Genomic DNA, 115343 nt, shown 5'->3' with positions numbered 1-115343 from the left:
TATAAACATTATTGAGGCTAGAACCCCCGAAGCAGATGCCGTGTCGCTGATTGATCAGGGCGTGTTTGTATTCTTGCCTTCTGTTCCCGGCGTAAAAATTTATCCAGGCCTGCTTCCGAAGCAAGCCGAGGACATTGATGGCTATTCAAACAGCGAAGCGATTAACACCAATGAATTACCCACCTATCTATCAGCTTTAATGTCGCAAGACCCTGCACACAAAGAGTTAGGGCGCCATTACTTCGGAGAGCCATACAGACAGTTTATTTCAACTGGCTGGGCCTACAAAAAAGTATTCAACTCGTTTATGTATTCAGCGTTAAATACCAAACAATCATCTAGCAAACCAATCCAGCCGACCGCTCAAGCGTCGACTGACTGAGGCTTTGTATACCTATGCTCATTACCATTTCCCGCTACAGCCTCCCCTATGAGGCCCACATAGCCAAGTCGCGGCTGGATGCGGAAAGCATACCGGCGTTTATTGCGGATGAGCACACGATCAATATGCAGTGGCTTTACTCAAACGCCATGGGTGGCGTGAGGCTGCAGGTGCCTGAGTCTTATGCTGAGGCTGCGCTACAGGTTCTGAACGAGGACCGGGAAAAGGATCTGATCGAGCTGGTGGGGGCTGATGTGCAAGTCTGCCCGCGCTGTGGCAGTGAAGATACGCAATACCATCAGATTGGCCGCCGCTGGGCGTTTCTGATGTTTTTGGGGCTGAACTTCCCGCTTTTCCCGATCAGGAACGGCATCAAATGCAATGCCTGCGGGAAGGTCTCAAAATCGTAGCAGCCAATACCCGCCAGGGGTACGGCGCACCTAGCAATGCAACCAGATGCGCTCCGCTGACAGCAAGATCGACCTAATCCAAATTAACCACGATGCGCCCGGTCATGTTCCCGCCAAGGATCTTCTCGATCTGTTCCGGCAGTTCATCCAGCCCGACTTCCTTTTCCAGGTTGTGCAGATCAGTCTTCCATTGCAACGACAACCGATCCCACATGGACGCCTTGACCACTAAGGGCTGCTCTACCGAGTCGACACCCAGCAGATTGACGTTACGCAAAATGAACGGCAGTACGCTGCCCTGGAACTGAGTACCAGCAGTCAGACCACAGGTGACGGCACTGGCACCGTAAAACAGCGATTTGACCACATTGAACAGAATATCTCCGCCCACCGTGTCCACCGCACCGGCCCATTGCTCCTTGAGCATGGGTTTATCCTTACCTGCTTCCAGCTGGCTGCGCTCGATAATCTGCGTGGCGCCCAGGCCCTTGAGAAAATCCGCCTGCGTGGCTTTGCCGGTAGCGGCTGCCACTTCATAGCCGAGACTGGCGAGCATGGCGACGGCAATACTGCCGACGCCGCCGGTAGCGCCGGTGACTAAAACGGGGCCCTGGCCGGGAATCATGCCGGCCTGTTCGAGCTTGTCGATACACAGCGCGGCTGTCAGGCCGGCGGTACCCAGCACCATGCTGTCGCGTAGGCTCAGGCCTTCCGGACGCTTGAGAACCCAGGCGGCAGGTACACGGATGTATTGCCCGTAGCCGCCTGGGGTGCTCATGCCCAGATCGTAACCGGTGACGATGACCTCATCCCCGACCGACAGCTCAGGCACCGAGGAAGACTCCACAACGCCAGCCGCATCAATGCCGGGGGTATGTGGAAAATTGCGCGTGACGCCCTTGTTGCCGGATGCGGACAGGGCATCCTTGAAGTTCAGCGATGAGTACTTAACGCGAATCAGCACCTCACCTTCAGGCAGGTCATCGATCTGCCGAGTGGTTACCTTGGACACATAGCGGCCGTCTTGTTCGCTGACGACCAGAGCCTTGAATTCCGTCATGGTGTTCTCCTACCAGAAACGCTGATTGTGAAAGCGCGAAAGCCAGGTCAGCAATAGATTGTCGAGCGCCGTCGAGACACTGCCCGAGAGTTTCTCCTGCAGCTTTTTACGCGTGACATAATGCACTTCAAATACGTCTGCTTCGTGGATCATGCGACTAATGTACTGGTCGCTGGTACTGATCTCGTCGGCCAGGGCGTTGTCCAGCGCCTCGGTGCCAAACCAGACTTCACCGGTGGCCACTGCGGCCACATCCAACTTGGGACGATACTGGGCAACAAAGGCCTTGAACAGCCGGTGAATGTTTTCCAGGTCTTCCTGAAACTTCTCGCGACCCTTCTCGGTATTCTCACCAAACAGCGTCAGCGTGCGTTTGTACTCGCCAGCGGTGAGCATCTCGTAGTCCACATCGTGCTTCTTCAAGACTTTATTGAAGTTGGGGATCTGCGCGACCACACCAATAGAACCGAGCATGGCAAATGGCGCAGCCAGCACCTTGTCGGCGATGCAGGCCATCATGTAACCGCCGCTGGCGGCGACTTTATCAACACAGATAGTCAGCGGTATGCCGGCATCGCGGATCCGCGTCAGCTGCGAGGCTGCCAGCCCATAGGCATGCACCATGCCGCCGCCGCTTTCCAGCTTGACGACAATCTCGTCCTTGGCGGTGGCGACTTCCAGAATGGCAGTAACTTCATGACGCAAATTTTCCAGCGCGCTGGCTTTGATATCGCCATGAAAATTTAATACGTAAACCCGCTTGGGCGTGTCGGTGGATTTGCTCCGCGCTTTCAACTCGGCTTTGCGTTCTTTGTGCCGCAGCTTGAGCGCAGCTTTACCTAGAATCGTCTCGCTTAACTTATCGGTCATGCGATCCAGTTGATCATTTAACCGCACCACGCTCAGCGAGCCCACCGCACGGCCCTTGCGCTCTTTGAGCGCCGCTACCATAGCTACCACCAAGAGGATCGCCACCACAAAGGTAACGGCCTTGGCCAAAAACATACCGTACTCAGCAAGCCATTCCACAAGCGCACTCCAAACAAACAGAAAGGGATTTAGGTCTCTACCATCAAGCATACAGGAACGGCTTCAGACTGGGACAAACTCGCCCGCGCCGAGATTCAAACAAGCGTATGGTTTTTTATTGACAGGGGCATGCGACGCCAATACCCTCAGCACTTAGTCGTAAACAATAGGATGACCTCGTGGGCAGCATCTATCTGATCAGGCATGGCCAGGCTTCGCTCGGTGCAGAGAACTACGACGTGCTCTCGCCCATGGGTATTCAGCAGTCGGAGATCCTGGGTGAACACTTCCACCGTGCCGGTCTGACCTTTGAGCGCAGCTACGCGGGCGAGATGCAGCGCCAGATCGATACCGGCAAGCATGCCCTGGCGAAAATGCCCGGCTCTGATCAACAGATTCTATGTGAACCGGCGTTCAACGAATACGCCGCAGATACCGTGATGCAAACTTATCTGCCGAAGGTAGCGGAAACCGAACCGGATGCGATGCACTATGTGAAAAATGCCGGTCAGTACCGCAAGGAGTTCCAGCGCATTTTCAGCCAGGTGATTACGCTATGGATCACCGAACAGAATGAAGTCAGCGGCTGCGAGCCCTGGGCCGCTTTTGTCGAACGGGTTAAAGGCGGTTTGGCCCGTGTATTGGAAGATGCCGCGCGCGGCCAGAACATCGCAATCTTTACTTCGGGCGGCGCTATTACCGCCGCCCTGCAACTCATCACGCAAATGCCGGCTACCAGTGCTTTCGAGCTGAACTGGCAAATCGTGAACACCTCTGTAAGCCGTCTCCAGTATGGTAAAAACAAGCTTAGCCTGGCTTCATTCAACAATCAGGCTCATCTTGATCTAAACCTGCAGCCGGATTGCATTACTTACAGATAAAAACGGCAACGCCATTTGACGTTGCTTCAGCAAAACCAGAAATCAAGGACACACCTATGACCAGCGTTGCAGACATCACCAGCACAATGGAATCCAAGTTCAACCCAGCCGCAGCCGCCGGCCTGGATCTGGTTTTCCAATTCAACATCGAAGACGACAGCAACTTCAACGTCACCATCAAAGATGGCACTTGCGCCATCGCCCAGGGCGACGCCGGCACTCCGAACGTTACGCTGATCATGGACAAGGCCACTCTGGAAGGCGTTATGACCGGTGAGACCGACGGCATGCAAGCCTTTATGGCTGGCAAGCTGCGCGCCGAAGGCGACATGATGTTGGCTCTGAAACTCGGCGAACTCTTCCCCGCCTGAGTAATAGCTGCATAAAAAAACCGGAGCCCAGTGCTCCGGTTTTTTATGCCAGTGATCTTGGTCTTGAATTTGAACTGGGACAGCAAACCCAACCTCACACAAAAGCCGGAGGAGCATCCCAGCTTGGCAGGGTGGAGAAAGTGTATAAAACAGGGATGTTTTATCCAAGCCTACAGGGACGTATTCACGGCGTCTTTCGGAACCCTGCCAAGCTGGGATGCGCCCTACACTCCTAGCTGCGAGAATAGCGCCAAGCCCAGCGAGCGCGACATGTCACGCCGACACGCGCAAGTACGTCCATGTAGCTCGGCGATGGCATCCTTGCCATCGACGGTCGGCTTAGCCCTGCCCCGCTCACTTGGCTACAGCCTCTGAGTGTCCTGAACCAAACCCAGCAACCAATTCAGGCCCGGCAAAATAGCCCCAACCAATCCCCTACCAACACGAACCCTGATAAGCCCTTTCAAACAAGCGTTTGAGCTTGTTCACGCAGCGTCGCTGGATTAGATTAGCTGATTGTCCATGCCACCCATTATAAGGAAAGCCATGAGCGCTACAGACCAGGCTACCCAGATCCGCGAAGGCGAAGAACTGGATGTACAAGCCGTTGACCAGTACCTCAAGAGCCAGATCCCCGGGCTTGAAGGCCAGCCCACCATCACCCAGTTCCCCGGTGGCGCATCCAACCTCACCTATCTTGTTGCATATCCAAATCAGGAATTCGTGCTGCGCCGTCCACCGTTTGGCAAAAAAGCCAAATCCGCCCACGACATGGGTCGTGAATACCGCATTCAGAAGCAGTTGGCTGAAGGCTTCCCCTACTGCCCCAAGGTTTACGCACACTGTACTGACGAGTCGGTACTGGGCTGCGAGTTCTATGTGATGGAGCGGGTCAAAGGCATCATTCTGCGCTCGGAAATCCCTGAAGAACTCGGCCTGGATGAAGGCAAGACCCGCGAGCTGTGCAAAAGCTTTGTCGATAAGTTCGTTGATCTGCACAACTTGGACTACACCGCCTGCGGCCTGGCGGACCTGGGCAAGCCGGAGGGTTATGTAAAGCGTCAGATCGAAGGTTGGATTGATCGTTACCAGAAGGCGGCAACACCCGATGCGCCCAATTGGGAACCGGTGATGGCCTGGCTGCGCGAGAAGATGCCTGCCGACCACCACAAGCCCGGCCTGGTGCATAACGACTATCGCTTCGACAACGTGATTCTGGATCCCGAAAACCCAATGCAGATTATCGGTGTACTAGACTGGGAAATGACCACGATCGGCGACCCGCTAATGGATTTGGGTAACACCCTGGCCTACTGGATTCAGGCAGATGATCCGCAGCCCATGCAGGCCATTCGTCGCCAGCCCAGCCACGCGCCGGGCATGCTCACGCGGCAGGAATTTGCAGATTACTACGCAGAAAAAGCCGGCATCGAGATTCCCAACCTGGATTACTACTACACCTACGGCCTATTCCGCCTGGCTGGCATCGTGCAGCAGATCTACTACCGTTTTTATCATGGCCAGACCCAGGACAAGCGCTTCGGCAACTTTATTCATATGAACAAGTTGCTGGAACAGTTGAGCCTCTCGGTTATCAACAAATCTACCCTATAAGCTTAAAAAGAGGACACCCCCATGCAAAAGACTCAATTATTCGATCTGGACGGCAAAGTAGCCCTGGTCACCGGCGCCAGCCGTGGTATTGGTGAATCTATTGCCAAACTGCTGGCCCAGCAAGGTGCCCACGTGATTGTGACCAGCCGCAAGATCGAAGGCTGCCAGGAAGTGGCTGACGCGATTGTCGCGGCCGGTGGCAAAGCCACGGCAATGGCCTGCCATATTGGTGAGATGACGCAAATTACCGAGACTGTAGCGAACATCCGCAGCCAGTTTGGCAAGCTGGATATCCTGGTCAATAACGCTGCCACCAACCCCTACTTCGGCAACGTCCTGGACACCGACCTCACGGCATTCCAGAAGACCGTTGACGTGAACATCCGTGGCTACTTTTTCATGTCAGTAGAAGCCGGCAAATTGATGCGCGAGAACGGTAGCGGCGCGATTCTGAACGTGGCGTCTGTGAACGGCATGGTGCCTGGCGATATGCAAGGTATCTACTCGATTACCAAAGCAGCCGTGATCAATATGACCAAGGTGTTCGCCAAGGAATGTGCGCAGTTCGGCATCCGCTGCAACGCCCTGCTGCCAGGCCTGACCGACACCAAGTTTGCCTCGGCACTGACTACCAATGATTCCATTCTGAAGATGGCGCTACAGCGCATTCCCCTACGCCGCGCCGCCGACCCGAGCGAAATGGCCGGTACCGTGCTGTATCTGGTTAGCGACGCGTCCAGCTACACCACGGGTGCTGCGATCAACGTTGATGGCGGCATGTTGGCCTGATGAGGGCAATGCCGCGACGCACTAGAAAGGCTTGAGTGCCTCGGTCGCGGCCTGATTGAGGGGCACCGGTGTTAATCCGGTGGCGCCGATTTCAAGCGCGTATCGCGCGCCATCGGTCATGGGCATAAAGCGCAAGGTAAAGGCATCCGCCTCGAGCAGTGCCTGACTCCCGGACCGATCCAGCCAGTACCAGAGATCACGCCAGCTTGGCGTAGCATGCAGCAAGCCTCTGGGTGGTGCATCGGCACTCTGCTGCTGCTCCAGCGCCAGGTAACGACCTGCAAGGCGATGCAGCCGGTAGCCGTCCTGCAGACCTATCGCATGGCCCAAACCCCGCCAGCGCAAGACCTGAGCATCCAGTTCCCACTGGTCACCGTTCAGACGTACCCGCCCCGACTCAATACCGTTCAATTCAACCTCGAATAATTGTGGACCCACTGCACGGAAGGTTAAGGTCGCCACCGTGCTGCCCGACTCCAGGGTTCTGAACTGCTGCATTTCCCACGCAGCCACAGCCAGCACCGCGCTGATAGCCACCGCCAGCAAGAAAAGATTGCCCTTGAGCCAGGGCAGCAACCAGCCCAGGCGCCAGCCACGGGCGATGGCCACAGCCAGCACCAGCAATGCCAATACCACCAGCAACGCAGTTAATCCGTAGTACTGCATTATATCTCCAGGCCAGATCAGGCCGGCACGGCGGGAAGGGGTTGGCCACGCAAGCGGGCCAGATGGCAATCTATCAGCCAGCGGGAAATGGTACCCGCCGGCGGTATTCCGGGCAGATCGTCCACATGCCACCAGCCGGCTTCTTCAATTTCACCGGGTTGCGGCACAATCTCACCGCTGACATAACGGGCATGAAAGCCCATCATCAGCGAATTAGGGAAGGGCCAGTTCTGGCTACCCAGATATTCCAATTGATCAACTTCTACTCCGACCTCCTCCATCACCTCACGGTGTAGGCACTCCTCCACTGATTCGCCTGGCTCGATAAAACCGGCCAGGGTGCTGAAAAATCCAGGGCGGAAATGCGGCGCACGCGCCAGCAGGATTTCTTCGCCGCGGGTAATCAGAACAATGATGCAGGGCGCGAGCTTGGGGTACTGACGCAGATCGCAAGCAGGACACTCCATCGCCCGCTCTGCGCCACGAGGCTGCATGACCTGACCACAGCGACCACAGAAACGGTGGCTGTCGTACCAGGCCTCCAGCTGCTGGGCCAGACCCAGCACACGGAAGGTGTCGTCATCAATCTGGCCGATCAGCGTGCGTAGGCCGTGCCAGCTAAGCCCAGGCAAATCCACCGGATCGCTGATTCGCATAAGGTGGCAGGCTTTGTTATCCAGATGGCCGATAAGCAGATGGAAATCGGTGATGCCGAGAAAGCGCATACTGTCTGGATCGTGAAGAAAGCCACCCTGGAACATCGCAAATTGCTGTTTGTGGAAGACCACAACCAGATCGCCCTCCTCGATGCGAGCAGTATGGGTAGCGGCGATGAAACGCTTTTGGCTTTGGCTCATGGGACTTAGGATCCTGCCAGGGTATAACCCAATTCAGCCAGGCTGTCTTCGGCCAGGGTTAATACATCGGTAATGGCGACGGCAGAGCGCTCTGCCGACTCCAGATAGAATTCGATACTGGTCAAGGCATCTGCCAAGACTTCCAGTCGCTGCGCATCAGGCACCTCGCGGCGCTCGAGCATGACTTCCTGAATAAAGCGGCCAGACAAATTGATGATACTCGCAGCACGGCTCATACCCAGGAAGATCAGCCCACCGCGTACCGTCTCCAGGGTCGAAGGCACGTTCATCAGGTGCATGATGTCGTTGCCCGATTCCATATAGGCGGTGATCGCCCGTTTGGCCAGCGACAGACCGGCCTGGGATTCCTCGATCAGCACAATACGCGCTTCTTTCAGCTCCACCGGCTCGTGGCTGTCACCTGGGCCCGAACCCGGTACCGGGCCAACATCGCTGCCACGCTCGTCGAGGCGGTTGACGGCCGTTTCGGCCAGCAATACCGCATCGGCGATCTGCTCAAGCATCAGCATGTCCGTACTGTTCCAGGCGCGCAATTGCCCAGCAGCGGCTTCGATAGCGGCAGCGGCTTCGGGCAGGTCGAGCATCGACAGGGTCTTCCAGAGCCGCTGCAGCGCGCTGCCGAGCGTGTCCATTGATTGTTCAGGATCGCCAGCGTTACGGGCCAGCAGATCGAGCAGGTCCTTGATGGCGGTCAACTCTTCGCGCAGGGCTTCTGCGACCGAGCGCATGACATCCACCCCCGGGCCACGCAGACGGTGGAATGAGGACTGCAGCTCCAGCTCGGTGTAGCCGGCCTCCGGCAAGGTGAGCGCCGCCTTTACCTCGTTACACTGCGCGCAACTGGCATTACCCAGCGCCACCAGAAAAGCCAACTCGCGTACCAGTTCGGGATTAGTGCTCGGCGTCGGCAACGGACTGCAAACCCCGCGTTTCTTGATCTCACGGTCCAATTGCGCGAACAGCCGTTTCCGTGGGGCGCTTAGTTGCAGTGGCGTGCGCTCGATGGCTTCCAGCGCGGCAGAGGCGACCCAACACAAGGTCACCGCACTAGGATCCAGGGTAGCCTGCCAACGTGCCAATGCGCGCTGCATCAGCGGCGCGGCGGTTGCCAGGCTGTCATCGCGGATCATACCGAGCAACCCCAACTGATACATCTGCCGCAGGCGATTGAAAGTACGGGCATCCAATGGCTGCGGCTCTTGTTGACCGCGCAACGTCAGCGGCAGGGAGTCGGCCGCCAACGCATAGAAATGACTATCGGCCAAGGCCGGAACACCGGGCCGATTGGCGCGTAGCTGATTGATAGTCGGCAGCAGCAACTCTGGACGTTCAAAGCCCTGGTGCCGACACTGCTGCAGATAACGTTCGAGCAGAAACAGCCCATCGCACAGCGCCGAGAGCGGCTCATTGCGGTCGGTGCCATCATGTTCAGGAATATCAGTCGCGAGCGCAATCATCTCGGCAAGTAGCAGAGCTGCCCCGCGCAATTCGATCAGCGTCAGGGTGCCACGCAATTGCTGCAGACCCTCGATAGCCTGCTGCAGCAAGCTGCCGTTATGCCGGTCTTCCAGAAACTGCTGGAGCAGATCTTCCACCTCACCCATGCTGGTGAAGAGTTCTTCCCTGACAAGATCTAATGATGTGGCGCCTGTTAACATCGTATTGTGTCTCCCCACCGTCCCTGCCTGCGTTGCCCGCCTAGTCCGCGAAATCAGCGGTCTTTTTGGCCATATGCGCCGCCATGGCGAGCTTCAGATCGTCTGACTGAAGCATGGCAGCATTCCACGTGGCTATATAATTGAGCCCGTCATCAACGCTGTGGTCGCGGCTGTAGCGAATCATTTCCTTGGTACCACGAATCGCCAGCGGTGATTTGCTGGCAATCTCACCTGCCATAGCCATGACGCCCGAAAGCAGCTCGGCATGACTGGCAAAGGTTCTGTTGACCAGCCCCATGCGCGCCGCTTCGTCACCGTCAAAGGCCCGGCCTGTGTAGGCCAGCTCCCGCATCATGCCATCACCTATGAGGTGGGGCAATCTTTGTAAAGTGCCGACATCGGCGGCCATTCCCATGTCAATTTCCTTGATGGAAAAATGCGCGTCGGGCGTTGAATAACGCATATCGCAGGCGCTGATCAGATCAATAGCGCCACCGATGCAGTATCCATGAATGGCGGCGATGACCGGCTTGCGGCACTCGTCTACCAGATTGAACGAGGTCTGCAGGCGTAACACGTTGCGGCGGACAATGTCGGCGTTGCGGCCGATATCCTTGCCCATCTTGTTAGCCGCTTGGGCCAACAGTGCCAAATCGATCCCGGCAGAGAAATGCTTGCCGGCCCCGGAGATGACCACCACTCTGACGCTATCGGTGTTATCCACCCAGTCAAACGCCTGAATAAGCTCTTCCCAGAACGCCGCATTCATCGCATTGACCTTGTCAGGCCGGTTTATCTGGATATGGGCGATCTTATCGATTTGCTCGACCAACAGGGTCTGGTACTCAGGCATGACAGGCTCCAGGATTTTATTAGCTAAACAAGGCAGTCATTCGTTCAGCCACGAAGCTGCACTAGTTGCCAGACTATAACAAGCATTACGGATCAATGGCATAGCTCTGGCTATTCGGGTAATTAGTAACAGCGCTCAGAGCCTTATTTACCGGGCCGCACCTGGCCGGCCGCACCTAGCCGGCCGCACCTACCCGGCCGGACCTTCCCACACGACAAATCCAGCCGCCTTTGCGATGGCAGCCAGACGCTCGGCATGCGCCTCCAACTCCTCCTGGCTGGGGCTGACGACTTTCAGTCCTGTCCGCTTGGCCGGATCCAGACGGCGGATGCTGGTCACGCCATGGCTGTTGGTATCCGCATCGGTGCCCTGCCCGGCCAATAGCAACGCCGTCTGGCCGCCGGTCATAGTCAGATAAACGTCAGCGAGAATTTCCGCGTCGAGCAAGGCCCCGTGCAAATCGCGCTGGGAGTTGTCGACCATATAGCGTTTGCACAGTGCATCCAGGCTGTTGCGCTGGCCGGGGTGCTTTTCCCGCGCCATCATCAACGTATCGACTACGCCGCAATGTTCGCCCATCTTGCCGAGCAGACCGCCGAGGCGTTCCAGCTCCATGTCCAGAAAACCGATATCGAACGCCGCGTTGTGGATGACCAAACGGGCGCCTTTGACGAACTGCATAAAGTCGTTGGCTACATCAGCGAACAGCGGCTTGTCAGAGAGAAATTCATCGCTGATGCCGTGTACGGCAAAGGCCCCCTCTTCCACCTCCCGCTCGGGGTTGATGTAGACATGAAAATGCCGGCCAGTCAGTCGCCTATCAAGCAACTCGACACAACCGATCTCGATAATGCGGTGGCCGTCCTTAGGGTCGATGCCGGTTGTTTCGGTATCCAGTACCACTTCACGCATGTGTCTGACTCCGTTTCGCCAGGACGTCCTGTACACCCAGATTGGCCAGATCGTCGGCTATTTCATTTTCCCTATGACCACTGTGACCCTTGACCCAGCGCCACTCAACCTGGTGCTGGTTGACCAGCTCGTCGAGCTGCATCCACAAATCGGCATTTTTGACCGGCTGCCGGCTGGCGGTTTTCCAACCGCGTTTTTTCCAGTTCGGCATCCATTCGCGGATACCTTTCATCACATATTCGGAATCCGTGGTCAGCGTGACATTCGCGGTTTTTTTCAGCGCTTCGAGCCCACGAATAGCCGCAGTCAACTCCATGCGGTTGTTGGTGGTCTGCAGCTCGCCGCCATACAGCGATTTTTCATGTTCGCCAAGGCGCATTAATACACCCCAGCCACCGGGCCCAGGATTGCCTTTGCAGGCCCCGTCAGTAAAGATTTCAATCGTATGCGTCATTCATTATTCCGTTTTTGCGTGCGCCTGGTTCCCGCAGCAATGGGGGGCAGGGTCAAGGCTGGAAAGGCTCGGGCGGTCTGCTTGCGCGGGGTCACGCCGTACATCTGCCGGCGTGCGACAAGGCAGTAAAAACCGCCCATCGGCAGATTGCGCCGCTCCCCTAATCGCTCGAGAAAGCCCATGCGATCCAGCCACTTTTGTGTAGCAAGCGGCGGACGATAGCACCCATTAGTGCGTTTCTCCACCGCAAAACCAAGCAGTTCCAGCCAGTCTGTAAGCCGGGCCGGACTGACAAATCCAGCTTCACTGAGCCAACTGCGTCCGGCAAAATGGTTCAAGCCCCAACTACTCCAGGGATTGAAACCAAGGATGATGATATGCCCGCCAGCGCGCACCGCCTGACTGGCTTCACGTAACAGCGTGCGGGGCGACAAGCAGAAGTCCAGGCCATGATGCAACAGCACCACATCCAGCGATTGCGGAGCGAAGGGCCACTGACCTTCCTGTAACGGCATCGTCGGCGGTTCTGCGATCAGATCAAAATGCCAGCGGTTGCGCAATACCGACTGGTTGCCATCCAGCAGCGTGGGTGCCAGCCCGTACTGCACCAGATGCTGGCCAAAACAGCGCTGCAGGCTCTGCTCAATCACCGTCTGCTGAGTCTGCAGCAGCATCTGTCCGGCAGGCGTATCCAGCCATGCCCGCGCCACCCGCAGCAGATCCATCAAGTCAGTCTGGCTGATAGAGCCAGAGCGATCATCAATCAACATCGGGCCTCCGTTGGCCATTTTGCCTGATTTCCCCAAGCCAGCATGCGCCTGTACTATAAAAGCATATTCCTTTCAGGGCGTTTTAAACATGCTTGAATTCATAGCACTCCCGGCCTTTCAGGACAATTACATCTGGCTTATCGTCGACAATGACCATCATCGGGTTGCCGTCGTCGATCCCGGCGACGCCGTCCCGGTCATTACCTGGCTGGGCAGGCGTCCGGAATACGATTTGACCCATATGCTCATCACCCATCACCACCGTGACCACACTGGCGGGCTGGCGACCATCAAGGCGGCAACCGGCTGCAAAGTGTGGGGGCCGGCTGCCGAAGAGATTCCTGGCCTGGATCGCAAACTCGATGATGGCGAGACCCTGAGCCTATTCGGCCAGACGCTGGAAGTCATCTCGGTGCCCGGGCACACCCGCGGGCATATCGCGTTCTTCTGCAACGAGCCGGGTGCACCCTGGCTGCTGAGCGGCGATACCCTGTTCGCTGGCGGCTGCGGCAGGTTGTTTGAGGGCACCGCCGAGCAGATGCACCGATCGCTACAACGCCTTGCGGCCTTGCCCGATCACACACGGATTTACTGTGCGCATGAATATACCCAAGCCAACTTGCGCTTCGCGCGCGCCGTTGAGCCGGATAATGCCGATATAAAGGTGCGCGCTGAAGTCGTCGACGATCTGCGCGCGGCCGGCCGCATGACCCTGCCATCGAGCATTGGCCTGGAAAAGAAGACCAACCCCTTCCTGCGCGCTGGTGTGGCAGCGGTTATTAACGCGGCAGCAACCCATGCTGGCGAAGCAGCAAGCACAGAGGTAAATACCTTTGCCAGGATCAGGGCGTGGAAAGACAGCTTCTGAGCGTTCTGTGGAATGGTTCCTTGACCCCCGCAGGGTGACTTCCTAGAATCGAGCCAATTTTCAACGGACCAGCCCATGCGTTTTTCTGATCCAGGCTCATATACATCAATAAAAATCCTCCTTGCTGGCCTGCTGATCGCTGGCATAGCAGGTTGTCAGTCGTCGCCCAGTTCTTCGCGCTCCGGGCTGGGTGATCGCCCTACGGATGCAGAGCGCAAAGAGGCGCGGCAAATCACGCTGCTGCGCAGCGCGCGCACGCCGCGCAGTGCCGAAGAGATCGAATCGGTCTACACCCTGTGGAGCCGCATTCGTCAGGGCTTTATGCTTGATCCCGGTGCTATCGACAATCCCCGGGTCAACCAGCAGCGGCTACTCTATGTTGCCCAGCCACGCTACTTCGAGCTGACCAGTCCGCGTGCCGAACGTTATATGCATTACGTTGTAGAGCAGCTCGACGCCCGGCAGATGCCGCTGGAACTGGCGTTGTTACCCTTTGTGGAAAGCGGCTACAACCCCATGGCGCTATCGAGCAGCAGCGCTGCGGGAATCTGGCAATTTATCCCCTCCACCGGCGAAGTGTTTTCTCTGCGCCAGGACTCCTGGTACGACGGACGTCGCGACATCACTGCTTCTACCCAGGCAGCGCTCGATTATCTGAGCAAGCTGGCCAACATGTTTGACGGCGACTGGTTGCTGGCGATTGCCGCCTATAACTGCGGTGAAGGTTGCGTCGGTCGCGCGATCAAGCGTAACCAGCAGCTTGGGTTACCTACCGATTACTGGAACCTGCAACTACCGCGGGAAACCATGAACTACGTTCCGAAGTTGCTGGCGATGTCACAGATCATCGACCGCCCGAGCTTGCATGGCACGGTTTTACCGGAGCTGGCCAACACCCCCTACTTTACCGAAGTCGAAATCAAACGTCAGCTTGACCTGCATAAGGCCGCCGAGCTGGCTGACATGCCGACTGAAGATTTCATGCTGCTCAATCCAGCATTCAAGCAACGTATGACGTCCCCGCAGGGCATCTACCGTCTGCTGGTACCGGTTAACCGGGCCGAACAGTTCAGTGCCGCGCTGGCAAATCTCCCGGAAAGCGAGCGTGTCAGTTATCTGCATTATCAAGTGCGCTCGGGCGATACCCTGTCGCAGATTGCCCGTCGTCATCAGTTGAGCGTGTCGGCCATCCGCGATACCAATCAACTGAATGGCAATATCATCAATATCGGTCAGACGCTGATTCTGCCGCAAATGGGTGCCGGCCCCGCCGTGTCCAGCCCAGCACCGGCACAGCTAGCCACCACCCAATCGGTATACCGCGTCAAGTCGGGCGACAGCCTGTGGAACATAGCCCGCGCACACGGCGTCAGCATCAGCGTGCTACGCGAGCACAACAATATCGACAGCAATCATTCGCTGAGCGCCGGCCAGAGCCTGCGCATTCCTGGCGGCAACAGCAGCGCCAGCCCAGCCAGCCCGCAATCAATGGTGTATACCGTCAAAACCGGTGACTCGCTGTACAGTATTGCCCGGCAATTCAATATAAGCATCGAGCGTATTCGTAAAGAGAACACGTTGGATCGCCATTTGCGGCCGGGGCAACAGCTCACTTTACTGTTACGCTGAGACTGTTGCCTTTAACCCAGCGAGGCTTTCACCAGCCTGGCGGTAATGTTAGCGTGGCAGCCTGTCACGCCCCACCCAGAGCCGCTATGAACTTCAGGTTACTAATCCCATCACTGCTGATCCTGTTTATCTGGTCCGACGCCAGCGCCACCGTCTACCACCAACACGGTTATGCGCTATACGGCCAACCGCGCTATCCAGCGGATTTCGAGCATCTTGACTACGTCAACCCCGACGCCCCCAAGGGCGGCACCCTCAGGGTGATGGGCTCGGGCACTTTTGACACCCTTAACCCTTACACGCTAAAAGGCACCAGCCCGGTTAATACCGGCAACTTTGCCCAGTACGGCATCACCGAGCTGAACGAAACCTTGATGGTCGGTAGCGGGATCTATGACCCCTCCGGTGACGAACCCTATTCTGCCTACGGTCTGATTGCCGAGACGCTGGAGTTTTCCGACGATCGCAGCTGGGTCGTCTTCAACTTGCGCGAAGAGGCGCGTTTCCATGATGGCCGGGCTATTACCGCCGCCGATGTGGCCTTCAGTTATAAGCTGCTACGCGAACAGGGCCATCCGAATTATCGCTCGATGCTGCAAGAAGTGGATCGAATCGATGTGCTTGGCAAACACCGAATACGCTTCGTTTTCAGCCGCGCCGACAACCCACTACTGATTCTGCGCCTGGGTGAACTACCGATACTGCCCGCGCACCACTGGGAGGGCCGCAGCTTTGGCGACACCACCTTTCAACCTGGGTTGAACAGTGGCCCCTACCGCATAACCAATGTATCACCCGGACGCCGGGTGACCTTCGAGCGGGTCAAGGACTACTGGGGTAAGGATTTGCCGATCAATCGCGGAAAATATAACTTCGATCGGCTCGAGGCCGAGTTTTACCGCGACAATAACGTCGCCTTCGAAGCGTTCAAGGCCGGCGAGTTCGACTTTTACTTCGACCATAAGGCCAGCAACTGGTCGAATGCCTATGACTTCCCTGCGGTGCGCAATCGCGAGGTGGACAAGCGTGAGATAAAGCACCAGATCCCCAGCGCGACCCAGGCGCTGTTCTTCAATACCCGGCGCACCCCGTTTGACCAACGCAGCATGCGCGAGGCGCTGGGCATGCTGTTTGACTTTGAATGGTCAAATCGCGTGCTGTTCTACGATGCCTATCGCCGCTCGGAGAGCTACTACCCCAATAGCCCGTTCAGCGCTACCGAGCTACCGGCCGGCCAGGAGTTTCTGTACCTGAGCGAACACCGCGAGCAGTTGCCCCGGGAACTCTTCACCCAGCCGTTCAGTCTACCCACCAGCGATGGACGGGGCATCTCCCGCGCCAGTCTGCGCCGGGCGGTGGAGTTGTTCAAGGAAGCAGGCTGGACGCTGCGCAATGGTCGGCTCCAGAACGCCAGTGGCAACCAATTGGTCTTCGAGGTACTCCTGGTCAACCCCAGTCTGGAGCGCATTATCCAGCCTTACCGGACCAATCTCGCGCGACTGGGCATCGATATGCGCGTGCGCACTGTGGATCGCGCACAATATAAAGCGCGGCTCGACCAGTTCGATTACGACATGATTCTCGCGACCCTGCCGCAAGGTCTGTCACCTGGGATGGAACAGCACATTTATTTCCATTCCAGCCAGCGCAGCGTACAGGGTAGTCGCAATTACGCCGGCATCGACAACCCGGTGGTCGATGCTCTGCTGGAGAAGCTCCTCGCGGCCAGCAACCGTGATCAGCAGATTGCCGCCGCGAAGGCATTGGACCGGGTGTTATTATGGGAACACTATACAATTCCTAACTGGTATATTGACTACCATCGCATAGCCCATCGTGAGTGGCTCAAATCCCCAGCGACGCCGCCCTATTCGCTGGCCATACGCACCTGGTGGATGATGCCGGGCACTGAATAAAAACACTGAACAATAAACAAGGTCACTGGATGCACGATTTACTCAAAACGCTCTGCGCATGCGCCTTGATCACCTTTGCCGGTATGGCGGCCGCAGAGCCTGGTACTGAACCCGGATTTAAATCTGGCACTGAACCCAGCCCAAACGCTTCCGCCGGCAGCCACGCACTGACCCTGTACGGCGAACCACCAGCTTACCCTGCGGATTTCACCCATTTCGACTATGTGAATGCCGACGCGCCCAAGGGTGGCACCTTGCGCCTATCTGGCTTTGGCAGCTTCGATTCGTTGAACGGCTTTATTACCCGCGGCAACAGTGTCGAGCGCCTGGGGCTGATTTACGACACCCTGACGTTTCATGCGCTGGATGAACCTTTCACCGAGTACGGGTTGCTGGCAGAGCGTATCGAGCGGGCTGAAGATCATACCTGGGTACGCTTTTATCTGCGGCCCGAAGCGCGCTTTCATGATGGCGAACCAGTAACCGCAAGCGACGTGGTCTTTACCTTCAACACGCTGATTGAGCAAGGCGCGCCTTTTTACAAAGCCTATTACGGCGATGTAAAAGAGGTAATAGCAGAAAACGACCATAGCGTTATCTTTCATTTTCATCACGCGCAGAACCGGGAGTTACCGCTGGTTATTGGCCAGTTGCCGGTACTGCCAGAACATTACTGGGCTGATCGCGAATTCGGCCGCACCACCCTGGAGCCGCCGCTGGGCAGTGGCCCCTATCGCATCAGCCGGGTTAGCGGCGGGCGTAATATTACCTACGAACGTGTTAAAGACTATTGGGCGGCCGATTTGCCGGTACAACGTGGTTTCAACAACTTTGACCGCGTGGTCATAGACTACTATCGCGATACCGGCGTAGCACTGGAAGCGTTCAAGGCAGGCCAGTTTGATTTCAACCAGGAATACGCCGCGAAAAACTGGGCGACTGGCTACGACAGCCCGCCACTGCGTGACGGGCGCATCATCAAGGAAGAGATCCCCAATCTGAACACCCAGGGTATGCAGGGCTTTGTGTTCAACACGCGCCGCCCGTACTTTGCTGACGTGCGCGTGCGTAAAGCGATCAGCCTGTTGTTTGATTTCGAGTGGTCCAATGGGCGCCTGTTTCATAACGCCTATACGCGCACCGACAGCTTCTTCGACAATTCCGAACTGGGCGCCACGGGCGAACCGGACGCAGCAGAGTTGGCGCTACTGGAACCCTGGCGCGATCAGCTATCGGCAACCGTCTTTGGCCCAGCCTACTCACCACCCGTAACCGATGCCAGCGGCATTATTCGCGAGCAAATGCGTGAAGCCTATGCTTTGTTGCAAGACGCTGGCTGGACGATAAAAGACGACCGTCTGATCAACGCTGAAGGTCAGCAACTGAGCTTCGAGTTTCTGATCATACAGGCTGACTTCGAGCGGGTGGCGCTGCCCTTCAAGCGCAACCTGGCGTCGCTGGGTATCGAACTGACCCTGCGCCGTATAGATACCTCGCAGTACATCAACCGCTTGCGCTCGCGGGATTTTGACATGGTCGTCACCAGCTTTAGCCAATCCAACTCGCCGGGCAATGAGCAGCGCGAATATTGGCACTCTTCCAGTGCCGACAATCCCGGGAGCCGTAACCTCATGGGCCTGCGCGACCCGGTTGTCGATGCGTTGGTCGAGGGCCTGATCCAAGCCGACTCGCGCGAATCACTGATCACCCACACCCGCGCGCTGGATCGTGTATTGCGTGCCGGACACTACCTGGTACCGAACTTTCACACGACGGTCTACCGGGTAGCCTACTGGAATAAATTCGCCCACCCGCCAACCTCCCCGCGCTATGACCTGGGGTTGTTTACTTGGTGGATCGATCCGGCTAAAGAGGCCGCGTTGACAGGGACTCCAACGCTGATAGACACACAGGAAAACTGAGCATGCTGGCCTATATCGTTCGCCGTTTGCTACTGATTATCCCTACCCTGTTCGGTATCCTGCTGATCAACTTCCTGATTATCCAGGCGGCCCCCGGCGGTCCGGTCGAGCAGATGATTGCCAACCTGGAAGGCTTCGAAGGCGCTACCAGCCGCATTTCCGGCAGCATGCAGGGTGAGGTTGCCAGCGGCGGCAGTTACCGTGGCGCCCAGGGTCTGGACCCCGACATCATCGCCGAAATCGAGCGCATGTACGGTTTCGACAAACCCGCCCCTGAGCGTTTCTGGCTAATGATCAAGGGCTATACGACCTTTGATTTTGGCGACAGCTTCTTCCGCGACGCCAGCGTGATCGATCTGATTCTGGAAAAGATGCCCGTATCCATCTCGTTGGGCTTATGGACCACCCTGCTGACTTACCTGATATCCATTCCGCTGGGCATTCGCAAGGCGGTACGCCATGGCAGCACCTTCGATATCTGGACCAGTTCGCTGATCATTGTCGGTTACGCGATCCCGGGCTTCCTGCTCGCCATTCTGTTGATCGTGGTGTTCGCCGGCGGCAGTTATTTTGACTGGTTCCCGCTGCGCGGCCTGACATCCAACAATTGGGAAGAACTCAGCAGCTGGGAAAAGACCAAAGATTATGCCTGGCACCTGGTGCTGCCGATTACCGCCATGGTCATCGGCAGCTTTGCGACCCTGACCATGCTAACCAAAAACTGCTTTCTGGATGAAATCGGCAAGCAGTATGTGGTCACCGCCAAGGCCAAGGGTTTGTCTGCTGGCCGGGTGCTCTATGGTCACGTGTTCCGTAATGCAATGCTGCTGATTATCGCCGGTTTCCCCTCCGCGTTAATCAGCGTGTTCTTTACCGGTGCGCTGCTGATCGAGGTGATTTTCTCACTCGATGGGCTGGGCCTGCTGGGGTTCGAGGCCGCTATCAACCGCGATTATCCGGTCATGTTCGGCACCCTGTATATTTTCACCTTGCTGGGCCTGGTGGTGAAGTTGATCGGTGACATTACTTACACCCTGGTCGATCCGCGCATCGACTTTGAAAACAGGGAGGGCTGAGTATGGCGCTGAACTTCACCCTCTCACCCCTGAACCGCCGGCGCTTTGCCCTGTTTAAAGCCAATCGGCGCGGCTGGTGGTCGTTGCATATATTCATGGTGCTGTTTGTGCTCAGCCTGGGCGCGGAAATGATCGCCAATGACAAGCCGCTAATGGTCCAGTACGAAAACAGCTACTATTTTCCGGTATTCAAACGTTACGCCGAGACCGAGTTTGGTGGTGAATTCCCGATCTCCGCAGATTACCGCAGCCCGTATATCCGTCAGTTGATCGAAGAGGAAGGCAATGGCTGGATGCTCTGGCCTCCCATTCCATTTTATTACGACACGATCAACTACGAGCTCGAGGCCCCCGCCCCGGCCCCGCCCTCAGCAGACAACTGGCTCGGCACTGACGATCAGGCCCGCGACGTCAGCTCACGGGTGATCTATGGCTTTCGTATCTCGGTACTCTTCGCCCTGACACTGACCATCATCAGCTCCATCATTGGCGTAGTAGTGGGTGCCATTCAGGGCTTCTACGGCGGCCGCATCGATCTGTTTGGGCAGCGCTTTATCGAAGTCTGGTCAGGGCTCCCGGTGCTCTATTTGCTGATCATTCTGGCCAGCTTTGTGCAGCCCAACTTCTGGTGGCTGCTGGGCATCATGCTGCTGTTCTCCTGGATGGCGCTGGTCGATGTGGTGCGCGCCGAGTTCCTGCGCGGCCGCAACCTGGAGTACGTGCGCGCCGCACGCGCACTGGGCGCGAATAACCGCATCATCATGTTCCGGCACATTCTGCCCAACGCGATGGTCGCCACGCTGACCTTCTTCCCGTTTATTCTGACCGGCGGCGTTATCACGCTTACCTCGCTGGACTTTCTTGGCTTTGGCTTGCCTGCTGGCTCGCCCTCCCTGGGCGAGTTGATCGCCCAGGGCAAGGCCAACTTGCAAGCACCCTGGCTGGGCATCACTGCCTTCGTCGTGTTGTCGCTGATGCTCAGCCTGCTGGTTTTTATCGGCGAGGCACTGCGTGACGCCTTCGACCCAAGGAAATGACATGTCTGAACAGCCATTGATACGGATCGATAACCTCAGCGTCGCCTTTCGCAGCGAACATGAAGAAGTCATGGCCGTGCGCCAGGTCAGCCTGGATATTCGCGCCGGCGAAACACTGGCATTGGTTGGGGAAAGCGGCTCAGGCAAATCGGTCACTGCGCACTCGATCCTGCGTCTGTTACCTAGCCTGGCCCATCACCCTACTGGGCGCATTCTCTACAAGGGCGAAGATCTGCTGCTAGCCAACGAGAGGCGCTTGCGGCAAGTGCGCGGCAATCGCATCTCAATGATCTTCCAGGAGCCTATGAGCTCATTGAATCCGTTGCACAGCGTCGAGCGCCAGATCAACGAAGTATTGGTGCTGCACAAGGGCCTGGACAAGAAAGCCGCGCGAGCGCGCACCCTGGAGCTGCTCGACCTGGTGGGCATACCCGAGCCGGCCAAACGGCTCAGCGCCTACCCCCACGAGCTGTCCGGCGGCCAGCGGCAGCGGGTAATGATCGCCATGGCGCTGGCCAACGAGCCAGAGCTGCTGATAGCCGACGAACCCACCACCGCACTAGACGTGACCGTGCAACTGAAGATTCTTGAGCTGCTCAAATCGCTGCAAGAAAAACTCGGCATGGCGCTGCTGTTGATCAGCCACGATCTGAACCTGGTGCGCAGAATTGCCCACCGCGTATGTGTCATGTATCAGGGTTGCGTCGTCGAAGAAAATGATTGTGCAACGCTGTTCGCCGATCCGCAGCATGAATACACCCAACGGCTGATTGCCGCTGATCCAACCGGCAATCCGGTCAAGGTGGATGCCGAGGCGCCGGTGATTATGCGGACCGAGCAATTGAAGGTCTGGTTTCCGATCCGTCAGGGCATTTTGCGGCGCACGGTAGATCATGTAAAAGCCGTGACCGATGCGAGCTTTACCCTTAAACAGGGGCATACGCTGGGTATCGTCGGCGAAAGCGGATCAGGCAAGACGACACTGGGCCTGGCCCTGCTGCGGCTGGTAGAAAGTCAGGGCCTGATTGAATGCAATGGTCAACGCCTTGATGGGCTCAGTCAGGATGACGTCAGGCCCATGCGTCGGCAGTTCCAGGTGGTCTTTCAGGACCCGTTCGGTAGCCTGAGCCCGCGCATGTCGGTGGCGCAGATCATTAGCGAGGGGTTGGAGATTCACAAGATCGGCAATGAGCAGGAACGCGAAGAAATGGTCATCCAGGCGCTGCAGGAAGTTGGCCTGGACCCCGCAACCCGGCACCGCTACCCGCACGAGTTCTCCGGCGGCCAGCGGCAACGTATCGCTATCGCTCGGGCCCTGGTGCTCAAGCCTTCGCTGATACTGCTGGATGAACCCACCTCGGCATTGGACCGTACGGTGCAGAGCCAGGTGGTGGAATTGTTGCGCGACCTGCAGGCCAGGCACAATCTGAGTTATTTGTTTATCAGTCACGACCTGGCTGTGGTCAGAGCGCTCAGTCACGAGCTGATGGTCATACGCCAGGGACATATTGTAGAACAGGGATCGGCAAGCACCATCTTTGCCTCGCCGCAACACGACTATACTCGTCAGTTGCTGGAGGCGGCGTTTGCCCACCCGGTATCCGTCAACAAGGCCCCGACACCGGTGGCCCAGTAAAACAGGAAACAAGCATGGGATTTCTCAGCGGAAAGCGCGTACTCATCGTTGGCGTAGCCAGCAAACTGTCCATCGCATCCGGCATCGCCGCCGCGATGCATCGGGAGGGTGCCGAGCTGGCCTTTACCTATCAGAATGAAAAACTCAAAGCCCGCGTAGAAGGCTTTGCAGCTGACTGGGGCTCAGGGCCAGAACTGTGCTTCCCCTGTGACGTCGCCGATGACGCCCAGATTGAACACGCCTTCGGCGAGCTGGCCAAGCAGTGGGACGGTCTGGATTGCATCGTTCATTCCGTCGGCTTTGCCCCCGGTGACCAGCTCGATGGTGACTTCACCGAAGTGACAACGCGCGAGGGTTTCCGTATCGCCCACGACATCAGCGCCTACAGCTTCGTCGCCCTGGCCAAGGCTGGCCGCGAGTTGATGAAAGGACGTAACGGCAGCTTGCTGACATTGTCTTATCTGGGCGCAGAGCGCACCATGCCCAATTACAACGTCATGGGCATGGCCAAGGCCAGCCTGGAGGCCGGTGTACGTTATCTGGCCACCAGCCTGGGACCAGAAGGCACGCGCGTGAACGCTATCTCGGCAGGGCCTATTCGCACCCTGGCAGCATCTGGCATCAAGAGCTTCCGCAAGATGCTCTCACATAACGAAAAGCAAACCCCGATGCGCCGCAATGTCACCATTGACGAAGTCGGCAATGCGGGTGCCTTCCTGTGTTCTGATCTGGCCTCAGGTGTTTCAGGTGAGATCATGTATGTGGATGGCGGTTTCAATATCACCGCGATGGGTAACCTCGAAGACTGAGCCAAATCGCAGGCACAAAAAAACCGCAGTGATGCGGTTTTTTTGTGCCTGGCTGCTGAGCTATCAATAACGCTCGATATCAGCCTGCTCTTTCAGGCGTTGTTGCAGCGCACTGAAATCCTGCTGGCCCGCCTGCCCTGCGATGAAGCGCTGGTACATGTCACCATCGACCGCTTCCTCCAGGCTCTCAGGCGTCGCTACGCCGTTAAGTTGAACAATCCACTGACTGCCATCAGGGCGACGGAAATGGCCGTAGACAGGCCGCTCAGCGCTTGGACGCGGCATTGCAAAGACATTGCGCAGCAGCGCGGCGGGCACATCACTGCTGGAGCGCCGGATAGCCTCATGCGTTGCCCAACTTTGACCCAACTGTTCGGCGAGAGTAGCCGTGTCTAGCTTACCCTCGCGCAGTGCAGCGACGTGCTCTGCCGCTTGGCTATCAGCCAGCTCAACTGCACGCTCAAAGCGCAGCGTGTCTTCGATGTCGTCTCTGACCTCTTCCAGAGGACGCTGAGTGGCCCGCAGGTGCTCTTTAACCCGCAGAACCACGGCAGTATCTGCGTCCAGTTCAATCAGTTGACTATTCAAGCCGTCAGACAGGACTTCTTCATCGAAGGCTGCGGCCATAAACCGGGGATTCGCCGTCAAGCCCTCATCACCCTGACGGCCCACCGGGCCAATCGTCTGAATCTCAAGCTCAAGCGCTCTGGCAGGTGCCGATAGATCTTCCGACTCATAAGCCAGGTTGGCCAACTCGCGTGACACCTCAACAAAGCGACGCTCGACTTGCGCGGCTTTCAACTCGCGTTCAATTTCAGGCCGCATCGATTCAAGCGATGGCACCTCAGGTGCCAGCAGACCCGTCATCTTGACCAGATGGTAACCAAAATTGGTCCGTACCGGCTCGGATACCTGACCTTGCTCAAGACCGAACAACGCTTGTTCAAATGCGGCATCATAGCTACCACGTACCGCATAGCCCAGATCACCACCGCCACTGGCACTGCCGCTGTCATCTGAAAGCTCGCGAGCTAACTCGGCAAAATCCTCACCCTGAAGCAAACGCTCGCTAGCCGCCTGGGCCTGCTCAAGCGCTTGCGCTTGCGCCTCGGCATCGCCCTCAGGGGCTTCGAACAGAATATGCGAAACGCGGCGCTGTTCTTCCAGGTTACCGATTTCCTGTTCGTACATGGCCTGCAGTTCACTTTCGTCGATTTCGACCTGATCAAAGAAATCGCTACGCGACAGGGTCAGCACTTCCAGTACAACCTGCTCTTCGGTCATAAACTGCTTGGCCTTGGCCGTGTAATAGTCGCTGATGTCGTCCTCTTCGATTGTCACCGCCGCGCTGTCCACAGCCAGTTCGATGGCGGCGAAATCGCGGCTCTGTTCTTCCAATCGGGCCAGCTGCAGACGCTCGGATGGCGTGGCGAACGCGCTCGCCTCATAGGCGCTACGCAATTGGTTGATCATCAGTTCCTGGCGTACCAGATCACGGAAAGCCATGCGCGAGGCCAGGCCCATGTTACGGATGACAATATCAAATCGACCGGCATCAAACTGCCCGTCAACTTGAAAATCCGGGGTAGACAGGATTAGCTGGTCAATCATCTGTTCGGAGATGCGCAATTTCGCGGCCTGGGCACCATCGAGCAGGACAGCGCGGTCGATCAGGTCCTCAAGCACCGACTCACGCAACAGATTGTCATTGATCATAGCTGGATCAAAACTGTCATTGAGCTGCTGCATCTGCTGAACCAGTTGCCGCCGCTGCATAGCCACGGCCTGATCAAGCTCTATACGAGAGATCTCAGCATCGTTCACCGCCGCAGCCGTCTGCGCATTGCTGGCGAAATTGCTGATCGACTCCCAGCCAGTCAAAGCGAAAATCAACACAATAACGCCGACGATCACCTTGGCGATCCAGCTTTGTGCATTTTCCCTCATTTTTTGCAGCATCTTGCCCCCAAAAAAACTGTTATCTGCCGCACACCTGATTTAGTGGCTGGCTGATGCCAGGTGACCGAGGTCTACCTGACATTTATTGTTCTGCTGATATTGTCCTGCTGAAACAAGAAAGGCGCATCGAGGATGATGCGCCTTTCGGGAAACTGACCGAATCATCGGTGGGTGTCTGCCTATACAGCGATAGCCATAAACGCTGATGATTCGACGGCCATATCGGAGCCGAGGCGCCGATACAGCAATCAGTTACAGGACGCTATCAGTTAACCGCGTCCTTCAGTGCTTTACCGGCTTTGAAGCCAGGAATCTTGGCAGCACTGATTTCGATCGGGTTACCCGTCTGTGGGTTACGACCAGTACGAGCAGCGCGATCTTTTACCGCAAAAGTACCGAAACCTACCAGCACAACCGAGTCACCAGCCTTCAGAGCACCAGTGATGGACTCGATGACGGCGTCAAGAGCACGACCGGCAGCAGCTTTAGGAATATCGGCGGAGGCGGCGATGGCATCAATCAATTCAGACTTGTTCACTCTAAGTCCCCTTATAAATTTCAGTGAGTTGTTAGTCGTTATGTAAGCTTGTGGTCTTAGCAAAGCCGTGGCCAGTCAGCATACCTGCTTAGGTCGAAGCACGCTTTATAGCAAGCGGTCAAAAACCGTGTCAAGGAATGCCTGTGGTATCGCCGGTCTGATCGTCAAGCCCTCAACCCTTCGGGTGAGATCATACGTCCAGACCGCTGATACCTCAGTGAGTGCTGATGCGCTTCTTTGCATCGGCTCCGTGATTGTCATCCTTTGCAACCATCTCTTCAACCCCTTCTTGCAAGGGCTCCGGCATGTATTGCAGCGCAATCTGTAACACTTCGTCAATCCATTTCACTGGTTTGACGTCAATATCCTGTTTGATCTTGTCAGGAATCTCCTTCAAATCGCCCACATTGTCATGCGGAATAATCACGGTTTTTATCCCGCCACGATGCGCCGCGAGCAATTTTTCCTTGAGGCCGCCAATGGGTAAAACCTGGCCCCTCAGAGTGATCTCACCGGTCATCGCCACGTCTGCACGCACCGGAATACGGGTCAATGCCGACACCAGCGCGGTACACATGCCGACCCCGGCACTGGGTCCATCCTTGGGCGTGGCACCCTCAGGTACGTGAATGTGGATGTCGTGTTTCTCATGAAAATCCGCGGCGATACCGAGGCTCGCAGCCCGGCTGCGAACGACCGTCAGCGCGGCACTGATTGACTCCTGCATGACGTCGCCAAGCGACCCTGTTTTGATCTGACGACCCTTCCCAGGCACCACAACAGCCTCGAGACTGAGCAATTCACCACCGACCTGAGTCCAGGCCAAGCCGGTGACCTGACCAATCTGGTCGGCTTCTTCGGCCAGGCCGTACTTGAATTTGCGCACGCCAAGGAGTTTTTCCAACAATACGCCGTCCACAATCACGCTCGCCTTACCGCGTTTGCCAACCTGTTCGCGGACGACCTTGCGGCATAATTTGGCAATCTGTCGCTCAAGGCCACGCACCCCAGCTTCGCGAGTATAGTAACGAATGATGTCGCGGAGCGAATCATGCGTGAAGGTCAGTTCACCTTCTTTCAGACCATTATTCTTGGTCTGCTTGGCCACCAGGTAACGCTGGGCAATGTTGATTTTTTCATCTTCGGTATAACCGGGGATGCGAATAACCTCCATGCGATCAAGCAGCGGCGCCGGTATATTCATCGAGTTCGCAGTACAGATAAACATCACGTCCGACAGGTCATAATCGACCTCCAGGTAGTGATCGTTGAAGTTGTGATTCTGCTCAGGATCCAGCACCTCAAGTAGCGCAGAAGACGGATCGCCGCGCATATCCTGACCCATCTTGTCTATTTCATCGAGCAAAAACAACGGGTTACGCACACCCGCCTTGGACATCTTTTGAATCAGTTTGCCCGGCAAAGAGCCTATATAGGTACGTCGGTGACCGCGAATTTCGGCCTCGTCCCGCACGCCCCCCAGTGCCATACGCACGAACTTGCGGTTGGTTGCGCGGGCCAAAGATTCACCCAGCGACGTTTTACCAACACCGGGCGGCCCAACCAGGCACAGGACTGGCCCTTTCAACTTGCGCACGCGCTTCTGCACCGCGAGATATTCCAGGATGCGCTCCTTGACCTCTTCCAGGCCATAGTGGTCAGCATCCAAAACCTCTTCAGCCTTTTTCAGATCGTGCCTGACCTTGCTGGCTTTCTGCCAAGGCACGCTGGTCAACCAGTCAATATAAGAACGCACGACGGTGGCCTCGGCCGACATCGGCGACATCATTTTCAGCTTGTTCAGTTCCGCGGTCGCTTTGGCGTGCGCCTCTTTACTCATGCCGGCGCCATCGATCTTGTTTTTCAGCTCGTCCAGCTCGCCGTGACCTTCGTCCAGCCCACCCATTTCTTTCTGGATGGCTTTCATCTGCTCATTCAGATAATACTCGCGCTGGCTGCGCTCCATCTGCTTCTTGACCCGGCCGCGAATACGCTTCTCGACTTGCAGCAAATCTATTTCGCTATCCAGCACGCCAAGCACATGTTCGACGCGTTCGCGCAGGGGTAGGATTTCCAGGATTGCCTGCTTTTGGTCCAGCTTGAGGGTCAGATGGGCGGCCATGGTATCTACCAGGCGGCTAGGTTCCTCGATACTCGACAGCGATGAGAGCACTTCGGCTGGGACCTTCTTGCCCAATTGAACAAACTGCTCGAACTGGCTCATCAGACTGCGAATTAATACCTCGGCTTCGCGCTCGTCCAGCGTACTTTCTTCAAGCCACTCGGCTCTGGCGACCTGGTATGTACCCAGCTCGTCAACCTGATCGATACGTGCGCGCTGCTCGCCCTCGACCAGCACCTTCACCGTCCCGTCAGGCAGCTTGAGCAGCTGCAGGATGGTCGCCACGGTACCTAGGCCATAAAGCCCATCACGGCCAGGGTCATCCTCGCTAGGATTGCGCTGTGCGACCAGCAAAACCTGCTTGTTGCCAGCCATGGCCGCTTCGAGCGCCTCTATGGACTTGTCGCGGCCAACAAACAGGGGAATGACCATGTGGGGGTAAACCACCACATCACGTAGTGGCAGTAGCGGAAATTCGCTGAGTGTCGTCATGGCTGAGGCTCGCTTGCTGAGGAGCGCAGCCAACAGCTACGCTCGAAATAAAAAATGTCCATGCTTTCAAGATGGGGGCATTGCAGCGAAAAAACAAGGCGGTTCACCGCAAGCAAAGTAAGAGATTGCAACGCGGTGTGTAGTACCAATAAAAACGCCCGGCGTTCTGATGAACTACCGGGCGTCGGGCGTCGCACGCCGGGCGTCGTACTTGCCGGAATTAATCCTCCGGCATAGCCTTGGACGGCTTCTCGACTGATTCGTAAATCAGCAAGGGTTTGGCGTCGCCACTGATAACGTTTTCATCGATCACCACTTTACTGACATGCTCGGCAGAAGGAATCTCGTACATGGTTTCCAACAGTACGTTCTCCAAAATGGAGCGCAAACCGCGGGCACCGGTCTTGCGTTCCAAAGCGCGGCTGGCAATAGCCGTCAGCGCATCGGGGCGAAACTCGAGTTCCACATCTTCCATTTCAAACAGCCGTGCATATTGCTTGGTCAGTGCATTCTTGGGTTCGGTCAGAATCTGAATCAGCGCCGCTTCATCCAGCTCATCCAGCGTAGCGATCACCGGCAACCGACCAACGAACTCGGGGATCAGACCAAAGCGCACCAGATCGTCCGGCTCAACACCCTTCAGCGTTTGCCCGACTTTCTTGCCTACATCCTGACTACGCACGGCGGCATTGAAGCCGATACCGCTCTTTTCCGAACGATCACGTATGACCTTTTCCAAACCAGAGAAAGCGCCACCGCAGATAAACAGAATATTACGTGTATCTACCTGCAGGAACTCTTGCTGCGGATGCTTGCGGCCACCCTGCGGCGGAACGGAAGCAACGGTCCCTTCAATCAGCTTCAGCAGCGCCTGCTGCACGCCTTCACCGGACACGTCACGCGTGATCGAGGGGTTGTCCGATTTGCGTGAAATCTTGTCGATCTCATCGATGTAAACAATACCCATCTGGGCCTTCTCGACATCGTAATCGCACTTCTGCAGCAACTTCTGAATGATGTTCTCGACGTCCTCACCGACATAGCCCGCTTCGGTCAGCGTGGTCGCGTCAGCAATAGTGAATGGTACATTGAGCAAGCGTGCGAGTGTTTCTGCCAGCAGCGTCTTACCCGAGCCAGTCGGCCCGATCATCAGAATATTGCTCTTGCCCAGCTCGACGTCATCTTTGCCTTCACGCTGGTTCAAGCGCTTGTAGTGGTTATATACCGCTACCGAAAGCACTTTTTTCGCGCGTTCCTGGCCGATCACGTATTGATCAAGAATGCCGCAGATTTCCTTTGGCGAAGGCAACTTCTGGCCAGCACTCTCGGACTGACTCTCCTGCACTTCTTCACGGATGATGTCGTTACACAGATCTACGCATTCATCACAGATAAATACGGAGGGGCCGGCAATCAGCTTGCGCACTTCATGCTGGCTCTTGCCGCAGAAGGAGCAATACAGCAGCTTGCCGTTGTCGTCACCCTTCCCAGTTATATCGGTCATTTAAAACCCCTACTTACGTTCACACTTATCCACAAAGATGCAGGCAATAACGCCTCTTTGCAAGCATGAACCTGTCAATGCATGCCCGCGAGCCCAACAGGCCTGCAGGTAAGTTAGGCCCGGTAAAACCGAGCCCGTTCAGTTGAACGTGCTTCAGCCGCGCTTTATTCGGCTACGACTCGGCGATCTAGCACCTTGTCGATCAAACCGTATTCGACAGATTCGCTGGCACTCATGAAACGGTCACGATCAGTATCACGAGCGATCACATCCAGCGTCTGGCCGGTGTGATGTGCGAGAATGGCGTTGAGTTTTTCTCTGATATTGAGAATTTCCCGCGCATGGATCTCGAAATCCGATGCCTGACCCTGAAAGCCACCCAGTGGTTGGTGAATCATCATGCGGGCATGCGGCAACGCAAAGCGCTTGCCGGCCTCACCACCAGCCAACAGGAACGAGCCCATGCTACAGGCCTGACCGATGCACAGGGTGCTGACATTAGGCTTGATGAATTGCATGGTGTCGTAAATCGCCATACCAGCCGTAACCGACCCGCCAGGCGAGTTGATATACAGGTGGATATCCTTATCAGGATTCTCCGACTCCAGGAACAACAACTGCGCCACAACCAGGTTGGCCATATAGTCTTCAACCTGGCCGACCAGAAAGATCACGCGTTCCTTGAGCAGACGCGAGTAGATATCGTAGGAGCGTTCGCCCCGGGCGGACTGCTCGACAACCATGGGAACCAGGCCACCTGCGGCTTGAATACCCGGCGGAAACTGACTGAAGCTGTTATGCGTCATGGATTAGTATCACTCCGATTGAGCCTTTAGCGAAAAAACGAAAGCCAGCACTATGGCTGGCTCACGCATTGCTTTGAGTGGATGACGATCTTACTCGTCAGCGCTGGCCTCAGCCTGGTCAGCTTCTAGGTTCTGAGCTGGTTGGGCGGGCTTTACAGCATCCTCATAAGGAACCGTTTTTTCGGTTACCTGAGCCTTCTGCAAAACAGTATCCACCACTTGCTCTTCCAGCACAACCGACTGAATTTCTGCTAATTGTTGCTCATTCTGGTAGTACCAGTTGATGACCTGCTCCGGCTCCTGATAGGCCGAGGCGAGATCTTCGACCATGGCACGTACACGGTCATTGTCTGGCTTGATTTCGTTCTGCTTGACCACTTCGGCAACAATCAGGCCAAGGCTGACGCGACGCTTGGCTTGCTCTTCAAAGAGTTCGGCAGGCAGTTGCTCAGGCTTGATATTGGCGCCGCCGAATTGCTGAACCGCCTGCTCACGCAAACGATCGATTTCAGTGGCGACCAGCGCCTTGGGTACGTCGATGCTGTTGGTTGCCAACAGACCATCCATAACCTGGGTCTTGACCTTGGTTTTGATCGCCTGACGCAGCTCACGCTCCATATTCTTGCGTACTTCGGAGCGGAAAGCCTCAATGCCGCCCTCTTCCACGCCAAACTTGGCGAAGAACTCATCGTCCAGCTCAGGCAAAACAGCAGCCGACACGCTGTGCACAATGACATCGAACTCAGCGGCCTTGCCAGCCAGTTCCAGATTCTGGTAATCCTCGGGGAAAGTCACCTTGAGAACCACCGAATCGCCCGCCTTGGCACCAACCAAGCCGTCTTCAAAGCCGGGAATCATGCGGCCCGAACCCAATTCGATCTGGGTGTTGCTGGCAGTGCCGCCCTGGAAGGGTTCGCCGTCAACCTTACCAACGAAATCAACCTTCAACTGGTCGCCGTTCTCGGCAGCACGAGCGACTTCGTCGAAGCGCTTGTTCTGGCCACGCAGAATTTCAAGCATTTTATCCAGGTCAGCGTCGGTGACTTCGGAGTCGACGCGCTCAACCTCAATGGCACTGAAGTCACCCAGGGTTATTTCCGGGTACACTTCAAACGTAGCGATGTATTCAAAATCCTTACCTTCGCTCAGCTCTTTAGGCTCAACGCTAGGCATGCCGGCAGGGTTTAGTTTTTCCTGCACGACAGCTTCATAGAAAGAAGACTGAATCATCTCACCCATGACTTCCTGACGGGCGGAGCCACCAAAACGCTTACGAATAACGCTCATCGGCACCTTGCCGGGACGAAACCCATCAACTTTGGCGCGGCTGGCCGTCTGTTGCAGGCGCTTGTTGACCTCTGATTCGAAGCGATCAGCAGGAATGCCTACGGTCATGCGGCGCTCAAGGCCGGAGATGGTTTCTACCGAAACTTGCATGGAGAGTCCTCGTTGAACGGGTCTGAATTAAATGGAGTGTCTGGTAAAAGGCCGATATTCTAATCTCTTCAGCAAGAGAAGTCATCATCAAGCCGCTGGGGGATATAAAACCGGGTCCTGCTGGGCCGCGTGCGATCGAATGGGCTGTGCCGGGTCCGACCGAGCCAGGGCCAGGCGGCCCATGAGCAAGAAAAAACAAAAGATGGTGCGGACGGAGAGACTCGAACTCTCACACCTCTCGGCGCCAGAACCTAAATCTGGTGTGTCTACCAATTCCACCACGTCCGCATAACAAGGCTTCAAACAACAACGCCAGGCCGGGGCCTGGCGTTTTAGAAAATGGGGTGGACGATGGGTTTCGAACCCACGACACCAGGAGTCACAATCCTGTGCTCTACCAACTGAGCTACGCCCACCATTACTTCTTTACTTCTTTTACTGCTCGCTTCAAGCATCCAGACCGCAGTGCGATGGTACGCCCGGCAGGACTCGAACCTGCGGCCACCCGCTTAGAAGGCGGGTGCTCTATCCAGCTGAGCTACGGGCGCCTTGTGCACCGTCCAGGACCCCTATGGGATCACTGAGCATGCCCACATCAGCAGCTTAAAGCCAGCAATATGGAGGAGCCTGGTCGCCTTCCAAACCGCTTTCGCTGTGTTTGTGAAGCGGGGCGAATAATACTCAGCCACCTTCCCCACGTCAACGTTTGTGCGTCGATTTTTTTAATTATTTTAGCAGCTTATGCTCGCCACACTAGAACATGAGGCTGCCCCTGCATAACAGTCTTTTGCCGCTAGGCCCTCCCGTGCGACAATCGCGCCACAATTTTGTTTGTGTCAGGAAGCCCATGAACGCCAAACTCATCGACGGTAAGCAGATCGCTGCCTCCATTCGACAGAATATAGCCCTGAAAGTCACCGAACGCCGAGAGCAGGGCCTCCGGCTTCCCGGCCTGGCCGTCATCCTTGTGGGGCAGGACCCTGCCTCCCAGGTGTATGTCAGCCACAAGCGCAAGGATTGCGAAGAAGTGGGCTTTGTTTCCCACTCTTATGATCTGCCCGCCGAGACTGAGCAACAGACGCTGCTGGAACTGATCGACAGCCTCAATGACGATCCAACCATTGACGGCATCCTGGTCCAACTACCCTTGCCGGCCCATCTGGATGCATCGCTACTGCTTGAGCGCATTCGCCCGGACAAGGACGTGGATGGTTTCCACCCGTTCAACATTGGCCGCCTGGCTCAGCGTATGCCGCTGCTGCGGCCGTGTACGCCCTTTGGTGTCATGCGCCTGCTGCAAAGTACCGGCGCGGACCTTTACGGCATGAATGCGCTGGTGGTTGGCGCGTCCAATATTGTTGGACGCCCCATGGCGCTGGAATTACTGCTTGGCGGCTGCACAACGACGGTAGCCCACCGCTTTACCAAAGATCTCGCTGAGCATGTAGGCCGTGCCGATCTGCTGGTGGTCGCGGTGGGCAAACCCGGCATCGTCAAGGGTGAGTGGGTCAAGCCAGGGGCTATTGTGGTGGACGTGGGGATCAACCGTACCGATGACGGCCGCCTGACTGGCGATGTGGAATTTGCCCCAGCCGCAGAACGTGCCAGCTGGATAACTCCGGTACCTGGCGGCGTAGGCCCGATGACCCGCGCCTGCCTGCTGGAAAATACCCTCTACGCCTGCGAGCACCTGCATCCCTGAAGCTGCCCTAGCAGCTGCACGCTACAGACTGGCGGTGCTGCCGCCATCCACCGGCAGATTAATGCCGTTGATATAGGCTGCAGCTGGCGAAGCGAGAAAACCTACCGCATTGGCAAACTCTTCCGGTTCGGCGAAACGCCGGACCGGAATACCCGCCATCATCCCCTCTGTCACCTGCTCAAGACTGCGGCCACTGGACTGGGCGATATGCCCGACAAGACTGTCCAGCCGTGCGGTTTTGGTCAAGCCTGGCAGCACGTTGTTGACGGTAATGCCCTGACTGCCCAACTCCCCCGCCAAGGTTTTTGCCCAGTTAGCCATTGCCGCACGAATGCTGTTGGACACGCCAAGATTGGCAATTGGCGTTTTAACTGACGTCGACAGTACATTGAGAATGCGCCCATAACCGGCCTCACGCATTCCCGGCAACAGTAGCTGCAGCAGGTGCTGGGCACTGACCAGATGCTGATTGAACGCCAGCGCATAGGCGCCCGGCTCGGCCGCGTGGGCTGGGCCTGGAGCAGGACCACCGGTATTATTGAGCCATATATGCACAGGACCACCGCGCTGTAGCTCGGCCGCCACCGCCGCACTGAGCGTAGCCACATCAGAGGCATCCACCGCAATGACACTGTGCTGCTGGCTCCGAGCTACCGACAGACTTTGCTTTACCGCGTGCAAATTGGCTTCACTGCGCGCCAGCAAAATGACCTCGGCGCCCTGCTCTGCTAATTGCCGCGCACAGGCCTCGCCCAAGCCCTGACTCGCGCCACACACCAGGGCACGCTTGCCCGAAAGATCCAGATTCATTCCTACACTCCTCGCAAGGCAGCCGCAAGTTTCAAGCTATAAGCGGCAAGCAAAATCCAACCATAGCACCCTGCCGCCTTTAACTTGTAGCTTGTAGCTTACAGCTTTCGGCTGCGTCCCTAGAAGCAGTCGGAAGGTACCCGAACCCAACCCTCCATCAGCACCCGCGCACTGCGACTCATAACGGCCTTTTTGACCGTCCACTCGCCGTTAACCTGCTTGGCCTCGGCCCCAACGCGCAAGGTGCCTGAAGGGTGACCGAAGACTACCGCTGTTCGATTTCCGCCACCGGCAGCCAGATTGACCAGCGTGCCCGGTATCGCCGCGGCAGTGCCAATGGCAACAGCCGCCGTACCCATCATCGCGTGATGCAGCTTGCCCATGGATAGCGCACGCACCAGCAGATCAGTGTCAGCGGCTTTTACCTGCTTGCCGCTGGAGGACACATAATCGGCCGGCTTGGCAACGAACGCCACTTTAGGCGTATGTTGCCGGCTGGCCGCTTCATCCACATGCTTGATCAAACCCATGCGCACCGCGCCATGGGCGCGGATGGTTTCAAATTTCACCAGCGCTGCAGGGTCGCCGTTGATGGCTTCCTGCAGTTCGGTGCCGTTATACCCGATGTCTTGCGCGTTGATAAATATCGTCGGAATGCCGGCATTAATCATGGTTGCCTGTAGCTTGCCAACACCAGGCACATCCAGCTCATCGACCAGATTGCCGGTCGGGAACATCGCCCCGCCGCCTTCTCCATCACCGTCATCAGCCGGATCGAGAAACTCGACCTGCACTTCCGCAGCGGGAAAGGTCACGCCGTCCAGTTCGAAATCACCGGTTTCCTGCACTTCACCGTCGGTCATCGGCACGTGGGCGATGATAGTTTTGCCGATATTGCTCTGCCAGATACGTACTACGGCAATGCCATCTTGCGGTACTCGCTCAGCATCCACCAGACGACCAGCGATAGCAAAAGCGCCCACCGCAGCAGACAGATTGCCGCAATTGCCGCTCCAATCCACGAAAGCGGTGTCGATCGAGACCTGACCGAACAGATAGTCCACGTCGTGCTCGGGCTGCGTGCTTTTCGCCAGAATAACCGTCTTGCTGGTACTGGATGTCGCACCGCCCATGCCGTCGGTCTGCTTGCCGTAGGGGTCGGGGCTGCCGATTACGCGTAGCAGCAAATCATCTCTGGCTTTACCCGGCACCTGCGCGACGCTGGGAAGATCTTGCAGGCGGAAAAATACGCCTTTACTGGTGCCGCCACGCATATAGGTGGCGGGTATCTTGATCTGGGGCGGATGAGCAGAGATCTGAGTCATTTAATGCTCCGTCAAAAACAGTGTTTAATTGAGTACGGTGGGGCGCCGCGCGACCCCACGCGCATTTTGCGCATCCTGACAAAACGAAACTCAGGCCGCTGGCTCTGCCTCTAGAAAATCCTGGGCAAAGCGCTGCAATATGCCACCAGCATCAAAGATCGACACTTCTTCCTGGGTGTCCAGACGGCAGGTAACCGGCACTTCCATGCGCTCGCCATTCTTGCGGTGGATCACCAGCGTCATGGTGCTGCGCGGCTTGATGTCACCAGTCACGTCGAAGGTTTCGGTGCCATCTATTCCTAACGTCTTGCGCGTCGTACCAGCCTGAAACTCCAGCGGCAACACACCCATACCCAGCAGGTTAGTGCGGTGAATACGCTCAAAGCCTTCGGCCGCAATCGCCTCCACACCCGCCAGGCGCACACCCTTGGCCGCCCAGTCGCGGGACGAACCCTGACCGTAATCGGCGCCAGCAATAATGATCAGCGGCTGCTTGCGCTGCATATAGGTTTCAATTGCTTCCCACATCCGCGTCACTGTGCCTTCCGGCTCGATCCGCGCCAGTGAGCCCTGCTTGATCTGGCCGTTTTCCAGCACCATTTCATTGAGCAATTTGGGATTGGCGAAAGTCGCGCGCTGGGCGGTCAGGTGATCGCCGCGGTGGGTTGCGTAAGAATTGAAGTCGACTTCCGGCACGCCCATCTTGTGCAAATAAGCACCGGCGGCGCTATCAAGCATGATGGCGTTGGACGGTGACAGGTGGTCGGTAGTGATGTTGTCACCCAGTACTGCCAGCGGACGCATACCTTTGAGCGAGCGCTCGCCAGCCAGCGCACCTTCCCAGTATGGCGGGCGGCGGATATAGGTACTCTGTGGGCGCCACTCGTACAGCGGATTGATGTTCTGCGCTTCGCGAGTAATGTCGAACATGGGTATATAGACTTCGCGGTACTGCTCCGGCTTGACGCTGGCCTTGACGATGGCGCTGATCTCCTCGTCGCTGGGCCAGATGTCCTTGAGGGTAATGGGCTTGCCCTGCTGATCATGGCCCAACACATCCTTCTCGATATCGAAGCGAATGGTACCGGCGATCGCGTAGGCCACCACCAACGGTGGCGAGGCCAGAAACGCCTGCTTGGCATAGGGGTGAATACGACCATCAAAGTTGCGGTTACCCGAGAGCACGGCAGTAGCATACAGATCACGCTCGACCACTTCCTGCTGGATCACCGGGTCCAGCGCCCCGCTCATACCGTTGCAGGTGGTGCAGGCAAAGGCCACGACGCCAAAGCCGAGATTCTCCAGCTCACCGAGCAGATTGGCTTCTTCCAGGTACATCTTGACTGTCTTCGAGCCCGGTGCCAGCGAGGTCTTTACCCAGGGCTTACGGGTCAGACCCAGCTTGTTGGCGTTACGCGCAATCAGCCCTGCGGCAATCATGTTGCGCGGGTTGCTGGTGTTGGTGCAGCTGGTAATAGCCGCGATGATCACCGCGCCATCGGGCATCTTGCCGGCTTCGTTCTCTACCACACCGCTGATCCCGCGCGCCGCCAACTCAGAGGTCGGCAATAACGCATGCGGGTTGGACGGGCCTGCCAGGGTTCGCGGCACGCTGGAAAGATCGAAGTGGAGCACCCGCTCGTACTCGGCACTGGTCAGGGTATCTGCCCACAAACCCGTTTCCCGCGCATATTGCTCAACCAGCTTGACCTGCTCGTCTTCACGGCCGGTCAGCTTGAGATACTCGATGGTCTGTTCATCGATATAGAACATCGCGGCAGTGGCGCCGTATTCGGGCGTCATGTTGGAAATGGTTGCGCGGTCACCCACGGTCAGGTTCGACGCACCCTCGCCGTAAAACTCCAGATAGGCACCGACTACTCGCTCCTTACGCAGGAAGGCGGTCAGCGCCAGTACCAGATCGGTACTGGTGATGCCCGGCTGCAACTTGCCGGTCAGCTCAACGCCAATGATATCCGGCAGGCGCATCCAGGAGGCGCGGCCGAGCATGACGCTTTCGGCTTCCAGTCCACCAACACCGACCGAGATCACGCCCAACGCGTCGACCATTGGCGTATGGCTGTCGGTGCCGACACAGGTATCCGGGAAGGCGACACCATCAACTACCTGAACCACCGGCGACATTTTCTCCAGATTGATCTGGTGCATGATGCCGTTGCCGGGCGGGATCACGTCGACGTTCTTGAACGCGGTCTTGGTCCAGTTGATAAAGTGGAAACGGTCATCGTTGCGGCGATCTTCAATGGCGCGGTTCTTCTCAAAGGCATCCTTCTCAAAGCCCGCATGTTCGACGGCCAGTGAATGGTCGACAATCAACTGAGTGGGCACCACTGGATTGACCTTGGCCGGATCACCTCCCTTCTCGGCAATGGCATCGCGCAGGCCAGCCAGATCGACCAGCGCGGTCTGGCCGAGAATGTCATGACACACTACACGAGCCGGAAACCAGGGAAAATCCAGATCACGCCGGCGTTCGATAAACTGCTTGAGCGACTCGGTAAGCATCGCCGGATCACAGCGGCGCACCAGGTTCTCGGCGTGAATGCGCGAGGTGTAGGGTAGTTTGTCGTACGCGCCTGGCTGGATAGCATCGACGGCTTCGCGGGTGTCGAAGTAGTCCAGTTGCGTGCCGGGCAAAGACTTGCGGTATTGGGTATTCATGGTTTCAGGACTCATCAGGTAATCAGTAGCTGGAGCCGGCTTCGGAACTCCAGAACCCGGAAGTACTGACTAACGGCCTCGAGTGTTGGCCGCATTGAGGGTCGACCTTGCAGCTTCTGCGTTAAGTCAGTACTTCCTCAGTGCACTTTTCAGCGCTTATCTATAGCCGTCACAGTACGCGGCGCGACACCAACATATTCAGCACTCGGCCGAATAATGCGGTTGTCCGCCCGCTGCTCCATGACGTGTGCAGCCCAGCCCGTCAGGCGGCTCATGACAAAGATTGGCGTAAACAGCTTGGTCGGAATACCCATGAAATGGTACGCCGAGGCGTGGAAGAAATCAGCGTTGCAGAACAGCTTTTTCTCGCGCCACATTACTTCCTCACAACGCACCGACACTGGGTAGAGCACGGTATCGCCTACGTCCTTAGCCAGCTTCTCGGACCATTGCTTGATGATCTCGTTGCGCGGATCGTTAGTGCTATAGATAGCGTGGCCAAAGCCCATGATCTTTTCCTTGCGTTCGAGCATGCCGAACATTTCCTGTTCGGCGTGATCGGCACTGGTAAAGCGCTCGATCATGTCCATCGCGGCTTCATTGGCGCCGCCGTGCAGCGGGCCACGCAGCGAACCAATCGCAGCGGTGACACAGCTGTGCATATCCGACAGGGTCGAGGCGCAAACGCGGGCGGTGAAGGTCGAGGCGTTGAACTCGTGTTCGGCATACAGAATCAGCGACACGTTCATGGTTTGTTCATGCAGGCTGTTGGGCTTCTCGCCGCGCAGCATGTGCAGGAAATGCGCGCCGACCGACTCATCATCGGTATTCTCGTCGATGCGCAGACCGTCGTGGCTGAAGCGATACCAGTAGCAGATGATGGACGGGAAAACAGCAAGCAAGCGGTCAGTGGTGTCCTGCTGTTGACTGAAGTCTTGCTCTGTTTCCAGGTTGCCGAGCATCGAGCAGCCAGTGCGCATCACATCCATCGGATGCGCTTCTTTAGGAATGCGTTCGAGCACTTCTTTCAGCGCCTGGGGCAAGCTGCGCAGCCCTTTGAGCTTGCGCTTATAGGCATCCAGCTCGGTCTGATTGGGTAGCTCGCCCTTGAGAATCAAATAAGCCACTTCTTCGAACTGGCAGTTAGCTGCCAGATCCTTTACGTCATAACCGCGATAGGTCAGACCCGAGCCTGTCTGCCCAACGGTGGATAGCGCCGTCTTGCCAGCCACTTGGCCACGCAGCCCCGCGCCACTCAATTTCTTTGCTTCAGCCATGATGTTCTCCTTCTTGTTTGGTATCGAGCTTGCTTGCAAGCCCGATCAGGATTTCTTTTGCGCAAAGAGCGCGTCGAGTTTCTGCTCGAAAACGTGGTAATCGATACGATCATACAACTCCATACGAGTCTGCATGGTGTCGATGACATTTTGCTGCGTGCCATCACGACGAATAGCGGTGTAAACATTTTCCGCGGCCTTGTTCATTGCCCGGAAGGCCGACAGCGGATAAAGCACCAGGGAGACATCTGCCGAAGCCAGCTCGTCGGTGGTATATAAAGGTGTGGCGCCAAACTCGGTGATATTGGCCAGAATCGGCGCTTTGATCTTTGAAGTGAACAGCTTGTACATGTCCAGCTCGGTAATGGCTTCGGGAAAAATCATGTCCGCACCCGCTTCAACACAAGCGGCGGCACGATCCAGCGCTGATTCCAGGCCCTCTACCGCTAAGGCATCGGTACGCGCCATGATCACAAAGCTGTCATCGGTACGTGCGTCAACCGCCGCTTTGATGCGATCGACCATCTCCTGCAAACTGACGATCTCCTTGTTGGGTCGATGGCCGCAGCGCTTGGCACCTACCTGATCTTCGATATGCATCGCCGCAGCGCCAAATTTGATCATCGACTTGACCGTACGCGCCACATTGAAGGCGCTGGAGCCAAAACCAGTATCCACATCGACCAGCAGCGGCAGATCGCATACGTCGGTGATGCGACATACATCGGTCAGCACATCGTCCAGACCGGTGATCCCCAGGTCCGGCAAGCCGAGTGAACCTGCGGCCACCCCACCACCGGACAGGTAGATGGCCTTGAAGCCGGCGCGCTTGGCTAGCAGCGCATGATTGGCGTTAATCGCGCCGACCACCTGCAATGGATGTTCTTCAGCAACCGCATCGCGGAAACGTTGGCCCGGGGTTTTTGACATCAGACTATCCCTCCTGAGGAAGTGGAAGCATCGCTCTGCTCTTGCATGCGGCGCTCGATGTTGCGGCGTGAGGCGCTGATATGACGGCGCATCAACATTTCCGCGAGTTCGCCGTCGCGATCGGCGATGGCTTCAATAATGCGGTGATGCTCGGCAAACGCCTGCTGCGGGCGTTTGGGCGTGGTGGAGAAACGGTAGCGGTACATACGTACCAGATGGTAGAGATCGCCGCAGAGCATATCGGCCAGGGTGCGGTTCTTGCTGCCATGGATAATCAGATAATGAATATCCAGGTCACCTTCCTGCTGGTAGTAAGACTCGTTGGCTTTCAGTCCGCTGTGCTTCTCGTGGGTGGCCAGCACTTCGCGCAGACCGGCAATTTCGGCCTCGGTCATATTTTCGGCTGCCTGTCGGCAGGCCATACCTTCGAGCGCTTCGCGTACGTGATAGAGCTCAATCAGCTCAGCGTAGCTCAGTGATACTACCCGCACACCGGCATGCGGGATGCGCACCACCAGCCGCCGGCCTTCGAGGCGCCGTATGGCTTCGCGCAGGGGCCCTCGTCCGATACCGAAGGTGGTTGACAGGTACTGCTCACTGATGCGGGTGCCTGGCTGAATCTCACCCTTGACGATCGCCGTCTGAATACGCTGAAAAGCGCCGTCAGAAAGCGTCAATGCGGGCAAATCCTGTTCGACCTCAGTCATTCTCATAAACCTTGTCTACAAAGCATCGTTATTTCAGGCTTTAATGGACAAATTTTGCGCCATACCCACCAAGATTGTCAACAATCCGAGATTACCAATCTGGTCTACGCTGTTAACAAAGCATCACAAAGGCGCTACGGGCAGGGGGACGTCCATGCTAAGATGCCGCCTGCCGTTGTTGCGGTGCCTGCCGAAGCAGCAATTTCTATAGCTCGTTGAGAAGACTATGCAATCGATCAATCTGCACCTGAAAGTCCTGATCGCCATCCTGGTCAGTCTGGGCCTGGGCATAACCGCCTACCAAATCTTCGTACTGGATATCCCTGTCACCCAGGATGAAACCGACGACATTTGGAGCCTTGATGCCAGGCTTGAATTCCAAGCCGTGGCAGGAACGCCGATCAAGGCGCAAATGTTCATTCCCCCGCTGGATCAGAAATACATCAGTCTCAACGAAAGCTTTATCTCCAACAATTACGGCGTCAGCATCAACCAGGCCCAGGGCAACCGCCGGGTAACCTGGTCGGCGCGACGCGCCAGCGGCAACCAGTCACTGTACTACCGCCTGGTGCTGACCCAGCGTTACAGTGCAGAGCCAGCGGAAGACCCGGCCCCCGCGCCGCGTCAACCTATTGAGCTCGAAGGAGCGGAGCAGGTCGCCGCTGACGCATTGATTCGGCCGATCCGGCAAACCTCTGCTGACATTGAAACCTTCGTCAGCGAAGCTATCCGCCGCGTCAATGACATCACCGATGACAACGTCAAGCTGCTGCTGGGCGAAGACACCTCGCCGCTGGGTAAGGCGCGAGTGCTCGATATACTCCTGTCCAATGCACGCATCCCGTTGGAAATGGTGCATACCGTCCGGCTGGAAAACACACCGAATCAAACTCCGGAGCTCTGGTTACGCAGCCATAACGGCGAGCGCTGGCTTTACTTTCACCCGGAGACAGGCCAACAGGGCATTCCGGAAAACCGTCTGATCTGGTGGAGCGGCAATGCACCGCTGTTCAGCCTTGAAGGTGGCCGACAAGGCCGCGTGACCATCACTCTGAACAACAGCGAAATGAATGCGCTGCGTCTGGCGGAAATGACCACAGACAACACATCCTCAGCGCTGCTGGAATATTCACTATATGGTCTGCCGCTGCACGCGCAGCAGGTTTACCGGGTCATGATCATGATCCCGATCGGGGTGTTGGTGATTTTGATTCTGCGTAACATCATCGGTATACAGACCCTGGGCACCTTTACCCCTGTACTGATCTCGCTGGCCTTTCGGGAAACCGATATCGGCTGGGGTATCGTACTGTTCACGCTGATTACCGCGCTGGGTCTGTCGCTGCGATCTTATCTTGAGCATTTGAAGCTGCAGATGCTGCCCCGACTCTCTGTGGTATTGACCTTCGTAGTGGTCGTCATCGCCGGCATTACGCTGCTGGGTCACAAACTGGGTATGGAAAAAGCCCTATCGGTGTCGCTGTTCCCAATGGTGATTCTGACCATGACCATTGAACGCCTATCCATCACCTGGGAAGAGCGTGGCGGCGGTCATTCGTTCAAGGTCGCCCTGGGCACCCTGTTCGCTGCGACACTGGCTCACCTGCTGATGAGCGTGCCGGAGTTGGCCTACTTCGTCTTTACCTTCCCGGCCGTACTGTTAGTGCTGGTGGGCTTTATGCTGGCCATGGGTCGCTACCGCGGTTACCGCTTGACCGAACTGGTGCGCTTCAAAGCACTGACCACCAAGGGCTGAGGAGACACCATGTTTTTGTGGAAAACCTGGAAAACCCTGAGCGATGCCGGGGTAATGGGCATTAATCGCCGTAACGCGGATTACGTACTCAAGTACAACAAGCGTAATCTGTACCCGATAGTGGATGACAAAATCCTGACCAAGGAGCGCGCCATCGCTGTCGGCATTAATGTACCCGAGCTCTACGGCGTGATCGAAACGGAAAAGGACATCGACAAATTCGATGCGATCATCGAAAAGCACCGTGACTTTGTGATCAAGCCGGCCCAGGGCGCGGGTGGTGATGGCATTATCGTTGTCGCCGATCGCTTTGAGGGCATGTTCAAGACAGTGTCGGGCAAGATCATCAGCCGCGACGATATGGGCCACCATATTTCCAGCATTCTGTCGGGCCTGTATTCGCTGGGCGGGCATCGCGACCGGGTGCTGATCGAGTATCGCGTCAGCCCTGATCCGCTATTCAAAAGCATCAGCTATGAAGGCGTGCCAGATATTCGTCTCATCCTGCTGATGGGTTACCCGGTTATGGGCATGGTTCGTCTACCCACGCGTCAATCCGGCGGCAAGGCCAACCTGCACCAGGGCGCTATTGGCGTTGGTGTGGATCTGGCCACTGGCCGGACCCTCAAGGGCACCTGGCTGAACAAGAAAATTGCCAAGCATCCAGACACCAGCAACCAAGTGGACGGCGTGCAATTACCCGACTGGGACGGCTTTATGAACTTGGCCGCGTCCTGCTATGAGTTGTCTGGCCTGGGATATATTGGCGTCGATTTGGTATTGGACGAAGAAAAAGGCCCACTGATCCTCGAGCTCAACGCTCGCCCCGGTCTGAACATCCAGATCGCCAATGATGCGGGGTTGACAGCGCGTTGCCATATGGTCGAGCGCCACCTGGCAGCCTTAAAGAAAACCGGGCGAACTGAATCAGTTGCCGATCGTGTGGCTTATGCACAGAAACATTTTGGCCAGCCGGCATCGCTCACGGACAAGCCAGCCGAGGAGCCCGGCACCGCAGCATGAGCAGCTCGGAGGCTCCGTGCTACCATCTAGTCAGCCTTCCTTACCAGGCCGATCCCGTGGTACGCCTGCGGCTGCTGCGCGGCCTGGGTAATCCCGTTCTTCTGGATTCCGCGGCGGGCACCCCGCGCTTCGCCCGCTACAGCATTCTTGCAGCCGGCCCACAAAAGCTGATTAGCCCGCAATCCGGGGAAACCGGCCTTCGGGTGCTGGAGCGCCTGCGCGCAGCGATACACGAGCTGGCACCGGCTTCCTGGCCGGAAGGGGCCGAGTTACCCTTTGGTGCCGGCGCGCTTGGCTACATCAGTTATGATTTTGGCCGAATCCTGGAAACACTGCCTAGCTCCGCCCAGGCCGACATCCGCTTGCCGTCCCTGCAGATGGGCATCTATGCCTGGAGCATCGTCAGTGATCACCGCCTGCAACTCTGCTGGCTGGTATGCCATCCCAGTTTGCCGCAGGACCAACAGCAGGCGTTACTTGAACGCCTGAGGGCACCCGCCCCCGCCCCCGAGCCCTTTGATCTTGCAGCCCCATTCCAGCCGGAGCAGAGTCGCAACGAGTACCAGAACGCCTTCGAGCGCGTTCAGGAGTACATCCACGCCGGGGACTGCTACCAGATCAACTTGTCCCAGCGGTTCAAGGCAGACTGTCAGGGCGATCCGCTCGGCGCCTATCAGCGATTACGCAAGGCCTGCCCGGTACCCTTCGCGGCCTATCTTGAAGGCACCGATCATAGCCTGTTATGCCTCTCGCCAGAGCGTTTCCTCAGCGTTACCGCGGGCGTGGTCGAGACGCGCCCGATCAAGGGCACCCGCGCCCGCGGCCGCACTGAGGAGGAGGATCTGCTACTGGCCCAGGAACTGCAGGAGAGCGTGAAGGACCGTGCCGAGAACCTGATGATCGTCGACCTGTTGCGCAATGATCTCAGCCGAGCCTGCCAAGCCGGTAGCGTAAAAGTACCGGAACTGTTCAAACTCGAGAGCTACCCGAACGTACATCACCTGGTCAGCAGCGTAAGCGGGCGGCTGGCTCCTGGAAAAGACGCGCTGGACCTACTGGCGGGCGCCTTCCCTGGCGGCTCCATTACCGGAGCGCCGAAAATCCGCGCCATGCAGATCATCGAAGAGCTGGAGCCGGTACGCCGTAGTCTGTACTGCGGCAGCATCGGCTATCTAGGCTGTGAGGGGCAGATGGATCTGAACATTGCGATTCGCAGCCTGGTTCACCAGGACGACGCGTTGTATTGCTGGGGCGGTGGCGGCATCGTTGCCGACTCGCAGGCCGAAGCGGAGTATCAGGAAACCCTCACCAAGATTCGGGTATTGATGAACGCCCTGCTTTCTTGAGCGGCAAGCATAATCAGAATACCTGCCGCTTCCCTGCAGCAACACCCACTACAACCATCGAGCATCTGCACCATTCAGACTGCTTGTAGCTTGTAGCTCACTCAGCCTAGAGGCTGAGTGTCCGATTGGAGGCCTTGATAAATTCCTTCTTCAATTCCTCGAAGGTATGCACCGCCGGGAACTGCGGGAACTCAGCGATCACATTGTCCGGCGCATGAAACAGAATACCGGCATGGGCTTCTGACAGCATGGTCGTGTCATTATAGGAATCACCAGCCGCGATCACGCGATAATACAGGCTCTTGAACGACAGCACCGACTGACGCTTGGGATCTTTCTGACGCAACTGGTAATCCACGACGCGGCCACTGTCGTCCGTGATCAGGCGGTGACAGAGCAGCGTGGGAAAACCCAGCTGCCGCATCAGTGGCTGAGAGAACTCATAGAAAGTGTCGGACAGGATCACTACCTGGAAGCGCTCGCGCAACCAATCAACGAACTCCACGGCGCCATCCAGCGGATTCAGCGTGGCAATCACTTCCTGAATATCTCCCAACTTGAGACCGTGCTGATCAAGGATGCGCAGGCGCTGCTGCATCAGCACATCGTAATCAGGAATATCCCGGGTGGTGGCCTTGAGCTCGGCAATACCGGTTTTTTCAGCGAAGGCGATCCAGATTTCCGGGACCAGAACCCCTTCCAGATCAAGGCAGGCAATTTCCACAGGCGACTCCTGATAGGTATTTGAATTGGCGCACAATCTACCGGCTGCGTCCCTCTGGCGCAATGGTTCAGGCCCAGGGCACGCTGCCGCATCAGATCTTTTAAGCATAAAAGTATAACCAAATAAAAGAGGATGGACTAAGGCGCCTTTGTTAGACTTTAAAAATCAAGGCAGCCCGCACAGACAGGCGCCCTCAGTTCCGGAGAAGCCAATGGCCGACGATCTTTTTAATGCGCAAGCACTCGCCGCAGAGTACGCGAGCAAATCACCACAGCAGATATTGCAACTGGCGTTCAACCAGTTCGACGATCTATGGCTGTCCTTCAGTGGCGCCGACGATGTCGTCGTGCTGGATATGGCCTGGAAGATCAATCCACAGGTCAAGGTGTTCACCCTCGACACGGGACGGCTGCATCCAGAAACCTACCAGTTTCTGGAAAAGGTTAGAAAACACTATGGCATTCAGCTGGAAGTACTCTCCCCTGACCAGCAGGTGCTGGAAGCCTATGTGAAAGAAAAGGGGCTCTTCGACTTTTATGAAAGCGGCCACGGGGAATGCTGCGGGGTGCGCAAGATCGCACCGCTGCGGCGCAAACTGGCAGGCGTGGATGCCTGGGTCACAGGCCAACGCAAAGACCAGAGCCCTGGCACGCGCAGCCATGTGCCAGTGATCGAGATAGACGGTGGTTTCAGTGGTCCAGGCCAGGAATTGGTCAAGTTCAACCCGCTGGCCAACTACAGCAGCGAAGATGTGTGGAACTACATCCGCATGCTGGAAATCCCCTACAACAGCCTGCACGAACGGGGCTTTGTCAGTATCGGCTGCGAACCCTGCACCCGCCCGGTACTACCCAACCAGCATGAGCGCGAAGGTCGTTGGTGGTGGGAAGAGGCGACACAGAAGGAATGCGGCCTGCATGCGGGGAATTTGATCGCTAAGGGCTAACACCAGCGGTAAGCGACCAGCTTGCCGCTAGTGCCGAAGGCGTCAATGCACCGGCAACTCCACGCCTTCAAATATTTCATCCAGTTCGGCCTTGGTGTGGCATTGCAGGGCTTTTTCTACCCGTTCGCGGGTCAGATGCGGGGCAAACTCCTGCATAAAGTCATACATAAATCCGCGCAGAAAGGTGCCGCGGCGAAAGCCAATCTTGGTCACGCTGGATTCGAACAGGTGCCCTGCGTCGATCATCACTAAATCAGCATCCAACACCGGGTCAACCGCCATTTTGGCGACAATACCCACGCCCAGCCCAAGGCGCACGTAAGTCTTGATTACATCCGCATCAGCGGCAGTGAACACTACCTTGGGTGACAGGCCACGGTTGCTGAAAGCGTCATCCAACTTAGAGCGTCCGGTGAAACCGAATACGTAGGTCACCAATGGATGCTCCGCCAACGCCTCGAGCGTCAGGCTGGCAGTTTGCGTTAATGGATGCCCCTTGGGCACGATGACGCAGCGATTCCACCGGTAGCAGGGCATCATCACCAGGTCGGCAAACAGTTCCAGCGCTTCGGTGGCAATGGCAAAATCGGCCGTGCCGTCCACGGTCATTTCGCAAATCTGGATTGGCGTGCCCTGATGCATGTGCAACGACACATCGGGATAACGCTGAATAAACTTGCTGATGATCGGCGGCAATGCATAGCGTGCCTGGGTATGAGTCGTGGCTAAGGTGAGATTGCCCTTACGTTCATTGCTGAACTCCTGCGCTATCTGCTTGATGCTGTCGACCTTGCGCAAAATCTCACCGGCAGTATGAATGATCCGCTCGCCCGCTGGGGTAATACGGGTAAGGTGTTTGCCACTGCGGGAGAAAACTTCAACACCGAGCTCGTCTTCAAGCAAACGTATTTGCTTGCTGATACCCGGCTGGGAGGTATACAGACTCTGGGCAGTAGCGGAGACATTCAGATCATGGTGCGCCACTTCCCAGATGTAGCGGAGTTGCTGCAATTTCATCAGTGCGTTCCCCTGTTGTATCCAGCGGCGCCATCTCCCGGCGCTTTATAACCATATTAGCTTATTTAACAATCAGGTTAGACCATAAAATCTGGAGATGACTGCAACAGGGCTGAAATATTCCGACCGCCGGTCACTGTTTGAAAGGCTGCCGGCCTTTTTTGCTCAGGGTTTGATCAGTAGATTACTGATGCCATGCGGCACATGCCCGGTAGGCACCACACCTACCGCACTACGGCAGTGCCCCTCCTGGTCATCGAAAAACAGATCGGCGCCAAAAGCACGCAGAAACTCGGACTTATCCATGCCCCCGAGAAAAAGCGATTCATCGAGACGAATATCCCATTCGCGCAGGGTGCGTATTACCCGTTCGTGGGCTGGCGCACTGCGGGCAGTAAATAGCGCGGTACGAATAGGGCACTCACCCGCAGCAAACTCGGTCTGGATACGATTGAGTGCCGCGAGAAAGGCTTTGAATGGGCCACCGCCTAGCGGATCACGAGCCGAAGCCAACTCGTTGGCCTGAAAGGCTTCCAGACCGTCGCGTTGAAACACCTGCTCGGATTCATCAGAAAACAATACGGCGTCGCCATCGAAGGCGATTCGCAATTCGTCACGCATTTCTCTAGGTTGCTTGGAGGGAAGAATAGTCGCAGCGGCAAAGCCAGCTTCCAGCGTGCTGCGCACATCTTCGGCATGCGTTGACAAAAATAACTGGGTGCCAAACGCCGGAATATACTGGAATGGGCTACGCCCACCGGCAAAGGCCGCGCGCGTAATACCCAAGCCATAATGCTGAATGGAGTTGAATACTCGTAGACCAGTATCGGCGCTATTACGCGACAGCAGTACCACTTCTACTCGGCTGTCTCCCTCAAGCATGCTGTTAATACGCAACAGCTTCTGAACCAAGCCGAAGGCCTCCCCCTGCTCCAGCGGCGTATCTTCCCTGGCTATCTGATACTGCCGATAGGCTTCCAGGCCTTCCTGTTCGTAAACCTGATGACTTTCATCCAGATCAAACAGCGCTCGGGATGAAATGGCTACGACCAACTTATCGCCTAACCTGACCGGCATACTCTTTCCTCAATCGGGTTGCAGGTAAGTGTCTTGTACAAATTGCAGCATGTTCAACAATGCCTCGGTTTTTGGCATGCTGCAACCGGCCTCTGCGCCCAGTTTCAAGGCTTCGCCGTACAGACTGTCCAGCTCCATCGGCCGTTTGTGCAGCCAATCGTGGTACATGCTGGGATAGTAATCAGGCATGTGCCGTGTCGCTTTCAGCAGCTTGGCCGCATAGTCCTCAGGCATAGCGTGACCGCACGCCTTGGCAGCGGCAATCACTTCGCCCATCAAATCACCGATCAGTTGCCGGCTGGCAGCGCTCTTGAGCAGCGCTTGCGTACCCGCGTCGAGCAACACGGAAACACCATTAAAAGACGCGTTCCAGACCAACTTCTGCCACCTTGCCGCGTCAATGTTGGCCATTTCGCGTGCTTCAATACCGGCGCCGCGAAACAGCTCGGCAGCGGTCGCAATGATCTCGGCGGCTGCGGCCCCGGACGCAGGGCCGGAGTGATAGCCCAGGTCCACCAGGCCATTAGCCTGGTGTTTCACCTGGCCGGGGCCTTCACGGTACAGGCAGACGTAACACAACCCGCCAACCAGATGGATATGATCGGGGAGCAACGGGCGCAAATAAGTTTCGTTGTTCAAACCATTCTGGAACAGCACCACCTTCGCCCCTGGCGCGGCTGCCGCCGCTATGATGGGCGCTAAATCGGCATTGCCGGTGGCCTTGGTGCCCACCAACAACCAGTCGCAGGGCGGCATACTGGCAACATCCTTGTAGGCCTGCACCGGGTTCAGCGTCATGCTGCCGTGCACCATACTGTCTACCGTAATGCCGTTCTTGACCACGGCGTCATATTCGCTGCGCAACAGAAAATGCACATCATGACCGGCCCGTGCCAGCATCAGTCCGTAGAAGCCACCAATAGCTCCGGTTCCGATAACGCCTATACGCGGTTTTGCCTGCTGCATGAGAACCTCTTTACTCGCATGGATTGTTTCACACTGGGTGTCTGAAACTGTTCTGTGACGCCTATGGTAATCGGCACGCCCACGCCGAGACAGTCAGCCACGCGACAAAGCCGCCCAGAATCAAATTTTCCTGCTAATTGAGGCGTTTAATCGACCCAATACAGCATCCCGGGCTAGCCTCGTTGAGCATCCTTGATTAAGCTGTCTGCACTTATTAAAGGCAGCCCGATTGACTGCCTACTGACTTGCCGGGATAGATGATGGCCGACTTACCTATTAATGATCTCAACGTCGCCTCCAATGAGGTACTGATTACACCTGCCCAACTCAAGGCCAAGATCCCCATTAGTGAGGCCTCGGAAACTACTGTGGTGCAAAGCCGCCAAGTGATCCGTGACATCCTGGATGGCCGCGACCACCGCGTGTTTATTGTTATTGGCCCCTGCTCCATCCATGACCTGGAGGCTGCCAAAGATTATGCGGCACGCCTGAAAAAGCTCGCAGACGAAGTCGGTGATACGCTGTATCTGGTCATGCGCGTGTATTTTGAAAAGCCGCGCACCACAGTAGGCTGGAAAGGTCTGATCAACGATCCCTACCTGGACGATTCTTTCAAGGTTGCAGATGGCCTGCACATAGGTCGCCAATTGCTCAGCGACCTTACTGCGATGGGCTTGCCGACCGCAACCGAAGCTCTGGACCCCATTTCCCCCCAGTACTTGCAGGACCTGATTTCCTGGTCTGCCATTGGTGCGCGCACTACCGAGTCGCAAACCCATCGCGAGATGTCCTCCGGCCTGTCTTCGGCGGTTGGCTTCAAGAATGGTACCGACGGCAGCCTGACGGTGGCCATCAATGCGCTGCAGTCGGTTTCCAGCCCGCACCGTTTCCTGGGTATCAATCAGGATGGTCAGGTATCGATCGTCACCACCAAGGGCAACCAGTACGGCCATGTGGTGCTGCGCGGCGGTAACGGCAAACCCAATTATGATTCGGTCAGTGTTTCCCTTTGCGAAAAGGAGCTGGCGAAAGCGGGCATCGCGCCGAACATCATGGTCGATTGCAGCCACGCCAATTCCAACAAGGATCCCGGCTTGCAGCCGCTGGTCATGGATAACGTGGCCAACCAGATTCTGGAAGGCAACAACTCGATTATCGGCCTGATGGTAGAAAGCCATATTGGGTGGGGCAGCCAGTCCATTCCCAAGGATCTGTCGCAACTAAAGTACGGCGTCTCGGTTACCGATGCCTGTATTGACTGGGACACCACGGTGGAAAGCGTGCGCAGCATGCACGCCAAACTGAAAGATGTACTGCCGCGCCGCCAGCGCAATATAAGCTGATCAGGACGCTGGACGGAAGGCTTCGATCACGGCCGGATTGCATTCCAGATACGGCCCGCCCATCAAATCTATGCAGTAGGGAACGGCGGGAAACACCGCGTCCAGACACTGGCGTATGGCTCTGGGCTTGCCCGGCAAGTTGATAATCAAACTGCTGCCGCGCAACCCGGCGGTCTGCCGGGAAAGAATGGCGGTGGGTACATATTTCAGAGATTCGGCGCGCATCAATTCACCGAACCCGGGCATCATGCGGTCACAGACCGCTTCAGTGGCTTCCGGCGTGATATCACGCTCAGCCGGGCCCGTGCCGCCGGTGGTGACAACGAGGCAACAATCCTCTTCATCGACCAGATGCTCAAGCGCCTGCTCGATCTGCCGCGCCTCATCTGGAACCAGACGGTAGACCGGCTCCCACGCACTGCTCAAATAGTCGCTCAGGGTGTCAATAATCGCCTTGCCCGAGATATCCTGATAGACGCCAGCGCTGGCGCGATCACTGACGGTAAGTATTCCGATTCGGGTTACCTTGGTCATATTCTGCCCTCAATACAACTGGATTATTTCGCCATCACGACTCAGTGCCAGGAACTGGGCGACCATGCCGGCCTGAATCTGCTCCATCATCATCTTCAACGGTTGTTCAGCTTCATCGCCATTCGGCTGCACCCCGCCGCGCCCGCTCATGGCCGAGACAAACGCAACGTTCCAGTAAATACCGGTCCGCTCTGACTCGGCAACCAGAGTACCGAAATCCTCTACTTCGCTGGGCAGCTTGTCGACACACAAAACCGGGCTTAATGTCCCGCCCTCGCCCCGCTCAAATTGGCTGATTTGCTCGGCAGTGGCTCCTTCGGGCAGCTCGGCCGTGGCGAACACAAACAGCAGCCGTTGCGGCTCTGTTTGCATGCCGGCGACGCGGATCAAGTCTGAGTAGGTTTCAATATTCATGCTCGCGGTACCTTGTCTCGAATATCGGTATAGCGTAGCAACTGCCCGCCGCTGGTTTACGGGGCATTGGAGGAAGGGGCGGTGCCTCTTTCGAGGTACTAACTTCGAGGGTCGGCTTAGCTCTGCCGTGCCCGGAGCTTTTCCTGGCGCTGCATGTAGCGTTCAACATAGGAGCATGAGGGTATGACCTGGTATCCCCGGTCGCGAGCAAACTGCAGCGCATGCTCGGTCAATTTCGCGGCCAAGCCTTTGCCACGTAGCGCGTTGGGGACGAACGTGCGATAGATATCCAGCGTTTTCCGACCAAGATCCATGTAAGCCAAGTAGGCACGGGTGCCATCAATAGTGACATAGAATTGTTTATCATCCGGATCGTGCTGGACGATTATGCTCTGCTCCATACTTGTTCTCCCCGGCAGTATAAATGCCTGCAAAGACTGTTGACCCCCGCCAGCCGAAAAAATTCACTGGTGGAGGCCAATCCGTTTATACCGGCGGATTTACTCCCACCCCGAGAGCCATCAGCAGCGCTATCGATGCCAGACAAGCGACTACCGGAATAGCCACCGTGACCATAAACATGTCTTTATAAGCTTCCTTATGTGTCAATCCCATGATCATGAACGTGGCAATCACCGCACCGCAATGCGGCAGAGAATCCAGCCCGCCGGAGGCGATAGCGGCAATACGGTGAAGAATCTCCGGCTCAACACCCATTTCAAGATAGCTGGGGGCGAGCGTTTGCATGAATATCTGCAAACCACCTGACGAAGAGCCGACGATTGCAGAGACGACACTGGCCGAGGCAAAGACCGAGAGCAACGGTGGCAGGTCGGCGTTGAGCATCCACTGAGCAAACTGACCAAAGCCCTCCGTTTGCGTTACAACGCCGCCAAAACCGATGACGGCGGCGGTATTGATCAGCGGCATGATGGAATCTTCCGCTCCCTGTCCAAACACCTCCACCATCTTGCGGCGCATGCTCGGGAAGAGCACCACGCAGGTTAACGATCCCAACACCAGCGCCATACTCGGCCAAATGATCGGTTGTACCTGGCTGAACGCCAAGAGTGAAGCGAAACCACTATCACTCTGCGACCAGTCACCCAGACCGATAATCAAACGGGGTAACATGATGACACCCAGCACCACCGCCATGGGGACCAGAGCCAGCTTCCAGGACGGCACATCCTCTGGGTCGCCCGCCAGTTGTTCCATGCGCCGGTCCTGCATATTTTCGACAAAGCCCTCACCGTTGGCTTTGGCCAGCCGCCAGCCGCGCTCCACGTACCACATGCCCAGGCCAGCCATGATCAAGGCGGCGAACAACCCTATCCAGCCACCCGCGAACAAATCGGTACCCAGTGAACTGGCCGAAATGACGTTATGAATGGATGGCGTGCCGGGCAAGGCTGTCATGGTAAAGGTGCCTGCACCTACCGATGTAGCGGCCGCCCAGAGACGCTTGGGGAGATTAGCTTCGCGCATCAGCGTGATGCCTAGCGGATACATGGTGAACACCACCACGAACACCACCACACCGCCGTAGGTAAGCAACGCACAGACAATCATGCCGACCAGCAGCGTCTGTTTAACACCGAGGCTACGGGTGATCGCCAATGCAATGCTTTTAGCCGCCTGGCTGGTCGCCATGGCCTTGCCAAATATGGCGCCACACAGAAATAGCAGGAAGAAGCGGCCGGCGAAGCTGAAGGCTCCCAACGAGCCGGAGGGGTAATATTCCAGCAACGTGCGGGGAATCAGCAGACCATTGGTTAGCGCTACCACCAATGAGCAGACCAGGGATGCGATAAAAATATTGATGCCTCGCATGGCCATGTAAATCAGCAGGGCCAACCCCGCCAGCAATCCCAGATTACCCAGCATCGCGTATTTTCCTTATAGTTATTGATTTCAACTGGGTCACAATACCTCAGCAGCGAGACAATACAATAAGCAACCGGTTCGTTCTATATGCTGAATACCCCATGATTTATGATCCACATCAATTCCGCACTCGGCGGAAAATGCTAAGCTTTCTATGCTGGGTGACCGGCATATACACGAATTGACGAGACGAATTGGCGAATAGAGATTTGCAAATAGGGGATCGACATGAAAAACGTTTTGACTGTATCGACCGTTGCATTGGCGGCCTTGCTGGCTGCTGGTTGCAGCAACACCCAATATCAGCAAGAAACCACTAGCAGGCTCTCAGCGACAGAAACGGCAACGGCACGCGCTCAGGCCCGAGCAGATGAAGCCTATCGTAAAGCCGAGGAAGCCATGGCAGCAGCCCAGCGCGCCCAACAGGCCGCGGATGAAGCCAACGAGCGAGCCATGCGCATGCTGGAACAAACTAGCCGCAAGTAGCTATTGCTCTGTTGTGCGAGCAGATGATGCCGGTCTATTCGGGCCGGCGTTATCTGCCATCGCCTACCTCTGCCCTATCGCAGTGGGCATGCCACTTTCCTCGAAAACGGCATCACGAATACGGTTCCAGTCCAAACGCAGATCGATAAAGCGCTCCGCCTCTTCTGCCAGCAATTGCTGGACAGCAGCCTGACGATCTATGGTTGATGGCATGCCGTGCTCATCCAGCGGCGTGTGAACCTCGATTAGCAGCTCGTCATTGCGCAACCCAAGCTTGTAAGGCTGGTTGACTATGCGCACCGGCGTACCGATCGGGATTAACGGAAAAAGCGCGGCGACATCCTCATTACGCATGCGAAAACAGCCGTGACTCACACGCATGCCAATACCAAATTTCTTATTGGTGCCGTGAATCACATAGGCGCCCATCGCCAGATTCATTTTAAACGGCCCCATTGGGTTGTCCGGCCCTGGCGGCACCACTGTAGGCAAAAAATCACCCTTTGCGGCGTGCTCATCCCGGATCGACTGAGGCGGATACCAGGATGGATTGGCTTCCTTGCGCGCCACCTGGGTGTCGCCCAACGGAGACGACCAGCCTTCACGGCCGATGCCCACCGGATAGGTGATAACCCGATCGCCTTCCGGGGGGTAATAGTACAAACGGTATTCCGGCAAGTTGATCACAATACCTTCACGCGGCCCCTCTGGCAGGATCCGCTCGGCGGGCAGCGTAATATGCGCTCCGTCGCCTGGCAGCCAGGGATCGAGACCAGGATTGGCGGCCAGCATTTCCAGGTAACCAAAGCCGTAATGTTCACCCAGATCGGCCAGCGTATCTTCATAAACAGCCTGCACGCTCAGCGCTTTGCCGATCACGCTCTGCTCGGGGCCGTCCAAGGGGTATTCGTAAGCAGCCAGTGCGGGAGCAACCAGTAGCAAACCCAGTAACAGGGTGCGGACCGCCATTTCACTGCCCACCCTGGCGGTAAAGCTCGAACTGCTGCGCAGTAGCGCGGAACCCAGCCTCGTCAGAGCACGAGCGCTCAGCGGGTGTTAGTTGCTTCTTGCTACCAACACCCTTGCTTGCGCGCGCCTGGCTCAGGCATTGCGGGCAAAGACTGGGCAACACCGCACGCAGCAACTCCCGGTAAACCGGGCGAGCGGGCAGCAGATCGCCACACAAGGTCCGCTCTACTGGGTTATCCAGACGCATGTTGATATCCACCATGTGTGTATGCCAAGGATCTCCAACAAACAGGTCCTGTTGTTCATTCTGCTCTACTACACACCACCGCTTGGCCAACCACGCAACCGTCACCTAATACCTCTCCCAATTAATGGCGGCATCAAGGCTGCAACCAAGCCTCAATATAGGGCCAAACATTCTCCAAAATCTGCGACTGAGCAGCAGCAGTCGGATGGATACCATCAGACTGCATCAGACTTTGATCCGCTTCCCCCGCAATCCCCTCCAGTACGAACGGCATCAACGCGATATCGTACTCATCACTAACGTCAGCAAAGACCTGCTCGAAGGCCTGGGTATAGCGCACACCGTAATTAGGCGGGATACGCATACCCAACAGTAATACCTCTGCGCCAGACTCCAACGACTGCTCTACCATCGCCGAAAGATTCTGTTGCATATTGTTTGGAGGCATTCCACGCAACCCGTCATTACCGCCCAATTCTATCACGACCAGGGCCGGCCCATGCTGCTCCAGCAGCCGTGGTAAGCGGGCCAGCCCCCCGGCGGTAGTGTCGCCACTGACCGAGGCATTGATGACACTGGCGTCGACCCCCTGCTGCTCCAAGCGCTGTTCCAACAGAGCGGTCCAGCCCTGATCGATTTCCAGACCGAAAGCGGCACTGATACTATCTCCGACAATCAATATACCCTGGGCACCAGCAGTCATTACTGGCGCCGCTAACAACAAGCAAACCAGCAATACTTTTTTCACATTTCTCAAAGGCAGATTCCATGTCAGACAACGTCATCGTTGCCAGCCACCTTAGCAAAGTCGTCCGCAGCTCGGAAGCAGACCTGACGATTCTAGACAATGTCAGCCTGCAAATCAGCCGCGGCAGCAGCGTAGCCATTGTCGGCGCCTCCGGTTCGGGCAAGTCGACGCTGCTCAGCCTGCTCGCCGGCCTGGATTTGCCCAGCAGTGGCGAAGTCCATCTGGCCGGGAAAACGCTCAGCCAGCTGGATGAGGATCAACGCGCTGCGCTGCGTGCCGAGCATGTCGGGTTTGTGTTCCAGTCCTTTCAACTGCTCGATAGCCTGACAGCGCTGGAAAATGTGATGCTGCCGCTGGAGCTGCATGGTCGCAAAGATGCCCAGGCCCGGGCTGGGGATCTGCTCGCCCGGGTCGGCTTGGCCGCCAGGCTGACGCACTATCCGCGACAACTGTCGGGGGGTGAGCAGCAACGGGTCGCCATCGCCAGAGCCTTTGCCAGCGAGCCGGACATCCTTTTCGCCGACGAACCCACCGGCAACCTGGATGCCGTCACCGGCCAGCGCATTACCGACCTCTTGTTCGAGTTGAACCGTGAGCAGGGCGCAACTCTGGTATTGGTCACCCACGATCAGCGGCTGGCGGAGCGCTGCCACAGCGCCCTGCATCTGGAGGCTGGGCGTTTGCTGGAGGCCGCCCATGCGTAACAGCACGCTGCCCCTGGCAGCCCGGCTACTGACCCGGGAATGGCGCGCGGGCGAGCTGCGCGTATTGGTCATGGCGCTAGTGATCGCAGTGCTGGTCAGTACCGCGATCAGCTTCTTCACTGACCGCCTGCAACGCGGCATGGTCAGCCGCGCGGCAGAATTTCTTGGCGCGGACATGATCATCTCCTCACGCTCGGTGTTGCCTGAGCAATACCTCCAGGAGGCAAAGGCACGGGGACTGGAGCATGTCGAAGTAGTAGAATTTTCCAGCGTCATGGCCAGCGATGACGACATGCAATTGTCCAGCGTCAAAGCGGTCACGGACGGCTACCCGCTGCGCGGTGAGGTGCGTATTGCCGAGCAACTGTTCGGCGAAGAGCAGATCGCCACAGGCGTACCCCCACCGGGTCAGCTATGGATCGAGCCGCGCCTGGCTGCTTACCTGGAACTGGATAGTGGCTCCAGCCTGGATGTGGGCGTTAGCCGCCTAGAGGTTAGTGCCTTGCTGACCCATGAGCCGGACCGGGCAGGTGATTTCTACAGCCTCACACCCCGCGTACTGATGAACATGGCCGATCTTGAAGCTACCAATGTGGTCCAACCCGGCAGCCGTGTGCGTTACCGGCTATTGCTCAGCGGCGACGAAGCGGCGTTGCAGGGCTACAGCCAGTGGCTGAGCCCAAAACTGGAAAGCCACCAGCGCCTGACCACGGTCGCAGATGATAATCGCCAGATTGGCGGCGCGCTGGAGCGCGCTGGCCAGTTTCTTGGGCTGGCCAGTATTGCTGCGGTAGTCCTCGCCGGCGTGGCCGTGGCCCTGTCCGCCAGCCGCTTTGCCAGTCGGCATTTTGATACCAGTGCCTTGCTTCGCTGCCTGGGTGCGAGCCGCCGCAAGGTAATGGGGATCTTTGTCATCCAACTGGCCTGTCTTGGCCTGATAGCTACAGTGATGGGCTTGGTACTGGGCTGGGTAATGCAGTGGGGCCTGGTATACCTGTTACGTGATCTGCTACCGCCTAACCTGCCGGGCGTTGGCCTCAAACCCCTGCTGGTCGGCGCTGCCACTGGCTTGATCGCGCTGGCCGGCTTTGCCTTGCCACCGCTCCTCAGGCTCGGACAGGTGGCACCACTGCGGGTATTACGCCGAGATCTAGCGCCGCTGCCCAGCAGTGCTTGGCTGATTTATGGGCTGGCGCTCGCCAGCTTGACGCTATTGATGTGGCAGTTCACCGGCGATCTGCGTATCACCCTGGCCGTCGTGTTCGGCGGCGCACTGGCCGCGCTGGCGCTCGGCCTGGTAGCGCTAATACTCTTGCGTGCCGCCGGCGGCCGCTTGCGCAACGCCAGTCTGGCATGGCGCCTGGGCAGCGGCCAACTGCTCAAGCAACCCACCGCAGCGGCAGGACAAATTCTCGCCTTTGGCTTGATTTTGATGTCCATGGTCGTGGTACTGATCATGCGCACTGAACTGTTGGATACCTGGCAAGCGCAATTGCCAGAGGACACTCCCAACCATTTCGCACTGAATATTCTGCCCAGTGAAGCCGATGCCTTTTCCGCTGCGCTGAATCGCATCGGCGCAGTCAGTGCCCCGCTCTACCCGGTTACGCCCGGTCGCCTGAATGAAATCAACCATCAACCAGTACGTGAGATCGTTACCAAGGACAGCCAGGGAGAACGCGCTGTCAGCCGCGATTTGAGTCTGACCTCCTCGGCCGAGATGGCCGCAGACAATGCCTTAATCGGTGGCCAATGGTGGGCAGAGGATGTAGCGGTGGATGCGGCACTGGTATCAGTAGAATCCGAGCTGGCCGCGAGCCTGGGTCTGAAACTGGATGACCTGCTGACTTTCGTGATCGGCGGGCAGATCGTCGAAGCCCGGGTCAGCAGTTTCCGCGAAGTGAACTGGGACAACTTTACGCCCAACTTCTACATGGTGTTCTCGCCCGGCACGCTGGACAACATGCCCACGACCATCCTGACCAGCTTCAGCCTGCCGGTTGAGCAGCGTGACGCACTGCGCGAGCTGACCAGGGAATTTCCGGCGATGACCCTGCTCGAAGTGGAAGCCATACTCGCGCAGATACGCGAGATTCTCGCCCAGGTGACCCTGGCGGTGGAGTACGTATTGCTGTTTGTGCTGCTGGCGGGCTTTACCGTGCTGTTTGCCGCGCTGCAGTCGACGCTGGACAATCGGCTCTACGAAGGCGCCCTGCTGCGCACCCTGGGGGCGCGCAGACAACTGCTGCGCCAGGCCAACCTGATGGAGTTTGCCCTGCTCGGTGCGCTGGCCGGGGTCATGGCCATCGTCGCCGCAGAGCTGATTACGCTGCTGCTGTACCGCTATGCGCTGAATCTGGACTGGCGGCCGCACTACCTATTGTGGCTGGCCATCCCGCTGGGCGGCGCCTTGCTGATTGGCGCTGCTGGCGCCTTGGGCACCCGGGCCGTGGTGCGCGAAAGTCCGATGCGCCTGATCAACCGGGGCAACTGAGGATGAGCCGCTACCGACCGCCGCGCAGCGCCGGCACGCCGTTGATCACCGCCGAAGGGGCGCAGCGTCTGCGCGACGAACTGCATGAGCTCTGGTATGTGCGCCGGCCGGCAGTCACCCAGGCGGTGAGCGACGCAGCGGCGCTGGGCGATCGATCGGAGAACGCAGAATATATCTACGGCAAGAAAATGCTCCGCGAAATAGACAGCCGGGTACGCTTTCTGCGCAAACGCCTGGAGAGCCTCAAGGTCGTTGCGCAGCAACCCTCGGATTGCTCGAAGGTCTATTTCAGCGCCTGGGTCAGCCTCGAGGACGAAGACGGCCAGGCGCTGCAATTGCGTATAGTAGGGCCCGATGAAATAGACACTCAGCGGCGGCACATCAGCATCGACAGCCCCATGGCCCGTGCGCTGCTGGGTAAATCGTTGGATAATGAAATCAGCCTGCTGGCACCCGTCGGGGAAAAGCATTACTGGATTACCGCCATCAACTACAGCGAGCCAACGTCATGATCAGACTAGACTGTGAATATCACCACCCTAACCTTCCATTACAGCAACGAGGTCGAGCATGAACGCCAACGGCAATGCCAACCCCACCGGCAAGCTGGACAAGATTCTCGCCGAGGCCCAACAGCGCCGCGAGACCGGCTACCGGGACAAAGCGTTGAAGATGTATCCTTGGGTGTGCGGACGCTGCGCGCGGGAGTTCAGCGGCAAGCGGGTCAGTGAACTGACGGTACATCATCGCGATCACAACCACGACAACAACCCACAAGACGGTTCAAACTGGGAACTGCTGTGTCTTTTCTGCCATGACAATGAGCACTCGCGCTACACCGACCAACAATACTTCTCAGACGCATCCGTGAGTTCGCCGACAACAGCGGTAGCCACTCACAATCCTTTTTCGGCACTGGCCGACCTGCTTAAAAAACCGGAAAAATAACATTTTCATTCCATCGCGGCTCGACCGCCACATGGTAACTGCGTGACCGGCACATGCTCGCCACGCGGCCAGGGTTATGCAATGTCGATCAAATACGCCCTGCGATCTTGACTTTTATCAACAAAAGCTTGGCGTCACGGAGCCCTGAAAGCGCCGCCCTATCGACCCACAACCCATGCGTACCCGATGAGCACACAGCATCTGCTCCTGGTTGTGAAGTGATAAAAGTCAACCTGCGCGACACAAAGTCCGGTCAAAATGAACCCGGCAATCCACGCTGTCGTTACTGGACCTGGAAGCGTCCCGATGATGAGCTGCTATCTGAGGGAGGAGATTTAGCCGCGACGGGCCAGCAGGCGCTGATCGACCAGGCAAATCGGCTCGGGCGAAACCACTCGCCAGGGGCTTTGAGGCGCTGGCGCAGGGTTTCCGACAAATCCCGAGCAGCGCCGCCGCCCTTCTTCTGCGCAGCGATGTACGTTATTCAGTCCTGTTCGAGCGTCAGGTAGACCGCCGTCTGGTTGAGCAACTGGTAGGCGACCTCGCCGAAGGTGATGGGGCCGGTGAGGCGCGCCGTCTGGCGTCCCTGCAACTGCGAATAGAGATAATTGAGGATGCAGTTGCAGCCGAACAGGATGGGGCCGCCGTCGCTGGGCATGGCTTCCAGGAAGCGCTCGCTGTAGTCCTCCACCGCGTCGGCGAACCGGTAGTTGACCCCGGCGAACACCGGCGCGTAGAAGGACACCAGACCCGGCTCAGACTCCAGCGACTGGATGCTGACATTGATCATGGCCCCGCAGTAGTCGGCCACCAGCGGCAGGCGGGTGTCGATGCCGCGCGCGCGGATCAGCTCCAGCAGGCTGCCGCGTACGCCATCGATCAGGCAGTCGCGGGCGGCAAAGCCAGTCTGGTCGAAGTTCAACGTCGGTCCCGCGCCGGGCTTGAACAGGTTCACCGCATGCACCACCGCCGCCTGGTCGTGCGGCAGGGGGATGTGCAGGACGATGGCTTGGTCGGTATAACAGTGACCGCTGCGGCCGTCGATCACCTGGGCCTGGGCGCTGCCCAGCTGATCCAGGTGCACGCCCGCGACCCAGCCGGCAATCGGCTTGATGTACATGTCGGTATAGTTGGGGGCTTCGCGGGCATAGTCCTCGAGCACGGCGCTGGCGGCCGGCAGAATGACGATGCTGAAGCCATTTTCCGGGGCGTCTTCAAGCATGTGCGGTAGCCGCTCGCGGTCATAGCAGACGATTTCGCCGTCCGGTTGACCGAAGCGCTGGACGAACACCCGGTCGAGACGACAGGTGCCGCCCTCGCTCGCCATGAAATAGGGGGTGGTGCCGCCGATCCAGTTGCCCTTGGGCAATGCTGCCAGGCACTCGATATGGCCGGCGATGGCCAGGGTTTCGCCGCGCTCGATCAAGGCGCTGGCCTGGCGCAGATCGAGCAGTGCGCTTGTCGCAGTGGCGTTGCTCATGGCTGGTCGCCCTCTGTGGCCTGCTGCCGATCGCTGTTCAGCTGGGCAATCTCGTGCTCCAGATGCTTTTCATGCTTGATGAAGAAGCGCCGCAGTTCACTGATCCGGAGGACCTGTATATCCGGGTCATGCGCCCTGGTAAAGTCCTGGCGGGCGCGGGCCAGCAGCAATTTCAGACTCAGCAAACGGATCTCGAACGGGCAATCCAGCGCCAGCAGGCGCACCCATGCCCGGTCGTCGCTGGCGGGAATGGTGCTGCCGGTTTGTCCCGCCGGATCGTCCAGTTGCAGGCGTGCCCGCAGCTCCGTGTCCGCCGTGGCCAACTGGCCAGACTCGATCGCATGCTTGATCTGCCAGGCAAGGTGAATGTCGATATCCAGCAGGGTGCAGACCTGACTATAGCGCAGGCCGTCCTGCATGCACTGGATCACCCGCCGGGCCAGGCCATGGGTGAAGTCGCTGGCGCTTTTACCGAGGAAGGGGTGCGCTGGCAGGCCGTCCTGCTCCGGCAGGCTGGCATGGATATAGGTCTTGTAAACGCCGATATTGGTATGCCGCCAGCGTGAACGGGGCTGTTCGCCGAGGTAGCGGCCGAACCAGCTCTTGCCAGTGCTCAGGTAAGCATGCACCTCGCGGCTGTGGGTATCGACACGGATCCGGCTGACCTCCCAGGGCTCGTTCACCTCCAGCAACCAGCGGCACAATTCTGCGTCTTTCACCCTGACCTCCCTGTATTGGTTTACCCGTCCAGGGACATTCACATGGGGGTGCGCGGCGAGCCAGGGAACCTTGGCACTAAGTCGTTGCTACTTGCTTGTTGCGACTTGCGCACTAGTATGGCGACAACCTCCTATGAGGCTGTCCGAGAACGGCCGTTGAGTGCAAATTGCTGGTTGGACCGGGGGGACGTCTAGTTGCCCATCCGCCTGATCGAAAACACCGAGAAAAAGGAAAAAACTGAACATACTCTGAAGCGCAGCATGCAACTGAGCAACGCAGGGGGGAGCTGATAGTGACCACGACCGGAATCCATCTCGCCAATCGCCTCGGCCACGCACTAGAGTCAGCGCTCAAAGGACACGCTGATTACCAGTACGTCGATGATCAGTACGGGGTGAACGTCAGCTGGGAGCGTAACGAGTAGAGCCATCCGCTGCGGCTGTACGGGGTTACTGCTCATGCGTGACAGCGCATTGATTATGAGCAGTATTCCTTGCGGGCAAACGCGACACCTGAGCGTCAGCGCTCTGACGCCTAGCCTCGGCCGTGGGCCAGAGTCAAATCCAGGCCTTCACCCAACGGCACGATACGCGTCGGGTTGATGGTGTCGTGACTGTAGTAGTAATGCTGTTTGATGTGCTCAAAGTTAACCGTGTCCGCCACGCCCGGCCACTGATACAGCTCTCGTAAATAGCCGGCCATGTGCGGATAATCCTCAATACGCCGTATGTTGCACTTGAAGTGCCCATGGTATACCGGATCGAAACGCACCAAAGTGGTAAACAGCCGCCAGTCTGCTTCGGTGATCTTTTCGCCCGCCAGATAACGCCGTTCAGTCAGCAGTGCCTCCACCCAATCGAGCGCCTCGAAAAGCGCCTGACACGCCTTTTCATAAGCCGATTGGCTGGTGGCGAAGCCGCTCTTGTATACCCCATTATTGATCTGGTCATAGATGCGCTCATTGATGCGATCTATTTCTTCACGAAGGGCCTCGGGATAAAAATCCTGAGTATCGCCAGTCAGTTCATCAAAGGCGCTATTGAACAGCCGAATGATCTCCGCCGACTCATTATTGACGATGGTTGCCTCTTGCTTGTCCCACAGCACCGGCACCGTCACGCGGCCGCTATAATCGGCCTTGGCTCGGGTATACAGCTGATAATGATGGGTATAACCATATACCGGTTCTGGCGGAGCGTAGGTCCAACCCTGGTCGAGCATATGTGGCTCAACGGCGGTAACGCCAATATGCGCTTCCAGCCCCTTCAACTTACGCATGATCAGCGTCCGGTGCGCCCAGGGGCAAGCAAGTGACACGTAGAGATGATAACGGCCTGACTCGGGGGCAAAACGCCCGTCTTTTTCAACCGCTTCACGGAAACCCGCATCCTCCCGAACGAACTCACCGCCAGTGCTCTCGGTGTCATACCACTCATCGTTCCAGACGCCTTCTACCAGCCTACCCATAGATTCTACTCCTGTTCAGCGTGCCCATTAACATGACCATAGCCTGACAGGATGCGCCCTACCCTGACCAGCCATTGAAAAACCTTGCGGCAATTTCCCTCGAATGCGCGTATACTATTCGATCTATTTATCCCCCAAGGTTCACTCCAAGTATGTCCGATACCGCTCCGGCGGCACCGCAGTTTGCCGATTTAGGACTGCCTGCACCGCTTCTCGAGGCTCTGACCAGCCTCGGATATGAAACACCCTCCGCGATTCAAGCTGAGGCAATACCTACCCTTCTGGCTGGTGACGACCTGCTGGGCCTGGCCCAGACCGGCACCGGCAAGACAGCCGCATTCGCTCTGCCGGTACTCGCTGGTATTGACGTTAGCATCCGCGCCACACAGGCACTGATTCTGACGCCCACCCGCGAATTGGCATTGCAGGTGGCAGAAGCCTTCCAGCGTTACGCACAGAACATGCGCGGCTTTTCCGTGCTGGCTCTGTACGGCGGCTCAGCCTTTGCCCCCCAGTTCAAGGCATTGGAACGCGGCGCCCACGTGGTCGTTGCGACCCCTGGCCGCCTGACGGACCATATGCGCCGCGGCAGCATCAAGTTTGAAAACATGCGTTTTCTGGTCCTTGATGAAGCCGACGAGATGCTCAAAATGGGCTTCGCGGACGACCTTGACGCCGTCTTCGAAAAAGTACCCACGAACACCCAGAAAGCGCTGTTTTCCGCGACCATGCCTGCTGGCGTGCGTACCGTGGCCCGCAAGCACATGCGCGAGCCCAAGGAAATCCGCCTGCACAGTGGCGTGAGCAGCAGCCTGGATACCATCACCCAGATCGTCTGGGAGGTTTCCAACCACCACAAACTGGACGCCATGACGCGCCTGCTTGAAGTTGAGCCGGTCGAAGCCATGATCGTCTTCGTGCGCACCAAGACCGCCAGCATGGAAATTGCCGAGCGCCTTGAGGCCCGTGGATTTGCTGCCGCAGCATTGAATGGCGATCTCAGCCAACAGTTGCGTGAACAGGTGGTTGACCGCCTCAAACGCGGTCTGCTGGATATCGTCGTGGCCACTGATGTGGCGGCGCGCGGTCTGGACGTGGAACGCATCTCCCACGTATTGAACTACGATGTACCGCACGACAGCGAATCCTATGTGCATCGGATTGGTCGTACTGGCCGTGCTGGCCGTTCGGGCACAGCGATTCTGTTTGCTACCCCGCGTGAGCGTCGCCTGCTGCACCAACTGGAAAAGGCGACTGGTCAGAAAATTCTGAGCCAGGCTCTGCCCAGCGCTGATGCCGTCCGCAGCGGTCGTTTGACCAAGCTGGCGGCACGTATCAGTGGCGCACGGGAAACCACTGGCGCGCTGCATGAAAAGCTCGCCAATGACCTGCTTGAACTGACCAATTTGACCCCGGAAGAATTGGCGGCAACCTTGTTGGCCATTATGCCTAGCGCCAAAACACTGGTTGAACCGGTCAAGGACCTGCCCTCGGCACCTGCAGCCAACAGTGCCCGCGACGGCTTCGCCGAGCGTGATAGTGGCCTGGTGCGCTATAAGGTTAAAGGTGGGCGCTCAAACGGCCTGATGCCCAAGCCGTTGGTCGACGCACTCTGCCGCTTCGGTGGTCTGCAGCGCCAGCAAATTGGTCACATCAAGATGTTCACCGAGCACACTGGCGTGTACCTGCCAGAGCTGAATGAAGGTGCCCTGGCCAAGCTTGCCAGTGTGGAAATCAACGGTATCGCGTTGCAGATCCGCGCCTGGCCGTTACCAGCCGGTGAAGTCGAGCGCCCTGCCCGACCGAAGCCGCGCAAAGACTTCCCCAGCAAGCCACGCGCTGCCAAACCACGCCCGGCTAATTGATAGCCAACAGGCATGGAATGGATTGATATTGGCGTCAACCTGACTGATACGGCCTTCGATCATGATCGACCGGCCGTATTAGACAGGGCCTGGCACGCTGGCATCAGCCAAATGATACTGACCGCCACCTCCCTGGCGGGCAGTTTCCAGGTTCAACAGCTGTGCAAAGAAGATCCTTTGCGGCTGTTCTGTACTGCAGGTGTGCACCCGCACCAAGCACGCGACTGGACAGATGAACTGGCCAAAGAGATAGCCATGCTGGCACGAACTGATAGCGTCAAAGCCATCGGCGAATGCGGCCTGGATTTCAATCGCGATTTCTCACCCCGACCTCAACAGATCAAAGCCTTGGAGCAACAGCTGCAACTGGCCGTCGACCTGCAACTTCCGGTATTCCTGCATGAACGTGATGCCAGCACCCTGCTGATTGATCTTCTCAAGGATTATCGCGATCACCTGCCAAGAGCCGTGATTCATTGTTTCACGGGCGACAAAAGCGCATTGCATGGTTATCTGGATTTGGACCTGCATATTGGTATCACCGGCTGGATTTGCGACGAGCGCCGCGGCACTCATCTGCAGGAGCTGGTCAACAGCATCCCTGCACAACGGCTGATGCTGGAAACCGATGCACCTTGGCTATTGCCCAGAACACTTCGCCCCAAACCGAAGAAAAATCGTAACGAGCCGGCATTTCTTGTGGAGGTCGCCAGCATGGTCGCCCGCTGCCGCCAGCAACCGTTGCAGCAGTTAGCCGAGCAGACGACCGCCTGTGCCAGGTCTTTCTTCGAGTTGCCCGCAAGCACCTGAAAAACCCGCTACGCTGTCAGTAGTGCTTCAGTTCAGGTTATTCATATGGCTCGACGTACGCCTTCGCGCTTGTACCCGCCCGTATGGGTTATGTTGACGCTCAGCACCCTCGCCACCCTCACTCTGGGCGTTGGGCTGGCGATCTTTCATTACCAGCAGCAGAGCAAGGTCATCCTCAGTACCGGCGAAACCCTCTTTACCCATATCAGTCAACAAATTGAACAAGACCTGCTACGCCTTTATCAGCCGCCCATCCAGGCGCTTAATTTGCTCGCTCTGAGCGACCTGACCGCCACTACGTCGCTACAGCAGCGACTGCTGCACCTGCCCAAGCTGGCCCAGGTACTGGAAGATAACCCACAGCTCAACTCGCTGTACCATGGCTGGCCCAATGGCGATTATTTAATGCTCAGACCCTTGCGCAATGCGCCGTTGCGGACACGCTTTGATGCACCACCACAAGCCATGTGGATGGTCTGGAATATCCAACGCAGTGGAGGAACAGCCGAAGCAGTTTACGTTTTTCTCGACCCGCAATTACAGGTGCTGGCACAGCGTATAACCATCAACGATGGCTACGACCCCAGGCAGCGCCTTTGGTACACCAACGCCATCAATAGCGGCGCGCAGATTATTACTACGCCTTATATCTTTTTCTCCACCAGCGAATTCGGCACTACCCTCGCTCGTCCTGCTGCTGGCGGCGGAGTATTCGGCGCGGACCTGACCCTGGGCCAACTTTCCCACACCCTGGCCAACTTGCAGATAACCGAGCATTCGCAGCTGTTACTTTATGATCCCGAAGGCACGGTCATTGCCTACCATGATGTTGGCCGTATTCTTAACGTGGCACAGGGCACTGCATTGCGCCTGAAACGCTTTAACGAGCTCGGCAGCACGCTGCTGGCCGGCCTTGCCGAGGACGGCTTCCGGCAGGAGAGAACCGCCCGTCTGCAGATGGAAGGTCAGCGCTGGACGCTATCCCAAAGCCGCATAGACCTGTCAGGGCTGCCCGAGACCTACCTGGCCATTCTCGTGCCTGAACAGGAACTGCTGGCTGAGGCCTATCGTATTCGTCGCCACAGTGTCTGGATCACCTTGATCGCCAGCTTGGTATTTCTACCGGCAGCCTGGATTGGCAGCATCCGTCTGTTGCAACAGCGCCGCTGACTAATTGACCTGCGGCACTTGGACTTCCTAAGCAATTGGGTGATGATGGTGAAGAGCGCTTTTTTGAGCCGTGCCCGTTTCTACAGAGCAGGCCATATGACACCCTGGAGTAGCTACCTATATGCTTTATCTATTGCGCCGGTCAACTTGCCGCCTGCTGACTGCTACCACCCTGCTGCTGAGCGCCACATGCGTATTCGCGGCTGATCTGAGTAGCCTGCCAAACCAGGTCAGGGCCTCGTTGGACAACGCACGCATCCCCGCTAACGCAATGTCATTGGCTATTATTCCGCTGGAAGGTCAAGGCGTTGCGCAGTACATCAACGCCGACCAGGAAGTCAATCCGGCATCCACCATGAAGCTGGTAACCACCTACGCCGCGCTTGAGCTAATGGGGCCCACTTACCAATGGCGCACCTCACTGCATGGTACCGGGCCGATCGAGAATGGTGTGCTGCAGGGCGACCTGGTCTACCGCAGCAGTGGTGACCCGAAAATGACTCTGGAGCGCATGTGGACGTTATTACGTGATCTGCGCGCTGCCGGCGTCAAGGAAGTAAAAGGCGATCTGGTTCTGCAGCCCGCAGACATGCGTATGCCGTTAAACGCGATCCCCTTTCCGGATGATGGCAATGACCCGAGCAAACCATACCTGGTTGAACCCGATCCGTTGCTGACCAACCTCAAGGTGCTCACGCTAAGCAGCTTTGGCGAGCGTGATGGCGTGCGTATACACCTGGAACCGGCGCTGCCCGAGGTGACCGTCGACAATCAGCTGAAACTGTTGCCAAAGGTCAGTTCCTGCCCTTGGCCAAACATCGCGTACTCAATCCAGGATCAGGGTACCCAGGCACAAGTCACATTGACTGGCGCCCTGCACGAAGGCTGCTCGGTGCAGCGCTACATGTCTGCCCTGAACGCGCAAACCTATACCGGCAGCGTATTACGCTCGCTATGGGAAGAAATGGGCGGCAAGATTAGCGGTACCACCCGCATTGGCCGCGTGCCTGCCAACGCGCAACAGCTTGCCCACAACGACTCAGGTGATCTGGTCAGTGTGATTCGCGATATCAACAAGTTCAGCAACAACACCATGGCTCGCCAACTGTTTCTGGCAATCGGTCGCCATCAGCGCACCGCTGCTGACATCGACGATCACCAGGCTGCCGTTCGCAGCATCAATCAATGGTTGGACAACAAAGGTCTGCGAACCAAGGGGCTGGTCCTGGACAACGGTTCCGGTCTGTCACGTATCGAGCGCATGACCGCCCGCGATTTGGCCCTGATGCTCGAGCAAGCCTGGAATAGCCCCTATGCTGCGGAGTTCATAGCGTCCATGCCCTTGGCCGCCATGGACGGCACCATGCGCCGGCGTATGCACAACACCCCTGTGGCGGGTGAAGCGCATATCAAAACCGGTAGCCTGCGTAACGTCAGAGCCATCGCCGGCATCACCCGGGATGCCAACGGCAAGAGCTGGGCTGTTGCCGCCATTGTCAATCACAGTGCGGCCGGTGCCAGCCGCGAAGCACTGGACCGCGTACTGACCGACGTCCATCGGCGTTCCAGCACCGAGGTGGCAACCAGCCGGTAAACCGCCGCACTGAGTGGCGCATCAGCGACGGCTGAGGCGCCAGGTACGATGTATCCGGGTATTGCGCTGGAAATCGCGATCCAGCGTCTGTGCCGAAATATCACTGACTTCGTACTTGTCCTGCAATGCCGCATCCAGACGGAAGCGTCGGAAGTTGTTGGAGAAATACACAACCCCACCTGAGGCCAAGCGGTCCATCGCCATTTCGATCAGGCGCACATGATCGCGCTGCACATCGAAAACATCATCCAGGCGCTTGGAATTGGAGAAGGTCGGCGGATCGATAAAAATCAGATCGTATTCGCCTTTGTCTTCCTCGAGCCACTGCATTACGTCTGCGTGCACCAGTTGGTGCAGGTCCGACAGCCCATTCAATGACAGATTACGTCGCGCCCAGTCCAGATAGGTCTTGGACAGATCCACGCTGGTGGTACTGCGCGCCCCGCCGACCGCCGCATGCACTGTGGCGCTGGCGGTATAGCAGAACAGATTCAGAAAGCGTTTGTTTCGTGCTTCTGCGGCCAGGCGCAGGCGCAGGGGGCGGTGATCGAGAAAGACCCCGGTATCCAGATAATCGGTCAAGTTGACCAGCAGCTTTACCTGCCCTTCGTTGATGGTTAAGAACTCGCCCTTGCGGTCCATGCGTTGGTACTGGCTGCTGCCACTTTGCCTGAGCCGCTGCTTGAGCACCACATGGGCGGGCGGGATGCCCAGCACGCCAGGCAATGCGACCAGCACGTCCTGCAGGCGTGCGCGGGCCTTGTCTTCGCTGATGGACTCTGGCGCCTGGTATTCCTGCACATGCGCCCAATCGCCATATAGATCAATCGCTACAGCAAACTCGGGCATGTCCGCGTCATAGACGCGATAACAACTGATGTCCTGCTGACGCGCCCACTTGCCCAAATTCTTCAGATTTTTCTTTAGCCTATTAGCAAACATCTGCGCTGATTCGCTGAGCCGGGCATTCGTCTGTGGCGCACCAGCCGCTGGGGCTGTTGGCCGCGGAGCTGAATCCGCTTGCTGCTCAGGCTGAGTTGGCTGACTGCTACGCTCTGGAGCTGGCCTGGCGGAGCCGGTGACGTAGCGTTCCGGTTGCAGCTCCATCAGCAATAACTTGCATGGCAGCGCACCATTGAACAGCGCGTACTGTTTGTGGCTGCGAATGCCCATACGCTTGCCCAGATCCGGATTGCCAGTAAAGATCGCAGCCTGCCAGCCCTCACAGTGCTGGCGCAGCACTTCACCGAGCTTCTGGTACAAATACACCAGGCTGGCCGCTTCGCCCAGCCGCTCGCCGTAGGGCGGGTTGCAGACGATCAGGCCTTTCTGACCCTTGTCAGGACTGGGAGAGAACGTCGCCAATTCACCTTGGTAGACTTTCACCCAATTGCCCAACCCCGCCCGTTGTATATTGTTGCGCAGCGGCTGCAACAAACGTGGGTCGGCTTCATAGCCTCGAATCCATAGCGGCTCACTTGCCAGACCCGCCTCAGCGCGCTGCTTCGCTTCGGCCTGCACTGTCTGCCACAGCGCAGCGTCATGTCGCAGCCAATGACTGAAACCCCATAATTCCCGCTGCAGATTGGGTGCCATATCGGCGGCCATCATCGCCGCCTCAACCAAAAAGGTGCCCGAGCCACACATCGGATCCGCCAATGCCCCTTGGGCCGCAGCCAATTGTGGCCAGCCTGCACGTATCAGAATAGCGGCCGCCAGGTTCTCCTTTAGCGGCGCAGCGCCCTGCTGCAGCCGATAACCGCGCTGGTGCAGGCTGTGGCCTGACAGGTCGATGGCCAACTGCGCCTCGGCACTCCGGCAGTGCACATTGATACGCAGATCCGGGTTAACACGGTCGACGCTGGGCCGGCTGCCGTCAGGCTTGCGCAGCCCGTCGACAATCGCATCCTTCACTTTCAATGCACCAAAGTGCGTGTTGTCGACACCCGGCAAAATACCGCCAAAATCGACTGCCAGACTGCCCTCTGGCAATAGATGTTGAGACCAGTCGATACCTGCCACACCATCATAAAGACCCTGGGCATCACTGACGGGAAAGCGCTCCAATACCAGCAGCACGCGATTGGCTAAGCGAGACCATAGACAGATCCGATAAGCCAGCTCCATGTCACCCTGCAGGCTGACCCCGGAGTGGGTTTCACGCGGTGATTGCGCCCCAAGCGCCCTCAACTCTTCCAGCAACAGGCCCTCGATGCCGCGGGGGCAGGTGACAAATAATTCAACAGTTTCACGCATCTTATTGATTTCCAGATTACGGTGGCAGAAAGGGCGCCGGGTTATTTCGTACCCGGCTAAGGGGCACTTCAGTAATGCTAAATCGATCTTTGGGTAGCAGCAGCCCATAGGGTACAACAGTAAGTCCTGGGTACGGGCAAACCTATTATGGAGGCAAGTTCAGTAACGTGCCTCTGCGGTGCTGCAGGATACTCCTGCACACCCACTCCCTGACACCGCACACTGCGGGTCAGGTTTGTACTTAGCATATGAGGGCTCTACTTTATGAGAAGACTCAAGCGTGATCCGATGGAACGAGCATTTTTGCGCGGTTATCAACATGGTGTTCATGGCAAATCCCAGGATACTTGCCCCTTCAATAGTCCCACCGCCCGACAGAACTGGATCAATGGGTGGCGCGAGGGCCGGGCTGATCACTGGGACGGTTTCACCGGCATCTCAGGCGTGCATCGGCTTAACGAGATGCGCGCGGTAGGTTAACCCCCCGGTAAGTTGATTTTCCCATGGCGCTTCCCTAAAGCGTCGGGCCTTGCGAGGCCCAACGGCCCCCGCAACGCGGGGGCCTTTCATTTGCGCGCAGACCAATTCAACCCTACTCGGCAACACGCAGCCCGGAGCGGTAAGCCGCTACCGCGTCCACGCACTCGCGCACCAGTTCTGGCCCGCGATAAATAAAACCGCTGTACAACTGCACCAGACTGGCGCCGGCCTTGAGCTTATCCACCGCGTCCGCGCCCTGAAGAATACCCCCGACACCAATGATGGGCATGCGTCCCTTGAATTCACCTGCCAACAGCCGGATCACTTCGGTAGACACGTCAGTGAGCGGGCCGCCGGACAAGCCACCCGCTTCATCGGCATGCTCCAGCCCGATCACCGCCGTACGCTCCAAGGTAGTATTGGTTGCGATTACCGCATCCATCCCTTGCTCCAGCAAGGTCCCGGCAACCAGCACCAGGTCCTCAGGCAACATATCCGGCGCAATCTTGATCGCAATCGGCACATAGTGTCCATGTTGCTGGGCCAGTTCTCCCTGGCAGGCCTTGATCTGCCCCAGAAGTTGTTTGAGCGTCTCGCCGTATTGCAGCGTGCGCAGGCCTGGCGTGTTCGGAGATGACAGGTTGACAGTAATATAACTGGCACGGCTATACACTTTGCGCAAACAGATAAGATAGTCATCCACGGCATTCTCAACGGCCGTGGCCGCGTTCTTGCCTATATTGATGCCCAGCACCCCCCGATAATGCACTGCGTCCAGGTGTGCCAACAGCGCATCCACGCCCTGATTATTAAAACCCAGGCGGTTGATGATGGCATTTTGTTCAGGAAGCCGGAACATACGCGGCTTGGGGTTTCCTGGCTGGGGCAAAGGCGTCACCGTGCCCACCTCGATAAATCCGAAGCCCAGGGCACCCAGACCGTCGACCGCCAATGCGTTCTTGTCCAGCCCTGCGGCCAGGCCCACTGGATTGTCAAACGTCAGGCCCATAACGTCCACCGGGTCAGGTGCCAAGGGCCTTACCAGCTTGCGTGCCAAGCCGGTACGACCGGCAGCACCAATCATGTCCAAAGCCAGATCATGGGAGGTTTCGGCGGGCAACCGAAAGAGCAGCGAGCGCATCATGGAATACATGGACGGATACCTTGCAGATGGAAAAATCTGACGCAGAGTATACCTGCTCTGTCAGGACCTGGGGGCACTGCAGGGCCCTTCTCCGCCCAAGCGTTCCAATGACAACAGCTTCCCCTGCGCAGTAAAGCGCATAAGAAAGCTGCCATAGACACCCTCATGGGTTAGAAAAGGTCGCAGGTGATGGGCCGGCAAACTGACTCGCCGCCCATCACGACTAACCATCAAAACCCGGCCCGCCTGGCCCCGATACCAGGCCAGGTAGCGTTCGGCGGGCAGGGCCACATCGACAATCAACTGCTCTTGACTCAATCAGCCTTCCTCCGCCACAGCCTCTGCCTCAGCTTGGACTTCAGCACCACTGTGCCGCGCAGCTTGGGCTAGATCCAGTAACTCGCGCATGGCCACAGCGACCATCGGATAATCACCAGCACCAGCACTCTTCAGGTCCGTGAGCATGGCACGCCAGCGTTGCACCAGAACCGGATTCAGCTCGGTCCACTTCTGCACTAACTGCTCCACCGTGTCGCCTTCACTAGCCAGCTGCAACACCGAGATAGTCATGGTCCGCGTCTGCCAATCCAGGTCATCCCGGTAGCTCTCCCGCGCCAAGGCCTGCCAATGGTTGTCGACGGGCAAACTATTGACCTGCTGCCCAAACCAGGGTAACTGCAGCTCAGAGCCAAGGGCAAAGAACAGTTGGGCCACCAGTTCAGCGGGCTGACCGGTAGCGTCTGCCGCCTCGATGATGCCGAGCAAGGTATAGAAGTGCCCGGTACCTGCAACCAGGCGCGCGATCTCCTCAGGCACACCGGCTTCGACGTAGCTGTTGAACTTACCTTCCCATGCCGCCCGCACCGGGCCTTCAAACAGCCCATCGAACTGGCCCGCAAGGGACTCGATCCGCGGCGCAAAATGCGCTACTTCGCGCTCGGCATTCAGATCACCACGCCGGTTGCGAATAAACCAGCGCGTCGCACGCCGTCCCAGGCGCATCAGGTCATCCATCAGTTCCAGCTGCACCTCGGCTGGCACTTGGTAGTCCAGGGCTTCGATGGCAGCAAAATGGCTTTGCAGACTGAACACGTCCCGCGCGACCACATAAGCACGGACGATATCGCCGGCCAGCGCGCCGGTCGATTGCTCAAGGCGACGCAAAAAGGTAATGCCCATATGGTTGACCAGGTCGTTGGCCAACTGTGTGGCGATAATCTCGCGACGCAAGCGGTGATTACGCAACGCAGGTGCATACTTTTTCGCCAGTACTGCTGGGAACGCGGTTTCCACCTCACGCGCCAGATAGAGGTCCTCAGGCACATCGGTAGCGACCAAGGCTTCCTTGAGATCACCCTTGGAATAAGAAATCAGTACCGACAATTCGGCTCGGGTCAAACCTCGGCCCTGGGCCGTGCGCTCGGCCAACTGATCATCCTCCGGAATGTACTCCAGCGACCGGCTGAGCTTGCCGCTGGCTTCCATGGCACTGATGAAACGCCGATATTCCGACATGGTTTTTGCCGCTTGGCGCTGCGCCAAGCTGATCGCCTGGGTTTGTTTGTAGTTGTTGGTGAGCACCAGCTCCGCTACCGCATCGGTCATGCTGGCCAGCAACTTGTTGCGCTGCTTGCCAGTCATGTCCTGGGCGGCCACCACTTCGTTAAGCAGAATCTTGATGTTCACTTCGTGGTCGGAGCAATCCACCCCGCCGGCGTTATCAATAAAGTCGGTATTCAGTGCACCGCCGTTCAGGCAGAACTCGACACGCCCCAATTGGGTCATGCCCAGGTTGCCGCCTTCACCGATCACCTTGCAGCGCAGGTCGCGGCCGTTGACTCTAAGGATGTCATTAGCCTTGTCACCGACATCCGCATGGCTTTCAGCCGTGCCTTTGACATAGGTACCAATGCCGCCATTCCAAAGCAGATCCACCGGCGCCTTGAGCAATCGATGGATCAACTCATTGGGCGTGAGTTTGTCGGCATCGATATCGAACAGCTTTTGCATCTGCGGAGTCAGAGTGATCTGCTTGAGGCTGCGCGCGAATAGCCCGCCGCCCTTGGAAATCAGTTTCTGATCGTAATCAGTCCAACTGGAGCGCGGCAGATCGAATAAGCGCTGACGCTCATCAAAGCTGGCCTGCGGGGCCGGATCCGGATCGATAAAGATATGCTGATGGTTGAACGCAGCTACCAGCTTGAGGCTGCGCGACAGCAGCATGCCGTTACCAAATACATCACCGGCCATATCACCAATGCCAATCACCGTAACCGGATCGCTCTGCACATTCAGACCCAACTCACGGAAATGCCGCTGCACCGAGACCCAGGCGCCCTTGGCGGTAATACCCATCCTCTTGTGGTCGTAACCGGCGGAACCGCCGGAGGCGAAGGCATCGCCCAGCCAGAAATCGTATTCAGCGGCTATACCGTTGGCAATATCCGAGAACGTAGCCGTGCCTTTGTCTGCGGCAACGACCAGGTAAGGATCGTCTTCATCATGGCGCACAACCTGAGCCGGCGGCACGACCTTGCCTTCCTGCAGATTGTCGGTCAGATCCAGCAGCCCCTTGATAAACAGACGGTAGCAGGCGATCGCCTCCTGCTGAACCTCATCGCGGCTACCCCCCATGGGCAAGCGCCGCGGTACGAAGCCACCTTTCGCGCCCACCGGAACGATCACCGCATTCTTGACCTGCTGGGCTTTGACCAATCCCAGCACTTCGGTGCGGTAATCCTCTTCCCTATCTGACCAGCGCAAGCCACCACGCGCGACTTTGCCGCCGCGCAGGTGCACGCCTTCAAAACGTGGTGAATACACGAAAATTTCGTACATTGGCCGCGGCAATGGCAGCTCTGGAATCGCCCGAGGATTGAATTTCAGACTGATGTAGTCCTTCACCGTGCCAGCGTCGTCATTCTGATAGAAATTGGTCCGCAGCGTGGCTTTGATCAGGTCCAGGTAACGGCGCAATATCCGGTCCTCGTTCAGGACGGCAACGCCGTCCAGAGCACCGACGATCGCCTGATCGAGACGCTGCTGCATATCCTCCAGGTCATCGGCGGAGAGCTTACGCGCCAAATAAAAGCGCGTTTTGAACAGCCGTACCAACTCGCGCGCGATATCCGCGTGGGTGACCAGGGTATTGGCAATGTAAGGCAGCTCGAAGCCCAGACGTATCTGCTTCAGATAGCGCGCATAGGCGCGCAGCAACGCCACATCACGCCAAGACATACGCGCCAGCAGCACCAGCCGATTGAAGCCGTCGTTCTCCGCCTGTCCGCGCCAAACCTGCACGAAAGCGTCACGAAACAGTTCGTTGACCTCCTGGATATTCAGGCTACTGTCCAGGGCATAGGTGAATTCGAAATCATGAATCCAGAATTGCGTGCCATCTCTGCGCTCGAAGCAGAATGGGAACTCGCCCATAACCCGCAGTCCGAGATTTTCCAGAATGGGCAGAATATCCGACAGTGGTAACGGCTCGTGCAGATGATAGAGCTTGCAATGCAACACACCGGTTTTCTGCGATAGGGGCTGATAGAAACTCATCGCCAACTGCTGCTCGCTGTTCAGGCTCAGCATGTGCTTCAAATCAACTACGCCGCTAGCGGGGGTGAAGCGCTCGGTGTAACCGGCCGGGAAACCCTTGGCAAACTCGTCCAGTGCCTCAGTGGCCTTGGCTTCGCCGAGGGTCTCGAGCAGGCGATCACGAAAATCGTCCTGCCAGTTGCGGCAGATCTGTATCACGTCCTGCTCAATCTTGAGGGGGTCCACATCCAGATCCTTCTTCGGGTCAACACTGAGAATAAATTGGGTACGCGCCAGTACCGACTCGGAAAAATAGGTCCAGAACTCGCATTCGGTTGCCTGCAAGCGTTCTCTCAATACCTTTTCGATCTTCAGGCGAATATCTGTGGAGTAAATGTCCCGCGGGATATACGCCAGGCAATAGTAAAAACGCCCATAATTGCCACTGCGCAGGAACACCCGAATCTGGTTGCGCTCCTGGATCTGCACGATACTCAGCGCCGTTTCACCCAACTGCTGCTCGGACATCTGGAATAGATCGTCACGCGGCAGCACCTGCAGCACCTGATCGAGCTCCTTGCCCAGATGGCTATGCGCGGTAAAGCCGGACGCTTTGCGTACCGCCTCAACCTTGCGCCGCAAAAGCGGAATATGGTCGACAACGTCAGAGTACACTCTGGAGGTGTAGAGCCCCATAAAACGGTGCTCTACCAGGACTTTTCCCTGGGCATCAACTTCGCGGATAGAAACGTAATCCGGGTAGGCCGGCCGGTGCACCTTGCTGAAATCAGAGGCTTTGGCAAATGACAGCAGTATTGGGGCTTGCAAGTACTCGAGCACCTTGTCAGGCAGACCCGCCAACGATTCATCACGCCGATTGAGGCTCAGCACACCCAGGCTCGCGTCGGTGTCGACACCCAGCTGTTGATGCTCCAACCCATTGGCAACACTGAAGCGTTCATAGCCAAGAAAGGTAAAGTGATCATCTAACAGCCATTTCAGAAAGGCTTCACACTCGACACGCTCTTTGGCAGGATAATAACTGAGCGTCTCGCTCTTGCCTTTGAGCGCCTGAATCAAGCTCTCTGCCTGTACCCGCATTGCGGCGAAATCACCCACTGTTGCGCGCACATGGGACAGTACCGTCTTCAGGCGATTGCTCAACTGCTTCAGTTCACCGGCGCTTGAACAGCGGTCAACCTCAATGTACATAACGGACTCATGTGCTGCCTTGCTTGGCACCTTGTCGCGCCCATACAGCGTTTTCAACTGGCCTTTTTCATCGCGCTCTACTGCCATCACGCTGTTTTGCAATGTGTGAATGGCATAACCGGCACGGTTCAACTCCATGCGCACCGAATCCACCAGAAAAGGTGAATCCCTATGCACAATTTCCACGATCGAATGCGTCGATTGCCAGCCGTGTTGCTGAATGTCAGGATTGAACACCCGCAGCTTCTCAATATCACTGTCGTAGTGTTTGAAAAAACGCCAGTAAGAGAGCGTGCAGCCCAGCAGATCGGTGTCATGCCGAGCCAGTAGCTCTTCAAGGGGAACAATGCCGAAAAACTGTTCGCTGAAGCGTTGAAGGATATCTTGCTCGCCGGGCTCGACGAGCTCACGCAGACGTTCTTGCAGGATGTTGATAAATTCTTTTCTATCGCTGGCCATAATAAATGCCATGCTGCCTCCGGGTGACCCGTTTACGAACTGACCCCTCATGGGTCATGGGGATGTGAAGAAGATGCGCGCGGCGTAGTCACTAAAACTGGCCGTTAAAAGGCATAATAATCAGTCTAGACCATAGACCTTTCGTTACAGTGACAGTTTCGTGCATGGACACGACACCAAGGGATGGAACACAACTTATGACCCACTACGAATCCATTCAACAACTGCGTACCTGGATGGCCAGCCAGATTTTCGGTCAGGAGCAACTGATTGACCGCATGCTGATCTGTCTTCTCGCAGGGGGTCATGTGCTGGTTGAGGGCGCGCCAGGATTGGCCAAAACCAAAGCCATCAAGACACTCTCGGAGGCCATTGAGGCTGATTTTCACCGTATCCAGTTCACCCCCGACCTACTGCCGGCTGACATTACCGGGACCGAAGTATATCGGCCTGAAACTGCCAGCTTCAGCTTTCAACAAGGGCCTATCTTTCATCATCTGGTATTGGCTGATGAAATCAATCGCGCACCGGCCAAGGTTCAGTCAGCACTGCTGGAGGCCATGGCTGAAAGACAAGTGAGTATTGGCCGGGAAACCTATCATCTGCCCGAGCTGTTCATGGTCATGGCGACCCAGAACCCGATTGAGCAGGAAGGTACCTATCCCCTGCCCGAGGCACAGCTAGACCGGTTTCTCATGCATGTACGGATCGGCTTCCCGGACGCAGCTCTGGAGCGCCAGATACTTCACCTGGCACGCGGCGAGGCCCAGGGTGTGAACGCGCGTATCGGCCAGCGAATCAGTCAGGCATCGATACTCGCCGCCCGCCAGGAAGTCCTGGGGCTGTTTATGGCCGAGGCTGTTGAGGAGTACCTGATTCAACTGATCATGGCTACCCGGCGTCCCGAGCTGTATAGCCCACAGCTAGCGGAGTGGTTGCAGCTGGGCGCCAGCCCGCGTGGCACCATTGCCCTGGACCGCTGTGCCCGCGCACATGCCTGGATGGCTGGCCGCGACTTTGTCAGCCCCGAAGATGTGCAAGCCATCGTCCACGATGTGCTACGCCATCGTCTGATGCTCAGCTTCGAAGCTGAAGCCGCCGGGATAGATGCCGACAAGGCAATCAATCTGCTAGTCGAATCGGTCGCCGTGGTCTGAACATGAAGCCCAGAGCCCCCGAGTGTCGCGTCTATATCAGCCTGGAGAATTTGCTGGAGAGCCGCCAGCATTGCCAACGGCTACCGCTATTTCGCGGGCCGGTGCGGGCCAGCCGACAGTTGGGGCAACAATACACGCGCCTGCGCGGGCGCGGTGTCGATTTTGATCAGGTGCGCAGCTACCAACCCGGCGACGATATCCGCAGCATTGACTGGCGCGTAACTGCGCGAAGCAACAAGGTCCATACCAAGGTATTCAATGAGGAACGTGAGCGGCCGGTATTTATCATGTGTGAACAGAGCGATCGCATGTTCTTCGGCAGTCAGACCTGCACGAAATCCGTCATGGCCGCAGACGCAGCCAGCCTGATTGCCTGGACCGCATTAGCCCACAACGACCGCGTCGGCGGCGTGATCTTCGGTGCGGAATGTCATGAGGTCCGCCCGCAACGCAACCGCCGGGCTATTTTACGCCTGTTCAGCCTATTGCAGCAGGCCAATAATGCGCTGCAACCCGCCAGTCAGTCGATTGGCGATAACCAGTCTGAGCCGTTGAATCTGGCCCTGCGGCATAGCCGCGAAGTGGTCCGACCGGGCAGTATTTTATATCTATTGTGTGATCATGCCGCGATCGACCAGGTCAACCCGACGTTGCTAGTCAACCTGGCCGCGCACAACGATCTGGTGCTGCTGCCGGTGTACGACATCCTGGAAAGCCAACTGCCGATTGGCAAAGTCCTCGAGTTCAGCCAGGGCGAGGAGCGTGTTACGCTGAATACCGCTGATGCCACACTGCGTGCGGCGTACGCTAGTCAGTTTATTGCCCAGCAGCACGCCTGGCAGCGACTCTCGAGACGCTTTTCCTGCTCGCTGTTCAGCCTGCATACGGGCAGTAGCGCGGTGGACCAGTTGCGCGACATGCTTAGTAGCCACAAGCATCGGAGCGCGCAGTGACTGAGGCCCTGCTCAACACACTGATACACCCCGCCGCGCCCGCGCCTATACCCTGGTGGCCTCCGGCGCCCGGCTGGTGGCTGGTGCTCGGAGCAGTCTGCCTGCTCAGCCTGACGGCACCTTTTTTGCTGATGCGCTGGCGGCGCAGATCGGCGATAAAACTACGCGCCCAACAGGCATTGCGCGACATCCCGGCCACCTTGACCGACCAGCAATGGCTTGCCGAGGTCAACACCTTGCTCAAGCGGTTGCTTAAACAACGAGGCGACGCAGCCGCCACCCGGCTGTTTGGCCAAGCGTGGCTGGACTATCTTTGCGCTCACTACCCGCGGCCGCAAAGGCGCAGTCTGGAGCCGCTAGCCGCAGATCTGTACCGGAAAACGCCGCAGCTGAGTGCGCAGCAGCGGCGGGACCTGCATCGTGAGTTGCGCCGTTGGTTGAGGCATAACCATGCTTGATCTCGCTTGGCCCGCTGCCGCGCTTTTATTGCCGTTGCCCTGGTTGCTTCGCTGGCTGCTGCCAGCAGCCAGCAATCGTACAGCGGCACTGCAGGTCGCCTTCCTGCCACGCTTGCAGAAGCTCCCGGTTGAGGCCACAGCCCAACCCATGGCAGGCCAACGCGGGCGCTTCGCATTGATCTGGCTGTTACTGGTGTTGGCCTGCATGCGCCCTCAATGGCTTGGCGACCCCCTGCCTATCAGCGTCAGCGGACGCGACATGATGATCGCCGTGGACCTGTCGGGGAGCATGGAATATGCCGACATGCAGCTTGAAGGCGCGATTGTAGACCGCCTGACCTTAGTCAAAAAGCTGCTCGGCGATTTTATCGCGCAGCGCCAGGGGGATCGCATCGGTCTTATTCTGTTTGGCTCCAACGCCTATGTCCAAGCGCCTTTGACCCACGACTTGAACAGCGTTCGCGTCTGGCTCGATGAGGCCTTTATTGGCCTGGCGGGGCGACAGACGGCGATCGGCAATGCCGTGGGCCTGGCGGTCAAACGGCTAACGGACGAACCCGCCGAAAGCCGTGTACTGATTCTGATCACTGATGGCGCAAATAACGCTGGCCAGATCAACCCGCTTCAAGCGGCCCGCCTTGCTGCCACAGAACATATCCGTATATTCACCATCGGTGTCGGCGCCGAAAGCGCCCTTGGGTCTAACGCAACAGGAATGCTGGCACAGGGCACCGACCCTTCGGTGGAGCTGGATGAAGGCACGCTAACTGATATTGCCCTGGCTACCGGCGGAGAATATTTCCGCGCCCGCGATGGCGAAAGCTTCAATCGCATTTACCAACGCATCGAACAGCTGGAACCGGCGCTACGCGACCGGCAGCCGCGGCGCCAGGCCGAGCCGTTGTACCCCTGGCCGCTGGGTCTGGCGCTACTGCTGAGCTTGCTGCTCGCGGCCATCAACCTGATAACGCATTCAAACCTGATTATGCATGCAAAAAAAGGTGCGCCATGACCACTGACGCGCTGCTAGGCTTAACCTTTATGCGTCCCTGGGCCCTGTTGCTTCTGCCATTCGCGGCGGTTTGCTGTTGGCTGCTCTATCGCCAGGTCAACCAGCACTCGGCGTGGGATAGACTGCTGCCGGCAGCCATCCGCCAGGCACTACTGCAGCGCCAGTCTGGAGGCAGGCATGCCGGGCGTTTTCTGTTTCTCGGTGCCGCCTGGCTGATTGGGATTGTTGCCCTGGCCGGGCCAATCCGCGAATCACCCATACCCGCTGCCCAGGCAAACGACTCAGCCCTGGTCATAGTCTGGGAAATCTCGCGCAACATGCTGGCCACTGACCTGCAGCCCAATCGGCTGGAACGAGCCCGGCTAAAGATACGTGATGTAATGCACATGCGCGCGGACAGCCAGTTGGCCTTGATTGCCTACGCAGGTACTGCTCACCCAGTGACACCCCTTAGCAGCGATATGGACACACTGACTAACCTGCTTAACGCACTTGAGCCCAGCGTTATGCCTGAAGACGGCCAAAACCTGGATGCCGCTTTAACCCTTGCTACACAGATGATCGCCGACCTACCACCGGGCAACAGCCGTGTATTGCTGATCACCAGCGGTGCCCAAGGCCAGCAGCTGGAAGCGTTGCGCGGCCATGCCAGCCAATTGGGCGGGCGCCTTTCAATACTCGGCCTGGGCACCGCCGAGGGCTCACCGGTGCCGCTGGCCGAGGGCGGGTTCATGCGCGATGATCAGGGGCGTATCTTGCTGCCCAGACTCGATAGTAAAAGCCTTGCCGTCATTGCGCGTAATACCGGGGCACGCTATCAGCAGATCCGGCTCGACGACCAGGATCTGGAGACCCTGGTCCCGGCAACGTCGAGCCTTACGCAAACGCCGCAGGACGCTGGCACCAGCCTCAACGATCAGGGTCACTGGCTTATCCTGCTGTTACTGCCCCTGGCCGCAATAGGAGCACGGCGCGGTTGGCTGGGGCTGCTACTGTGCGCAGCGCTAGTGCCGCTGCCTGCTGAGGCTTCCGCCTGGCAAGACCTGTGGCATAGACCCGATCAACAGGCCATGCAGCAACTGCAGCGCCAACAACCGCAAGCGGCGGCGCAGCTCTTCGAGAATCCGCAGTGGCGCGCTTGGGCACATTATCAAGCAGGTGACTATGCGGCAGCGGCCCAAGCCTATCAGGCGCTCCTGGATGCGCAGCCAGACAACGCCGACTATCATTTCAACCATGGCACGGCACTGGCGATGGCGGGTCAATACCAACAAGCACTGGAAGCCTACGAGCAGACGCTGACCAGAGCCCCGGAGCATCAACCGGCCAGACACAACCGCGCACGCATAGAAGCATTGCTGGAAGAACTGGCCAAACAACAGGAACAGGCCGACGAGGAGAATGATCAGCATAATGCTGGGGAAACACCATCCGCCACTGATACCGGGGGGCAAGAGGAAGACCGCGCTGCCACCCCGCCCCCGTCTACCCCTGATCAGGAACCAGCCACAGCGGATCCGCTTTCTGCGGCCGAAGCACAGAACGGCGTCTCTGCTGCCGACGCCCGCGCCCAGGGCGATACGACAACAGATAGCCCAGTGAGCCCGCCGCCCGCCGATACGCCATCTGACAACCTGGGCGACCGGGGTGACAGCAGCGCGGCGAACCGCAACAATGAACAACAGGCCGCGCTGCAGCAATGGCTGCAGGATATCCCCGATGATCCCTCCGAGCTGCTGAAACGAAAATTTCTTTACCAGCGACTGCGGCAACTGGAAGACCGATCCCAATGATTCGACGCCTAATGATCCTGCTCTGCGTGCTACTCAGCAGCCCCGCCGTCGCGGCCATTGAAGCCAGCGTAGACCGCACACGTCTGGTTGAAGGTGAAGCGCTTGAGCTGACGCTGGAGAGCGCAGCGGCAAATAGATTCAGCCGCCCTGAGCTGGACGCACTGGAAGAACATTTTGTCATTCAGAACACCCGCCAACTCAGCCTGATTAGCCAGCTCAACGGCCGCACCCAGCCGGTCACCCGCTGGGTGATCACGCTTGCACCCAAGCGTACTGGTTACGTCGTCATTCCCCCGGTGATCCTTGACCAAGCCCGATCCGAGCCGATCAGCCTGCATGTACTATCCGCCGAAGAAGCAGCCCGCGACGATAACGTGCAGATGGCGCCGGTGTTTATTGATACTGAAATGGACACCGAGTCGCCCTATGTACAGGCACAGGTGCTGATGACGCTGCGTATCTACCACTCGGTATCGCTCTATGATGACTCTAACCTGAGTGGGTTGGATATCCCTGATACCCGCGTCGAGAGCCTTGGTACGCCACGCCAATACGAACGCGTCATCAATGGTGTCAGGCATGGCGTTATCGAAGTCCGTTATGCTTTATTTCCACAGAGCAGCGGCGAGCTGGAAATTCCGTCGCAACTGTTCAGCGCCACCACCTTACAACCCCGCGATGCAACTTCGCCTTTCTCGGCCCGCAACGGGCGTCTGGTTCAAGTACGCTCGCCAAGCATTGTCCTGCAGGTAAAGCCGGTCCCTGACAGTTACCCGGCTAATGCGCCATGGTTACCTGCGCGATCAGTGACGCTGACCCAGACCTGGCAACCCGATCCCACCATTAATTTACTTAGCGGAGAATCACTCACCCGCTCTTTAAGCATCGAAGCCGATGGCCTCAGTGCCAATCAGTTACCACCGCTCGCAAGCCTGACCGGCACCGAAGTAGACGGTCTGCGGCAATACGCCGACCAACCCAAGCTCGACAACAGCATCAGTGAACAGGGCGTACGCGGGATGCGCCAGGACAGCGCAGCCCTTCTGGTACAGAAAGCCGGAGAGTTCCTGCTACCCGCGCAGACCCTGTACTGGTGGGATACGCAGGCCGACCAGTTACAGCAGTTGGAACTGGACGCCATAACCCTCAATGTCATGGCCAGCGACAGCTTCGCTGCGGGGTCGGGATCCAGCGAACCGGTCAACGGCAATGATGTTCAGTTGCTTGAGGGGCCGCCCGTCTGGCCCTGGCAACTGGCGTGCGCGGTCCTGGCGCTGGCATTGAGCCTGTGCTTGTTGGCGCTGTACCGGTTGCGTCAACGCTTGCAGCTACTTGATAAACCCGACGCCGACGAAGAGATCTTCGATACCGTCGTGCAGGGCAACCCTCTGGCAGACCTGCAAACAGCTTGCCGCGCCAACCATCCGGCCGAGGCGCGCAAGGCGCTGGAAAGCTGGGCTCGGCAGCAGGATGCAGAAGGTTTGATCGCCATCACCCAGCGCCACCCTGAACTGGCTGACGCATTAGACGACCTGAATGCCAGCCTGTTCGGTCAAACCGAGAGCCACTGGCGCGGCAAGCCGCTATGGCGCGCGGTACGTATGGTAGTGCAGAGCCAGAAGCGCCAGGTTGCTGAAGACAGCAACACGCTGGAGTCACTCTATCCGAATGTATGATCCTGCGGCGACGCACTGCTAGCCCTAACCCCAGGCACCATCCCAACCCGCCCTTCCCCCTGAGCTGCGCTCAACCACCTGACATAAACCTGACATACAAAAGCCGCCCCAAGGGGCGGCTAAGACTAAGTTACTGCGCTGCCTTGCTTGCTAGCGCAGCTTCTCCGGACGAATCAGGAAGCGTGCCAGAGCCGGCAGCAGCCACAGCGCACCGAACATATTCCACAAGAACATGAAGGTCAGCAGAATACCCATATCAGCCTGGAACTTGATCGCCGAGAAGATCCAAGTGGCGACACCGATAGCCAGTGTGAAGCCAGTAAAGGTCACTGCCTTACCTGTGGTTTTCAAGGTTTCATAGTAGGCTTCCTGCAAAGGCAAACCCTGGCGCAGGTAGGTTTCCAAGCGACTGTAGATATAGATCCCGTAGTCAACCCCGATACCCACACCCAGCGCAATCACCGGCAAGGTAGCCACCTTCACGCCGATCCCCAGGAACGCCATCAGCGCGTTAGCCAATACCGAGGTCAGAGCCAGTGGAATGATGATGCACAGTACCGCACGGATCGAACGGAAGGTGATCAGACACATCAGGATCACCACCGCATAGACCGTTAGCAGCATCTTGGTTTGGGACGCCTCGATCACCACGTTAGTCGCCGCTTCAATACCTGCGTTGCCAGCAGCCAGCTTGAATACAAGCTCATCGGTGTTGTACTCAGCCGCGAATTCCTCCACCGCGTCAGTAGCCCGGGTCAGGGTGTCTGCCTTGTGATCTTCCAGAAACAGCATGACCGGTGCCAGGGAGCATTCGGCGTTAAACATGCCGGTGGGCGCCCGACTGATCGCGTTGTTCAGGTTATCCTGGTTACGCGACAGCGTCTGCCATCTGAGGTTGCCCTCGTTGTTACCCATGATCACCTGCTTGGCCACAGTCACCATGGACACCGCCGACTGTACCCCGGACAGGTTCTGCATCCGCCATTCCAACTGGTCGATGGCTTCCATGGTTTCGTAGGCCGAACACCTTTCAGGCGGCGTACTGACCATCACCACTAGCACGTCGGAACTGGTTGAGTAGTTGCTGATAATGAAGTCGTTATCCAGATTGTAACGCGAGTCTGGACGCAGCTCCGGGGCACCCGGATCCAGGTCACCAATCTCGACATTCTTGCCATGGTAGATACCAAAGCCGAAGGCGAGAACCGCCAGCACTATCGAAACGGGTGCCACCTTAGGGTGGGCGAACTTGGCCACGGCGAGCCACAACTTCTGCGGACGCGAAGCCATCTCACGGTTGCGCTCAACCGCCCTTTTGCTAATACCAATGTAAGACATCAGGATCGGTAGCAGCATCAGGTTGGTAAGAATAATCACACCCACGCCAACAGACGCGGCAATACCCAGCTCGCGAATAACTTCAATCTCGATCAGCAGCAGGGTAATGAAACCCACCGCATCGGAAATCAACGCCACAATGCCGGGAATATACAGGGAACGGAATGCCCGCCGGGCTGCGGTATTGGCGTCATCGGCGTTGGTATACTCAATGGCCATGCCATTGATGATCTGTACCCCGTGGGAAATACCGATCGCAAACACCAGAAAGGGCACCAGAATCGAATAGGGATCCAGGCCAAAACCCATGCTGCGCAGCAAACCTAACTGCCAGATCACCGCGATCACCGAGCACACCAACGTAGTCAGCGAGCTTTTCAGACAGCGGGTGAAAATCATCAGCAATACAAAGGTAATCGCCAAAGCACCACCAAAGAACATCACCACCAGCATGATGCCTTCAATCAGATCGCCGACTTTCTTGGCGAAACCGACTATGTGGATACTGATGTTCGGGTTTTCGCCCTGGAATTCGGAACGAATCTTCTCTTCCAACTGGCGGGAGAAATCGCCGTAATCCAGGCGCAGCAGCTCCCCCTGATTTTCTGGATTGGGATAGTACTCCTGCAGCGGCACTTCAATGATCGTCGACTTGAAGTTGTTGGCCACCAAACGACCGATTTCACCGGACTTGAGTATGTTCTCGCGCAATTCCTCAAGATCATCCTCGTTCAGATAGGCTGGTCGATTGGCCACCGGCCCACCATCAAAACCATATTCGGTCACTTCGGTCCAGCGTACGTTGGGGGTCCACAGTGAGCGAAGGTTGGAGCGATCAACGCCGGGAAGGAAAAAGACCTCGTCGTTAACGCGCTTGAGGGTTTCCATATACTCGGTAGAGAAAATATCTCCATCCTCAATGGCAACAGCGATGCGAATCGAGTTACCCAGGTTGGCCAGATCGTTCTGGTGTTCGATCATATTGACGATATAGGGGTGCTTCAGAGGAATCATCTTCTCGAAGCTGGTGTCTGGCTTTACTTGCGCGGCTTGATAACCCAGCAGTGCGGTTATTACTGCGAAAATAACCAAGACAATCATGCGGTTGTTGAAGATCAACCGCTCGACAAAGGGCGCTGTTTCCTGACGATGCTTGGACATCCAGTTTCTCCTGGAGTTTATTTATTCTGGGTGCAGCCGCTCAGCGAGCGACTGCGAGACCGTTCTCACCCGCCTTGACCGCGCCGCGCTGGCCAATAAGCAGGACGCTGCCATCATCCAGAACGGTACCGCTGGACAAAGCAACACGATCGGAACGAATCGCCACATTGAAAGTACGGCCACGATCATCACTGGTCAGCACCACGCCGCCGATGCCGACCACAACCATGCGGCCGTCTTTGGACAGGCTGCCGCTAGACAAGGTTGATTCCAGAGGACCGTTATTGGGGGTATCCAGGCTGACCTGCTCCCAGGTGTCACCGAAATCTTCCGAACGGAACATGTTGCCACGCAGACCCCAGGCCAGAACCACGTTGGCCTCGCCAGTGCCCGACGCGCCAAAGAAAGAGCCATCATAGGGTAGATCCGTCAGCGTCTCCCAGGTATCACCATAATCAGCTGAGCGATACATGGTGCCCAGTTCGCCAACCATAAACAGACCGGTATCGGCTATCTCGGTGATCGCGTTGTAATGGAAGCCATCTTCGTTATCGACGTCGAACGTCAGGTCTTCCCAGCTTGCCCCGCCGTCATCGGTTCGCAGGAACAGTCCATAGGCGCCTACTGCAAAACCGGTATTGGCGTCACGGAACCAGACATCCATTAGCGGCCGTTCAAGAAGACCACCGTCCTGATCGGCACGGGATTCTTCCAGCGCCGGATCCCGGTATTGCATTTCCCAGGTCTCGCCAGCATCAGCGGTGTGCAGAATCAGCGAATCATGGCCTACAGCCCAGCCGTTTTTCTCATCGGCGAAATACACGGCGGTGAGCAATTGGCGAGTCGGCACCGGTGCCTGAATCCAGCTGAGGCCCTGATCATCGGAATAAACGACATGCCCACGGCTACCAACCGCAACCAGTCGATCGCCCGCGTTAGCCACGTCCAGCAACAACACCTCACTGGCCTTGAATGAAATGACTGCGGGTTTTGTGTCGCCGGCGATGCTGTCCTGAGCAAAGGCAGTAGCAGCAGGCACACAGGTCAAGGCAGCGGAAAGGCCCAGAGCAGTCAGGATCTGACGAGACAAAGATTGTTTGCGACTCTTGCCTGCCAGTGGGTCTTTTTCACTGGCTTGGCAAAGCAGTAAAGCGCGCCGCTCGATGGGCTTACGCATACACCATTCCCCCTTATTCTTATAGGTGCCTGTGTTTTGATACAGGCATGGCAACCGCTGATAGCGGCTAATCAATAGTACCGGCCTTTGACAGACGCTGCCAACCGGCCACGGTTATCTTTTGTTAATCACCACAATGATATAGGAGGGGCTGATTAGACCGCTTTAGACGGTCTGAGCAGCCCGACCAGCCAGTCATTCGTTGACCGAATGACTGGCTTTACTGATCAATGGGTCAGCTTGCTGGCTGGCTTGTTAACCATCTTCGCCGGATTGATCAGGAACCGGGCCAGGGCTGGCAGCAGCAGCAGTGCACCAATCATGTTAACCAGGAACATGAACGTCAGCATCAAGCCCATATCCGCCTGAAATTTGATCGCCGAGAACACCCAGGTGGCCACGCCGATCGCCAAACACAGACCGGTGAACAGCACCGCTTTACCGGTGGAGCGCAACGTCTCGTAATAGGCCTCTTGTAGCGGCATACCTACACGCAGGAAGGTCTCCAGGCGGCTGTATACATAGATGCCGTAATCCACCCCCACGCCTACACCCAGCGCAATCACCGGCAAGGTTGCCACCTTCATACCGATCCCCAGGTAGGCCATCAGCGCGTTACCCAGCACCGAGGTCAGTACCAGCGGCAGCACAACACAGATGGTCGCAGCCAGAGAGCGGAAGGTGAAATAACACATCACGCCGACCCAGATATACACCAGCACCAGGATCAACAATTCGGAGCTGGCAATCTCGTCATTGGTAGCGGCTTCAATGCCAGCATTACCCGCCGCCAACAGGAACTTCATCTCCTCGGTATTGTACTCGGCAGCAAAGGCTTCAACGGCGGCAGTCGCGGTTTTCAACGTCTCTGCCTTGTGATCATTGAGGAACACCATCACCGGTGCCAGCGAACAGGTATTGTTGAACATGCCCTCGGGGGCCCGGCTGACCGCGCTGTTCAGGTTGTCCTGGTTACGCGACAGGGTCTGCCATTTCAGGTTGCCTTCGTTATTACCCATCAGCACCTGCTTCGCCACCGTCACCAGCGACACCGCCGATTGCACACCCTTGACATTAGCCATGTGCCACTCAAGCTGATCGATTGCCGCCATGGTCTGGTAAGACGAGCACATTTCCGGACCGGTCTCGACCATCACCACCAGAACATCAGAGCTGGTGGAGTAGTTGGAGATAATAAAATCATTGTCCAGGTTGTAGCGCGAATCAGGGCGCAGTTCCGGAGCGCCAGGATCCAAGTCACCAACCTGCAAATTGGCCTTCTGATAAAAGAACGCACTGGTACCACCGACCAGCGCCAGAATGACCAACACCGGGGCAAGTTTCGGGTGCGCGGTATAGGACAAAGCGCGCCAGAAAGGATGCTCGCGCACCGCGTCGCGCTTGCTACGCTCGATTGCCCTTTTACTGATACCCAGGTAGGAAATGGTCACCGGCAGCATGATCAGGTTGGTGAAAACGATCACCGCCACGCCCACCGAAGCACCAATGGCCAGCTCGTGAATAACGCCGATATCGATAACCAGCAGGGTAATAAAGCCCACCGCATCGGCCAGAATCGCGATCATACCGGGCAAAAACAGCTGTCGGAAGGTACGACGGGCCGCGATCAAGGCATTATCAGCCTCACCGGATTGCAACGCGATACCGTTGATTTTTTGCACGCCGTGGGAAATACCAATGGCGAAGATCAAAAACGGTACCAGCATCGAGTATGGATCCAGCCCGAAACCGATCAGATTGATCAAACCCAACTGCCAGACCACCGCAATCAAGGTCGTCATCAGTACCGACAAGGTGCTACGCATGCACCAGGTAAACCAATACAACAGCACCAGCGTGATCAGCAATGCAATACCAAAAAACGCCACTACCGCACCCAGCCCTTCGATCAGGTCACCGACCTTTTTCGCAAAGCCAACGATATGAATCTCGATGTTGGGGTTCTCGTTCTGGAATTGATCGCGGATTTTTTCTTCCAGCATCGCAGAAAAATCACCGTAATCCAGCCGCAGCAGTTCTGACTGGTTCTCCGGATTGGGATAAAATTCCTGCAACGGTACTTCAATGATACTGGACTTGAAATTGTTCGCGACCAGACGGCCGATTTCGCCAGACTTGAGCACATTGACGCGCAGATCCTCGATCTGGTTCTGCTCCAGGTAAGCCGGATGACTGGCAACCGGCCCGCCATCAAAACCGTATTCGGTCACCTCCGTCCAGCGCACGTTAGGCGTCCACAGCGAACGCAATCCGGAGCGGTTCACCCCCGGCAGGAAGAACACCTCATCGTTCACGCGCTTGAGGGTTTCCATGTATTCACTGGTAAAAATATCACCGTCCTTGATGGAAACAGCGATACGGATCGAGTTACCCAGCCCAGCCAGATCGTCCTGGTGTTTAACCATATTGACGATATAAGGATGCTCAAGCGGAATCATCTTGGCAAAGCTGGTATCCGGACGGATTTGCGACGCCTGGTAGCCGAGAAAGACAGTAATCACTACAAAGATTGCAACAACCAACAAGCGGTTGTTGAACACCAGCCGTTCCATAAAGGTTTCGGCTTCGTGAATATTATTCGACATCCCGACTCTCCCGGCCCACAAGCCATCGATCATTTATTATTAGGTTTGGCACTGACTTTATTTGTCCGTCGACAACGAACGGCACAGCGGTTGCGTCAGTCGAGCCTGCGCTGACAGCCAGACACAGGAATCCACCCAGAGCCAGGTTACGGCCTGATGGCAAGTACTGAACAACAGAAAAAACGTCTCAGAAAAAGCGCTCAAAGCCCGATAAAATGGGCAAACACAAGGAACGGATGAAGCATGCCAGACAGATGGCTCCCCCATACATCAACCTCTTTTATTGTTATTCGGCGTCATGTTCGCACGACGGATCGGCTGATATTACAGAGGTTGTTACGACTACACTAACAGTTCATGGTTATCTTTTGTGAAGCGCGGTTCAGCACCGCGGCACCTGAAGTGCTGCGGTGCTGAACAGATCAGTCAGAGCAAAGACTTGCTCACCACTTCATACACATCTGCCGAGAGGTTGGCGGCCGACATAATCCGTGCCAATTCAGCCTTTATCAGATCTTGCCGGGCCTCATCGTATTTGCGCCAGCGCGTCAGAGGGGTCAGCAAGCGCGCGGCAATTTGCGGGTTGAGCGGGTCCAGCTGCAGAATACGATCAGCCAGAAAGCGATACCCTGACCCATCTGCAGCGTGAAAATTAACCAGATTCTGGTTGGCAAAAGCACCGATCAATGAGCGAACCTTATTCGGATTGCGCATGCTGAATGCCGGGTGCTCCATCAACGCCTCGACACGCTGCAAGGCGCCAGGCTGGCTCGCTGCGGCCTGGACACTGAACCATTGGTCCATGACCAACGGATAAGCGTGCCAGCGTTCGGCAAACTCACTCAAGGCTGCGTCCCTTTGCTGCTGGTGTGGCGAGTTGACCAGGGCTACCAGTGCAGCCTGGCGATCGGTCATGTTGTTGGCCTCGACAAACTGCCGTACGCAAAGATCCAGCGCCTTGCCCGACGGGCTGAGCATCAGATAACCAAGCAGGGTATTTTTCAGGCTACGGCGCGCCATGGCCGCAGCCGATGGGCTATAAGCCGCTTGATCATTCAGGGCCTGGTACAGCGGCCACATCTCGGCTTCCAACGCGACCGCCAGTTCCTGACGGACCCATTCCCGGGCATAGTGGATAGCATCGATATCGGCCACATCGGCCAGCTCCACCAGATAGGCTTCAGAAGGCAGCCGCAGTATTTCTGCGACCATCGCAGGATCCAGCGTGGTGTCGGCCAACACCGTGCGGTACACATCCAGCAAACGCTGATCCAGCATCAATGGCCGGCCGGCCTGATGAATACCCACCAACCCCTGAAGAATCTCCACCGCCAACGCCTGGGAAGCCTCCCAACGGTTGAAACCATCGGGATCATGCTTGGCCAGAAAAACCCGGTCATCACGGCTGTACGGATAGGTCATTTTCACCGGCGCAGAAAAGCCGCGCAGCAAAGACGGCAGCGGCTCTTCAGTGATGCCGGTAAAGGTGAATACCTGCTCTGCCGCCGTCACTGCGAGAACCCGCTCGGTACCCTGAGGCTGTGCTTCCTCGGCTAGTTGCAGCGGCATTTCCACGCCCTGCGCATCCAGCAAAGCCATCCGCACCGGAATCACCTGTGGCTTTTTCTCGCTCTGGCCCGGCGTCGGCGGGCAGCTCTGGCGGAACAGCAAGCTGAACGTCGCAGCCGCAGCATCATAGCGCCCTTCTACGGCTAGCCGTGGCGTGCCAGCTTGGCTGTACCAACGCTTGAACTGAGTGAAATCAGCGCCATTGGCATCTTCCAGGGCCTTGACGAAATCATCACAGGTCACGGCCTGGCCATCGTGCCGTTCGAAATACAGATCGGTGCCCTTGCGAAAGCCCTCCGCGCCCAGCAGCGTGTGCAGCATGCGCACCACCTCGGCACCCTTCTCGTAGACGGTCAGGGTGTAGAAATTGGCAATTTCGATAAAGGAATCCGGGCGCACCGGATGCGCCATGGGACCGGCATCCTCGGCGAACTGGTTGGCGCGCAAAAAGGTTACACCTTCAATACGATTGACCGTTTCCGAATTCATGTCAGCGGAAAATTGCGAGTCACGCAGCACGGTGAAACCTTCCTTGAGCGACAACTGGAACCAATCGCGACAGGTCACCCGATTGCCCGACCAGTTATGGAAGTACTCGTGCGCGACCACCGCCTCGACCCGCTGGAAGGCCAGATCAGTAGCGGTGTCCGCATGCGCCAACACGCAACTGGAGTTGAAGATATTCAACCCCTTGTTCTCCATCGCGCCCATATTGAAGTCGTTAACTGCGACGATCATAAAGATATCCAGATCGTATTCGCGGCCATACACCTCCTCGTCCCAGCGCATAGAGCGCTTGAGGCTGTCCATTGCGTGCGCGCATTGTTCACGATTTTCCGGCTCAACGTAGATGCGCAGGTCGATGTCGCGCCCGCTCATGGTCGTGAAGCTGTCCTGAATCAGGCACAGGTCGCCGGCCACCAGAGCGAACAGATAAGCCGGCTTGGGGAAGGGATCCTCCCAGGTCACCCAGTGGCGGCCACCTTCGTGCTCACCCGCAGCAATCGGATTACCGTTTGACAGCAGCACCGGGTAATCGCCGCGCTCGGCGATCACCGTGGTGGTAAAGCGACTCATCACATCCGGGCGGTCCAGATAATAGGTGATCTTGCGAAAGCCCTCGGCCTCGCACTGCGTACAAAACATCGCCCCGGACTGATACAACCCCTCAAGCGCGGTGTTGTCTCGCGGCTTGATTCGCGTGGTGATCGCCAGATCGAATGACGCTACGGCAGGCTGCAGGCGCAGACTGTCCGCGTCTACCTGGTAGTCACTGCTTGCCAGCGACTGATCATCTACGGCGACTGCCAATAATTCGAGTTTCTGGCCATCGAGCACCAGCGCCGGCAGAGTCTGGCCGTTCTTGTCAGTATTCAGCTGCACGCTCAAACGGCTATGCACCAGCGCATGATCCTCGTGCAGTTCAAAGGTCAGATGCGTTTCGCTGATCCAGTAATCGGGTTGTTCATAGTCCTTGAGGTAAATGGTCTTGGGTTGTTCGGTACGCATGGCGTTCTCCTCAGGACACACTGACAGACAGTGTATAGGCGGTGTATTTACGAATATTAATGACGCCTGTATCGAGTATTAGATACTGGCCCTTGATACCCAGTAGGGTACCTTCAAGGACCGGCTCCTTGTCCAGGTTGGCTGATTGCGGCTTGGCGCTGTATTGCAGCACCGGGTAACGGATTTCGGTCACTTGCGCGTGCACCGGCTGAATAGCCTGCAGGCCGTGTTGTTGCTGTAGTGCCATAATGCCCTGCGCGGCGCCATCCAGCAGCCGGTCGCGCGCGGCCAGCATATCCACCGGTTCCGGTTCACCCTTGAGCAGCGCGCGCCAATTGGTTTTGTCCGCCACCTGCTGACGCAGCAGATCTTCCAGCAACCCGGATTGCAGCCGAGTGGAGACCCGCATGATCGGCAACGCCTGGCTTGCGCCCTGATCCATCCAGCGCGTCGGCACCTGACTTGCGCGGGTAATGCCGACCTTGAGCCCGGAAGAATTGGCCAGATAGACAATATGATCGGTCATGCAAAACTGCTCGCCCCAGGCCGGTTCACGGCAGGTGCCCAGGTGATGATGGCACCTTTCAGGGCTCATGATACAGGTATCACAGCACGCCAGTTTGATCATGCAGGGGTAACAATAGCCCTGGCTGTAACTCTTTTTCGTGCGCCGCCCGCAATGGCTGCAATGAATCAGACCCAGCGATTCCAGGCGCAAGGTTTTACCCAGGCATTCGTTGAGCGGCAGGTGCGCATCACCAATTGGGAGGTGATAACTGACCGGAGAATCCAGCGCGGTTCTAAGCTTGCTGATACCGCCTTGACCTTGCAGATAGGCCATCAGTGCAACGTATCCGGACCGGTGGAAAACAGAATATTGGGCACCGTTTTCGCCTCGGATTTGCAGCCCTGTGGGCCCATATAGCCGGTACGCTGCTCTTCAGGCAGATTGCCCTGCTCCCAGGCAATCATTGCCTGCAAGCACAGCTCCTTCTGCTCCTGGGTCAACTTGCGCCCATCGGCCCACTTGCCGATCTCGACTGCGGTTTTCAGGCTGGCATAAACGTCGGGGGTAATATTGCGCAGCATTTCGGCAAAGCTGGTCATGATGTCTCCAGAAAAAGCGATGTCATTAGTTCAATTCTATTCATTGCTGGGGTCATTGCTAAGCTGCGTGTCGGGCGCGTTCCAGACCACCGGCTATAAGGCCGGCAGCACAACCGACCAGCAACCCACTGACGTGAGCAGTATTGGCTATCGCGCCAAAACCCAGCAACGTAATCAGCCCGGACAGGCAGAGCACCAGCCACACCAGCATTAACACCACCACACCTTTAGGTAGGGCAAAATGCACATTGGGGGCCAACCACTGATACAGCCAGCAATAACCCAATAAACCGTAGAGCACGCCAGACAACCCGCCGAACAGCGCATGACCGCTGACCCACCACTGCGCAGTGTTTGAAATCACCGCAAACAGCAGCGTCAGGCCCAGCAACCAAAGCCCGCCCGAGCGCATCTCGATGCGCCGGCCCAGCTCCCAGTACCAAAGCGCGTTGAACGCCAGGTGCATCAGGCCAAAATGCAGGAATATCGGCGCCACCAACCGCCACCACTGGCTCAGATCGATTTGACTGGCGAAATAGCCATTCGCATCCACCGGCACGAAGGTAAACAATCCGATACTCTCAGGGCGGCTGCCCATCCCGGTCAGCAACGCGACGACACCGGTCAACGCCAATATAATCAGTGTGACCGGTATTCTGCGCCATACCAGCGGCCAACTGGCTCTAGCTGATTGCGTAGCCGACCGGTCCGCCGGCATATCAGCGACCAGATCAGCAATACCTTCAGCATAAAATGCCTGGACGATCTGCGCACCGGCTTCATCGTGGGTCCAGACAACCTGTTTGCCGTCTTCTTCGGTAATGCGATGTACCACCCCCCGGCTACGCAGGAAGTGGGTAAAGCGACTCAGGTCTTCATCCAGGGAACATTGCAATGCGCGGTACATGCTTACCTCAAGCCAGTCTGGGTACATCGACCCAGACAAAATGATCGCGGTGCAGGTGCTGCTCACCCTCCCAGCGATAGGCGACCAGTTTGCCATATTTCACCGCGCTATAATCCAGACAGGCGAGATTCGGCCTGATCGGGTGCGGATTGCCCTGTTGCCAGTAGTGCCCGACAAACAGAATCGGCTGATCTGCATCATAGAGCAGCAGCTCGGCCTTTTGATCGTCACTCAGGGGTCGGGCGGCGACATCATCGGGCAAGGCATCGGGCTGAAAAACGATGTCGCCGTAGGTCTGCGGCTGCTCCTCCCAGAATTTGGTGCGGAACGCCATGCGCGTTAGCCCGTCCTTGCCGGTCATACTCTGACCATGTGGCAGGCGCATATCTATCCCGCGCAGCAAGCGCTCCAGCACTTGTGAAGCGAAGCTCTCATGCTCAGTAGCCGCCTCGAGAAATTCCCGATCAATGCAGCCGTCGGCATACTGCGCGGCAAAAGGCTTGATCAGATTTTCGTCCCAACAGGCGTGTACCAGGCGGATATCACCCATATCCATAAATAGCGGCAAGCTGTAGAACCAGTCAAGAAAGTAGCTCCATTCATCCGGCCAGGCCGCGAACTGCTCCAGGGTATCCTGAATTTGCCTACGGTTGCGCTCGGTATGCTCGCGGATATATTGCCTGCCGCTACCCGCCGGCGCCGGCGTACTCCAGGCCAGTGCGTTGATCTCGTGGTTACCCATGATGCAACTGGCGGCGCCCGCCTCGACCATGTCATGCACCAGGTGCAGCGCCTCACGAATACGCGGCCCCCGGTCAATAATATCGCCCAGAAACAAAGCCTTGCGCGTCGGATGCCGCCATACCCCAGCCTGCACCGAATAGCCCATACGTTCCAGCAACTGCGTCAGGGTTTGCGCACATCCGTGTACATCACCAATGACGTCATAACCTTTGAAGTCGCCCGCGGCCATCATTGATCCGTCAGGCGGCTTGACCAGCCGAGCTTGCTGCGGCAGATCGCATAGAAATTGTGGTCCAGCGGATGCAGCAGGCGCAGTTTCTGCGGCTTCTTGCGAATCGTCAGGCTATCGCCCGGCGCGCAGGCGATATGCACCTGCCCATCGCTGCTGACCTGCGGATAAATGCCATTCTGCTTGGAGATAATGATCTTCAGCTCGCTGTTAGCGTCCACTACAATCGGCCGGCTCGACAACGTGTGCGGAAACATCGGCACCAACACCATGGCATCCAGTTTCGGATGCATGATCGGTCCGCCAGCAGACAACGAATAGGCCGTCGAACCGGTCGGCGTAGCGACGATCAACCCATCCGACTTCTGACTGTAGACAAACTGGCCATCGATATAGAGCTCAAACTCGATCATCCGGGCCGATTTGCCCGGATGCAGCACCACGTCATTCAGCGCCTCACTGGTGCCGAGCTGCTCATCACCGCGACGCACGAACACATCCAGCAAGAAGCGCTTCTCCACCGTATATTGCCCGGCTAGCACTTCACCTACCCGGCTTTCCAGCTCATCGGGCGAAATATCGGTAAGAAACCCCAGGCCGCCGCGATTCACCCCCAGTACCGGGACGTTATAGCGGCATAGCGCCCGCGCAGCACCCAGCAAACTGCCATCGCCGCCCACCACAATGACCAGATCGCATATCTCGCCCATCATCTTCCGCGAACAGACCTGCAGTTGGTGCCCGGGCAACAGATCAGCCACGGCATCTTCCAGAATCACGCTATGGCCATTGTCCAGCAGAAACCGCTTGAGGCGTTTCAGCGTATCGACCACCTTGCCACTACCCAGCCGCCCGATTAATCCGATATTACGGAACTGCTCCATACCACCTCACTCTTGCAGCCAATGGGGCAGCCGTCATGACTGCCCGGCATCACGCCGGTGTGTTTGAATTAGACGATTATCCGCAGCCAACGCGACGCTGGCAAATGGCGGCCGTTAAAGATGAGTGTCAGGAGATGGCAAACCGGGCGAAACCCGGTTATTCAACGTCGGAGGGGGTGCGGCTTTGCAGGCGGGACAGATCACGTTTTAGTGCCACATTCAACTTCTGCTGCTGGGCCAATTCGTTCTTGATATCGCCCAGTTCACCCTGGATGATCGCCAGGTTATCCTCGTGCTGCTGCCGCAAGGCAATCAGCTCGGCGTGCTTCTGCTGCACCAACTGATCGATCTGCTCGTGCAATTCGGCAATCTCAGCATCCTGTCTTGCGCGCTCTGCGGCCCTTGCGTCCACCGCGCTGGCAGAGTCACTAACAGCAGACTGATTGGCGCCGTCGATCGGCACAACATTATTCACACCGCCGTACCAGGCATCTTCAGCAGCCACCTGCAGGCGGTCTGTCTGCAACACCGTCAGCGTCTCCTCATCGTCGCCGAGGATACCCAGTGTATTACGCGTGACTGCTTCTTTGATCATCAGCAGATCGGAGCGTCCGCCGCGCTGCCCCGGCTTCCACAGGTGAGGCCGGTATTTTGTATCAGACGCAAAGCCCAGACATACCAGACGAATCGGTCCGCCGCCCATATCGGGGCCGCGACCCGCCTTTTCGACCATATTGCGTAGCGGCATATTCCACAGGCTGTTGATGTTGCCATCCAGATCAAAATCGATGGTAAAGAACACCGCACCCCTTACATGCAGTCGGTTGCTGATCTGCAAGAAAACCGCTTCGACTGTTTCATCAGCGAATTCAGGGCTCGACACCAAACCATCGAGTAAAGCCTCGAATTCTGGATACAACATTTCCTTAGCGATACCCCGCTCGGAAAACAACAATACCGCCTCAGTCAGCAACGGCTTGCGCACTGTATTCATCGATCGCTCCCGCTGGGTCCGTTCAGCCTTCTCCAGATGTAACATAATCCTACGCTTTTTAATGGCAATTGCACTTTGGAGCGTAAGTGTAAAGAAAAGTGCCCTTGAGGACTGTGATGGATTTGGCACAACGCCCTGCAGCCAGCTTGTTTCATAACACTACATCGGCAATACAAAAAAGCCCGCCGCAGCAGAAAGCTGTGGCGGGCTCTTAATCCAGCAGGCATCAGATCAGATAGCAGCAGCCAATCGCGAGCCCTGGTCAATGGCACGCTTGGCATCCAGTTCGGCCGCGACATCCGCTCCGCCAATCAGATGCAGCGGCTTGCCCGCAGCTTCCAGCCCCGCTTGCAACTCGCGCAGCGGCTCCTGCCCAGCGCAGATAACGATGTTGTCGACCGGCAACACCTGCGGCTCACCTTCACCGATCTGGATATGCAAACCGGCATCATCAATCTTCAGGTACTGCACCGAATTGAGCATCTGCACCTGCTTGTTTTTCAGGCCGGTACGATGAATCCAGCCGGTCGTCTTACCCAGGCCGTCACCCACCTTGCTGGTCTTACGCTGCAGCAAAAAAACCTCACGGGCGGGCGGATGCGGCTGTGGCGTGATGCCGGCAATACCACCACGCGCCTCGATATCCAGATCGATGCCCCACTCTTTCCAGAACAGCTGGGTATCCAGGCTTGGGTTGCCGCCCTGGTGGGTAATGTACTCGGAGACATCAAAGCCTATGCCGCCAGCACCCATCACCGCGACCTTGTTACCCAGCGGCTGGTGATTGAGGATGGTATCGATATAGCTGACCACCTTGGGATGGTCGATACCGGGAATATCCGGCGTACGCGGCTTGATCCCGGTAGCCAGAATGACTTCGTCGAAATCGGCCAGATCTTCGGCTGCTACGCGCTTGTTCAGCACCAGCTTGACCGCGTACTTTTCGATCATCTTGCCGAAATAACGCAGCGTCTCAAAGAACTCCTCCTTGCCGGGAATCTGCTTGGCAATATTGAACTGACCACCAATTTCCGCCGCCGAATCGAACAGCGTCACCTCATGCCCGCGCTGCGCCGCCACCGTGGCCGCAGCCAGGCCAGCAGGACCGGCGCCGACGACGGCGATCTTCTTCACCGCCGTGGTCGGAATATAGTTCAGCTCGGTTTCGTGACAGGCCCGCGGATTGACCAGGCAACTGGTCAGCTTGCCGCCGAAGGTATGATCCAGGCAGGCTTGGTTACAACCGATGCAGGTATTGATTTCATCAGCCTTGCCGGCCGCCGCCTTGTTGACGAAATCGGCGTCAGCCAGAAATGGCCGGGCCATGGAGACCATGTCTGCGTCGCCCTCTGCCAGCACCTGCTCCGCTACTTCAGGGGTATTGATCCGGTTAGTGGTGATCAATGGGATGCTGACCTCACCTTTGAGCTTGGCGGTGACTTTAGTGAACGCAGCGCGTGGCACTTTGGTGGCGATGGTCGGAATACGCGCTTCGTGCCAGCCGATACCGGTATTGATAATAGTCGCACCAGCCTGTTCAATCGCCTTGGCCAGCATCACCACTTCGTCCCAGGTGCTGCCGTCTTCAATCAGGTCAAGCATAGACAGCCGATAGATGATGATGAAGTTCCGGCCTACACCCTCACGCACACGGCGGACAATTTCCACCGGCAGACGCATACGATTCTCGTAGCTGCCACCCCAGCGGTCGGTACGCTTGTTCACATGGCTGACCAGGAACTGATTAATGAAGTAGCCTTCCGAACCCATGATTTCCACCCCGTCATAGCCGGCGCTCTGGGCCAGCTGCGAACAGCTGACGAAGTCATTGATCTGCTTCTCAATGCCCTCCTCGTCCAGCTCTTTCGGGGTAAAGGGGTTAATCGGCGCTTTGACCGCACTGGCGGACACCTGTTTGGGGCTGTAGGCGTAACGACCGGCGTGCAGAATCTGCATACAGATTTTGCCACCCGCCTCATGCACTGCACGGGTAACGATCTTGTGCTGCTCTGCTTCTTCGGCGGTGGTCATCTTCGCCGCACCGGCGGCAACACTACCCTCTTCATTGGGCCCAATACCGCCCGTCACGATCAGACCCACCCCGCCGCGCGCACGCTCGGCGAAATACGCGGCCATCCGCTCGAAGCCGTGCGGGCGCTCTTCGAGCCCGGTATGCATCGACCCCATCAGGGTACGGTTGCGCAGGGTGGTAAAACCCAGGTCCAGCGGGGCCAGCAAATGCGGATAGAGGGTAGATTCGCTCATGGACTGCTCCGGTTATCTCTTCATCAGGGTCTTTACCGGATACATGCCCGGCAAATGCTATGGCAAGACAATAGGCTGGTGACGCCGACCGCTCAATCACCTGAAATGACATTTTTATAACTTTGAATTACAGTTGTGTTTCCACTAACACCGCGAACGCCTTCCAGCAGACCCGGTCTTTGAAACTCGACTTATGAAGCTCGGCGATATTTCGGTCGGTTACCTTTATAGCCTGCAAAGTGCGCTAACCCATCTGGGCCATGAGCCGGAGAAACTGTTTCAGCGCTTTCGCATCAACAACCAGCTACTGGCGACACCCCAGGCGCGCATCAGCATTCCGCGGTTTATGCGGCTGGCCAACGCCGCCATTCAATTGACCGGCCGCGCCGATATCGGCCTGCTTATGGGCAGCCATAGTCATGCCAGCCACTTGGGTTTGGCAGGCATGACCGCACAATGCGCCGCAGACCTGACACAAGCCTTCGACACCCTGGTGCGCTTCGAGCGGCTATCCAGCCAGAATTACCGCGGCCATTCGAGCTTTGAGTCACCGGCACTGCGCTTCTATTCAATAAGCCCCTACAACGCCTTCAATCTGTTTGTGGTCGACTCGGCCCTGGCCTCCCGCGCTCAGCTTGGCCACTACCTGACCGGCGGCAAGGCGATACTCACCGCCGTGCATATCGAGTTTCCCGCGCCCGCCTACGCCGAGCTTTACGAAGCGGCATTCGGTTGCCCGGTGCTGTTTGAACAAGAGCACAACCAATTGATCTGGGAGCCGGCCAGTCTAAATCTGACGCTGGAGCAGCGCGCGCCGGCCAGCTTTCATCACCTCGAGGCGCTATGCAAAGCCCAACTGTACGAGCTCAACCGCCACCGCGGTTTACGCGAAAAGGTCGAGGAGATACTCTCACCGCAACTGCATCAGCGCCTGCCGCCCCTGACCGAGGTCGCGCGCAAACTGGGCTTACCCTCCTGGACCCTGCGCCGCCGGTTGCAACAGGAGGAGCAAACCCGGTTTCAGGACATCATCGATGAAACGCGGCAGGATCTGGCCGTCAGCTATATCCGCGATACTGAATTAGCACTGGGAGAAATCGCTTTTCTACTGGGCTTTTCATCGCCGGGGGCATTTCAGAGGGCGTTCAAGCGTTGGACCGGCCAGCCGCCAGGGCAATTCAGACGTCAGCAGCGCAGGGTGCAAAACTGAGTGCAAAGCCAATGTGCCGAACCCGAATTAGAAAAAACAAGGTAGTACGAAGGGGGGGGTAGTACGGAGTTAATATTGCACAGTAAAGCCGAAGCACTTACATCTCTTCGGCGTCTTCTGCATCCTGATCCCATTCCTGGGCACGCTGGTCCATCAGTTCTTCTACATACTCGTTCATTGCTTCTTCCTCTTTTTGTTGTCGAGCCCAATTGACTCACTACCCGACGCTATAGGTCGCGTATGACAGTCAGATGAAGCGACAATAAAAAAGTTCAGCCATTAATACCCAGAGTCAACGCCAGCACCACCAGTAGCAAGGCCTCGGCGATTTCCAGCAGGGCACCGGCGGTATCTCCGGTGGTACCGCCCAGTCGCCTGAGCAACAGCCGCCGCCAATAGGTCGCGAACAGCGCAACGCAGATCAACGGCAGCAATCCAAGCGCACCCCAAACCACCACCGAAAGCCCAGCGATCACCAGCGCATGGGTGATCAACACGGAGGGCAGCGTGACGGGTGCATGGGCGGCCAGCACTGCGCCCAACCCGCCTGGTCGTGCATAAGGCGTGGTGATCAACAGCGTGGGCAGCAAGAGTCGACCGATCCAGGGCACCAGCAATAGCGCCCAGCCAACTTGGCTTTCCAACAAGCTGACTAGCGCTGCGAACTTGAGCAGCAGCACCAGAACCAGAGCGACCACGCCGACCGGACCGCAGGCCGGGTCCTTCATGATAGCCAGCGTACGCTCGCGGTCGCCATGCCCCCCGACCCAGGCGTCCGCCGCGTCTGCCAGACCATCCAGATGCAGAGCCCCACTGAGCCATACCCACAGACTCAGAATAATCGCCGCCTGCAGCAGCGGCCCCGTTGGCGCCAACAACCACTGCGCCAGCACCAGCAAGAGCCCGATCAAACCGCCCACTGCCGGATACCAAAGCAAAGAGCGGCCGTTTTCCTGCGCCGCAGGGAGATAAGGCAGGCGCACCGGGAGCCGGGTCAAAAACTGCAAGGCAATCAGCAGCGCAAACGGGAGCCTCATAGCCGCTCCAGCACGCCATCAGGATGACGACGCAGCAGCACGCGCTCGGCCAACGCCACGTGCACCTGCAACAGCTGTTCCCGTGGCAATCCCTGCGCCCGCGCCAACAACAGGCGTATCACACCTCCGTGAGTTATCAGCAGCACTTTCTCGCTGGCATAACATTGAGCCAGGCCATCGATACTCGCCAGTACCCGGCGTTCGAATGCGGCAACCGCCTCGCCGCCAGGCGGTGTACAGCCATAAGGATCCCGCCAGAAGGCCGCAAGAGAGTCTGCGTGCTCACGCATCAGATCAGCGGGGTACTGCCCTTCCCACTCACCAAAATGCAGCTCACACAGGCCGGGCTCCAGGCTCACAGGTACATCTAGTCGCTCGCCCAGTTCGGCCGCAAAAGCCGCGCAACGTTGCAATGGTGAGCTGACGATGCGCTGCCAGGCGCCGGGCGCCTGGCAGGCCAGACGCATTTGCTGCCATCCTGCAGCAGTCAGCTCGTCGTCCAGACTACCGCGCAAGCTGCCGGCCAACGCGGTCTCACCATGGCGCAACAGCTCGATCAGCATGGCTGCCGGCCGGAAACTGCCGCCTGCGCGAAGGTCGCCATCTGGTTATGCAGCGCGCAGGCGGTACGCAGCAAAGGCACGGCCACCGCAGCGCCGCTACCCTCGCCCAGGCGCATGCCCAGATCCAGCAAGGGCGTGGCCGCTAACGCTTGGAGAATCAGACTATGCCCCGGCTCAGCGCTGCGGTGACTGAACAGCATCCAGTCGCGGCTGCCTGGGTTCAGACGCGTTGCGCACAGGGCCGCCACGGAGCTGATATAGCCGTCCACCAGCACCGGCAGCCCGCGCTGTGCAGCCGCAATATAAGCGCCGCACAGCGCCGCTATCTCCAAACCGCCCAGATGAGCCAATGCTGATAATGGGCTATTCAGCTTGCCTGCATGCAGCGCCAGACCCCGCTCAACCACCTGCCGTTTGTGCTCAATCTCTGCCCCAGCAAGCCCAGTACCCGGCCCGACCAGCTGCGCTGCTGGCACGCCAAGCAGCGCGCTCGCCAAAGCGCAGGCACTGGTACTGTTGCCAATACCCATCTCGCCGCCGATAAACAGATCAGCGCCGTGCGCAGCCAACACCGCCTCACGCCCGGCCTGCAGAGCCTGCAAGCAGTGTTCGGCGCTCATGGCGGCCTGATGGCTGAAATTGGCTGTGCCAAGAGCAATCGGGCGGTGCTCAACGCCCGCCAACGGCGCAATGGGTATGGCCAGCCCCAGCTCCATGACTCTGAGCGTGGCGCCAAGGTGGCGAGCCAACACACAGATCGCCGCGCCACCCTCGGCGAAGTTGCGCAGCATTTCACCGGTAACGGACTGCGGATAGGCCGACACGCCCTCTTTCACCACACCATGATCGGCAGCAAACACCGTGATCCAGGGCAGGGTCATCTCGGGCCGTTCGCTGCCCTGCATGGCCGCCAGTTGAATGGCAAGGTCTTCCAGCCGGCCCAGCGCTCCGGCTGGTTTAGTCAGTTCGCTTTGGCGCTGCTGCGCCGCGAGCAGCATTGTCTGATTCCATTCTGCCACGGGCATATGCCACCAGTAGCTACTCATGGCAGTTGCCCCTTGAGCGCCAACGGCAGGCCAGCGACACAAAACAGTACCCGCGTACAGCGCTGCGCCAGGGCCTGATGCAACCAACCGGCCTCATCCACATAGCGGCGGCTAAGTTCGCCCAGCGGCACCACACCCAGCCCGGTCTCATTACTGACCAGAATAATTCGGCCCGGCAGCGCACTGACGCATGCCAGCAAGGCCTCCCGCTCGCTCTCAAGACGAGCCCGATCTTCACACAACAGCAAATTAGTCAGCCACAGCGTCAGACAATCGACCAACAGGCAGCGCTCGGCCCCCGCCTCCCGGCACAATACATCGGCCAGCGCCAAGGGCTCTTCTATCAGTGCCCAATGGGCCGGCCGCCGTTGACGGTGCTGGCGTATGCGCTCGCCCATCTCCGCGTCCAGCGCCTGACTAGTGGCGATATAGGTCACCGGGAAACCGCTGTCATTCGCCATTTTTTCGGCCAGCCGGCTCTTGCCCGAGCGCGCACCACCCAATATCAGTTCGTGCATGCGCCGACTCCACATAATTGCAATAGCAAGGCAGTATCCAGATGCTCTTCCACAGTCTGGGCCAGACGTTCGATATCCCGCTCGCGCAATGCGGCGTAATCCAGTGCTTGCGCCTGAGACAGGCCCGCCCAACGCAACAGCGCCTGACTGGCCGCGGACGATTCAAACAGACCGTGCAGATAGGTACCGGCGATCTGTCCGTCATCGCTGAGCACCCCATCCGCTTCACCATCGTCCAGATGCAGTAACGGGTAATTGAGCGCGGGACCCTCACTGCGGCCCGCATGAATTTCATAGCCACTGACCCTGGCCTGCTGCAGTTGCAATTGACCGCTGACCCGGGTCAGTCGCTTCTGCGCCTGTAAGGTGGTGGCAAAATCCAGCAGCCCCAGACCAGCTTCACTGCAGGCCGGGCCTTCCAGGCCAAGGGGGTCATCTATGTGCTGCCCGAGCATCTGCATACCGCCACAGATACCCAGCAGCTTGCCGCCGTAACGCAGATGCCGATGAATCGCCCGATCCCAACCGTGCTGACGTAGAAAAGCCAGGTCAGCACCGACGCTCTTGGAGCCCGGCAGAATAATCAAATCCGCAGCGGGAATCGGCTGACCCGGGCCGATAAACTGCAGGTCTACCTGCGGGTGCAAGCGCAAGGGATCGAAATCCGTATGGTTGCTGATGCGGGGCAATACCGGCACTACCACACGCAACGCATCGCGGGTCTTGGCGCCCTGGCTGGCGTTGACCGCGTCCTCGGCTTCCAGGTGCAGGTCATGCAGGTAGGGCAACACGCCTAATACCGGCTTGCCGGTGTGCGCCTCCAACCAGTCGAGACCCGGCTGCAACAGGGCAATGTCGCCGCGAAAACGGTTGATCACAAAGCCCTTGATGCGCGCCTGTTCGCTGTTCGACAGCAGCGCTAGCGTGCCAACCAAGTGTGCAAACACGCCGCCCTTGTCGATATCGGCAATCAGGATCACCGGGCAGTCGACGGCCTCGGCAAAGCCCATATTGGCGATATCGCCCGCGCGTAGATTGATTTCCGCCGGTGAGCCTGCGCCCTCGACCAGCACGGTATCGTAGGTCGCCAGCAAACGTTGATGTGAGGTCAAAACCGCGCGCAAAGCCGTGGGCTTGTAAGCGTGGTAAGCCTGCGCATCCATGCAGCCGATCGAATGACCATGAATGATGACCTGGGCGCCCACGTCGGTATTGGGCTTGAGCAGCACCGGATTCATATCGGTATGCGGCTCCAAGTGCGCCGCCTGGGCTTGCACCGCCTGGGCGCGGCCGATTTCACCGCCATCCACCGTCACCGCCGCGTTCAACGCCATATTTTGCGGTTTGAACGGCGCCACCTTGACGCCTCGGTGACGCAGCCAGCGGCACAGCGCCGTGACCAGCGTGCTCTTGCCGGCATCCGAGGTGGTGCCCTGAATCATCAAGGTACTCATAGGCCGGAACTTGCCAACTGACTGAGATGAATATCTGCCAATGCGGCGTCCAGGCGCTGCCAATCGCTCTCACTGCCGGGCAGACCAATACGCAATGCAACGGGCTGCTCGAACAGCCTGACCAGAATGCCGCGCCGCGCCAGGGCCGCATGCAGCTCCGCAGCCTGGGCATAAGGCAGCCACTGAAACAGCGCACAACCGCCCTCGGGATTCAGCCCATGCTCTAGCAGTAGTGAGCGCAGCCGCTGACTGTCACGCTGCAGGCGAAACCGCCACAATTGCTGGGTGGTATGATCGGCCAGCACTGCCTTACCGGCGGCACGGGCTGGGCCGCTTACGGTCCAAGGTCCTAGCTCGCGCTGCAATGCACCCAGCAACCCCGGTTCGGCCAGCACGAAGCCCAGCCGCACCCCGGCCAGACCAAAAAATTTGCCCAGCGAGCGCAGCACCATCAGGCCAGGCCGATCGCTGAACGCAGCAAGACTGTTTTCAGGAGCCGCGTCGGCAAAGGCCTCATCGACAATCAGGTAGCCACCATGCCGGTGTAGCGTTTCGTGCCACGAAAGCAGCGTTTCGACATCGATCTGCGTACCGGTCGGATTATTCGGATTGACCACCACCAGCACATCAAGCTGATCCAGAAGATCGGCTACCTCAGATCGATCCAGACCCATGACCGCATGACCAGCGCGCTGCCAGGCGTGGCGATGCTCCGCATAGCAGGGCTCGAGTATGCCCACGCGCTCCGGCGCGAACAGCTGCGGTAAAGCCTGAATGGCTGCCTGCGAACCCGCCACCGGCAGTGCCTGCGCGGCGCCGTAATAACTAGCCGCAATAGCCTCCAGGCCATCGTCCTCTTCCGGCAGGCGCGACCAGATGGCGGGGCCAAAGGATGGCAAAGGCCATACATAGGGTGCCAACCCGGTGGACAAGTCTAGCCAGTCTTCTTGTGCCATGCCAAATTGCGCCGCGGCCAAGCGCAACCTGCCACCGTGTTCAAGCATGCATCACCCCCCAGAGCGCCATAAGTACCAACAGCCACAGCATTACCCCTTGGCGCACCAGCCGCACGGCCCGGTCGATATCCTCGTCCTTTGCCCCCGGCCCAGCACCCAAAACCGGGCGCTGGTGCAACGCACCCTGATAAACGGCCGGCCCACCCAGACTGACATTTAACGCCCCTGCTCCGGCAGCCATCACCGGCCCGGCATTCGGGCTGTCCCAGGCTGGCGCCTGAGTCCGCCAGCAGTGCAATGCCTGCCGTGTACGCCCGCACACGGCATAGGTCAAGGCTACCAGCCTGGCCGGCAGGTAATTGAGCACATCATCAAGACGAGCCGCTGCCCAGCCAAACTGGCCGAAACGTGCGTTGCGGTAGCCCCACATCGCATCCAGGGTATTGGACAGGCGATACAGCACAACGCCCGGCGCGCCCAGCAGTGCAAACCAGAACAAAGCCGCAAATACCGCGTCACTGCCGTTCTCCAATACCGATTCCGTGGTCGCACAGGCCACGCCTTGCTCATCCAGTTCATCGGTCTGCCGGCTGACCATATAACTCACACGCAGACGGGCCTGTAAGAGATTGCCCTGGCGCAATGCACGGCTGACCGGCTTGGCATGCGCGGCCAGGCTATGCAGTCCGATGGCCAGGTACAGCAGCAGCAAGGAAAAGACCCAGCCAATGCCGGGCAAGCTGGCCAGCACCCAAGCGCCAAAGGTCAGTGGCAATACCGCCAGTGCCCAGGCCAGCAGCCCGCGCAACCGTCGCGAGCCAGCGCGATTGAAGGTGCTTTCCAGTACATCGGCGAGCCGGCCGAAGCCGACCAGCGGGTGCCCGCGTTTCGGTTCACCCAGCCAGTGATCCAGCAGCATGGCGCCGAGCACTACGGGCGCGTTCAGCACTGGCGCTGATCCCATTGGCGAATCAAGTTATGCAACTGATCCAGCCCGATGGTCAGTGCCGAGATGCCCGGCTGCAGAATGTCAGGGGACTTGATTTCAAACAGTTGCTCATCACGCAATGCCGGGATCGCCGGCCAGCCTGGCCGATCAAACAGATGTTCCGGTCTGAAGCGCTTGCCGCACCAGGAGCCGATGACCAGATCCGGCGCACGCCGGACCACCTCCTGAGGGTCGGTGATATAGCGCTGCTTGGCTTTGGGGTGGTGACTCAGCTCGGCAAAGCAGTCTTCACCGCCGGCCAGTTCGATCAGTTCGCTGACCCAGCGAATGCCAGAAATCAGCGGGCCATCCCACTCCTCGAAATATACCTTGGGTCGACGTGACAGTTGCCCCGCCTGCAGACGCACCTGCTGCATGCCCGCCTGCAACTCGGCGACCAGTGTCTCGGCCTTGTCGCTGGCATACACCAAGGCACCCAGCGTCTCGATCATGCGCAGAATGCCGGCGATATCGCGCTGATTGAACAGATGCACTTCCAGACCCTCGCGCGCCAGCTCCGCAGCAATATCCGCCTGCAGGTCGCAGTAGCCGATAACCAGATCCGGCTTGAGCGCGAGAATCTTCTCGGTCTTGGCGCTAGTAAAAGCCGAGACCTTGGGCTTTTCCTTGCGCGCCTGTGGCGGGTGTACGGTAAAGCCGGAAATACCGGCGATGCGCTCCTGCTCGCCGAGGCGATACAGCACTTCACAAGTTTCCGTAGACAGGCAAACGATACGTTGTGGGCCTTTCATCATGGCTCCCATTGATCGGTAAATAACAACTCGTTCAGTGGCCGTGGTGTGCTCCAGCCCTGCTCAACCAGCATCGGTTCGGTATAAAAAGCCTCGACTGGACCGAGACACAGCACCGCTATCGGCTTGGCCCCGGCCGGCATGCCGAGCAGCTCTGCCAGTGCCTGCGGATCGAACAACGACACCCAGCCCAGCCCAAGCCCTTCCGCGCGTGCCGCCAGCCACAGGTTCTGAATCGCGCAGGCAATCGACGCCAGATCCATTTCCGGCAAGGTGCGACGGCCAAACACATGTTGCTCGCGGCCCTCCGGCAGCGCGGCGACCAGCAGCTCCGCGCAGTCGAGAATGCCTTCGACCTTGAGCCGCATAAAATCGGCGGCGCGCTCAGCCAATGCCTGCGCCGTCAACTGTCGCTCCTCATCCACTAGCCGATGGATGGCCGTGCGTAGCGCAGGCTGCGTAATACGGACGAAACGCCAGGGTTGCATCAACCCGACACTGGGCGCCTGATGCGCCGCCTCCAGCAGCCGCGACAGCTGCTCGGCGGGCACTTCTCCAGCGCTGAAATGACGCATATCCCGGCGCTCACGGATGGCCCGGTACACGGCGGCCCGCTCGGCGGCGGAGAAGGCATGCTCACTCATGCGCGTAAGCCGTTCATGGACAAAACAGTGCCGCCGCGGCTTGGCGGTTGCCCGGCAGATACAGGTGAATATAGGAGGCTGTCAGTCGCCCGATCCGCCAAACCGCCTCGGCCGTGCGTTTGTAATTCGGGCACTCGCCACGCACCAGCGGCGGCAGTTCACACTCCAGAGAGGAATGGTGAAAGGTGTGCCCGCGCAGGGTGCCCTCCGGCAACGCAACTTCCTGCAATGCCAGCGCGGTCAGGCGCTTGTGCATGTTTGCCCGGCCGGGCAGCAAACCCACCAGCTCCGTGCTCTGTCCGTCAGTGTCGGTCAGCGATTCGCACAGATACAGCATACCGCCACATTCAGCATGGATCGGCTTGCCGGCCTCATGATGGGCACGGATAGCCGCCTGCATCGCCTTATTGCTGCCCAACTCGGCCAGATGCAACTCGGGATAGCCGCCCGGCAGGTACAGGCTGTCGATCTCGGGCAACTGCTGGTCGCTAAGCGGCGAGAAGAACAGCAGCTCTGCACCCAGATCCGCGAGCAGATCCAGATTGGCCTGGTAGATAAAGGCAAAGGCGCCGTCACGCGCCACGCCAATACGTACACCCGCCAGCGCGGCGCTGGATGTGCCTACTGCAGCAGGTTCAGGCGCGGTAAAACCCACCCGCGCCGGCAACTGAGTATCGGCGCTGGCCAGCAGTGCATCGGCGGCGGCATCCAGCCGAGCATCCAGATCAACCAGCTCATCCGCCTGCACCAGTCCCAGGTGACGACTGGGCAGGCCTATCGCTTCACTGCGCGGCAGTGCCCCAAACCAGGCGCAGCTGTCAGGCAGGCAATCACGCAGAATCTCGCCATGCCGGTCACTGCCAACCTTGTTGGCCAGTACCCCGGCAAACGGCAGACCCGGCTGATAACTGGCCAGCCCGTGGGCCATGGCGCCAAAGGTCTGGGCCATGCCCGAGCCGTCAATCACCGCCAGCACCGGCACACCAAAGCAGCGCGCCAGATCCGCCGCGGAGGGTGTGCCGTCAAACAGCCCCATCACCCCTTCGATCAGAATCAGGTCGCACTCGGCCGCCGCGGCACTGAGCAAGCGTCGGCTTTCCTGCTCACCGATCATCCACAGATCGATCTGGTAAACCGGCCGGCCACTGGCGCGCTGGAGGATCATCGGGTCGAGAAAATCCGGACCACACTTGAACACCTGCACGCGTTTGCCCTGGCGGCTATGCAGGCGGGCCAAGGCCGCGGTAATGGTAGTCTTGCCCTGCCCCGAGGCAGGTGCGGCGATAAGCAATGCCGGGCACTGCTGTTGTGCCAATATGCAATCAGTCAAAACTCCACTCCTTTCTGCGCCTTGATGCCAGACTTGAATGCATGCTTGACCACGCCCATCTCGGTCACGGTATCGGCAGCTTCTATCAGCGCGGGCGGCGCACCGCGGCCGGTCACCACCACATGCTGGGCCATGGGCCGCGAGGCGATGTCCTGCAGCACCTGCTCCAGCGGCAAGTAGCCGTATTTGAGCGCGATATTCAGCTCATCCAGTACCACCAACGCCACCGCCTCGTCGCTCATCAACTCCACCGCCACCGCCCAGGCCGCTTCGGCCTTGGCGATATCATCCTGGCGGTCCTGGGTTTCCCAGGTAAAGCCGGCGCCCATAACGTGATAACGCACCTGTTCGGGAAAACGCCGGAAGAAGGTCTCCTCGCCGGTGCTGCGGGCGCCCTTGATAAACTGCACTATGCCCACCTGCAGGCCATGCCCCAAACTGCGAGCGGCCATACCAAAAGCCGAACTGCTCTTGCCCTTGCCGTTGCCGGTCAGCACCAGCAGCAGTCCGTGTTCATCCTGGGCCTGGGCGATTTTCTCATCGACAATCGCCTTCTTGCGCTGCATGCGTTGCCGGTGACGCTCGTCGCGGTCGGGGCTGTCGCTCATGCCTGACGGCCCTGCTGGGCCTCGCGCGCGGCATAGACGCGCAGAACGATATAGACCAGCGTGGCGGCGCCTACATACAGCGCCATGCTGCTCAGGTATTGCGGATAGTAGTGAGCGATGCGCTCGAGCATGCCGGCGAAGGTCGGGTTGTCATAGCGGCCAGAGAAAAAGTAGAAACCACCACTGGAGAACAACTGGCACACCAATGCGCTGCTCAGCAGAGTCGGTACCAGCACCAGCAATGAGCTCAGTTGCTCGCGGTGCCAGCGTGCGTACAGACGCCCGCCGAACCAGAGCGCACCGTAGGCTGGCAACAGCATCCAGTAGGCCACGGTCATGCAATGGTGGCCGGCATTGATCCAGCCCACGCTCATGATGTCCATAAACGTAGTCTGCAAAAACAACAGTGGAAAGGCCCAACGTGGCTTGAGCAGCACGCCCGCGAGGAAAAACACCGCCCAGGACGCGCTGGGCAGATTGACCAAGCTGAAATGGCTGCCACGGGTCATGGCGACCAGCAACACGAGCACGATACCAATAGCCACCTGGCTACGTCTGGACAGTTCTAACATGGTCATCCTCCTTGGATGGGTTGTTTAAAAACAGGCGCCTTAGAGCGCCTGGTAGCGCAGAGTCAGATAGCCCGCCCGGCCTTGTTGCTGGTAGGTCGCGGCGGTTTCATAGTCGCTGTCGAACAGGTTGCTGATGCGTGCCTGCAGGCGCCAGGCGTCGCTCAATTGATATTCGGAGCGCAGATCAACGGTGTTGTAACCGGACAGTTCGGTGGTATTGGCCGCGTTATCCCAGCGCCGTCCTTCCACATGCAGGCTGGCACCGAGGCCGATGCGGCCGAACCGACGGTCCAGATCCAGATTGAATATCTGCTCGGCCCGGCGCGGCAGCAGATCGCCCTGGCCGGCGCGGGATGACTTGTTGGCCGGGTCCTGCAGCGTCAGATTGCTGCTCA

General features: G+C 57.7%; 101 protein-coding genes and 3 tRNA genes (2 of these 104 cut by a window edge). 38 read left to right on the top strand and 66 right to left on the bottom strand.

The window, feature by feature from the left end; all coding sequences use genetic code 11:
- Both K787_RS0108315 and K787_RS0108310 read left to right on the top strand, forming a co-directional pair.
- Positions 1-382: the 3' portion of a hypothetical protein gene (locus K787_RS0108315; protein ID WP_152486804.1), read on the top strand. 365 nt of this gene lie to the left of the window's left edge; 382 of the gene's 747 nt are visible here — the last part of the coding sequence; the start codon falls outside the window, past its left edge; it ends in the stop codon at positions 380-382.
- A gap of 14 nt (positions 383-396) precedes the next feature.
- A complete protein-coding gene (locus K787_RS0108310) occupies positions 397-792 on the top strand; it encodes a putative signal transducing protein (RefSeq protein WP_022962333.1) in 396 nt (131 codons plus the stop codon).
- 73 nt (positions 793-865) lie between these two features.
- Here the strand turns inward: K787_RS0108310 and K787_RS0108305 are convergent, their stop codons facing one another.
- Both K787_RS0108305 and sohB read right to left on the bottom strand, forming a co-directional pair.
- Positions 866-1852, bottom strand: a complete 987-nt coding sequence (locus K787_RS0108305) for a YhdH/YhfP family quinone oxidoreductase (RefSeq protein WP_022962332.1) — start codon at positions 1850-1852, stop codon at positions 866-868.
- A gap of 9 nt (positions 1853-1861) precedes the next feature.
- Positions 1862-2881, bottom strand: a complete 1020-nt coding sequence (sohB, locus tag K787_RS0108300; RefSeq protein ID WP_022962331.1) for a protease SohB — start codon at positions 2879-2881, stop codon at positions 1862-1864.
- Between the two features lie 179 nt (positions 2882-3060).
- On the opposite strand from sohB, the gene K787_RS0108295 reads away from it, so the two are divergent.
- From K787_RS0108295 to K787_RS0108280, 4 genes are all read left to right on the top strand, one after another.
- Positions 3061-3762 carry a histidine phosphatase family protein gene (locus K787_RS0108295; protein WP_022962330.1) on the top strand — a complete coding sequence of 234 codons (702 nt, stop codon included), beginning with the start codon at positions 3061-3063 and terminating at the stop codon, positions 3760-3762.
- Between the two features lie 56 nt (positions 3763-3818).
- Positions 3819-4133, top strand: coding sequence for an SCP2 sterol-binding domain-containing protein (locus tag K787_RS0108290; protein ID WP_022962329.1), 315 nt, complete (start codon positions 3819-3821; stop codon positions 4131-4133).
- Positions 4134-4679: 546 nt separating this feature from the next.
- Positions 4680-5747, top strand: coding sequence for a phosphotransferase family protein (locus K787_RS0108285; RefSeq protein ID WP_022962328.1), 1068 nt, complete (start codon positions 4680-4682; stop codon positions 5745-5747).
- 21 nt (positions 5748-5768) lie between these two features.
- Positions 5769-6536 (top strand): SDR family oxidoreductase, encoded by a 768-nt coding sequence (locus tag K787_RS0108280; protein ID WP_022962327.1) that lies wholly within the window; start codon positions 5769-5771, stop codon positions 6534-6536.
- A 21-nt stretch (positions 6537-6557) separates the two neighbouring features.
- On the opposite strand, the gene K787_RS0108275 is transcribed toward K787_RS0108280, so the two are convergent.
- The 7 genes from K787_RS0108275 to K787_RS0108245 all read right to left on the bottom strand — a co-directional run bounded on the left by K787_RS0108275 (position 6558) and on the right by K787_RS0108245 (position 12727).
- A complete protein-coding gene (locus K787_RS0108275; RefSeq protein WP_022962326.1) occupies positions 6558-7202 on the bottom strand; it encodes a hypothetical protein in 645 nt (214 codons plus the stop codon).
- 17 nt (positions 7203-7219) lie between these two features.
- Complete coding sequence (gene nudC, locus K787_RS0108270) at positions 7220-8059, bottom strand: NAD(+) diphosphatase (RefSeq protein WP_022962325.1); 840 nt, start codon at positions 8057-8059, stop codon at positions 7220-7222.
- A 5-nt stretch (positions 8060-8064) separates the two neighbouring features.
- The gene (locus tag K787_RS0108265; RefSeq protein WP_022962324.1) at positions 8065-9738 is read right to left on the bottom strand and encodes a FimL-related protein; all 1674 of its coding nucleotides are present in this window, start codon (positions 9736-9738) and stop codon (positions 8065-8067) included.
- Between the two features lie 40 nt (positions 9739-9778).
- On the bottom strand, positions 9779-10591 hold the full coding sequence (locus tag K787_RS0108260; RefSeq protein ID WP_022962323.1) for a crotonase/enoyl-CoA hydratase family protein: 813 nt from the start codon (positions 10589-10591) through the stop codon (positions 9779-9781).
- Positions 10592-10780: 189 nt separating this feature from the next.
- Positions 10781-11503, bottom strand: a complete 723-nt coding sequence (gene dnaQ, locus K787_RS0108255) for a DNA polymerase III subunit epsilon (protein WP_022962322.1) — start codon at positions 11501-11503, stop codon at positions 10781-10783.
- The gene (rnhA, locus tag K787_RS0108250) at positions 11496-11957 is read right to left on the bottom strand and encodes a ribonuclease HI (protein ID WP_022962321.1); all 462 of its coding nucleotides are present in this window, start codon (positions 11955-11957) and stop codon (positions 11496-11498) included. Before rnhA ends, dnaQ begins: the two co-directional genes overlap by 8 nt.
- Complete coding sequence (locus tag K787_RS0108245) at positions 11954-12727, bottom strand: class I SAM-dependent methyltransferase (RefSeq protein WP_022962320.1); 774 nt, start codon at positions 12725-12727, stop codon at positions 11954-11956. Before K787_RS0108245 ends, rnhA begins: the two co-directional genes overlap by 4 nt.
- Positions 12728-12815: 88 nt before the next feature.
- On the opposite strand from K787_RS0108245, the gene gloB reads away from it, so the two are divergent.
- The 8 genes from gloB to fabI all read left to right on the top strand — a co-directional run bounded on the left by gloB (position 12816) and on the right by fabI (position 23620).
- Positions 12816-13595, top strand: coding sequence for a hydroxyacylglutathione hydrolase (gloB, locus tag K787_RS0108240; RefSeq protein ID WP_022962319.1), 780 nt, complete (start codon positions 12816-12818; stop codon positions 13593-13595).
- A gap of 75 nt (positions 13596-13670) precedes the next feature.
- Positions 13671-15224, top strand: coding sequence for a LysM peptidoglycan-binding domain-containing protein (locus K787_RS0108235; protein WP_022962318.1), 1554 nt, complete (start codon positions 13671-13673; stop codon positions 15222-15224).
- Positions 15225-15310: 86 nt separating this feature from the next.
- On the top strand, positions 15311-17140 hold the full coding sequence (locus tag K787_RS0108230; RefSeq protein ID WP_022962317.1) for an extracellular solute-binding protein: 1830 nt from the start codon (positions 15311-15313) through the stop codon (positions 17138-17140).
- A gap of 29 nt (positions 17141-17169) precedes the next feature.
- Entirely contained in the window at positions 17170-19062 is a 1893-nt protein-coding gene (locus tag K787_RS22585; protein ID WP_022962316.1) for an extracellular solute-binding protein, read from the top strand.
- A gap of 2 nt (positions 19063-19064) precedes the next feature.
- Positions 19065-20138, top strand: coding sequence for a microcin C ABC transporter permease YejB (locus K787_RS0108220; protein WP_022962315.1), 1074 nt, complete (start codon positions 19065-19067; stop codon positions 20136-20138).
- A 2-nt stretch (positions 20139-20140) separates the two neighbouring features.
- Positions 20141-21175 carry an ABC transporter permease gene (locus tag K787_RS0108215; protein WP_022962314.1) on the top strand — a complete coding sequence of 345 codons (1035 nt, stop codon included), beginning with the start codon at positions 20141-20143 and terminating at the stop codon, positions 21173-21175.
- Position 21176: 1 nt separating this feature from the next.
- Entirely contained in the window at positions 21177-22811 is a 1635-nt protein-coding gene (locus tag K787_RS0108210; protein WP_022962313.1) for an ABC transporter ATP-binding protein, read from the top strand.
- A gap of 14 nt (positions 22812-22825) precedes the next feature.
- Positions 22826-23620 carry an enoyl-ACP reductase FabI gene (gene fabI, locus K787_RS0108205; protein ID WP_022962312.1) on the top strand — a complete coding sequence of 265 codons (795 nt, stop codon included), beginning with the start codon at positions 22826-22828 and terminating at the stop codon, positions 23618-23620.
- Between the two features lie 63 nt (positions 23621-23683).
- Here the strand turns inward: fabI and K787_RS0108200 are convergent, their stop codons facing one another.
- The 9 genes from K787_RS0108200 to K787_RS0108160 all read right to left on the bottom strand — a co-directional run bounded on the left by K787_RS0108200 (position 23684) and on the right by K787_RS0108160 (position 33026).
- Complete coding sequence (locus K787_RS0108200; RefSeq protein WP_022962311.1) at positions 23684-25579, bottom strand: SurA N-terminal domain-containing protein; 1896 nt, start codon at positions 25577-25579, stop codon at positions 23684-23686.
- Between the two features lie 265 nt (positions 25580-25844).
- Positions 25845-26117, bottom strand: a complete 273-nt coding sequence (locus tag K787_RS0108195; protein ID WP_022962310.1) for an HU family DNA-binding protein — start codon at positions 26115-26117, stop codon at positions 25845-25847.
- A 214-nt stretch (positions 26118-26331) separates the two neighbouring features.
- Positions 26332-28731, bottom strand: a complete 2400-nt coding sequence (gene lon / locus K787_RS0108190) for an endopeptidase La (RefSeq protein ID WP_022962309.1) — start codon at positions 28729-28731, stop codon at positions 26332-26334.
- A gap of 220 nt (positions 28732-28951) precedes the next feature.
- A complete protein-coding gene (gene clpX, locus K787_RS0108185) occupies positions 28952-30235 on the bottom strand; it encodes an ATP-dependent Clp protease ATP-binding subunit ClpX (protein WP_022962308.1) in 1284 nt (427 codons plus the stop codon).
- 164 nt (positions 30236-30399) lie between these two features.
- Entirely contained in the window at positions 30400-31041 is a 642-nt protein-coding gene (gene clpP, locus K787_RS0108180; protein WP_022962307.1) for an ATP-dependent Clp endopeptidase proteolytic subunit ClpP, read from the bottom strand.
- A gap of 90 nt (positions 31042-31131) precedes the next feature.
- On the bottom strand, positions 31132-32478 hold the full coding sequence (gene tig, locus K787_RS0108175; protein WP_022962306.1) for a trigger factor: 1347 nt from the start codon (positions 32476-32478) through the stop codon (positions 31132-31134).
- 203 nt (positions 32479-32681) lie between these two features.
- Positions 32682-32766, bottom strand: a tRNA-Leu gene (locus K787_RS0108170).
- 52 nt (positions 32767-32818) lie between these two features.
- Positions 32819-32894 (bottom strand) — tRNA-His (locus tag K787_RS0108165).
- A 55-nt stretch (positions 32895-32949) separates the two neighbouring features.
- Positions 32950-33026 (bottom strand) — tRNA-Arg (locus tag K787_RS0108160).
- A 299-nt stretch (positions 33027-33325) separates the two neighbouring features.
- Here K787_RS0108160 and folD point away from each other — a divergent pair.
- Entirely contained in the window at positions 33326-34180 is an 855-nt protein-coding gene (folD, locus tag K787_RS0108155) for a bifunctional methylenetetrahydrofolate dehydrogenase/methenyltetrahydrofolate cyclohydrolase FolD (protein WP_022962305.1), read from the top strand.
- A gap of 21 nt (positions 34181-34201) precedes the next feature.
- Here folD and K787_RS0108150 read toward each other — a convergent pair whose 3' ends face one another.
- From K787_RS0108150 to K787_RS0108125, 6 genes are all read right to left on the bottom strand, one after another.
- Positions 34202-34990 (bottom strand): SDR family oxidoreductase, encoded by a 789-nt coding sequence (locus K787_RS0108150; protein WP_022962304.1) that lies wholly within the window; start codon positions 34988-34990, stop codon positions 34202-34204.
- Positions 34991-35109: 119 nt separating this feature from the next.
- On the bottom strand, positions 35110-36315 hold the full coding sequence (gene prpF, locus K787_RS0108145) for a 2-methylaconitate cis-trans isomerase PrpF (RefSeq protein WP_022962303.1): 1206 nt from the start codon (positions 36313-36315) through the stop codon (positions 35110-35112).
- 90 nt (positions 36316-36405) lie between these two features.
- The gene (gene acnD, locus K787_RS0108140) at positions 36406-38997 is read right to left on the bottom strand and encodes a Fe/S-dependent 2-methylisocitrate dehydratase AcnD (RefSeq protein ID WP_028614735.1); all 2592 of its coding nucleotides are present in this window, start codon (positions 38995-38997) and stop codon (positions 36406-36408) included.
- 149 nt (positions 38998-39146) lie between these two features.
- Positions 39147-40274, bottom strand: coding sequence for a bifunctional 2-methylcitrate synthase/citrate synthase (prpC, locus tag K787_RS0108135; protein WP_022962301.1), 1128 nt, complete (start codon positions 40272-40274; stop codon positions 39147-39149).
- 45 nt (positions 40275-40319) lie between these two features.
- Positions 40320-41204 carry a methylisocitrate lyase gene (prpB, locus tag K787_RS0108130; protein WP_022962300.1) on the bottom strand — a complete coding sequence of 295 codons (885 nt, stop codon included), beginning with the start codon at positions 41202-41204 and terminating at the stop codon, positions 40320-40322.
- Positions 41204-41911: a GntR family transcriptional regulator gene (locus K787_RS0108125; protein WP_022962299.1), complete on the bottom strand. Its 708-nt coding sequence runs from the start codon at positions 41909-41911 to the stop codon at positions 41204-41206. Before K787_RS0108125 ends, prpB begins: the two co-directional genes overlap by 1 nt.
- A gap of 226 nt (positions 41912-42137) precedes the next feature.
- Between K787_RS0108125 and rloB the strand changes: the two genes are divergently transcribed.
- Genes rloB through pabB form a run of 3 tightly spaced genes read left to right on the top strand, consistent with a single transcriptional unit; the run spans position 42138 to position 46036 of the window.
- Positions 42138-43667, top strand: a complete 1530-nt coding sequence (rloB, locus tag K787_RS0108120) for an osmotic stress tolerance membrane protein RloB (protein WP_022962298.1) — start codon at positions 42138-42140, stop codon at positions 43665-43667.
- A 9-nt stretch (positions 43668-43676) separates the two neighbouring features.
- Positions 43677-44690, top strand: a complete 1014-nt coding sequence (locus K787_RS22580; RefSeq protein WP_022962297.1) for an alpha-L-glutamate ligase-like protein — start codon at positions 43677-43679, stop codon at positions 44688-44690.
- Positions 44687-46036, top strand: coding sequence for an aminodeoxychorismate synthase component I (gene pabB / locus K787_RS0108110; RefSeq protein WP_022962296.1), 1350 nt, complete (start codon positions 44687-44689; stop codon positions 46034-46036). The genes K787_RS22580 and pabB overlap by 4 nt, the downstream gene beginning before the upstream one ends.
- A 106-nt stretch (positions 46037-46142) precedes the next feature.
- Here the strand turns inward: pabB and thrH are convergent, their stop codons facing one another.
- Complete coding sequence (gene thrH, locus K787_RS0108105) at positions 46143-46760, bottom strand: bifunctional phosphoserine phosphatase/homoserine phosphotransferase ThrH (RefSeq protein WP_022962295.1); 618 nt, start codon at positions 46758-46760, stop codon at positions 46143-46145.
- A 211-nt stretch (positions 46761-46971) separates the two neighbouring features.
- Between thrH and K787_RS0108100 the strand changes: the two genes are divergently transcribed.
- Positions 46972-47706 carry a phosphoadenylyl-sulfate reductase gene (locus tag K787_RS0108100; RefSeq protein WP_022962294.1) on the top strand — a complete coding sequence of 245 codons (735 nt, stop codon included), beginning with the start codon at positions 46972-46974 and terminating at the stop codon, positions 47704-47706.
- A gap of 42 nt (positions 47707-47748) precedes the next feature.
- Here the strand turns inward: K787_RS0108100 and cysB are convergent, their stop codons facing one another.
- The 3 genes from cysB to K787_RS0108085 form a co-directional block, all read right to left on the bottom strand.
- Positions 47749-48723: an HTH-type transcriptional regulator CysB gene (gene cysB / locus K787_RS0108095; RefSeq protein ID WP_022962293.1), complete on the bottom strand. Its 975-nt coding sequence runs from the start codon at positions 48721-48723 to the stop codon at positions 47749-47751.
- Positions 48724-48888: 165 nt separating this feature from the next.
- Positions 48889-49800, bottom strand: a complete 912-nt coding sequence (locus K787_RS0108090; RefSeq protein WP_022962292.1) for a 5'-nucleotidase — start codon at positions 49798-49800, stop codon at positions 48889-48891.
- A gap of 9 nt (positions 49801-49809) precedes the next feature.
- On the bottom strand, positions 49810-50766 hold the full coding sequence (locus tag K787_RS0108085) for a putative 2-dehydropantoate 2-reductase (RefSeq protein ID WP_022962291.1): 957 nt from the start codon (positions 50764-50766) through the stop codon (positions 49810-49812).
- Between the two features lie 260 nt (positions 50767-51026).
- On the opposite strand from K787_RS0108085, the gene K787_RS0108080 reads away from it, so the two are divergent.
- Entirely contained in the window at positions 51027-52109 is a 1083-nt protein-coding gene (locus tag K787_RS0108080) for a 3-deoxy-7-phosphoheptulonate synthase (protein WP_022962290.1), read from the top strand.
- On the opposite strand, the gene mog is transcribed toward K787_RS0108080, so the two are convergent.
- The 4 genes from mog to K787_RS22575 all read right to left on the bottom strand — a co-directional run bounded on the left by mog (position 52110) and on the right by K787_RS22575 (position 54944).
- Positions 52110-52643 (bottom strand): molybdopterin adenylyltransferase, encoded by a 534-nt coding sequence (mog, locus tag K787_RS0108075; RefSeq protein WP_022962289.1) that lies wholly within the window; start codon positions 52641-52643, stop codon positions 52110-52112. It abuts the gene before it with no gap.
- Positions 52644-52652: 9 nt separating this feature from the next.
- Positions 52653-53057, bottom strand: a complete 405-nt coding sequence (locus K787_RS0108070; protein ID WP_022962288.1) for a hypothetical protein — start codon at positions 53055-53057, stop codon at positions 52653-52655.
- Positions 53058-53173: 116 nt separating this feature from the next.
- Positions 53174-53458: a GNAT family N-acetyltransferase gene (locus tag K787_RS0108065; protein ID WP_022962287.1), complete on the bottom strand. Its 285-nt coding sequence runs from the start codon at positions 53456-53458 to the stop codon at positions 53174-53176.
- Positions 53459-53543: 85 nt separating this feature from the next.
- Positions 53544-54944, bottom strand: a complete 1401-nt coding sequence (locus tag K787_RS22575; protein ID WP_022962286.1) for a GntP family permease — start codon at positions 54942-54944, stop codon at positions 53544-53546.
- Between the two features lie 228 nt (positions 54945-55172).
- Here K787_RS22575 and K787_RS0108055 point away from each other — a divergent pair, with 228 nt between their 5' ends.
- Positions 55173-55430: an Lpp/OprI family alanine-zipper lipoprotein gene (locus K787_RS0108055; RefSeq protein ID WP_022962285.1), complete on the top strand. Its 258-nt coding sequence runs from the start codon at positions 55173-55175 to the stop codon at positions 55428-55430.
- A gap of 63 nt (positions 55431-55493) precedes the next feature.
- Here K787_RS0108055 and K787_RS0108050 read toward each other — a convergent pair whose 3' ends face one another.
- Genes K787_RS0108050 through K787_RS0108040 form a run of 3 tightly spaced genes read right to left on the bottom strand, consistent with a single transcriptional unit; the run spans position 55494 to position 57349 of the window.
- Positions 55494-56399 (bottom strand): L,D-transpeptidase family protein, encoded by a 906-nt coding sequence (locus K787_RS0108050; RefSeq protein WP_040640885.1) that lies wholly within the window; start codon positions 56397-56399, stop codon positions 55494-55496.
- Position 56400: 1 nt separating this feature from the next.
- On the bottom strand, positions 56401-56751 hold the full coding sequence (locus tag K787_RS24275; RefSeq protein ID WP_022962283.1) for a hypothetical protein: 351 nt from the start codon (positions 56749-56751) through the stop codon (positions 56401-56403).
- A 28-nt stretch (positions 56752-56779) separates the two neighbouring features.
- The gene (locus K787_RS0108040) at positions 56780-57349 is read right to left on the bottom strand and encodes an arylesterase (protein ID WP_022962282.1); all 570 of its coding nucleotides are present in this window, start codon (positions 57347-57349) and stop codon (positions 56780-56782) included.
- A 65-nt stretch (positions 57350-57414) separates the two neighbouring features.
- On the opposite strand from K787_RS0108040, the gene K787_RS0108035 reads away from it, so the two are divergent.
- From K787_RS0108035 to K787_RS0108020, 4 genes are read left to right on the top strand one after another with little or no spacing between them, the layout of a single operon-like run.
- Complete coding sequence (locus K787_RS0108035; RefSeq protein WP_022962281.1) at positions 57415-58098, top strand: ABC transporter ATP-binding protein; 684 nt, start codon at positions 57415-57417, stop codon at positions 58096-58098.
- On the top strand, positions 58091-60592 hold the full coding sequence (locus tag K787_RS0108030) for an ABC transporter permease (protein WP_022962280.1): 2502 nt from the start codon (positions 58091-58093) through the stop codon (positions 60590-60592). Before K787_RS0108035 ends, K787_RS0108030 begins: the two co-directional genes overlap by 8 nt.
- Positions 60593-60594: 2 nt before the next feature.
- Positions 60595-61104 (top strand): transcription elongation factor GreB, encoded by a 510-nt coding sequence (gene greB, locus K787_RS0108025; protein WP_022962279.1) that lies wholly within the window; start codon positions 60595-60597, stop codon positions 61102-61104.
- Between the two features lie 58 nt (positions 61105-61162).
- On the top strand, positions 61163-61540 hold the full coding sequence (locus K787_RS0108020; RefSeq protein WP_022962278.1) for a YajD family HNH nuclease: 378 nt from the start codon (positions 61163-61165) through the stop codon (positions 61538-61540).
- A gap of 484 nt (positions 61541-62024) precedes the next feature.
- On the opposite strand, the gene K787_RS0108015 is transcribed toward K787_RS0108020, so the two are convergent.
- A complete protein-coding gene (locus K787_RS0108015; RefSeq protein ID WP_022962277.1) occupies positions 62025-63020 on the bottom strand; it encodes a DUF6976 family protein in 996 nt (331 codons plus the stop codon).
- Positions 63017-63739 carry a hypothetical protein gene (locus tag K787_RS0108010; RefSeq protein WP_022962276.1) on the bottom strand — a complete coding sequence of 241 codons (723 nt, stop codon included), beginning with the start codon at positions 63737-63739 and terminating at the stop codon, positions 63017-63019. The genes K787_RS0108015 and K787_RS0108010 overlap by 4 nt, the downstream gene beginning before the upstream one ends.
- Positions 63740-64032: 293 nt before the next feature.
- Here K787_RS0108010 and K787_RS25755 point away from each other — a divergent pair, with 293 nt between their 5' ends.
- Positions 64033-64164: a hypothetical protein gene (locus K787_RS25755; RefSeq protein ID WP_306360883.1), complete on the top strand. Its 132-nt coding sequence runs from the start codon at positions 64033-64035 to the stop codon at positions 64162-64164.
- A 110-nt stretch (positions 64165-64274) separates the two neighbouring features.
- Here the strand turns inward: K787_RS25755 and K787_RS0108000 are convergent, their stop codons facing one another.
- The gene (locus K787_RS0108000) at positions 64275-65207 is read right to left on the bottom strand and encodes a glutathione S-transferase family protein (protein ID WP_022962274.1); all 933 of its coding nucleotides are present in this window, start codon (positions 65205-65207) and stop codon (positions 64275-64277) included.
- Positions 65208-65359: 152 nt separating this feature from the next.
- Here K787_RS0108000 and K787_RS0107995 point away from each other — a divergent pair, with 152 nt between their 5' ends.
- The 4 genes from K787_RS0107995 to dacB all read left to right on the top strand — a co-directional run bounded on the left by K787_RS0107995 (position 65360) and on the right by dacB (position 70646).
- Positions 65360-67072, top strand: a complete 1713-nt coding sequence (locus K787_RS0107995) for a DEAD/DEAH box helicase (protein ID WP_022962273.1) — start codon at positions 65360-65362, stop codon at positions 67070-67072.
- Between the two features lie 12 nt (positions 67073-67084).
- Complete coding sequence (locus K787_RS0107990; RefSeq protein ID WP_022962272.1) at positions 67085-67882, top strand: TatD family hydrolase; 798 nt, start codon at positions 67085-67087, stop codon at positions 67880-67882.
- Positions 67883-67927: 45 nt separating this feature from the next.
- A complete protein-coding gene (locus K787_RS0107985; RefSeq protein WP_022962271.1) occupies positions 67928-69052 on the top strand; it encodes a PDC sensor domain-containing protein in 1125 nt (374 codons plus the stop codon).
- A gap of 121 nt (positions 69053-69173) precedes the next feature.
- Complete coding sequence (gene dacB, locus K787_RS0107980; protein WP_022962270.1) at positions 69174-70646, top strand: D-alanyl-D-alanine carboxypeptidase/D-alanyl-D-alanine endopeptidase; 1473 nt, start codon at positions 69174-69176, stop codon at positions 70644-70646.
- 21 nt (positions 70647-70667) lie between these two features.
- On the opposite strand, the gene rlmKL is transcribed toward dacB, so the two are convergent.
- Positions 70668-72902 carry a bifunctional 23S rRNA (guanine(2069)-N(7))-methyltransferase RlmK/23S rRNA (guanine(2445)-N(2))-methyltransferase RlmL gene (rlmKL, locus tag K787_RS0107975; protein WP_022962269.1) on the bottom strand — a complete coding sequence of 745 codons (2235 nt, stop codon included), beginning with the start codon at positions 72900-72902 and terminating at the stop codon, positions 70668-70670.
- A gap of 264 nt (positions 72903-73166) precedes the next feature.
- On the opposite strand from rlmKL, the gene rmf reads away from it, so the two are divergent.
- On the top strand, positions 73167-73382 hold the full coding sequence (gene rmf, locus K787_RS0107970; protein ID WP_022962268.1) for a ribosome modulation factor: 216 nt from the start codon (positions 73167-73169) through the stop codon (positions 73380-73382).
- 112 nt (positions 73383-73494) lie between these two features.
- Here the strand turns inward: rmf and K787_RS0107965 are convergent, their stop codons facing one another.
- Genes K787_RS0107965 through K787_RS0107955 form a run of 3 tightly spaced genes read right to left on the bottom strand, consistent with a single transcriptional unit; the run spans position 73495 to position 79743 of the window.
- On the bottom strand, positions 73495-74535 hold the full coding sequence (locus tag K787_RS0107965) for a quinone-dependent dihydroorotate dehydrogenase (RefSeq protein ID WP_022962267.1): 1041 nt from the start codon (positions 74533-74535) through the stop codon (positions 73495-73497).
- A 51-nt stretch (positions 74536-74586) separates the two neighbouring features.
- Positions 74587-74844, bottom strand: a complete 258-nt coding sequence (locus tag K787_RS22565) for a DUF2835 domain-containing protein (protein ID WP_022962266.1) — start codon at positions 74842-74844, stop codon at positions 74587-74589.
- Positions 74845-79743 carry an NAD-glutamate dehydrogenase gene (locus tag K787_RS0107955; RefSeq protein WP_022962265.1) on the bottom strand — a complete coding sequence of 1633 codons (4899 nt, stop codon included), beginning with the start codon at positions 79741-79743 and terminating at the stop codon, positions 74845-74847.
- Between the two features lie 185 nt (positions 79744-79928).
- Here K787_RS0107955 and K787_RS0107950 point away from each other — a divergent pair, with 185 nt between their 5' ends.
- The 6 genes from K787_RS0107950 to K787_RS0107925 are packed head-to-tail and all read left to right on the top strand — an operon-like array spanning position 79929 to position 86780.
- On the top strand, positions 79929-80888 hold the full coding sequence (locus K787_RS0107950) for an AAA family ATPase (protein ID WP_022962264.1): 960 nt from the start codon (positions 79929-79931) through the stop codon (positions 80886-80888).
- Between the two features lie 2 nt (positions 80889-80890).
- Positions 80891-81841 (top strand): DUF58 domain-containing protein, encoded by a 951-nt coding sequence (locus K787_RS0107945; protein WP_022962263.1) that lies wholly within the window; start codon positions 80891-80893, stop codon positions 81839-81841.
- Positions 81838-82299, top strand: a complete 462-nt coding sequence (locus K787_RS22560; protein WP_022962262.1) for a DUF4381 domain-containing protein — start codon at positions 81838-81840, stop codon at positions 82297-82299. Before K787_RS0107945 ends, K787_RS22560 begins: the two co-directional genes overlap by 4 nt.
- The gene (locus K787_RS0107935) at positions 82292-83311 is read left to right on the top strand and encodes a vWA domain-containing protein (protein WP_022962261.1); all 1020 of its coding nucleotides are present in this window, start codon (positions 82292-82294) and stop codon (positions 83309-83311) included. Before K787_RS22560 ends, K787_RS0107935 begins: the two co-directional genes overlap by 8 nt.
- A complete protein-coding gene (locus K787_RS0107930; protein WP_022962260.1) occupies positions 83308-85104 on the top strand; it encodes a VWA domain-containing protein in 1797 nt (598 codons plus the stop codon). The genes K787_RS0107935 and K787_RS0107930 overlap by 4 nt, the downstream gene beginning before the upstream one ends.
- A complete protein-coding gene (locus K787_RS0107925) occupies positions 85101-86780 on the top strand; it encodes a BatD family protein (RefSeq protein ID WP_022962259.1) in 1680 nt (559 codons plus the stop codon). The genes K787_RS0107930 and K787_RS0107925 overlap by 4 nt, the downstream gene beginning before the upstream one ends.
- A 150-nt stretch (positions 86781-86930) precedes the next feature.
- On the opposite strand, the gene K787_RS0107920 is transcribed toward K787_RS0107925, so the two are convergent.
- The 11 genes from K787_RS0107920 to K787_RS0107870 all read right to left on the bottom strand — a co-directional run bounded on the left by K787_RS0107920 (position 86931) and on the right by K787_RS0107870 (position 103270).
- Positions 86931-89279: an efflux RND transporter permease subunit gene (locus tag K787_RS0107920; protein WP_022962258.1), complete on the bottom strand. Its 2349-nt coding sequence runs from the start codon at positions 89277-89279 to the stop codon at positions 86931-86933.
- A gap of 40 nt (positions 89280-89319) precedes the next feature.
- Positions 89320-90456 (bottom strand): YCF48-related protein, encoded by a 1137-nt coding sequence (locus tag K787_RS0107915; protein WP_022962257.1) that lies wholly within the window; start codon positions 90454-90456, stop codon positions 89320-89322.
- Positions 90457-90683: 227 nt separating this feature from the next.
- Complete coding sequence (locus K787_RS0107910; protein ID WP_022962256.1) at positions 90684-93062, bottom strand: efflux RND transporter permease subunit; 2379 nt, start codon at positions 93060-93062, stop codon at positions 90684-90686.
- 426 nt (positions 93063-93488) lie between these two features.
- The gene (gene pepN, locus K787_RS0107905; RefSeq protein ID WP_022962255.1) at positions 93489-96140 is read right to left on the bottom strand and encodes an aminopeptidase N; all 2652 of its coding nucleotides are present in this window, start codon (positions 96138-96140) and stop codon (positions 93489-93491) included.
- A gap of 10 nt (positions 96141-96150) precedes the next feature.
- On the bottom strand, positions 96151-96981 hold the full coding sequence (locus tag K787_RS0107900; protein ID WP_022962254.1) for a DUF2797 domain-containing protein: 831 nt from the start codon (positions 96979-96981) through the stop codon (positions 96151-96153).
- Entirely contained in the window at positions 96981-97247 is a 267-nt protein-coding gene (locus K787_RS0107895; protein WP_022962253.1) for a YeaC family protein, read from the bottom strand. Before K787_RS0107895 ends, K787_RS0107900 begins: the two co-directional genes overlap by 1 nt.
- Before the next feature lie 58 nt (positions 97248-97305).
- Positions 97306-98154 (bottom strand): rhomboid family intramembrane serine protease, encoded by an 849-nt coding sequence (locus K787_RS0107890; RefSeq protein WP_022962252.1) that lies wholly within the window; start codon positions 98152-98154, stop codon positions 97306-97308.
- A 7-nt stretch (positions 98155-98161) separates the two neighbouring features.
- Positions 98162-99127: a metallophosphoesterase gene (locus tag K787_RS0107885; RefSeq protein WP_022962251.1), complete on the bottom strand. Its 966-nt coding sequence runs from the start codon at positions 99125-99127 to the stop codon at positions 98162-98164.
- A complete protein-coding gene (locus K787_RS0107880) occupies positions 99127-100011 on the bottom strand; it encodes an NAD(+) kinase (RefSeq protein WP_022962250.1) in 885 nt (294 codons plus the stop codon). The genes K787_RS0107885 and K787_RS0107880 overlap by 1 nt, the downstream gene beginning before the upstream one ends.
- A gap of 157 nt (positions 100012-100168) precedes the next feature.
- Positions 100169-101005, bottom strand: a complete 837-nt coding sequence (locus K787_RS22555) for a chromosome segregation ATPase (RefSeq protein WP_022962249.1) — start codon at positions 101003-101005, stop codon at positions 100169-100171.
- A 231-nt stretch (positions 101006-101236) separates the two neighbouring features.
- Positions 101237-103270: an NADPH-dependent 2,4-dienoyl-CoA reductase gene (locus K787_RS0107870; RefSeq protein ID WP_022962248.1), complete on the bottom strand. Its 2034-nt coding sequence runs from the start codon at positions 103268-103270 to the stop codon at positions 101237-101239.
- A gap of 193 nt (positions 103271-103463) precedes the next feature.
- Between K787_RS0107870 and K787_RS0107865 the strand changes: the two genes are divergently transcribed.
- Positions 103464-104480: an AraC family transcriptional regulator gene (locus K787_RS0107865; RefSeq protein ID WP_022962247.1), complete on the top strand. Its 1017-nt coding sequence runs from the start codon at positions 103464-103466 to the stop codon at positions 104478-104480.
- Positions 104481-104752: 272 nt separating this feature from the next.
- Here the strand turns inward: K787_RS0107865 and K787_RS0107855 are convergent, their stop codons facing one another.
- The 13 genes in view from K787_RS0107855 to btuB are tightly spaced (at most 39 nt apart) and all read right to left on the bottom strand, a layout consistent with a single transcriptional unit that may run on beyond the window.
- Positions 104753-105517 (bottom strand): adenosylcobinamide-GDP ribazoletransferase, encoded by a 765-nt coding sequence (locus K787_RS0107855; protein WP_022962246.1) that lies wholly within the window; start codon positions 105515-105517, stop codon positions 104753-104755.
- Positions 105514-106080 (bottom strand): alpha-ribazole phosphatase family protein, encoded by a 567-nt coding sequence (cobC, locus tag K787_RS0107850; protein ID WP_022962245.1) that lies wholly within the window; start codon positions 106078-106080, stop codon positions 105514-105516. Before cobC ends, K787_RS0107855 begins: the two co-directional genes overlap by 4 nt.
- Positions 106074-107126, bottom strand: a complete 1053-nt coding sequence (gene cobT / locus K787_RS0107845; RefSeq protein WP_028614732.1) for a nicotinate-nucleotide--dimethylbenzimidazole phosphoribosyltransferase — start codon at positions 107124-107126, stop codon at positions 106074-106076. The genes cobC and cobT overlap by 7 nt, the downstream gene beginning before the upstream one ends.
- Entirely contained in the window at positions 107123-107644 is a 522-nt protein-coding gene (gene cobU, locus K787_RS0107840) for a bifunctional adenosylcobinamide kinase/adenosylcobinamide-phosphate guanylyltransferase (RefSeq protein WP_022962243.1), read from the bottom strand. The genes cobT and cobU overlap by 4 nt, the downstream gene beginning before the upstream one ends.
- Positions 107632-109098, bottom strand: coding sequence for a cobyric acid synthase (locus tag K787_RS0107835; RefSeq protein WP_022962242.1), 1467 nt, complete (start codon positions 109096-109098; stop codon positions 107632-107634). The genes cobU and K787_RS0107835 overlap by 13 nt, the downstream gene beginning before the upstream one ends.
- Positions 109095-110102, bottom strand: coding sequence for a threonine-phosphate decarboxylase CobD (gene cobD, locus K787_RS0107830; protein WP_022962241.1), 1008 nt, complete (start codon positions 110100-110102; stop codon positions 109095-109097). Before cobD ends, K787_RS0107835 begins: the two co-directional genes overlap by 4 nt.
- On the bottom strand, positions 110095-111000 hold the full coding sequence (gene cbiB, locus K787_RS0107825; protein WP_028614731.1) for an adenosylcobinamide-phosphate synthase CbiB: 906 nt from the start codon (positions 110998-111000) through the stop codon (positions 110095-110097). Before cbiB ends, cobD begins: the two co-directional genes overlap by 8 nt.
- The gene (locus K787_RS0107820; RefSeq protein WP_028614730.1) at positions 110997-111797 is read right to left on the bottom strand and encodes a cobalamin-binding protein; all 801 of its coding nucleotides are present in this window, start codon (positions 111795-111797) and stop codon (positions 110997-110999) included. The genes cbiB and K787_RS0107820 overlap by 4 nt, the downstream gene beginning before the upstream one ends.
- Complete coding sequence (gene bluB / locus K787_RS0107815; RefSeq protein WP_022962238.1) at positions 111794-112438, bottom strand: 5,6-dimethylbenzimidazole synthase; 645 nt, start codon at positions 112436-112438, stop codon at positions 111794-111796. The genes K787_RS0107820 and bluB overlap by 4 nt, the downstream gene beginning before the upstream one ends.
- Positions 112439-112451: 13 nt before the next feature.
- Positions 112452-113753, bottom strand: coding sequence for a cobyrinic acid a,c-diamide synthase CobB (locus K787_RS0107810; protein WP_028614729.1), 1302 nt, complete (start codon positions 113751-113753; stop codon positions 112452-112454).
- Positions 113754-113764: 11 nt separating this feature from the next.
- Complete coding sequence (gene cobO / locus K787_RS0107805) at positions 113765-114376, bottom strand: cob(I)yrinic acid a,c-diamide adenosyltransferase (protein WP_022962236.1); 612 nt, start codon at positions 114374-114376, stop codon at positions 113765-113767.
- Positions 114373-114948, bottom strand: a complete 576-nt coding sequence (locus tag K787_RS0107800) for a hypothetical protein (protein ID WP_022962235.1) — start codon at positions 114946-114948, stop codon at positions 114373-114375. Before K787_RS0107800 ends, cobO begins: the two co-directional genes overlap by 4 nt.
- Positions 114949-114987: 39 nt before the next feature.
- Positions 114988-115343 carry the final stretch of a TonB-dependent vitamin B12 receptor gene (gene btuB, locus K787_RS0107795; RefSeq protein ID WP_022962234.1) on the bottom strand. The gene runs 1465 nt beyond the window's last position, so the window shows 356 of its 1821 coding nt (coding positions 1466-1821); its start codon lies off the right edge, out of view; it ends in the stop codon at positions 114988-114990.

Source organism: Halopseudomonas pelagia CL-AP6 (assembly GCF_000410875.1).
In the GTDB taxonomy this organism is placed as follows: Bacteria; Pseudomonadota; Gammaproteobacteria; order Pseudomonadales; family Pseudomonadaceae; genus Halopseudomonas; species Halopseudomonas pelagia.
This window is presented reverse-complemented; position numbering and strand designations above follow the sequence as displayed.

Coding starts and splice junctions, on each gene's coding strand:
- K787_RS0108310 (WP_022962333.1), top strand. CDS start 397: ATGCTCATTACCATTTCCCGCTACAGCCTCCCCTATGAGGCCCACATA.
- K787_RS0108305 (WP_022962332.1), bottom strand. CDS start 1,852: ATGACGGAATTCAAGGCTCTGGTCGTCAGCGAACAAGACGGCCGCTAT.
- K787_RS0108290 (WP_022962329.1), top strand. CDS start 3,819: ATGACCAGCGTTGCAGACATCACCAGCACAATGGAATCCAAGTTCAAC.
- K787_RS0108285 (WP_022962328.1), top strand. CDS start 4,680: ATGAGCGCTACAGACCAGGCTACCCAGATCCGCGAAGGCGAAGAACTG.
- K787_RS0108280 (WP_022962327.1), top strand. CDS start 5,769: ATGCAAAAGACTCAATTATTCGATCTGGACGGCAAAGTAGCCCTGGTC.
- K787_RS0108275 (WP_022962326.1), bottom strand. CDS start 7,202: ATGCAGTACTACGGATTAACTGCGTTGCTGGTGGTATTGGCATTGCTG.
- nudC (WP_022962325.1), bottom strand. CDS start 8,059: ATGAGCCAAAGCCAAAAGCGTTTCATCGCCGCTACCCATACTGCTCGC.
- K787_RS0108265 (WP_022962324.1), bottom strand. CDS start 9,738: ATGTTAACAGGCGCCACATCATTAGATCTTGTCAGGGAAGAACTCTTC.
- K787_RS0108260 (WP_022962323.1), bottom strand. CDS start 10,591: ATGCCTGAGTACCAGACCCTGTTGGTCGAGCAAATCGATAAGATCGCC.
- dnaQ (WP_022962322.1), bottom strand. CDS start 11,503: ATGCGTGAAGTGGTACTGGATACCGAAACAACCGGCATCGACCCTAAG.
- rnhA (WP_022962321.1), bottom strand. CDS start 11,957: ATGACGCATACGATTGAAATCTTTACTGACGGGGCCTGCAAAGGCAAT.
- K787_RS0108245 (WP_022962320.1), bottom strand. CDS start 12,727: ATGTTGATTGATGATCGCTCTGGCTCTATCAGCCAGACTGACTTGATG.
- gloB (WP_022962319.1), top strand. CDS start 12,816: ATGCTTGAATTCATAGCACTCCCGGCCTTTCAGGACAATTACATCTGG.
- K787_RS0108235 (WP_022962318.1), top strand. CDS start 13,671: ATGCGTTTTTCTGATCCAGGCTCATATACATCAATAAAAATCCTCCTT.
- K787_RS0108230 (WP_022962317.1), top strand. CDS start 15,311: ATGAACTTCAGGTTACTAATCCCATCACTGCTGATCCTGTTTATCTGG.
- K787_RS22585 (WP_022962316.1), top strand. CDS start 17,170: ATGCACGATTTACTCAAAACGCTCTGCGCATGCGCCTTGATCACCTTT.
- K787_RS0108220 (WP_022962315.1), top strand. CDS start 19,065: ATGCTGGCCTATATCGTTCGCCGTTTGCTACTGATTATCCCTACCCTG.
- K787_RS0108215 (WP_022962314.1), top strand. CDS start 20,141: ATGGCGCTGAACTTCACCCTCTCACCCCTGAACCGCCGGCGCTTTGCC.
- K787_RS0108210 (WP_022962313.1), top strand. CDS start 21,177: ATGTCTGAACAGCCATTGATACGGATCGATAACCTCAGCGTCGCCTTT.
- fabI (WP_022962312.1), top strand. CDS start 22,826: ATGGGATTTCTCAGCGGAAAGCGCGTACTCATCGTTGGCGTAGCCAGC.
- K787_RS0108200 (WP_022962311.1), bottom strand. CDS start 25,579: ATGCTGCAAAAAATGAGGGAAAATGCACAAAGCTGGATCGCCAAGGTG.
- lon (WP_022962309.1), bottom strand. CDS start 28,731: ATGACGACACTCAGCGAATTTCCGCTACTGCCACTACGTGATGTGGTG.
- clpX (WP_022962308.1), bottom strand. CDS start 30,235: ATGACCGATATAACTGGGAAGGGTGACGACAACGGCAAGCTGCTGTAT.
- clpP (WP_022962307.1), bottom strand. CDS start 31,041: ATGACGCATAACAGCTTCAGTCAGTTTCCGCCGGGTATTCAAGCCGCA.
- tig (WP_022962306.1), bottom strand. CDS start 32,478: ATGCAAGTTTCGGTAGAAACCATCTCCGGCCTTGAGCGCCGCATGACC.
- folD (WP_022962305.1), top strand. CDS start 33,326: ATGAACGCCAAACTCATCGACGGTAAGCAGATCGCTGCCTCCATTCGA.
- K787_RS0108150 (WP_022962304.1), bottom strand. CDS start 34,990: ATGAATCTGGATCTTTCGGGCAAGCGTGCCCTGGTGTGTGGCGCGAGT.
- prpF (WP_022962303.1), bottom strand. CDS start 36,315: ATGACTCAGATCTCTGCTCATCCGCCCCAGATCAAGATACCCGCCACC.
- acnD (WP_028614735.1), bottom strand. CDS start 38,997: ATGAATACCCAATACCGCAAGTCTTTGCCCGGCACGCAACTGGACTAC.
- prpC (WP_022962301.1), bottom strand. CDS start 40,274: ATGGCTGAAGCAAAGAAATTGAGTGGCGCGGGGCTGCGTGGCCAAGTG.
- prpB (WP_022962300.1), bottom strand. CDS start 41,204: ATGTCAAAAACCCCGGGCCAACGTTTCCGCGATGCGGTTGCTGAAGAA.
- K787_RS0108125 (WP_022962299.1), bottom strand. CDS start 41,911: ATGACTGAGGTCGAACAGGATTTGCCCGCATTGACGCTTTCTGACGGC.
- rloB (WP_022962298.1), top strand. CDS start 42,138: ATGCAATCGATCAATCTGCACCTGAAAGTCCTGATCGCCATCCTGGTC.
- K787_RS22580 (WP_022962297.1), top strand. CDS start 43,677: ATGTTTTTGTGGAAAACCTGGAAAACCCTGAGCGATGCCGGGGTAATG.
- pabB (WP_022962296.1), top strand. CDS start 44,687: ATGAGCAGCTCGGAGGCTCCGTGCTACCATCTAGTCAGCCTTCCTTAC.
- K787_RS0108100 (WP_022962294.1), top strand. CDS start 46,972: ATGGCCGACGATCTTTTTAATGCGCAAGCACTCGCCGCAGAGTACGCG.
- cysB (WP_022962293.1), bottom strand. CDS start 48,723: ATGAAATTGCAGCAACTCCGCTACATCTGGGAAGTGGCGCACCATGAT.
- K787_RS0108090 (WP_022962292.1), bottom strand. CDS start 49,800: ATGCCGGTCAGGTTAGGCGATAAGTTGGTCGTAGCCATTTCATCCCGA.
- K787_RS0108085 (WP_022962291.1), bottom strand. CDS start 50,766: ATGCAGCAGGCAAAACCGCGTATAGGCGTTATCGGAACCGGAGCTATT.
- K787_RS0108080 (WP_022962290.1), top strand. CDS start 51,027: ATGGCCGACTTACCTATTAATGATCTCAACGTCGCCTCCAATGAGGTA.
- mog (WP_022962289.1), bottom strand. CDS start 52,643: ATGACCAAGGTAACCCGAATCGGAATACTTACCGTCAGTGATCGCGCC.
- K787_RS0108070 (WP_022962288.1), bottom strand. CDS start 53,057: ATGAATATTGAAACCTACTCAGACTTGATCCGCGTCGCCGGCATGCAA.
- K787_RS0108065 (WP_022962287.1), bottom strand. CDS start 53,458: ATGGAGCAGAGCATAATCGTCCAGCACGATCCGGATGATAAACAATTC.
- K787_RS22575 (WP_022962286.1), bottom strand. CDS start 54,944: ATGCTGGGTAATCTGGGATTGCTGGCGGGGTTGGCCCTGCTGATTTAC.
- K787_RS0108055 (WP_022962285.1), top strand. CDS start 55,173: ATGAAAAACGTTTTGACTGTATCGACCGTTGCATTGGCGGCCTTGCTG.
- K787_RS0108050 (WP_040640885.1), bottom strand. CDS start 56,399: ATGGCGGTCCGCACCCTGTTACTGGGTTTGCTACTGGTTGCTCCCGCA.
- K787_RS0108040 (WP_022962282.1), bottom strand. CDS start 57,349: ATGACTGCTGGTGCCCAGGGTATATTGATTGTCGGAGATAGTATCAGT.
- K787_RS0108035 (WP_022962281.1), top strand. CDS start 57,415: ATGTCAGACAACGTCATCGTTGCCAGCCACCTTAGCAAAGTCGTCCGC.
- K787_RS0108030 (WP_022962280.1), top strand. CDS start 58,091: ATGCGTAACAGCACGCTGCCCCTGGCAGCCCGGCTACTGACCCGGGAA.
- greB (WP_022962279.1), top strand. CDS start 60,595: ATGAGCCGCTACCGACCGCCGCGCAGCGCCGGCACGCCGTTGATCACC.
- K787_RS0108020 (WP_022962278.1), top strand. CDS start 61,163: ATGAACGCCAACGGCAATGCCAACCCCACCGGCAAGCTGGACAAGATT.
- K787_RS0108015 (WP_022962277.1), bottom strand. CDS start 63,020: ATGAGCAACGCCACTGCGACAAGCGCACTGCTCGATCTGCGCCAGGCC.
- K787_RS0108000 (WP_022962274.1), bottom strand. CDS start 65,207: ATGGGTAGGCTGGTAGAAGGCGTCTGGAACGATGAGTGGTATGACACC.
- K787_RS0107995 (WP_022962273.1), top strand. CDS start 65,360: ATGTCCGATACCGCTCCGGCGGCACCGCAGTTTGCCGATTTAGGACTG.
- K787_RS0107990 (WP_022962272.1), top strand. CDS start 67,085: ATGGAATGGATTGATATTGGCGTCAACCTGACTGATACGGCCTTCGAT.
- K787_RS0107985 (WP_022962271.1), top strand. CDS start 67,928: ATGGCTCGACGTACGCCTTCGCGCTTGTACCCGCCCGTATGGGTTATG.
- dacB (WP_022962270.1), top strand. CDS start 69,174: ATGCTTTATCTATTGCGCCGGTCAACTTGCCGCCTGCTGACTGCTACC.
- rlmKL (WP_022962269.1), bottom strand. CDS start 72,902: ATGCGTGAAACTGTTGAATTATTTGTCACCTGCCCCCGCGGCATCGAG.
- rmf (WP_022962268.1), top strand. CDS start 73,167: ATGAGAAGACTCAAGCGTGATCCGATGGAACGAGCATTTTTGCGCGGT.
- K787_RS0107965 (WP_022962267.1), bottom strand. CDS start 74,535: ATGTATTCCATGATGCGCTCGCTGCTCTTTCGGTTGCCCGCCGAAACC.
- K787_RS0107955 (WP_022962265.1), bottom strand. CDS start 79,743: ATGGCATTTATTATGGCCAGCGATAGAAAAGAATTTATCAACATCCTG.
- K787_RS0107950 (WP_022962264.1), top strand. CDS start 79,929: ATGACCCACTACGAATCCATTCAACAACTGCGTACCTGGATGGCCAGC.
- K787_RS0107945 (WP_022962263.1), top strand. CDS start 80,891: ATGAAGCCCAGAGCCCCCGAGTGTCGCGTCTATATCAGCCTGGAGAAT.
- K787_RS0107935 (WP_022962261.1), top strand. CDS start 82,292: ATGCTTGATCTCGCTTGGCCCGCTGCCGCGCTTTTATTGCCGTTGCCC.
- K787_RS0107930 (WP_022962260.1), top strand. CDS start 83,308: ATGACCACTGACGCGCTGCTAGGCTTAACCTTTATGCGTCCCTGGGCC.
- K787_RS0107925 (WP_022962259.1), top strand. CDS start 85,101: ATGATTCGACGCCTAATGATCCTGCTCTGCGTGCTACTCAGCAGCCCC.
- K787_RS0107920 (WP_022962258.1), bottom strand. CDS start 89,279: ATGTCCAAGCATCGTCAGGAAACAGCGCCCTTTGTCGAGCGGTTGATC.
- K787_RS0107915 (WP_022962257.1), bottom strand. CDS start 90,456: ATGCGTAAGCCCATCGAGCGGCGCGCTTTACTGCTTTGCCAAGCCAGT.
- K787_RS0107910 (WP_022962256.1), bottom strand. CDS start 93,062: ATGTCGAATAATATTCACGAAGCCGAAACCTTTATGGAACGGCTGGTG.
- pepN (WP_022962255.1), bottom strand. CDS start 96,140: ATGCGTACCGAACAACCCAAGACCATTTACCTCAAGGACTATGAACAA.
- K787_RS0107900 (WP_022962254.1), bottom strand. CDS start 96,981: ATGGCCTATCTGCAAGGTCAAGGCGGTATCAGCAAGCTTAGAACCGCG.
- K787_RS0107895 (WP_022962253.1), bottom strand. CDS start 97,247: ATGACCAGCTTTGCCGAAATGCTGCGCAATATTACCCCCGACGTTTAT.
- K787_RS0107890 (WP_022962252.1), bottom strand. CDS start 98,154: ATGTACCGCGCATTGCAATGTTCCCTGGATGAAGACCTGAGTCGCTTT.
- K787_RS0107885 (WP_022962251.1), bottom strand. CDS start 99,127: ATGGCCGCGGGCGACTTCAAAGGTTATGACGTCATTGGTGATGTACAC.
- K787_RS0107880 (WP_022962250.1), bottom strand. CDS start 100,011: ATGGAGCAGTTCCGTAATATCGGATTAATCGGGCGGCTGGGTAGTGGC.
- K787_RS22555 (WP_022962249.1), bottom strand. CDS start 101,005: ATGAATACAGTGCGCAAGCCGTTGCTGACTGAGGCGGTATTGTTGTTT.
- K787_RS0107870 (WP_022962248.1), bottom strand. CDS start 103,270: ATGAGCGAATCTACCCTCTATCCGCATTTGCTGGCCCCGCTGGACCTG.
- K787_RS0107865 (WP_022962247.1), top strand. CDS start 103,464: ATGAAGCTCGGCGATATTTCGGTCGGTTACCTTTATAGCCTGCAAAGT.
- K787_RS0107855 (WP_022962246.1), bottom strand. CDS start 105,517: ATGAGGCTCCCGTTTGCGCTGCTGATTGCCTTGCAGTTTTTGACCCGG.
- cobC (WP_022962245.1), bottom strand. CDS start 106,080: ATGCTGATCGAGCTGTTGCGCCATGGTGAGACCGCGTTGGCCGGCAGC.
- cobT (WP_028614732.1), bottom strand. CDS start 107,126: ATGAGTAGCTACTGGTGGCATATGCCCGTGGCAGAATGGAATCAGACA.
- cobU (WP_022962243.1), bottom strand. CDS start 107,644: ATGCACGAACTGATATTGGGTGGTGCGCGCTCGGGCAAGAGCCGGCTG.
- K787_RS0107835 (WP_022962242.1), bottom strand. CDS start 109,098: ATGAGTACCTTGATGATTCAGGGCACCACCTCGGATGCCGGCAAGAGC.
- cobD (WP_022962241.1), bottom strand. CDS start 110,102: ATGCTTGAACACGGTGGCAGGTTGCGCTTGGCCGCGGCGCAATTTGGC.
- K787_RS0107820 (WP_028614730.1), bottom strand. CDS start 111,797: ATGATGAAAGGCCCACAACGTATCGTTTGCCTGTCTACGGAAACTTGT.
- bluB (WP_022962238.1), bottom strand. CDS start 112,438: ATGAGTGAGCATGCCTTCTCCGCCGCCGAGCGGGCCGCCGTGTACCGG.
- cobO (WP_022962236.1), bottom strand. CDS start 114,376: ATGAGCGACAGCCCCGACCGCGACGAGCGTCACCGGCAACGCATGCAG.
- K787_RS0107800 (WP_022962235.1), bottom strand. CDS start 114,948: ATGTTAGAACTGTCCAGACGTAGCCAGGTGGCTATTGGTATCGTGCTC.